This window comes from Nocardia grenadensis (assembly GCF_050942415.1).
GTDB classification, from domain to species: domain Bacteria; phylum Actinomycetota; class Actinomycetes; order Mycobacteriales; family Mycobacteriaceae; genus Nocardia; species Nocardia grenadensis.
Genome location: NZ_CP192054.1, coordinates 3,893,088 through 4,008,430 on the forward strand (window position 1 = coordinate 3,893,088; position 115,343 = coordinate 4,008,430).

Consider the following 115,343-nt stretch of genomic DNA (forward strand, 5'->3'; position numbering starts at 1 on the left):
CCCGGGTGCGCGACGCCGGTGCGGACGCGGTCGAGATCCACGTCGCGCACGGCTATGTGCTCGGCGGCTTCCTGAGCCGGGCGGACAACAGGCGCACCGACGAATACGGCGGATCCCTGGAGAACCGGGCGCGAGCGGCGGTGGAGGTGATCCGCGCGGTCGCGGCGGAGGTCGGCGATTCCCTCGCGATCCTGGTGCGCGTCGCCGGGCGTGAATTCGGCGAGGACGGCGCGCTGACCACCGAGGAGGCCGTGGCGGCCGCGGTGCTGTTCGAGGCGGCCGGTGCCGACGCCCTCCACATCACCGGATGGGGGCGCAACCCGTTCTCCAATTTCACCGACGGCCCCCTGCCCGATGAGGTCGGCGCCTATACCGAACTGGCGGCCGAGGTGAAGAAGGCCGTGCGTATTCCGGTGATCGCCGTCGGCCGGATACTCCCGGAGGTCGGTGAGAAGGCGATCGCGGAAGGCGCGGCCGACTTCGTCGCGATGGGGCGCCAGCTACTCGCCGACCCGGAACTGGTGAACAAGCTGCGCGCGGGAAGTCCACAACAGATTCGCCCCTGCATCAATTGCTATGTGTGCGTGCAGGAGAACTTCTGGGACGACACTCCCCTGTGCGCGGTGAATCCCGCGCTGGGCAGTGAATCGCTGCTCCCGCTGGTGCGCGCCGATGCCCGCAAGCATGTCGTTGTCGTCGGCGCGGGCCCGGGCGGACTCGAGGCCGCCCGGGTGGCCGCCGAACGCGGGCACCGGGTCACGGTGCTGGACAAGTCGGATCGGCTCGGCGGCACCCTCTGGTTCTCCGGCCTCACCACACCCGACAACCAGCGACTGCTGAAGTGGCTCACCGTTCAGGTCGACCGTCCGGATATCGATATCCGCCTGAACTCCGAAGCCACCGTATCGTCGATCCGGGCGCTGAACCCGGACGCGGTGGTCGTCGCCACCGGAGCGGTGCGCGGGCGTCCGGCGGTGCCCGGTAGCGAGCTACCGCACGTGCACACCGGCGACACCCTGCGCGCCCTGCTGACCGGTTCCGGGGACGTCGCGCGGGTATCGGCACCGCTGCGGGTCATCGCCACACTGGGCAAACTCTCCGGTATCACCAAGAGCCCGGCCGCGATCCGCGCCGTCACCCGCAGGTATCTGCCGATCGGCAAGAACGTCGTCGTGATCGGTGGGTCCCTGGTAGGACTGGAACTCGCGGAATTCCTGGCCGAACGTGGGCGTAACGTGACGTTGCTCGAGGAAGGCCGGCAACTCGGCGTGCCGATGGCGATGCCGCGGCGGTGGACTGCCGTTCGCCACGCGAGTGCGGCGGGCGTGCGACTGCACCGCGGTGCCACGATGCTGCGGATCACCGAATCGGACGTCGAGTTTCGTATCGGGGACCGGGTGCAGACCACACCGGCGGATATGGTGGTCGTCGCCTCCGAGGTTTCGGCGCGAGCACCGCTGGCCGAGGCGCTGGCGGGGACGGTTCCCGAAATCCATGTGGTGGGGGACGCCGCGAAGGTCGATTACATCCAGGGCGCGATTCATTCCGCGTGGGATGTCGCGACCGAGTTGTGAGTTCTGACGACTCGTTTCACCAGAAACAGCGCGCGCCGAAAGGGTGATTACACGCTGTTCTCACAACCGTTCGGCCAATTCTGTGATCGGCCCGAAAATTGGCCGTTTCGCGCTCCGACGCGGGCTGCCGCAGGACGATGAAGTCATGCGCTGCGACGGGCCGGCGGAGCGCATGACTTCATCGGCGATCATCGGCCCAGCCACGTCGACGAGCCTCGAAAACCTCTCGTCACCGGCTTATTCGGCGATGGCGATGTCATCGGCCGGAAGCATCGCCGTCACCGCTGATCAACCGGCCGTCCGACGACTCCCGCACAACGAGACCACAGCCCTGTTGTGCTGTGCGTCACTCTAGCCTGTGCCGACGTGGCGGATTTTCCCTCCGTTTCACGAACGCTCTCTGGAGGAATTCCATGACGACATTCCCTGACCCGGTAGCCCCGGCCGGTCCGGCTCCCACATCCGGACGCTTCGCCAGGAAACGTTCCACGGGGACGATCATCACCATTCTGGTACTCGTCGAGATAATCAGCGCATTCGAATCGTCGATGGTCTTCGCCGCGATCCCGACACTCATCCGGGATTTCGGCAGTGATGCCGGTACGGTCGGCTGGACGGTCACCGCGTTCCTTCTGGTGGCGGCGGCCGCGGCGGCCGTATGCGGTCGTCTCGGTGATATGTACGGTCGCGAGCGGGTTCTCGTCGTGATCCTCGCGGCCACGGTGGTCGGTTCCCTGATCAGCGCGCTCGGCGACAGTATCGGCGCCATCATCCTCGGCCGCGCCGTCCAGGGCTTGGCCGGCGCTATCCTCCCCCTGTGTGTCGGGCTGGCCCGTGAACATCTGCCGAAGACGAAGATTCCGGTTGCCGTGGCCGTCATCTCCGGAACGGCTATCGCCGCGGGCGCCGCCGCGGCCTATATAGCCGGCCTGATGATCGACTACGCCAGCTGGCATATGATCTTCGTCGTCGCGGCGGTGTACGCCGCCTGCATGCTCGCCCTGGTGCTGTTCGTGCTGCCCTGGCGGCCCCCCACCGGGGCGACGCAGAAGATCGATTATCTGGGCGCCCTGGTCTTCGCACCGGCCATCGCGGCAATCCTGCTGGGTATCAACAAGGTCAGCGCTTGGGGCTGGACCGACGGCAAAACCCTCGGCCTGATCCTCGGCGGACTTGTCGCCCTGCTGCTGTGGGTACGCTGGGAACTCCGGGTGGCGGATCCGATCGTCGATGTCCGGATACTCACCGATCGCCCCCTCGCCTTGACGATGCTCGCCACCGTGACGCTGGCCGCGGGCCCCTTCGGTATCGGCAATATGGTCAACGCGCTGATCCTGCAATCCCCGCAGGACGCACCGTTCGGCATCGGTATGTCACCCTCCGACGCCGGTCTACTGACCTTCGCCGGCGCGATGTTCGGTTTCGCCTTCACCCCGCTCAGCGGCCGACTCACCCGCACCGTGGGATCCCGGATATCGCTGCTGATCGGCGGCCTGATCTATGCGGCGGGTTGCGTACTCACCTACTTCTCCCACCATTCGATGCTGGGGATGTTCGTTGTGCTGGTGTGTGTCTCGGTCGGGGCCTCGTTCGCGTACACCGCCCTGCAGAACCTCATCGTCGAGACCGTGGCCGTGGAGAACACCAGTGAAGTCGCGGGGCTCAATGCCGTCGTTCGCACCGCCGGACAGGGCATCGGCACCTCCGTCGCCGGTGCGGTGCTGGCGGCGACCGCCGTCGCCGGGGTCAACACCGCGTTCGGTCTCGACGCGGTCGTCACGATCATGCTCGTCGGCACGGTACTCACCGTCGCTCTCTCGCTACTGATCCGACGCGGCACCGTCTACACCACCTCCACCGGGACATAACCGATCCGGCGTCGCGCCCGGGGCCGTGTCACAGCGGCTCGGCCCCGGGCCGCCGGCTCGTCGAGGTGTGGACCGGCAGTGGCCCTTTCCACCCGGTCGGCGGAAAGGGCCACTGCGGATTCGGCCGAGGCTGAACGGGGCTCCGTACAGGGGGTTTTCGAATAGTGGTCGCCGATGATCTCGACCACCGTGTAGGACCGGCCGCCGAAGTGGTTGCGATCACCCGCGCACGCCTCTCGTCCGGGCTCCACCGATGGACCGCGATCCCGGCCATCGAGACCACGATGCCGGAATGCCCGAGGCGACGGCGAATATGAGCGGATCGGTTCCTGACACCGTCTACTAGAGGAGCGCTGTGAAACTGCAGAACAAGGTCGCGATCGTCACCGGCGGAGCCGGCGGGATCGGCCGCGCGATCACCACCGTGTTCATCCGACAGGGAGCGAATGTCCTCTTCGCCGATATCGACCGGGACCGCGGTGCCGCGCTCGAGGCCGAACTCGGCGCGCGGTCACGGTTCCTGCCCATCGATATTTCGCAGCCCACCGCCGCGGCCGCGATCCGCGATGCCGCGATCTCCGCTTTCGGTGCTGTCGACATCCTGATCAACAATGCGCACGCGTCCCGGCAGGCCCTGCTGGTGGACACCACAGCCGAAATGTTCGACCTGTCGTTTCGTACCGGCTTCTTCCCTACCGTGCAGCTCATGCAGGCCTGCTACGAGGAGTTGAAGAAGTCGAGAGGTGTGGTCGTCAACTTCGCTTCCGGATCGGGGCTCGACGGGATGCCGAAGCAGACCTCGTATGTGGCGGCCAAGGAGGCGATCCGCGGCGTGAGCCGGGTCGCGGCCAACGAATGGGCGCCCGACGGTATCCGGGTGAACGTGGTCTGCCCCTTCGCCGCGACCGAAGGAGTGACTGCCTGGGCCGCGCAACATCCGGATCAGGCGGCCGCGGCCGTATCGAAAGTACCGCTGGCACGAATCGGGGACCCCGAAAACGATATCGCCCCGATCGTCGTCTTCCTGGCCTCGGAAGAGTCCCGGTACATGACCGGACAGACCGTGATGGCCGACGGTGGCATGATCCAGCTGCGCTGACCGGGCGGCCGGCCCCGCACGGACCGGGGTCAGACGAGATTGTCTTCCACCGGTAGCCCCAGTGCGCCCCGGCCGTACAGGGCGAGAGCGCGTTCGGGCTCGTTGGCGACGTGCGCACTACCGGCGTGCGCGTCCCGCCAGGCCCGCTCGATCGGGTTCCCGCGGTGCAGTGAATTGCCCCCGGCCGTCTTGAACAGGAGATCGATTGCCTCCAGGCTGCGTTCGCCGGCCCGCACCTGATCGCGGCGTGACCGCAGGCGCATCCACGTCGGCAGCTCCGCACCGGCGCGGGCCAGGTCCCACAGATCGCCGAGGTTGCGCTCCAGCTGGAGGGTGGCCGCATCGACCTCCGACGCGGCTCGGGCCACAGCCACCTGGGCGAACGGGTCTTCGGCGAAATGGCCACCGCCGAGGCTGAGCCGTACTCGTTCCCGCATCTCGCCCAGATACGATTCGTAGCAGCCGGCGACAATACCCACGATCGGGACCGTGACGGCGTAGGTGAAGATCGTGGCGAACGGCAACCGATAGAGCGGACCCGTGTTGACCTTCTGACCCGGTCCGCTCAGCTGGGCGGTCTCGTAGTTGCGCACGACCCGATGCTCCGGAACGAACGCTCTGTCCACCGTGATCGCATTGCTCGCCGTACCGCGCATTCCCACCACGTCCCAGACATCCCGAATGCTGTAGTCCCGCTCCGGAACCAGTGCGGTCATGAAGTCGACCGGCCGGCCTTCGGCTCCGAAGAGCAACCCCCCGAGCAACGCCCACGACGGGTGGTCGCAACCCGACGAGAACTTCCAGTGGCCGGTGAGCTCGTACCCGCCGTCCACCGCCACCAGCTGCCCCGTCGGCGCGTACGCCGAGGACACCGGCACCGAGCTGTCGGCACCCCAGACCTCGTCCTGGGCACGCTGGTCGAACAGCGCCAGATGCCACAGATGCGCACCCAGCACCGCCGTCAACCATCCGGTGGAACCACACGCCCCGGAGACTTCGCGCACGATCCGGTAGAACTCCACCGGATCGCCCTCGGCCCCGCCGTAGCGTCCGGGCTGCAACATCGCCAGGACACCCGTGCTCCGCAATTCATCGATGGTCCGGCGGGGGACGTGTCCCGATTCGTCGACCTGCCGCGCCCGCGCGGCGAACACCGGTAACAGCTCGCGCACCGCGTGCCGGACATGATCGGTCATCGGGAACTCCTGAGGATTCGGCCGGTCGCGGCGATGGTATGTGGAGGTGCCCGCCGGGATGCCCGGCCAGGTCTCGTCCAGCGGGACCCGGCAGGTCGGTACCGCGGTCCGGTCATCATCTCCGCGAAGAGTCCGGACGAACCGGGGGGCGATCGGCGGTCCGGAGTCCGCGGTAGGCGCCGCGCGCCCTAGAGCCACTGTCCGGATTGAACCGCCAACAAGCGGTCGAGCGCCTCGGCGGACCAGCTGGTTTCCGGCTGTGGCACAGGTTTACGGCCGCGGCGTGGCGCACCGGATTCGGGATACAGGGTCCGCGACACCTCCCGGGCCGCGTGGGCGACCAGTGGGGCGACCCGCTCGAGCTGTGCGGTGCCGGCGTCACCGCACAGCGAGATGCCGGCCGCGGGGCCGTCGAGCCCGCGGACCGCCACACCGACACATGAGATGCCGCGCACCGATTCACCGCGTTCGAACGCCACACCGTTGCGCTGACGGATTCGATCGAGTTCCTGATGCAGGGTCACCAGATCGGCGATGGTGCGTTCGGTGCACCGGTTCAACCGACGCCGATAGAGGGCGTCGACATTTTCCGGGTCCATCCAGGCCAGCATCGATTTACCACCCGCAGTGGAGTAGGCCGGGCCACGGCCACCCACCCGCGACGGGAGAGAAGCCGCGAACCGGCCGCCGACCTTGTCCAGGTAGACGGTCTCGCCACCGTCGAGCACCGAGAGATGCACCACCATCGCGGTACGCATATGCAGCTCGTGTAGCAGCGGCGCGGCGGCGGCACGGACCTGGGCATGGCCGCCGTTGCCGCCACCGAGTCCGAGTGCCCGCCGTCCCAGCCGGTATCCGAACGAGGTGTGTTCGACCCAGTGCGAGCGGACGAGTTGATCGAGGATCCGGTGCACGGTCGAGCGCGGCAGCAGGGTCCGGGATACGACTTCTTCGAGTGGCAAGCGCGCCGTAGGGCTGTCGAACGCGTCGAGGATCAGCGTCATACGTTCCACCATCGACGGCGGCAGATCATGCCGCGGATTCTGTATCGGAGACACCGAACCCGTATCAACGATCGTCATCGAGCCTCCAACCAACCCGGCCTCTGCGTTGAGCAGGCAGAAAAACTGAAATGAATTCTAATTATAGCGGCGACTCAGGCCACCGGAAAGATCCACATGGGCGCGGGCCCTGGACGCTACACCCGGCGACTCACCTAGGGTTGGTCGATGGCTGATCGTTCGGTGGATGCGGCGAAGCGCGACCAAAGCGCCTCGCCGCCGACCACGCGCGTGATCGACATCATGGATTTCCTGGTGCGGCACCGGGGTGTGCAGCCGGGCCTGTCCGAAGTGGCGCGGCGCTGCGGGATCAGCAAGCCGACCTGCCTGGGGATTCTCACCGAACTCACCGCTCGCGGCTACCTCCGCTGCGACCCCGACACGAAGACCTATCGGCTGGGTCCGGCGATGGTCACCGCGGGCCGGGCGGCGCAACGCGATTTCGCGCCGGAGCCGGCGGTGTCCGAGCGGCTGGCGTCGCTCAGCCGCCGGTTCGACGCCCTGTGCGTCGCCTCGAGTCGAGTGGGCGACGAATTCATGGTGCTCGAGGTCGCGGCACCGCCGGGGCCGCGTCCACCCGTCGACGTGGGACAGATCTTCCCGGTCGCCCTGCCGACCGCCCTGATGTACTTGCTGTGGCAATCCGACGAAGCACTCGAACAGCTGGTACGGGCGGAGCATACGTGGATGGCCGGGGTCGACCTCGGCGATCTCCGGCGCATGGCGGTCGAATGCCACACCGTCGGGTACCTCGTCGAGCGCCTGTCACCCACACTCGAACGGGTCTACCGGATACTGGGAAGCACCACTGCCCGTGACCTCTCCCCCGATCTGCGCGGCCTGATCACCGAACTATTGGCGGGCATGGGACGCCGCCGTGTACTGCTGCACGACGAATTGCAGGCCGGCGGCGCGGATTCGACTCATCGGGTCGGGGTCATCGCGGCACCCACCTTCGACAGGTCGGGCGATCAAGAGTTACTGCTGGTCATCAATCTGCAGACCGATCTCACGGTAGCCGAGATCACCGAACGCGGGTCCGCTCTGAAAGCCGCGGCAGACACGCTCACCATCGAACTCGGCGGCCGCAACCCCCACGGGTAGACCTCATCGCCGCAGCCGAATCATCAATCGCGGAACATGCGGTGGTTCGCCGGACCGCCGCCGCGGACGGCCGACGGGCTCTCGTCGCGCAGCCCTCTCGCCCGACCGGCACCGGGCGACAACCGACCTCCCGCAGTGGAACGCACCGTCCGCAGGGCGATCGACGATCGGAGGTTGACCGGCGCACTCGACCGCTGTACCGTGACCGCCAACACAATCTACCGACGCGGTCGAATATTCGACCGGGATCCGATGCCGGAAAGCGTGGTCGGATGTTGGACGGTTTCACCGATCGCACCGGTTCGACCGCCGACGGCGCGAATCGCCGCGCGGCAGCTGCCCGGACCAGCGGCTGCCCAACGATCTCGGTACCGCACCCCGCCGGCCGGTACGGACAGGTCCGAATCCACCCGGTGATCCCGTCCCGAGGACACGATCACCCGCCGAGGACGGCCCAGGTCCCGGCGCTTATCCCGTCAGGATTCCGATTCCGGAGGTCAATCTTGTTCATTCACTGCTCGATCCCGCGGCTGTCCACAGCGACCGTCGTAGTCGTCAGCGCGGTGCTGATCATCGTCGCCGGCGGCGGAGTCGGCGTCGCCCCGGCCGGCCCTCCGGTTCCCGGCGGGACGCTGCTCGGCGCCCGACCACTGACCACCGTGGCGGCGCTACCGAGTGCCGCGAGAACGGATCTGATCACCTACACCTCCCACGACGCGCACGGCCGGCCGATCGTCGTGACGGGTACCGTCGCCGTACCCCGGTCGGCCCCGCCCGCCGACGGATGGCCGGTGATCAGTTGGGCGCACGGAACAACGGGGTATGCCGATCCCTGCGCGCCCTCACGGGATACCGACACCGGTCCGGCCCACGACTACATCGGTCCGGTGACCCAGGTTCTCGACACCTGGATCCAGCGTGGATACGTCGTTGTCCAAACCGACTACCAGGGCCTGGGAACCCCCGGCGGACATCCGTACATCAACGGGGTCAGCGAAGCGAACACTGTGACCGATATCGTGCAGGCGGCTCGCTCGCTCAACGGTTCGATCGGCACGGACTGGGTCGCCGCCGGGCACAGCCAGGGCGGCCAGGCCGCGCTGTTCACCGCCCAGTACGCCGCGGCCCGGCAACCGGAGCTCTCGCTGAAAGGTGCCGTCGCCATCGCGCCGGGTGGTATCGGCCTCAGCCGGATGGTCGAATTCGTCGACAGCGGCCGGCCCGGCGCCACGGCCGCCGCGGCATTCCTGCCGCTCATCGTGCTGGGCGCGCACGTCGCCCAACCGGCTATCGACCCGGACAAGCTGTTCACACCGGCCGCCCGGCCGATGCTGCACGCGGCGCGCACCGGTTGTGTGGCGCAGATCCGCGAAGTTCCGCCGATACCGGCCACCGAGATCTTCGCACCCGATGCCGACTTCGGCCCCCTGACCCGGTATCTGGAAGAACAAGACCCGTCGGTCACCGTTCCCGAGGTGCCGGTGCTGATCGCCCAGGGCAGCGCGGACACGCTGGTGACCGAGCCGAGTACGGACGCACTCGTCGACGCGCTGTGCGGCAAGGGGACGACGGTCGACTACCGGGTCTACGACGGCCAGGACCACCGCGCGACTGTCCCCGGCTCACTGGCCGACGCGCAGCGGTTCGCGGCCGCGGCGCTTTCGGGAGAGCCCGCCACCGACATCTGTGCGGCCGGATGATCGCAGAGTCCACTTCGACCACCGGTCCCGGCGGATATCCGGGAAACGGTCTCCATGCCGGACCGGCGTTCGCACCGGCCGTCCGTGCTCACGGGCAGGCGGAACTCCGTCGGCAGCTACCCCGGGTGCCGCGTACACGGAAAGGCGCCGACGGCGAGCGCCCGGAACATCGCATCGGTTCGTCGACTAAATTGTGAGCGGCGCGGATTCGGGAAACTCCACCGGCAGTGCGGTCAGCGCACGCTGGAAAGGCCCGGGGCGCCAGGTGAGTTCCTCGGCCGGCACGGCGAGGCGCAGTTCGGGCAGAGCGTCGAGCAGCTGATCGATGGCCTCCTGCGCCACCAGGTAGGCCACCTCTTTCGCCGGGCACATATGCGCTCCGATACTCCAGGCGAGATGGGCACGGTTGTCGGTATACACCCCGGTATCGATGGCCGGATCATTGTTGCACGCGGCGAGGCTGATCATCACCGGCTGATGGGCAGGCAGCCAGACGCCGTCGATCAGCACCGGCTGCCGGGGGAAGGAGACCGCGTAATTCGCCACCGGCGGGTCGGTGAACAGCACCTCGTCCACGGCGTCCCGGGTCGACAGGCTCCCGCCGAGGATGCCGCCCGCGAAACGCTCATCGGTGAGAATCAGCCGCAGCGAATTGACGATCAGGTTCTGCAGCGGTTCGATTCCCGCTCCGAAGAAGCTGTAAACGTTGTGCAGCATCTCCTCGTCGTCGAGGTTCGCCGAGTCGTGCACCATCCGGGTGACGATGTCCTGACCGGGTTCGGACTTCTTGAGGCCCACCAGATCGGCCATGGCCTGTTCCAGCATGGCGTTGCCTTCGGCGGCGGCCGCTGTCGATCCCTCGATCATTGTCGCCATTCCGGCCGCCGCGCGTTGACTGATTTCGGCCGGACAGCCCAGTATGTCGTTGAGGAGCGCGAAGGTCAGCGGGAACGCGTACTGCTCGATGAGTTCCGCCGAACCGGTGGTGCAGAAGGCGTTGATGAGCGGCACGGCGATCTTTTCCACTCGGCTGTGCAGCGAGTAGAGATCGACCCCGTTCACCCCGGCGACGGTTGCCTGCCGGTAACGGGCGTGCACGGAGCCGGAGTTACGGACTGCCGACGGGCGCCATTCCAGTAGGGGGAGCACGGGGCAATCGCGCGGGATATCTCGCTGCCAGATACGGGAATCCGCCGGGAAGTGCTCAGGATCGTTGAGGATGCGCACAGCAGTGTGATAGCCGACCACGAGTGTCGCCGGGACGCCGGGAGCCAACTCGACCGGCACCAACGCACCGTATCGGCGGCGCATTTCGCGATAGGCGCGGTGCGGCTCCTGGGCGATCTCCTCGGCGTAGAACGGAACCCGAGGCCCGTCAGTGCTCTGTGGTGATCCGTGGACGAGTGGAAGTGTGGCGGACTGAGCATCGGGCGTCGGTGAAAACAACTGTGTCACTCCATATGGGCGGGCGGATGTGGCGCCCGGAAGCACCTCTGCCGACGCCACCGGAACGCCCGAGGCGAGACTACTCGAGGAAGACGCCCGATCCGAACCGACCGCCCGGCATTGATCACCGCCGTATTCGATCTGCAACGCACGGTTTCGTCTTCGCCCGCAGGTGATTCCACAGGTATGCCGCACGTACTCCGGCGACTTACCGGCCACCGCCGTGGAGATCCATGCATTCCTCTCCGGATCGGTCGATTCGACCGTGAATACTGGGAGTTGCGTGGTGTCGATCGGCGGCCCATGAGCGATGGTCGGCGCCGCCGGATCATGCACCATACCGTGGCACAGGAGGCCTGTTTTATCACCGCCACCCGGGCATCGGATCACGGTGAGTCGCCGACCGGGTGGCTCTCGTACCTTTGCGCACGGTATTCGAGCCATCCAGCCGGTAGCGAGATCATCCCTATCCACCGGATCATCCGTATTCAGCGGGGTTCCAGGAACGGGTCGGCCTGTTGGTGAAGATGAACCGCAATGCCTTGATCATGATGTCACCTCCTTCCCGGGGCTCGGTCGGGCGCGGACGGGGTGTGCGGGGATACGCCGCAGGGTGAACGGCCTGGGGATCGCGGCGTTGGTCACGATCGGGCGGGTGTCACCGCCGCCGATAACGCGCAGACAGGCGTTCTCGGTGAGTATGGTGGCCGCATCGGTGACCAGATCGTGGGCGACCGCGGCGCCGGCGCAGGTGAAGGGGCCGGAACTGAAGGGTACGAAGGGGCCGTGGCCGTCCGGTCGAATCCAGCGGTCCGGTTGGAAGGTCTCCGGTCCGGCCCAGTGCTCTCTGTCGTGGTGGAGCAGGTAGGGGCTGACGGACAGCAGGTCGCCGGCCCGGAAGGCCATCCCCCCGAACTCGGCGGGATACGGGACAGAACGGCTGACCATCCAGGAGACCGGCCGGTGCCGCAGCGCCTCACGGACCACCCGGTCGACGGGCCAGGGCCATGGTGAACCGGGAGACTCGAGACTGCCCAGCAGCACCGACCACGCGAGCGAGTAGCCCAGCGGTCCCACAATGGACCGGTACATCAGCACATACAGCTCCGCCATCGTTGATTCGACGACCCCGCCGGGGCAGGCACCGATCACGGCATCCAGCAGATCCCGTGGTTCGGCCGCCACCGTACGACCGGTGGCGCTGCGCCGGTCCCGGATCTGCTCCTGCAACGGTGTGGACAACTGGGCGCGCAGCAGCTGCGCCCGCGCCCGCCGCGCCATTCGAGCCGGGCGAAGCGCACCGACGCGTGCGTTTCGCTCCAATAACCGCCGCAGTTCGGGTGAACCGTCGGGGTGCAGCAATACGTCCGCAGTGCAGCGATACACCAGCTCGACCCCCGCCGCGGGCCACCGGGTGACGGAGGGCATATCGACCACCGCCGCCGCCAGGGACTCGCGGAACTCGGGCGTATACGTCCGCAGCATGGCGCGCGCCGCGCGGCCGAAATCGATCTGAGCAGATCGCGAAGGCAGCATGGAACCGAAGAACCCGGACATCCCCCCATTGAATGCGCGGTCACGCAGCTCCGTCAGTGCCAGCCCCGTATCGCCGACACACCACCCACCCCACGGCAGCCCGAACACCTCCATCGGGCTGGTCCGGCGCAGATTTTCGAGGAAAACCAACGGGTCACGCCGGAACCGGCGCATCTCTGCAAAACCCATCGAACGGTCCTCTCATAGAGAGGGTGAGCGATTCCTCGGATGTTCTCGCGCCGGATTTCTGCACCGGCTGTGCGTACGAACGCAGATCAAGCACGGTCGCGAATATTTTACAAGCGGGGGCCTGCGGAGGTCGACCGCGTGGCGGGTACTCCGGCCCCGGGGATCGGCCACGGTGCCGACAATCATCTTCGACCGCCGGCGGCCGGTCCCGATGCGCCGGGACACACGCATGAGCCCCGAGTGATCGTTGAGCGTTAACCGGTGCCGGGCCGATCCGCCTCGGCGGAGCTTTCCGTTGCCAGACGCGCGTACATGAACATATCGCGGCGTCGTTCGCCGACCTTCTGCCACGACCTGAGGAGCCCTTCACATACGAAACCGGCTCGCTCCGCAGTGCGGATCGATGCGCGGTTCCAGGGTTCGACATAGAGCTGGAGCCGTGGGATGTGCAGTTCCTCCAGCGCCCAGGTAGCCACTGCCGTCAGCGCATGCGCGGCGACGCCGTGCCCACGGGCAGAGCGCACCACCCAGTAGCCGAGCGAGGCACGGCCTTCGTCGATGTCCTTCAACCACAGGCCGATACTTCCCAGTGGTGCGTCGTCTCGCCGCCGCACGATCACCATCGGATAGCCGGTTCGATCGGCCGCTCGCCGCCACTGACGTTCGACAAACCGCGTTGCGGCCTCGCGTGAGAAGGTCGCCGACGTGTTCAGCGGAATCAGATCGTCGGCAGACGCTTCCCGAACGAGCTCGAGGTCTGCCGCGGACAACGACCACGGACGCAGTTCCACATCCGCGGTGGCTCTCGGACGCGGTACCTGCGGGAGATCTTCTATGGCCGGCCTCCCCAGCATATGCCCAGGATATCGGCCCGATCTCACCCTTACCAGTGGTACTCGAGCCAACAGGTTCGGCTGCCCTGGACCGCTACGAGCGCGGCGGCGCGTTCACCCGGAGTCGACCGCCATCCCGACAGCGAATCCCGACTCGCAATGGAAGGCGCCCCGAGACGGTCGGCGAGCATGCACCAAGGGAATGCCCGGCCGGCTCACCGGCGCCGCGGCGAGGACTGCCCCCCGAGTTCGGTCGACTCGGAACGATCAGTAGCCCTTCGCCGCGCGGTTGGTCGCTGCCCGGCGTTCGGCTTCCTTGGCCTGGACCCGTTCCTCCTCGGCGCGCACGACGGCATAGCTTTCGCGTTCGCGGATCAGCCACTCCGGCGGATCCGCGAGGAACGCGGCGATCTCGTCGGCGGTGAGCGCGTCGGACACTCCGGCCCGGGTCAGGCCACTGTTGGAGACACCGAGCTTACGGGCCACGATATCGCGCGGGAACGGTCCGGTACGGCGCAGCTCGGCGAGCCACTGCGGCGGGTTCGCCCGGAGCTCGTCCAGCTCATTTCGGGAAATCGGGTGGTTCCGGAACTCTTCGGGAGCCGCCGGCAGATAGATGCCGAGCTTGTTCGCCGCGGTCAGCGGCTTCATCATCTGCGATTTCTGGTCCGGGCTCACCGCAACAGCGTATCGGGCCGCCGAGGCGGTCCGGACTTCGCGGTGCCATACGCTTGCCGGTATGAGCCGGTTCCCCTCGATCGATGTGCAGCGGCTGCGCTGGTTCGCCGCAGTCGCGGAGGAACTGCACTTCGCACGCGCCGCGAAGGCATTGCACATCTCGCGCCAGAAACTCAGCCACACGGTCATCGACCTGGAGACCGAGCTCGGTACGAAGCTGTTCGTGCCCGGCGCCCAGCCGACCCGGCTGACCGACGCGGGACGGGAGTTACTGCGGGAGGCGCGCGACATCATCGCTCGTACCGAGAACGAGACCGGCACCACGGCGGTCGCGGCTCCCGCCACGCTGCGGATCGGGTTCGTGCCCGGTGTCACCGTCACCAAGTGGGAGCGGATATGGGGCCGGCGGTTCCCGGATACCCCGCTCGAGCTGGTCGCCCTCGCCCAGGCCGACCAGGAGTCGGCGCTGCGCGAGGGCCGCGTCGATATGTGCTTCGCCCGCTTGCCGATCGAGCGTGACGGCATGCACGCGATCCCGCTCTACCGTGAGTTGCCCGTCGTCGTGGTATCCAAGGACAACGAGATCTCACTATTCGAGGAGGTCGGCATGGCCGATCTCGCGGGCGAGCGCCTACAGGACGCCGGCGATATCGACGCCGTCAAAGCCACCATCGAACTCGTCGCCGCCGGAGTCGGGGTCGCCATCGTGCCCCATTCGATCGCCCGCCTGCACCACCGGCGCGACATCGTCTACCGCACCGTGACCGATACCGACGACACCGAAATCGCCCTGGTCTGGCCGTCGACCCGGACCACCGACCTGGTCGAGGAGTTCATCGGCGTGGTGCGCGGCCGTTCCGAACACAGCTCCCGATCCCCCGCCGGGAAGGGCACCGAACCAGAACCGCGCAAGCCGCAATCCGCGGGGAAACGACCGCGTCCCGCGCGGAAACCGATCCCCTCGAGGAAGAAGCCGGCGCGGGGGCGTAAACGCTAGTCACTCGACTCCGCAGACCGGATAACCCCTCGAGCCATCCGGACAATCGGCACCGCGGCGGGGACGGTTGGGCATTGCGCAGGCAGTCCGTTGAATCCCGCGCCTCCGCGAAAGCCCGAGCCGGCCGCCGCTCGCGGCCCGGCGGTATCCACGCCTCCCCGGCGAGGAGCATCCGGGGGCCTGGCACAGCTCGCGTTCGACGGGAGGCCGGGTTCTCGGAGGCGGGCGTGGCGTGGCGTTCGATCAACGACGCGATGGTGGTCGCGATCAGGTAGTGGCCGGCGGCGCGGCCGTGACATCCGGACCGCGGCCGATGTCCGACGCCGGGCTCCCGGTCCTGATCGGCCGCGGGTCAGCCCGTACCGATTCGGATGTTCTTCACCCGCATGAACTCGTGGAGGCCGTCGAGACCACCGGTGCGGCCGGAGCCGCTGTGTTTGTAGACTCGGCGCCCCACGCCATAGTCGGCTTGCATGGCTCTGACCGGCGGGTATACGCGCCACTAAGGTTAGGTTTACTTGTGCTAGCGTGCATCTGCTCCCTCGACACAGGTTGTGCATGTCGGCCCACCGTGATCGCTCGAGGCGACACCTGTACCCGACAGACAGAAAGCTGTGGCGAACGTGAAGATTTCTGTGGGCCGGATCGGCCTCGTGGCCGGTATCGCCGTACTGGCGAGCGCGCTCGTCGCCTGCGGGCAATCCGAGCAGGTCGGCGATGCCGGAGCCGTCACCAGCGGAGAGGGCGGTACCACCTACCCCCTGGTTCTCGACAACTGCGGCACAACGGTCACCGTGGACGCGGCGCCGCAGCGGGTCGTCTCGCTGGATCAGGGCTCGACCGAGATCCTGCTGTCGCTCGGTCTCGGAGACCGCGTGGTGGGAACCGCATCGTGGACGGATCCCGTCCGCGAGAATCTGGCGGCGGCGAACGAAACGGTTCCCCGGCTCGCCGACAACGCCCCGACCTACGAGGTCGTCCTGGGTGCCGACCCCGACTTCGTCACCGCGTCGTTCGGCCGGCACTTCAAACGGGGTGGCGTCGCGGAGCGCGCCCGGTTCGCCGAGACCGGGATCGAATCGTATCTGTCCCCGACCGATTGTGAGAAAGGCGTGAGCATCAACGGTGGCGGGAAACGCACCACACCGCTGACGATGGACGCGCTGTACCAGGAAATCGGTGAGCTCGCCGCCATCTTCGATGTGAACGAGCGGGGCGCGCGACTCATCGACGAACTGCGGGGCCGCGAGACGGCGGCCCTCGCCGGGATCGAGAAGTCGGATGTGTCGATGGCCTTCTGGTTCGCCGATACCAAGAGCCCGTACGTAGCCGGCGGCCTGGGTTCGGCGAACCTGCTCGCCAGCACGGTCGGTGCCACCAATGTGTTCACGGACCTGACCGACGACTGGCCCGCCGTGGGCTGGGAGACCATCGTGGAGCGCAATCCGGATGTCCTCGTTCTCGGCGACCTCCTGCGCAACCGGTTCCCCGGCGATCTGCTGGCCGACAAGATCGCCTTCCTCGAATCCGATCCGGTCACGCGGAATCTGGACGCCGTCCGCAACAAGCGGTACATCGCACTGCACGGCGCGGAGATGAACCCGTCCATCCGCTCCGTCGACGGGCTCGAAAAGGTGGCCGCCGGCCTGGACGACCTGCGGGTGCCCAACTGACCGCCACCCGCGACCGCGCCGACACCACCGCCCCCGGACCGATCCGGGGGCGGCAGTGGGTCGCCGGGTCGCTGATCGTGACCGGCGGGCTCGTCGCGCTCGCCCTGTCGGTTCTCGTCGCCGCCACACTGGGTCCGGCGGACATCTCGTCGGTGAACGTCCGTGACGTCCTGCTCAATCATCTCGGCCTCGCCGACATTCCGGTACGGCCGGCGAAGAACGCGATCGTATGGGAGGAACGGCTCCCGCGGACGCTGGTGGCGGCCGCGTGCGGCGCCGGGCTCGGAATCTGCGGCGCGATTATGCAGTCGCTGTTGCGCAACCCCCTCGCGGACCCCTTCGTCCTGGGCATTTCGTCGGGCGCGTCGACCGGTGCGGTGATCGTCGGGGTTCTCGGTGTCGGCGGCGCCGCCCTCGGTCTGTCCGGCGGTGCGTTCATCGGGGCACTGGTCGCGTTCGGGCTGGTGCTCCTGCTCGCCCGCCTCGCCGGCGGTAGCAACGACCGCGTCATCCTCGCGGGTGTCGCCAGTACCCAGTTGTTCTCGGCGTTGACCTCGTTCGTCATCTTCGCGTTCGCGGACTCCGACGAGACCCGCGGCGTGATGTTCTGGTTGCTGGGATCGCTCGAGGGCGTCCGCTGGGACGACGTCCGCCTGTGCGCGGTGGTGGTGCTCCTCGGGACGGCGGTGTGCCTGTACTCCACGCATACCCTGGATGCCTTCGCCTTCGGTGACGATGTCGCGGCCTCGCTCGGTATCTCCGTCGGGAAGATCCGGCTCATGCTCCTGGTGGTCACCGCGATCATCACCGCGACCCTGGTCAGCGTCGCCGGGGCGATCGGGTTCGTCGGGCTCGTACTCCCACACGCGGCGCGCTTCCTGCTGGGACCGCGGCACAGCCGGTTGATTCCCGCGACGGCCCTGCTGGGAGCGGTGTTCATGGTGTGGGTGGACGCCGTCTCCCGTGTCGCCTTCGCGCCCACTCCGCTGCCGGTGGGCGTCGGGACCGCGCTGGTGGGTGTTCCCGCGTTCATCGTCATCCTGTCGCGCAGGAGGAGGAAACAGTGACACTGCACGCGGACGCCGTCACCTGGAACCGTGGTGGTGCGCTCGTCGTCGACGGAGTCACGGTGACGATGGCGCCGGGTGCGACCCTGGGTCTGCTCGGTCCGAACGGGTCCGGGAAGTCGTCACTACTGCATCTGCTCAACGGTGTCGTGCGCCCGACCACGGGTGTCGTGACCCTCGACGGCAACGACCTGTCCACCATGCGACGCAAGGAGGTCGCGCGCGCGGTGGCCGTGGTGAGCCAGCACGCCGACACCGACCTCGACATCACCGTCGGCGACGTCGTGCGCCTGGGGCGCATCCCACACCGCACCACGTTCGGCGGGAACCCGTCCGCCGACGAGGCCGCGGTGGCGGCCGCGCTCGAGCATACCGGCCTCACCGCGAAAGCCGACCGGCTCTGGCACCGACTCTCCGGCGGCGAGAAACAACGTGTCCAGATCGCCCGGGCCCTGGCCCAGGAGCCGCGTGAGCTGCTGCTGGACGAGCCGACCAATCACCTGGACATCCATCACCAGTTGGAGTTGCTGGCACTCGTCACCCGGCTGCCGGTCACCAGTGTGATCGCCCTGCACGACCTCAATCTCGCCGCCATGTTCTGCGACGCGGTGATCGTCTTGAAGGAAGGCCGGGTCGTCGCCGGCGGAAAACCCGCCGAGGTCCTGACCTCCGATCTGATCGCCCAGGTGTACAACGTCCGTGCCGAAGTCCTCGTCGACGAGTCGAAGGGGCGGCTGTCGATCCTGTTCGAACCCGGTCCCGTTGCCGTCCCCGCGCGCTGACGACCGGCAGGCCTCGGCGGTGCCGGATACGACAGCACGTCCCCGGCGGCCGCGCCACCACCGTTGGTCGCTGCTGACCGGCCTGGCGGACGCGACTCCGACGGTCCGGCTGCTCGTCCTCACCCAGCTCGCGTTCAATATCGGCTTCTTCATGGTGTTGCCGTACCTGTCGGTGCACTTGACGGAGGATCTCGGCCTGCGGGCGGCGTTCGTCGGCGTGGTGCTCGGGCTCCGCACGTTCTCCCAGCAGGGCTTGTTCTTCATCGGCGGCTCGCTCGCGGACCGGTGGGGTGTGAAGCCGGTGGTCCTCGCCGGGTGTGTGTGCCGGATCCTCGGCTTCGCCGGGTTGGCCTTCGCCGCGTCGGTGCCCGCAATCGTAGTGGCGACCATCCTGACCGGGTTCGCCGGCGCGCTGTTCTCGCCGGCGGTCGAGTCCGCCCTCGCCACTGCCGCCGGAAGCGACGAGAACGGCGGCAGGTCCCGCACGGATGCTTTCGCGCTGTTCACCGTATGCGGTCAGATCGGCACCTTCGCCGGTCCGCTGCTCGGATCGTTGCTGCTGGTGGTCGACTTCTCCGCCGCGTGCCTGGTCGCGGCCGGTCTCTTCGTCGCGATCCTCCTCTTCCATCTCCGCCGGCTCCCGGCCCATCCCGGCGCCCACGCCGCCGACGGGTGGCTCGACGGCTGGCGGGAAGTGGTCGCGAACAAGCGCTTTCTCCTCTTCGCGGTAGCGATGAGCTCCCAGCTGGTGGCATACAACCAGCTGTATCTGCTGCTCCCCCTGGAGATCGATCGCGCATGGGGTTCACAGGCCCCGCTGGGCTGGTACTTCGCTCTGACGTCGGTATTCGTCGTCCTCGCCCAGCTGCCCATCACGCGACGGCTGCGCACCGCCACGGCCCTGCCGGCGGGCCTGACCGTGATGGCGGGCGCATTCGTCGTGATGGCTCTCCTCGCGCCGGCCCGGCTCCACGGCCTGCCCGCACTGATTCCCGCCGCCGTGTTCACCCTCCTCCTGGCCCTCGGGCAGATGATCGCCATGCCCGTCGCCCGAGATCTGGTGCCGCGACTCGCCGCCGAACGCCGCCTCGGGTCGTACTACGGACTCCTCGCTTCGATCGGCGGACTCGGCGTATTGGTCGGCTCGGTACTCATCGGAGCCCTGATCGACGTGATGCCGACCGGCACCGGCTGGGGGCTCGCCGCGCCGTGGTGCGCGGTCGCCGTGACCCTCGCCGGCAGTGCTCTCGTCCTGGTGCTGCAGCTGCGCTCACGTGGTTCGGCATCGGCAGGTCTGTCCCGCGGTGCCGAATAGCATCGCGGTCGAAAAGAGTGGGTCGTGGACCGGAAACCAGACGGCTGGTCCCCTCGGCATCGTGGGAACTCGCCGAGGAGGCGACGAAGAGCAGCGCGGCGGCGGTGAAGCCGAGCCACTGTTGCCACGGCGGTAGGAAACCGGTCGACGACCGCGCACTGCCGCACGGGCTGCGCTTGCCGCGTCCACGCCACCCGGAAAGAACACCGATTGAACCCGTGAACGCCGGGTATGTCGCAGATATCCACCAAAACCGAACAGTCGGAGGTAGATATCGTGGCCGAGAAGCAGACTGGCCCCCGGGAAGGACTGGAAGGCGTCGTCGAAGGCGTGAAGGGCAAGGCCAAAGAAGTAGGCGGTACCCTCCTCGACAACAAGGACCTGCGTGACGAGGGCATCGCCCAGCAGGATAAGGCCGATGCGCAGCGTGAGGTCGCGGAGAAGGAAGCCGAAGCCGAGAAGGCGCGCTCCGAGGCCGACGTACAGGAAGCACGGCAGCGGTCGCATCAGGGACGATAGCGATTTCGGCGGCGGTGTCCCGAACGCCTTCCGCGGGGCGCGCGGATACCGCTCACTCGACGGCGGCCGCCCGGACAAGTCCGGGTGGCCGCCGTTGTCCTGTCGTCACAGCGATTCCGGACCGCCGACTCGCTTCCGCTCGAGCCAGCGGTCAGGGATGTGGGTGGGCCGAGAACAGCTGCCACATCCGGTTCAGCACCTCGGTGCGTCGCGTACCCGTCGGCCAGGCATGACTACCGCCGTTGTAGACACGCCACAGGACCTGGGTACCGGACGCGCAGTCCCAGCGCTTCGAATCCTTGACATCGGTTCCGCCGTCGGGTTGCTCGTTCTGGCAGGGGCGGTTTTCCCAGCTCCAGTACACGACATGGCTGTAGGCGATGGGTTCGACCACCGTGGTGTCGTTCGCCGAGGCGAACACTCCCCAGGAGACCGCCCGAGCCGGGTCACAGCCCGTGGGTGGGGGCGCGGGCGCATAGACCGCGCCCGAAGCGAAAAGACCAGGATCAGTACAGGCGACGCGGGAGGCCATCTGTCCACCGTTGGAATGGCCCGACAGATGGATACGTTTCGGGTTCACGCAGTATTTCGCGCGCACATCGGCCACCACCTTCTGGATATGGGTGATGTCGTAGGCGCCCGCACCTGCGTCCCAGCCCCAGCCCGGGCTCTCCGGTTTGCTACCGCGCGGATAGACCACGATGGCCTTCTGCTGGTCGGCGATCGCATTCCAGCCCGATGCGGTGGCGATGTTCTCCGGGGTGCTGTATCCACCGTGGACGACGACCACGAGCGGCGCGCCACCGGCGGAGATGCCGGAGGGCACGTGTACCAGGTAGTACCGGCCGTCCAAGCCGTCGACCTTCAGGTTGCCACCGGTCGGGGTGGTGGAACACGCGACGGCGGTACCGCCCGGGTCTTCGGGAAACTCTTCGGCGGCGGCGGAACCCGTTGCGTGTACCACGAGTGACAGGGCCGCGCAGGACGCGGCGAAGAGCGCGCCCAGACGTTTCGAAAGGGAGAACGCCACGGAAACTCCTTGTGTGCGAACGTACTTCCTGCTCGCAGACTACTCAGGAGGCCATGGATTTGTGCAGAATCGGCCGGTTCGAGCCCAGCGGCCGCACACCGGGGATCCGGACGGGCAAGGACGCGACGAGCCCGCTCCGGTCACGCGAGCGGCAGCCGGCCCACCGGCCCCAGCGACTCCGTCGAGAAGGTCCGGCCCGGTCGGGGCCGGACCTCCGTAGCCGCTCAGCGGCGGACGCGGCGCCAGCTCCAGGACCTGCCTCCGGCCCCGGCACGCGCACCCGTACCGAATCCCGCGAGATGTAGGGCGATCAGCAACAGGCCGATGGTGACCAGAGTGCCGCCGGTGACGGAGTCACCGAGGCTGGCATTCGTCAGATCGAAAAGGAGCGCGAGACCGAACGCGACGGCGGCGGCGATGGCGAGCATGAGAACCTCCTGATGTTCTACCGGAACCGGCGACACCCGAACGGGTTGGTCGAGTTCCTATGTCGCACATACCCGCAAAACGCCTCGGCACACGGTGGCCGCCGGAATCGCCGGCGCCTCCTACTACGCGGTGGAATCGTCCACCCCGAAACGGGCGGCCAGGTCGTCCCGCTGCCGCCGGACGAATTCCGCGTCCACCACCGTTCCGTGCCCGGGCACGTACATCGCGTCCGCACCACCCAGCTCGAGCAACCGGTCGAGTGCGTCGGGCCACCGCGACCCCACGGCGTCGGGGCCGGCCTGCGGCTCCCCCGACTCCTCGACGAGATCACCGCAGAACACCACGGTGGGGTCGCCGGGCACCACGATGGCGAGATCGTGCCCGGTATGCCCGGGGCCGATACGGACCAGCAGAATTTCGCGACCGGCACCGCGCCGCAGCGCGGTCACCTCCCGCACGTATTCGCCGGGACGGACGAGTGCGTCGGCGGCCGCCCGGGCGGCTGCCGTGTCGAGCCCGTTGTCCACGGCATCGGCATACAACTCCGCTCGTCCGTCCCGGTACAGCGCCTGCGCACCGTCCGCCGCGAAGATCGGCACGGGCCCGAACGCCGCCGCGCCGAAGACATGGTCGAAGTGACAATGGGTGAGCGCGATACCGGTGACCTCCCGCCCGGCCAGCCGCTGTGCCCGGTCCCGCACCCGGGCGCCTTCCTCGGGACTCGACCCGGTATCGATCACGAATGCGACCTCCTCCCCAACGATCAACCCGGCCGTGCAGTCCCATACCGGCAGCCGGCAGCGGCCTACTCCCTCGGCGAGCCGCTCCCACCCCAACTCTTCCCACGTCACCGTCATACCGAAACGCTAGCGGTCGGCCCCGCCGCGGAGATCGCGACGAGAGACACGAGCCGCCCGGGGTCGTGATGCTGGGCAAAAGTCCATTCAGTCTCTATAACAATCCAGATGGACTGTTAAAATAGGAGGAATGAGCGAAGCAGTGGAAATCGGAGCCGGCCGGGCGGGCCGCCGGGAGTGGGCGGCCCTGGCCGCGCTGGTCAGCGTGGTGCTACTGCTCGCCATCGATGGGACCGTGCTCTATCTCGCGGTACCGGCGCTGACAGCCGATATCCGGCCCAGCGCCACACAGCTGCTGTGGATCGGCGATATCTACGGGTTCGTCCTGGCCGGGCTGCTCATCACCATGGGCAATCTCGCCGACCGGATCGGGCGCAAACGTCTTCTGCTGATCGGCGCGGGCGCGTTCGGCGCCGCCTCCGTTCTCGCCGCCCTGGCGCCGAACGCCGAAACCCTCATCGCCGCGCGAGCGCTGCTCGGGGTGGCCGGGGCGACGCTGATGCCGTCGACCCTGTCCATCGTGCGTGCCGTATTCACCGATCCGCGGCAGCGGACGACTGCGATCGCCGTATGGTCGGCCGGCGCCACCGCCGGCGCGGCGGCGGGACCGTTGGTCGGCGGTCTGCTGCTCGAACATTTCTGGTGGGGTTCGGTATTCCTCATCAATGTGCCGGTCATGGCCGTCGTCCTGGTGGCGGGCGCGCTCCTGTTGCCGGAATCCCGCGGTACCGCGGCACACGCGGTGGACTGGTTGTCCTCGGTGCTGTCGATCGTCACCATCGTGCCGCTGGTCTACGCGGTGAAGCACTGGGCCGGAACCGGGCTCGACGCGACGGTTGCGGTGGCGGCGCTGATCGGCGCGGCCGGCGGCCTGCTCTTCCTGCGCAGACAGTCGCGATTGGCGCTGCCGCTGGTGGATATCTCGCTGTTCCGGATGCCCGCGTTCAGCGGTGCCGTGCTGTCCACCGCGCTGTCGATCTTCGCATTCCTCGGGCTGCTGTTCTTCTTCTCCCAGTACCTGCAACTCGTCCGCGGGTACGGCCCACTGCGGGCCGGGCTGGCCGAGCTGCCGACGACACTGGCCGCCCTGGCCGTGATCGCCGTAGTCGGCCTCCTGGTGGCCCGGTTCGGGGCCGGGCGGACGATCGGCGGCGCGCTGCTGGTGGCCGCCGCCGGTCTCGCCGGGGTCGGCTGGGCCGCTACCTCGTCCGGTTTCTGGACTCTCGGGATCGCGCTGGCGGTGCTGGGACTCGGTGTCGGCGTGGCCATGACGCTGTCGACGGACGCGGTGGTCACCGCGGTGCCGAAGGAGCGGGCGGGCGCCGCCGCCTCTATTGCCGAGACCGCTTACGAAATGGGCGGCGCACTGGGTATCGCGGTGCTGGGTTCGATCCAGCTGGCACAGTACCGCGCGAATCTGGAACTCGGGCCCGGCGCAGACCCGGACGTGGCCGCCGCGGCCCGGGATTCGCTCGCGGGCGCGGCGGGGGTCGCGGGCGATTCCGATATCTTCACCCGTGCGGCACACGCCTTCACCACCGCGCTGCAGTCCACGTCGTATCTCGCGGCGGCCCTGCTCGTGGTCGCGGGAATACTGGCCTGGCGCGTCATCCCGTCGCACCGACCGGCCGCGGACAAGGAGCAGGGGCAGCATGAGCCGGTCTGACCAAGGCCTCACCCGAGACAAGGAACGCACCCGGCTGGCCGTGCTCGAGGCCGCGGAACGGATGTTCGCCGAACGCGGCGGCCGGGTGAGCCTGAGTGGTATCGCCGCGGCCGCGGGCGTCACGAAGGGCGGTCTCATGCACCACTTCCCGAACCGGGACGCACTGCTGGCCGGGGTCACCGAACATCTGATCGCGAAAGTGTGGGCCGAGATACACGAGTGCATCGACCTGTCCGAGAACCGGCCCGGGAAGTTCACTCGCGGATACGTCCGCGCCCTGACCAGCGGTAGCGAATCGGTCGCGCGGGCGTTCAGCCCGACCGGCCTGGTCGTGACCCTGGGTACCGTCTCCGGCCTCGAGCAACTCTTCGCCGAGGACGCGCGGCGGCTGGACGAGGCGTTCGACGCCGACGGTCTCGCACCCGGGACGACGTCGGTGATCCGCTTCGCGGCCGAGGGGCTGGCCACCGCCGTCCACAGTCCCTATCTCGCCGCCGACCGGCTCGAATCGGCACGCGCCCAACTGCTCACCATGACCGAGACCGCGGCGCCGGGCAACGGGTAACTCCAGCAGGAACGCGCGGTTCATAACGTACCCGGGTGCGACTGATCGGCGGGCCGTGGAGCGCAGCGGCGGGCCGGCACTGCGCGGACGGACGGTCGGGCAGCCACTCGTCCGCTGGTCGTGCTTCCGGTCGTCGGCCACTCCTGCGCCGCCGCGTTCACCATCGCGGCGGTGGTCATCGCGATCTCGGCGGTTCCGGCGTACGCCGCCGCCCGGGCCCGAGCGGGATGTGACATTCCCCGATAGGTCCGCCGGGCCGGTCGACAGCACTGCCGGCGTGCGTGTCGTCCCGCGCTCAGACCGCGCGGCCGGTGCGCTGCTGGAGTTCGTCGATCAGCTGTGAGGCCTGCGCCTTGGTCAGCCCCTCCGGCACCTGCTGCCCGGCTTCCTGGGCCAGGGTGTGCAGATAGGACTCCTGCGGGCCGGTCATCGGCTCGTCACCGGTGGTCCACTGGTCCCGGTCCTTCTCCGGCTGCTGCTGCACCATTACCGCTCCTCTCCACGAGTGTTCTGAGGCCGCGTACCCGGATCACGCCGCTTCAACCAGTGCCGCCACGGCGGCACGTCCGCGATGCGGCGGCATCCCGCGGGCGACGAGGTCGCGGCGATGCGCACGTCCTATCCGATCCGAACACACCTGCCGGTGGTGGTCCGGCCGTCGCCCGGTGCGGGCCGCCGACCGCCCCGACCCCGTACGTTCACCGTCGGAGCACCGGCACTGGGAACATCACCGGTCGCTGCCGACGGCTGTTGCGGTAGTGTCCGCGTCCTGCCGTCGCCCGAACCACCGAGTGTGAGGTTGCTCTTCCAGATGACGAATATCGACGACGACCGGGTACGGCGCGAATTCGCATTGCAGGTGTTCGGGCATATGCGCGCGGCCGGTGTCACCGATGTCAGCTACGACACCGACGAATTCGCCGTCCGGTACGACGGCGGCGCCGCCGTCCTGCATCTCGGGAACCTCTTCACGGAGACGCGTGAACGATCGCCGGAGGAGACGCGGGAATGGCTGGCACGGATCGTGCCCGCGCTGGTGACGCCCGCGGCGCCACCCGAGAGCTGGGAAGAGGTACGCCCGCTGCTGCGGCCGGTGCTGCGGCCGTCGACCTATGCGCTCGCGGACGAGGGTTCGCGGATACGGCGGCCGATCTTCCCGTTCGTGGACGAGCTGCTGGCCATCGACTATCCGGATGTCATCGGTTTTCCGGACGAGACGAAGCTCGCCGGATGGGGCGTGACGGCGGAAGAAGCGTTGACGGTGGCCCGGGAGAACCTGGCCGCGGTGGTGCCGGTGGCGGAACTACCGAGCGACGGCATCGTGAAGATTACGGTCGACGAGGCGGAATACCTGTCGTCGTGGATTCTGGTGCCGGATTGGCTGCTCGTCTCGACGACGAACTTCGAGCATCCGCCGGTCGCGTTCATTCCGGATCAGCGGAGCCTACTGATCGTTCCCGGCGACCCGGAGCTCTTGTCCGAGGCCTTCGAAACGGCCGAACAGGAGTACCGGGAGGCGGCACGGCCGCTGTCGCCCCAGGGTTACACCCTCGACGAATCCGGCCTGGTGATCCCCCTCGACCGGGTGACCACCGCGAACGACGCCGAGGTCGCTCGGGCGCGCGCGGTGCTGGCCGGTGCCGAATACAACGCCCAGCAGCAGTGGCTCGAGGAGCACTACCGGGACGACCTGGAGGCGATCTACGTGAGCAGCCTGATGGTGGCCGAACGCGGAGACCGTATCCATACCGTCACGGTCTGGGGCGAGGGTGTCGACGCCGCCCTGCCGGTGGCCGATTTCCTCGCGTTCGCCACCGACGACGAACAGACCCTCATGGTGCCGTTCGATACCGCCGTCGATCTCACCGGTATCGCCCCGATGCCCGGCATCCACCCGCCGCGCTACCGCGCCGGCGAATGGCCCGATCCCGCGGTGTTCGAACGTCTCGCCGAGGCCGCGGTCGCGTTCTGACAGCGGGGCCCCCGGGCGGCAGCCGCGGGATCGGCCCGCCGACACCGGCTCACTCGACCCGGAGTTCGGAACGGATCACGTTCTTCAGTACCTTGCCGACTTTCGAGCGCGGTAGATCCGGCCAGATCTCCACCTGCTTGGGGGCTTTGACGCTGCCGATGCGCTGCTTGACGAACGAGATCAGTTCGTCGGCGGTCACCGTATGCCCCGGACGTAGGCGCACCACCGCGGTGATCCGTTCACCCCATTTCTCGTCGGGCAGGCCTACCACCGCACTCTCCGCCACCGCGGCGTGCGCGAGGACGGCTTGCTCGACTTCGGCGGAGTAGACATTGAATCCACCGGTGATGATCATGTCCTTGGCGCGGTCGACGACGTAGAGGAAATTGTCCTCGTCCAGATAACCGATATCACCGGTGTGGTGCCAGCCGTATGCGCTGACTTCCGCTGTCGCGACGGGGTTCTCGTGGTATCCGTCCATCACCAGCGGGCCTCGCACCACGATCTCGCCACGCGCGCCGGGCGGCAGTATCGTGCCCCGCCCGTCCATGATGGCGACCGTTGTCAGTGGAGTGGGCCGACCGGCCGAGGCGAGACGCTCGATGGCGACCGAGCCGTCGGGCCGAAAATGATCGGCCGGGGCGAGAGTCGCGATCATATTCGGTGCCTCTGTCTGGCCGAACAACTGTCCCAGAACCGGGCCGATCCGCTCCAGTGCCTCCGCGAGCCGGGTCGGCGACATCGGCGCGGCGCCGTACCACAGACAGCGCAGCGACGACAGGTCGGTGCGATCGAGGTCGGGGTGATCAAGCAGACCGTAGATCACGGTCGGCGGCAGAAACGCGTGCGTGATCCGGTGTCGCGCGGCGAGGGCCAGGAATTGCCCGATATCGGGCGCCGGCATGATGACGACCTCACCGCCCAGGCCGAGAATCGGGAAGGTGAGCACGCCCGCCGAATGGGTGAGCGGCGCGAGGGCGAGGTAGCGCGGGCGGTCGCCGAACGGATAGCTCATCAGCGCCAGCGCGGTCGAGGTCATCATATTGAGTTCGGTCAGCCGCACGCCCTTCGGCCGGCCGGTGGTCCCGCCGGTTCCGGCGAGCATGCACAGCCCGTCCCCCGGGCGCCGGCGGGTGTCGGGTTCGGCGCGGTGCGCGGCCAGCCACGTCTCGAACGCGACCGCGCCCTCGGCGTCGCCGTCCAGACAGACCAGCCACTCCAGCCGCGGCAGGTGGTCGCGAATACGGGCCACCAGGCCGGCGAAGCTCTTCTGGAAGAAGAGCAGCCGGCAGCCGAACAGTTCGAAGAGCTGACGGTTCTCCTCGGCCTCGTTGCGCGGGTTGACCGGGCACCACACCGCGCCGGCGCGCGATATACCGAAAACACAGGTCAGAGCGAGCGGATCGTTGGCCGACAGGACCGCGACCCGGTCCCCGGCCGCGATCCCGGTGTGCTGCAGGGCGCCGGCGACGGCGACCGAATCGTCGTACACCTCGCCGTAGGTGCGTGTTGTTGCGCCGGAGGTGAGGCAGGGGGCCTCGCGGCCGAGCGAGACCCCCTTGTCGAGATAGTCCGCGAGTCGCATCGACGGCCTCAGCGGTGCACCGTGACGATGGGATCGAGGACCAGCCCGAACGCGCGGAGCGTGCCGAGCAGTTCCCGATGCCCGAATGCCCGGCAGCTCGAGGCGAATCCGGTCACTCGCGGGGGCTCCTGCAACAGGGCGGCCGCGGCGTGGGCGTTGAGCAGCGCGGTCTGCTTGTAGTTGCAGTTGCCGTGGATCAGGCAGTGCGCCCGGCCCAACGGCCCGGAGGCGTACACCGAGTCGAGTGAGGTGTTGATCCGCGGATTCTCCCGCGGCGGCATCTCGCTGCGGATGGCGGCGGACTGTTCGTCGATGATGCGGTACTTCTCCGCCGCCGACTTACCGTCCATCTGCGCCAGGGCCGCCGCCACCAGCTGCGGCACACCGAGCATCAGCGGACGGTTCATGACGCCGCCGAGCGCACGCACATTCGCGACCCGTGGATCGTTCTTGAACCACACCGGATGCGAGGTACCGCCCCACGGCAGAGCCAGGCCCAGTTCGTGCTGTCCCGGCACCACTACCTGGTAGAGCCCTTCGTCGACCGGCCATTCCACGTACTCGTTCTGTTCGAGGTAGTAGGCCTCGGCGAAAGCGGCATTGGTGAGAATCGTATTGGTGGAGGCGACGGTCGGGTGCCCCTTCCAGAACACCTCGATATCGAGGGTGTCCAGGCCGGGATTCTCCAGGCAGATATTGGCCGCGATCTCACCGATGGTGTACATCTGCGCCAGGCCGGGGGTGAGCAGTAGGCCGCGGGAGGCGAAATCGGCGCTGTAGCGTTCCTGGGCGTCGATCATCCAGTTCTGCTCACCGTTGGTATCGGTGTAGTGCGTGCCGATCTCCAGGCACGCCTCGACCACCGGATGCCCGTACCGGGCGAACGGACCGACCGTATTGAGCACGACCCGCGCGCCCCGGAACGCGTCGGCCAGGGCGGCGCTCGTGTGCTCGACCTCGACGATCTCGTGGTCCACGGTGTCGATACCGGGTACCGCGTCGACCGCGGCCTTCAGCCGCGCGTGGTCACGGCCGGCGGCCAGGAAGGGAATGCCGTACTCGCGTAGGTATTCACAGATCAGCCGGCCGGTGTAGCCGGACGCGCCGTAGACGACGACCTGTTTGTCGGTAGCCATGGTGGGGTTCTCTCCTCGTCTTCGGGTGGGAAGTGGGCGGTAGTTGGGACCGGGCTGTCGCTACATGCCCATTCCCCCGTCGACAGGCAGCCCGGCACCGGTGATGAACTTCGCCGCGTCGGAGGCGAGGAATACGACCGCGTCGGCCATATCGTCGACCTGGCCCAGCCGGCCCAAGGGGGTGAGTTCGGCGACCGCTTGCGCCGCGGCCTCCGGGGAGGGGAACAATCCCAGCTCCGCGCAGTCGACCGCGAGTTTGTTCCCCATCGCGGTGGGGGTCAGGGCGGGATAGATCGAGTTGACGCGCACGCCGTAGCCGAGCTTCCCCGATTCCGCGGCGGCCACCCTGGTCAGCCGGTCGATACCCGATTTGGTGGCCGAGTAGACGCTGATCCCGGGAAACGCGATCGTCGCGGCGACCGACGCGATGTTCACCACGGCCCCGCCACGCCCGGCGGCCCCGCCCGGCCGCATGGCCCGGAAAGCGTGTTTGATACCGAGCGCGGTCCCGAGCAGATTGACATCGAGCATGGTGCGGGCCTGGTCGGGATCGAGATCGGCCAGCAGGCTGGTGACCTCCACGCCCGCGTTGTTGACAACGATGTCCAGCCCGCCCAGCGCGCCGACGGCCGTGGTGACCGCGCGTTCCCACGCGGCGTCGTCGGTGACGTCCAGCGAGACGAATTCGGCCCGGCTCCCCTGCGCCCGCAGTTTCTCGACCATCGTGCGGCCGCCGTCGGCGTCGATATCGGCGATCGCCACCGCCGCGCCGGCCTCGGCCAACGCTTGGGCCATCCCCGCACCCAGCCCGCGCGCGCCCCCGGTGACCAGCGCAGCCCGTCCGCCCAGGTCGTAACTTGTCATATCCGTTCCTCTCTCGAAAGCAGCCGAGATTGTGATCTGAACCACAACAACGACGTGGTGTGTCGGGAGACACAGTAGGGCGAAATCTTGACAGTCGTCAAGAAAAATCTTGACAGTCGTCCAAAGATCGGAAGTCGTCGTACGCTTACACTCAGGAAGCCGGGCAGGCGAGATCCGAACCGAGAAGAATGCAAACGAGTGACACAGGCCGCTGATCCCAGATCCCGTATAGACGAGCGCGCTCGCGACAAGTTCGCGGCGAAGCGCACCGAGCTGGCGCTCGCCACCCTGCACACGCTCGCCGAGCGTGGCTACGCCCATACGAGCCTGCGGGAGATCGCGCAGAACTCCGAATACTCCCACGGTGTCCTGCACTACTACTTCCGCGACAAGATCGATCTGCTCGTCCATGCAGTCCGGCAGTACGAGGCGGTCTGCGTAACCCGCTACGACGATGTCATCGCCTCCGCGCACGACGCCCACGAACTGCGCACCGAGTTCATCGCCACGTTCTCGGCCACACTGGTGGCCGACGCCACCATCCACCGGCTCTGGTACGACCTCCGCAACCAGAGCCTGTTCGACGATTCGTTCCGCGAGGATGTACTCGAGATCGAGGCCCGCCGCGAAGACATGATCTGGCGGGTCGTCTCCCGCTATTGCGAACACCGGGGCAGCGCCCCCACTCTCACGCCCGCCGTCGCGTACACGACCATCGACGGGATCTTCCAGCGCGCGCTGCTGCACCGGCTGGCCGGGCGTACCGGCGGCGCCGAAACCGTACGCGATCAGCTGGATTCGGTATTCGACCTGCTGGGCGCAGCGTAGCAACGAAGCTGTGCGGCGCCGAGCGCGCTGCTACATCAACGTGAGCCACCCCGCCGGCGTGATACACACCGCGCAGGTCCAGCAGTCGTTCCTCGCCCACCCTCCGGGGGAGAGCCGCGGGTTCCCCCCGCTCGGGCACTTACACTCCCGATCATGAGTAGCTGGGTACTTCCCGCCTTCCTGGGGTTGGGCCTCGCGGCCGCCTGTGGGTTCCGGACTTTCCTGCCGTTGCTGGTACTCGGCGCCGCCGCGCATTTCGGTGTCCTCGGCCTGGATCTCAACGAGTCCTTCGCCTGGATCGGCTCGACCGGGGCGCTGCTCACGTTGTCGGTGGCGGCCGCTGCCGAGATACTGGGCGATCTCATTCCGTTCATCGACAACATGTTGTCGCTCATCGGCAATGTCAGCGGACCGATCGCGGGAGCGATAGCCGCCGGGTCGGTATTCGAGGCGGCGGATCCGGCCACCGCGGCGATCGCGGGAATCATTGTCGGCGCCCCGACCGCGCTCACCTTCAGCGCGACCCAGACCGGTGTCCGCGCGGCCAGCACTGCCACGACGGGCGGCATAGCGAATCCGGTGGTGTCGGTCGTCGAGGACGTGCTGGCATTCGTTCTGGTCGCCTTGGCGATAGTGCTGCCGTTGCTGGTGCCGATCGTGCTGGGCGCGTTGCTGTTCGTCGCCTGGCGCGCGGTGCGCAGATTCCGCAGCCGGAAATCGGCGTCCGCGCGGCCGGTCGTGGCGCCACCCGCGCGATCGAGGTAGACCCGCGGTCCGCAGCCGGTCGCCGCGGGGCCGGGAACGTTTCACTCCGAAGGCTTTCGAGCCGGAGCCGAGGCAGGCCGATGCCGGCTGCTCCGCGTACCCAGGGAAAAGAAGTTGGTACAGAAACGTCCGGTTGATAGCCTCCCCGGGTCCGTGACATCGCGCGAGGAGGTGAGACCCATCAACGCTGTATCCATTGGGTGCTCCCACTCCTCCTCACGGCCGGGCGATTGACGTAGGTGCCGCCGGGAGCGCCGCCGACCAGGCATCCCGAAAGGCAAAACCTATGCGTTCTACGCACTTCAGCGCCGAGACCTCGTCGAACGGCATCCGCGAGCGGGACTTCACCGTGGGCGATGTCCCCGGCGTACTCTTCTCGCCGGAGTCCGGCTCCGTTCCCGCGCCACTGATACTGATGGCGCACGGCGGCGGTCGGCACAAGCACGCCCCGGGCATCACTGGACGCGCGCACCGCTTCGTGACAGGGGGCGGTTTCCACGTCGCCGCCCTCGACGCACCCGGCCACGGCGACCGGCCCCGGACCCCGGTTTTCGAGCAGCACATCGCGGCCCTCCGCCGGGCCCAGGCCGATCGCGAGCCCATCGGATCGATCGTTGCCGCGCTACACACCCATCTGGCCGAATACGCCGTACCGGAGTGGCGGGCGACCTTGGACGCCCTGCAGCAGCTACCCGAGGTCGGTGCCGCGGCCGACTTCTGGGGCATCATGCAGGGCACCGGGATCGGGGTGCCGTTGACAGCGGCCGAACCCCGGATCACCGCGGCGGTATTCGGGTCCCTCGGACAGGAATCCCGCACCGAGGCGGCGGCGGATCACCGTCCCGGTCGAATTCCTCCTCCGGTGGGACGACGAGCTGGTCGAGCGCCGAGCCGCTCTCGCATTGTTCGAGGCTTTCGGCTCGAAGGAAAAGTCTCTGCACGCCAACGCGGGTGCGCATGCCGCGGTGCCCCGATTCGAGGTCGAGAGCGCGCTCGCGTTCTTCCTCCGCCACCTCGGACGGGCCGGAACACCACGGCCCTGACGCCGCCGGGATCGGCGACCGCCGAGGTCAGGAGTCGGAATCCGGCAGGTCCTCGGTGGGAATGTACCGGTTCAATTGTTCGGGATCGAGGTCGGGCTCGAGATCGGGCTCGAGATCGGGCTCGGCCTCGGTGACCACACCGTCGGCGAGCATGTGCAGGACCCACTGCGCCTTGCCGTTGTTCTTGGCGCGGTACAGACCCGTGTCGGCGGCGTCGATCAGGGTTTCGGCCTGGCCGCTCTGCACGGTGGTCAGCACGGCGCCGATACTGGCAGAAACCTGGACCCGGTGACTGTTGGTGGTCACCGGGTCGGTCAGGGCGCCCAGCAGACTGTCCGCCACCCGGCCCATCTTCCAGGCATCCACCGGCGGGGGCACCAATGCGACGAATTCGTCGCCGCCGATCCGGGCCACCAGGCAGTCCATATCCTGCACACTCGTGTGCAGGCGGTCGGCGACAGCGGTGAGCACCCGGTCGCCGGTGCCGTGACCGTACCGGTCGTTGATGTGTTTGAAGCGGTCCAGGTCCACGAAACACAAACCGATCTGTTCGTGACCCCCCGCCTCGTTCATCACGGTGTCGAGCCGCTCCAGCAACTGACGCCGGTTGGGTAGACCGGTGAGCGGATCGTGCCGGGCCTGGCGGTGTAGTTCCTGGCGCATGCGGTGCTGTTCGGTGACATCCTCGCCCACCGCCAGCAGGTAGTTCGGGTGGCCCGCCACACCCTCGACGAAGGTGATGGAGAAGGAGGCCCACCCATAACTGCCATCGACGCGGCCGATCTGCTGTTCCAGTTTCACCGTGCCCCCGCGCTTGGGCACCAGCTTTTCGTAGACGAGTCTACGAATCCGCTCCCGATCCTCGGGATGGGCGAATTCGTATACCGAGATACCGCGGAGCTCGTCGACCGGGACGCCGATCATATCGGCGAGCTTCTGGTTGGCGTCGAGTAGAACGCCGTTGGTGTCGCCGACGGCGATGGCCACGGCCGCGTTCTCGAACACCACCCGGTAACGCGCGTTGGACTGCCGGGTCGGCTCGGCCTGTTCGGCGTGGTGGGCGGCAAACCGCTGCTGCCGGTGCATTCCGTACCCCTCGCCCAGTTTGGCGAGGAGTACGGACATACGCGTCACGGTCGCCGGGTCGGCGTCCGGTCCGACGAGGCGCCAAAGGATGGGCGCCGAGACGGCCGGCACATCGTCGACGCCCACCTCCACAGTGGCCAGGGCCGCGCCGACCCTGGCGCCCGCGGTGGGGTCGAACTGTGTCGAGACGAGGGCCTTCGCCAGATCGTCGACCAGCCAGTGCAAAAACTGGTCGGCATCCGGGTCGGACGGGGCGGAGTCGCCGGACGCCCGCAGTACCCGAGACCACGAGCGAACCAGTTCAGCGTGCCCCGACTCGTCCATCACACCCCTTTGTCATCCACTGCCCGACATCACCGCAGCCACCACGTCACCCCTGCCGGGCATCACCGCCCCGGCTGAGGCCATCCTTCCCTATCAGGCCGCATCGTTGCCACTCGGCAGGGCGTTGTTCTCGGCAAAGATGCCCACACCCTTGTACCGGGTCGTCATGACCTGCCACACCCAGGTGGCCTGGACACAGCCCTCCAGGTCGGCGAGATGGGTCCGGACCGGCCCCGCCAGGCCGCTGTCGGCCATACCGGGTTCGGCGCAGCGCGCCGTGAGCGCGGCGTGCAATCCGCGGAACTCGGTGAGCCGGTCGCGGACCACGCCGGCGGCGGCGTAGACGGCATCGGCCAGTGTTGCCCGCGGATCGTTCAGGAAGCACACCGGTATCAGATTGAAATCGGAGCGGTCGACTATGCACTCCTTCTCGAAGGAGAACATATCGTTCATCAAGGCGCCGATCTCGGCCGTCACCACCCGTAATCGGCGCAGATCATCCGCGCGCCCCGCAGCGGCCAAACGCTCCTGATCGAGGTAGCTGTCGCGCCCGAATTCGCACAGGGCGATGGCCGGGTACATACCCGACACCTGGGCCCGGAGATCAATGTATTCGTCCGTGGTCAGCAGGTCACGGCGGGACCGGGCGTTCTGGTCCCGGATCGCGGTGCGCAGATGCTCGACGGTCGACTCCAGGAACAGCTCGAGCCACTGCTCGTCCGCGTCCTGGGTATGGAGCCGGGAGAGGAACTCGACCGTCGCCGTTTCGATCGGCGAGGCGTCGTCCGGCACGGTCCGCGATTCGAGCAGGCGGCACAGCCGATCGAGTTCGGTTCGCGCTCGGTGCTGTTCGTTTCCGGACAGGTGCCCGAACTTCTCGCGGCCCACAGTGTCGTTGAGCCAGAACAGGATCGCGTTGAACAAGCCGATGGTGGTCAGCCGGTCCGCGCTGATCGGGAACGGATGTAGATACGGCGTCATGCTGTTGTAATGCGCGCCGCCCGGCTCCAGCCAGATACCCTGGGCGCGGCAGTATTTCTCCACGTCCGCGCAGGAACGAGCACCGAATTGACTCGGCCTGAACTCCCTGCTGTATTCTGCGATATCGCAGTCGGGCGTGCTGAACAGTTCCTGTAACGACCAGGGCCTGTCCGCGTGCACCCGAATGTCCCGTTGTGCGCGCATATCCGCGATTCTCCGCTCGAGTGCCGATGTGTATCGAGAAGCCATGACGCTCTCCTCCCGCATGATCCAAACCCTTCCAGCTTGGTACACAGCGGCGTTCGTGTCACCCCATCGGTGTTCTTACACACAGGATCTCGCCCCGAGCGGTCTCACTGTGACGCGGTCCCCTGCCCCCCGGTCAGCCTCGATAGACCTCGACATAGGCGTTGGTCGCAACCGCGACGACACCGGGACCCGTTCCCGTACAACCCGTGGTGACGCGCTGACCCACCGGCGTGAAGGGGTAGCTGATCGCCGCGTACGGGCCGACGGTGTACAGCGGGAACGGCCCACTGGCGTAGAGGCCGACGCAATCGATATGTAGAACGTAGTTGCTGCCTCCGTCGGGTCCGCAGGTCGCCGACGCGCCGAACAGGTCTCGCTCGACGACGCAGTCCTGCGGCGCGGCCGCGGCGGTGCCGGAACCGACGACCGCCGCGAAGGCCAGACCCGAAACCCCCGCGGCCGCAAGACGCGCGGCAGTGAGAATCTTCTGTTTCATGTGGACTCCTCTCGGAAGAACTTCGGCCGGGAGCGAGTCCACGTTACTGCGCCGGAGATCCGGCCCACTGTGCCGCGAGATCGTGCGGCCTGTCGGGCCGGACGGGCTCAGCTCGGAGCGGCGGGTGTGGCACACCGGTGACCGCTCTGGAAGCCAGCTTTCCCGGCGCTGTCACCGAATGCCGCCACCTGTACCGGATGTCCGTCGTCGTCGGTGCGGGACGAGGCCGGTTCCCGTTCTTGTTCGGCGACCGCGACGCATTCGGCCCGGGAGAAGCGGCGCAGCGGCGTGCCGCTCCGGGCGTCGGCACGGTGGGTCCAGGTCGCGACGCCCCGGCCGTCGACCAGCATGGCTCGTTCACCGGCGACCGAGAGGCCGCGGTGAGCCCGGTCGATGATCCGGCCGCGGTCGTGGTAGCCGAGGATCGCATTGTCGAACGCGGGCAGGAACCGCACCGGGGCGGGCGTGTCCGGGTCGGGGCGTGGTGCGTCCGGGAGGTCGAGGAGTTCGCGGCCCTGCTCGTCGTTATCCCGGGACCTATCGGTCAGAAGTCGAAGCCACCACCATCGAACCCGCCGCCGTCGGAACCACCCCAGTCGCCTCCGTCGCCGCCCCACTCGTCGTGGCCGCCGTCCGGCCCGCCGTAGTCCTGCCCTCCGGCGGTGAGTCCGTCCGCATAGCCCTCCCCGAAGCCCTGTTCGAAACCTTCGGCGCCGTAACCCACGCCGGACATCCCGGAGAACAGCGACGTGAACAGCAGGGCCGAGCCCACTCCCCAGGCACCGGCCACCATAGCCGGTTTCCACCAGGGCTCGGAATACCAGCCGGCCGGGACGGGCCGGCCCGCGACGCGCCCGCCCGGGTAGTAGTTCGGCGTCCCGGCCGAAGGACGCGGAGACGCGGCGATCCGGCGGTTGTCGAAGTCGATCACCCGGTCTTCGCTGACCTCGCCCGCGGTCGACTGCCCCGCCAACTCGGGTACGGCGGGGCCGGGATCCATCTCCATGGCGGTCCGGGCAGCCCGGATGTAATAGAGCCCTTCCACCGCGGTCTGTTTCGCCAGCCGCGCCTGAACCGGGGTTCTGGCCTGGTCGACCTGCGAGCCCGCCGCGGTGTGACGTTCCGCGGCGTCGGCGAGCGCTTGCCGCGCGGCCGGGTTGCTCCCGGACAAGTGGTAGATCTGGCCGCCGAGGCGCTCGTTGACCTGACGGGCCTCGGCGAGCGCATCGGCCAGTTCGGTCGCCGCGCGCATGCTGCTCTGCCGGGATCGCCACACCAGGATCGATGCCACCAGCACGACCGCCACCGCGATCAGTAGCCACTCCATGGTCACGCACTCCTCTGGTCGGCGGAGCAGTGTGCCGACCAGCGTACCCGCCGGGCCGCGGCCCACAGCTCCACCCAATGGACCGCACACCGCGACAGTCGATCATTCGGAGCCCCGCGGCCGCGGTGTGGCCGGCAGGCCGACCCCGGGAGCGCGGCGGTGGTGGGGTCGAGCCGTTCCAGGAACGGCTCGACCGACCGGACCGCGGATCCGGGTAACTCGACACGCGACCGGGCGGCGGACCAACGCCTCAGGTCGGCGTCGAGCTCCCGCGCGCGATGTAGCCGGTCAGGTCTGCACTGGTTACCGGCACCGCCGGATCGTATGCGGCGCGGGTACGGCCGCACCGCCGTACCCGCGCCGCGATGGCGGGTGCCCGCAGGCCCGCGGCGACGGACGGGCAGAATATGCCCGGTGAGCGCAACCTTGCAGGCCGGCGGGCTGTCGGCCGGACACGCCGAACGGACTCTGTTCGCCGATCTCGATTTCACTCTCGCACCCGGCGATGTGGTCGGCCTGGTCGGCGTCAACGGTGCCGGCAAATCGACGCTGTTGCGTATGCTCGCCGACGGCACGCCGGACGAGGGCACGATCACCCTGAGCCCGCCGGATGCCACCGTCGGCTATCTGGCCCAGGAACCCGAACGGATCGACGGCGAGACCGTGCTCGGCTTCCTCGCGCGCCGCACCGGTGTCGCGGATGCCCAGCGGGTCATGGACGCGGCGGCCGAACACCTCGGCGAAGGTGGCGCCGACGAATACTCTCCCGCCCTCGAACGCTGGCTCGCACTCGGTGGGGCCGACCTCGAGCAGCGCGCCGCGGAGATCGCCGCCGAACTCGGGCTCACCGGCAACCTCGCGGGCGGACTGGAGACGCCGATGACCGGCCTATCCGGTGGGCAGGCGGCCCGCGTCGGTCTGGCCTCGGTCCTGCTGTCGCGCTTCGATATCCTGCTGCTCGACGAACCCACCAACGACCTCGATCTCGACGGTCTCGAACGTCTCGAACGCTTCGTCACCGGGGTCCGCACCCCACTGATGATCATCAGCCACGACCGGGAGTTCCTGACCCGCACCGTGAACAGTGTGCTCGAACTCGATCTCGCCCAGCAGCAGATCGGCTTCTACGCCGGCGGCTACGATGCCTACCTGGCCGAGCGCGAGATCGCGCGCCGGCACGCCCGTGCGGCCCACGACGAATTCGCGGCTACCAGGGCCGGACTGGAAGCCCGGGCGCAGAGGCAACGCAACTGGCTGGAACACGGTGTGCGCAACGCGCGCCGTAAGAGCAAGAACGACTCCGACAAGGCCGGCCGCAAGACACGGGCCGAAGCCACCGAGAAACAAGCCGCCAAAGCGCGCCAGACGCAACGCCGTATCGAACGGCTCGACGTGGTGGAGGAACCCCGCAAGGAGTGGGAGCTGCGGATGACGATCGCGACCGCGCCGCGCAGCGGTACCGTCGTCGCGACCGCCGGTGCTGCCACCGTCACGCGCGGTGCGTTCACGCTCGGGCCGGTGACCACCCGGATCGATTGGACCGACCGCATCGTCGTGTCCGGTGCGAACGGCTCCGGAAAATCCACTCTGCTCGCCCTGTTACTCGGTAAGCTCGCCCCCGAAACGGGCACGGCGGCATTGGGTTCCGGCGTACGGATCGGCGAGGTCGACCAGGCCCGCGGCCTGTTCCGGGGGGACGCCACGCTCGCGGCCACCTTCGGCGCGGCGATGCCCGATCGGCCGGATGCCGAGGTGCGCACGCTGCTCGCCAAGTTCGGTCTGCGGGGCCCACACGTCAACCGCGCCTGCGACACCCTGTCCCCTGGTGAGCGCACCCGGGCCGCCCTCGCACTGCTCCAGGCCCGCGGCGTGAACCTACTCGTCCTGGACGAGCCGACCAACCATCTCGATCTGCCCGCCATCGAACAACTGGAACAGGCCGTCGAATCGTTCACCGGCACACTCCTGCTGGTGACGCACGATCGGCGGATGCTGGACTCGGTGCGCGCGACCCGGCGCTGGCACCTCGCGGGCGGGCGACTCTTCGAAGAGTAGCGGCCGCCCTCAGCGTTACGGGTTCGTCGATCAGTTCGGACGGGGCCTCCCCCGATGTGAACGCGGCCACCGGGGCCGGCTCGTCACCGACCGATTCGTGCGTCTTCCCGCGCCCGCGGGCTCCTTCGGACGACCGCCGGTGAAGAACGGGAAGACCGCACCGACGATCCAAAGATCGTCGGTGCCGAGAACGATTCCCGTTCGGCGAGCGTGGACAGTCGGATCGGGGCTGGTTGATGATCGTCCACAGCGCCGAGGCCACACCCGCGCTGAGATCCCGGCTCTCTGGCCGCGGGTCCGCAGCGTTCGATTGATCCGGGTGAGCAGGTGGTACAGGTCGCGACTTCGACCGGCGTGCCGAGCGCGCCCGGTTGCCGGCACCGCGCGAGTCGCGGACGGTGCCGGCCGGCCGTGGCCGAACATTGCCGGCTCTATCGGCGGCGCTACCGGGAACAGCTGTTTTCGTGCGAATCGGTGGTGGATATCGCGGCTCCGGGCCGATGCCGCAGACTGATCGGTAATGGAACTGCCCACACTCCCCGACCTACCGATTCGTGACGTTCTCGATCATGTCGTCGAGACGCTCACCGAACGCGGGACCGCCGTGCTGGTCGCGCCGCCCGGCACCGGGAAGACGACCCTGGTCCCCCTGGCGCTGGCGCGGCGTGCCACCGGGCGGGTGGTCGTGGCCGAGCCGCGGCGGCTGGCGGCCCGGGCCGCGGCCGGACGGATGGCCGCGCTGCTGGGCGAGCAGGTGGGGGACACCGTCGGCTACTCGGTCCGAGGTGATCGGCGAGTGGGGCGGCAGACCCGGATCGAGGTCGTCACCTCCGGGTTGCTGGTCCGCCGGCTACAGGACGATCCCGAGTTGACGGGGGTCGAGGTGGTCGTGCTGGACGAATGCCACGAACGGCACCTCGACGCGGATCTGCTGCTGGCGTTGCTGCTGGACGCCCGGGCCGGATTGCGACCGGAGCTGCGGGTACTCGCGACCTCGGCGACCGTTGCCGCCGAACGTCTTTCGTCACTCCTCGACGGGAACCACACGGCGCCGGTCGTGCGGGTCCGGGGCCGCACCCATCCGGTGGACACGACCTATCTTCCGGCGTCGCCACGGGAGCGGAGCGAAGCACACGTCGCGCGGGCCACCCGCGCCGCGCTCGCCGCGACTGCGGGCGATGTCCTGGTCTTCCTGCCCGGCGCGGCAGAAATCCGCAGGGTGACAGCACTTCTGGGTGGCCTGGAAGGTGTCGATATCGTCCCGCTGCACGGCAGACTCCCGGCGGCGGCCCAGGACGCGGCATTACGGCCCGGGGCCCGGCGGCGGGTGGTGCTGGCCACCGCGGTGGCGGAATCGAGCCTGACGGTACCGGGGGTGCGGGCGGTGGTGGATTCGGGGCTCGCCCGCGTCCCGCGCATCGATCGGACCCGGGGCCTGTCCGGCCTGGCCACCGTACGGGTCTCGGCGGCGGTGGCCGAGCAGCGAGCCGGGCGGGCCGGACGGGAGGGGCCGGGGCACGTATGGCGATGCTGGCCCGAATACGAGCACGGCACGCTGCCCGCCTACTCGGAGCCGGAGATCCGGACGGCGGATCTGACCCGTCTGGCGCTGGAGCTGGCGTGCTGGGGCACCAGCGACGGGCAGGGCCTCACCTGGTGGGATGCGCCGCCGTCCGGTGGGTTGGCGGCCGGCCGGGAGGTATTGCGCGCCTTGGGGGCCGTCGGCACCGAGGGTACGGTGACCGACCGGGGGCGGCGCATGGCCCGGCTCGGACTGCATCCCCGGCTGGCGCGGGCATTGCTCGACGGCGCGGCCGTGGTCGGTCCGCGAGCGGCCGCGGAGGTCGTCGCCGTCCTCGACGACGACACCCACCTGTCCGGTGTCGATCTCGCGGCCGGGCTGCGGGCGCTGCGCCGTGAGCGGCCGGTGCGCTGGCGGCGAGAGGTGGAGCGGCTGTCCCGATCGGTCGAAGGGCCGGAGGGGGGCGACGATCCGGCGCTCATCGTCGCGCTGGCCTATCCGGAGCGGCTGGCCCGGCGACGCGGTGCGGGTTCGAGCAGTTATCTCATGGCCGGCGGTACCGCGGTGAGGCTGCCGCCCGGCTCCGGAACAGGCGATGCCGAATGGCTGGCGATCGGCGTCGCGACGCGCGATCCCGGGCGTGCCGAGGGGGTCGTACGGCTCGCCGCGGTCGCCGACGAACAGCTCGCCCGCCGAGCCGCCGCGAACCTGCTGACCAGCGTCGACGAGATAGATTGGGTCGACGGCGATATCGTCGCGCGGCGTATCGAGCGACTGGGCGCGATCACCCTGTCGGCCACCGCCGTTTCCGACCCTGATCGCCGATTGCTGGGCGCGGCGATACGGCGCGGGCTGAACTCGACCGGTCTCGGCCTCCTGTCCTGGAATCCCGACGCGATCGCCCTACGCCGGCGCCTCGATTTCCTGCACCGCACACTCGGTGCCCCGTGGCCGCCGGTCGACGACGAGTCACTGCTCGCTGCCGCGGATACCTGGCTCGGCCCCGAACTCGCCACCGCCCGCCGCCGCGCCGACCTCGAACGTATCGACACCGGCCAGGCACTGCGTCGCCTGCTGCCCTGGCCGGAAGCCGCCCGTCTGGACGAGCTGGCTCCCGAGCGGGCAGCGGTGCCCTCCGGCAGCCGCCCCCGCCTCGACTACTCGGCCGATCCGCCGGTACTCGCGATCAAGGTGCAGGAGGTCTTCGGCTGGACGGACACACCGCGCCTGGCCGACGGCCGGGTCCCGATCGTGCTCCATCTGCTCTCCCCCGCGCAGCGCCCGATCGCGGTGACCGCGGATCTCACCTCGTTCTGGCAGACCGGCTGGCCCGGGGTCCGCGCCGACCTGCGCGGCCGCTACCCCAAACATGCCTGGCCGGAAGACCCGGCCACCGTACCCGCCCACCGCGGCACCGCCCGCAATGCCGGCCGTGACCGGCCGGCGCCACCGCGCTGATCCACGCTCCGGCTGCCGGCCCCGACCCGCCGGCCGTGCTCTCCGGCCGGGCCGCGACCGGCCGAAGGCAGCGGGGTGATTGCGCTGTGATTGCCGTTACGCGCAGACTTGGGGCGGGCAACGGTCCCGGCTCGGCGCGCACCGGGAGGTCAGGGGTGACGATATTCCGCACACTCACGCTCGTCGCAGCCGTATTGCTCGCCACGGCAGGCTGCGGTGACGATACCGGTACCCGGGCCGGCGGCGCGGGGTCTCCGGTGGCGCCCACCCCACCCCCGGAGTTCTGGTCGGGATCCGCCGACACCCCACAGCGGCACGCGGCCGTCGCCGAGGCGACCCGGCAGATCGACGTCTGCGCGCTGATTCCCCGCGCCACCCTCGGTGAGCTGGGACTCGGCGATATCCGGAGTGTCACCTTCGGCCTGTACTCGTGCCGGGCCACCCTCGGTCCCGCGGGCGCCCGCGAAGCCACCACACTCACCTGGCAGTCGACCCTGCTGCCCACCCTCACCCCGAACCGCGGCCGCAGCGGACAACTCGGTGATGTGAGCACCTTGGTCGTCCCCGGCCGGGACGACGATCCACGCGCCTGTGGCGCCACCGGCCGTTTCCCGGCCGGCGCCGCGTTCTACCTCAGTGTCTCGGCTCCGGACCGTGACTCCTGCGCGGTAGCCGATGGCTTGCTGTCCGGTATGATCGAGCGCTGGCGGCAGGCACCGCCCCAGGGCACTTCACCCGATACCGTCCCTACGGTGCTGCTGGGTGCGGATCCGTGCGCGGTGCGCGCGGAACTGACCGGCACCGCCGATACCGACGAGCGCCGCCTGACCCAATGCCTGTTCCGGTACCGGGACGAAACCGTCACGGTGGTGTACGACTACCGCGTTTCCGACCAGGTGCGGACCCGCAGCACCGAGGAGAAGATCGACGACCGCGCGGTGTTCCGCTCCACCTCGCTGTACGACAGCAGTATCCCGATCTACTCGACCGTCGTCGGTCACGAATTGCCCTCCGGAAGTACTGCTTTCGTCTCACGCCTGCCGGTTGTCGAGGTCACCTCGGCCACCGATGACGTGGCCCGCGAAGTGATGTCGCGGGTTCTGACCCTCTTCCCGCGGTGAGAGTCCCGGCGGCCCACCCCTCGTCCGCGCGGACCGCTCCGGATCTACTGCGCCCGCGGCAGGAACTGATCGTCCAGCAGCCCCGCGTAGTCGGGGAGCCGGGTTCCGGCGGCGATCGACCCCTGTGTTCCGGCCCAGGTACCGAGTTCGGTGAGCTTCCCGGCGAGCTCCGGGGTCAGTTGCGGGGTGAAGTCGAATTGCGATAGGACGTCCCGCAGCAGGGCGGGGTCGAGCTGGGTCGCGGTGGCCACGGCGACGACGGTGGTATCGGAGAGCTGCTCGAGTTCGGCGCCCGCATCGTCGAGCGCGGCGAAGAAGGAGGTGATGGCGGAGCTCTTCGCCGCGATCGCCGCCTGGGTCGCGAGGAAGAGGCTGTGCTGGCTGTAGCTGCCGCCGGTGAGTTCGACGGCGTCGGCACCCAGGGCCTGGACGACCTGTGCCTGATAGGGCTGGAAGATCGATACGGCGTCGACATTGCGCTGGGTGGCGGCAGTGACCGTCGCCGACGGGGAGACCTGGACCAGATTCGCCGCCACCGAGTGCTGTGCCAGTGCATCGGCCGCGAAGTAGGCGGCGCTCGTACCCAGTGGCGTACCGATCGACTTGCCCGCCAGGTCTTCGACGCGCTGGATACCCGCGCTCCGGCGGGCGACTATCCGTGCCCCCCAGCGCGCGCCGTCACCGACCACGCGCAACGACGGAGAGCGTGTGAGTACAGCCGCCGCGGCGCTCGGCGGCGACGGTTTCCCGGTCACCGTGGCGGGGGTCGGTGAATCCTGTGGGTGCCGAGCCACGCCGGAACGCCTCGCCGGCCGCTGAGAGCCGTCGCTTACCCGACCACTGATCGGCACCTCCGGAAACAGCCCCGTCGACCATGGCAGTCCCACCACCTCGCTCGTCGTGAACCGGTGGCAACCCGATCCGGGCAATCCACTGCTCAGGCCAGAGCAGTAAGCCACTCGACCCCCCTGAGTCCGCAGCCGCGGACCGTTCGGCGGGCCGCGGCGACAACGCCCGAACCCGCGACGGCCGGATCCGGGATCAGCCGGCGGGGGCGCTGTCCGGAACCTCCGGGGCGGCAGCGCGGCGGCCGGCCGAATCGGCCAGCAGGACGGCGAATCCGTCCAGATGCCGCGCGAGTCCGTATTCGAACAGTCCGTCGAGATCCGCGGTTGTCTCGTCCGGAGTCGCCGCGAGCCGGGGGAACCGGCCGGTGCCGAGCAGCTCGTGGGCGCGGGTACGCGCCGCCGCCCGCCAGCCGTCGAGTGTGACACCGGTGTTCTGCTCGGCCTCGGCCTCCTCCGCCATCGACAGCGCCGCGGCGAGGACGAGCGAGTGCAGTGCGAGGGCTTCGCGCATCCGGACCTCGGCGGACAAGCCCGACCCGTCGAGGGCCTGGAGGATCCATTCGGTCTGCGCCATCGTGTTGAGTGCGAGCAGCGGGCGGGTGAACGAGACGACCCGGGGCAGCCAGAGATGCCGTCGGCACAACTGCCATTGCAGACGGGCGATCCGCTCGAGGTCGGCGCGCCAGCCGAGCACACCGGGCTCCGGAAGGTCGATTTCCCCGAATACGGCATCGGCCATCTGGGTGAGCAGTTCGTCCTTGTTCGCTACGTGCCGGTACATCGACATGGGGCCGACACCGAGCTCGGCCGCCAGTCGTCGCATCGAAACCGCCTCGAGCCCTTCGGTATCGGCGATCGCGACGGCCGTGCGCAGTAGACGCTCACGATGCGGTTCCCCGGCGGCGGGCACCGGTCGCCGCGGCGCCCGGGTGATCGCCGGACCCGCCGCGGACGCGCTGACCACGGTGCCCGAACCGACCCTCGCCTCGACCAGGCCCGCCGCCCGCAGTACCGCCGTCACCTTGGTGGCGGTAGCCACCGCGACTCCCCACCGCTGAGCGATCTGCCGCACGGAGGGCACCCGGTCCCCGGGCCGGAGTTCACCGCTTTCGATCCGGGTACGAAGCTGCGCGGCGATCGCCTGATACGGCGGTTCCGCGGGATGCGCCTGTGCCGACATGATCCACCCTCTTTCGTGAGCACTATCCGTCCTCGGGCCGAGTGTACTAGTTCACCCCACGAGCGCACTAGTGCACTTTTTCCAGCGACAACTGGCTTATTGCAATGGCTTACACCTATTCTTTCGACACGCCGGATACATCGTATTGGTACACCGTTATCGCAATCGTATGCACGGCCGCCGCCTCTCCTCACCTGTTCCCGGCCCGGGGCGGGAACAGCGGCCGCGACAGGAGAACAGGAGAAGTGATGAAGAACCGGAGCATTCTCATATCCGGCGCCGGGATCGCCGGGCCGGCCCTGGCATTCTGGCTACACCGATACGGCTTTCACCCGACCGTGATCGAGCGCGCTCCCGCGCCCCGCACCGGTGGCCACCCGGTGGATATTCGCGGTACCGCCCGGGAGGTGGCCGAGCGGATGGGCATCGTCGATCGGGTCCGGGCGGCGAACACCGGAGCGCGGGGCATGGCCTTCGTCGACGCGACCGGCAAGCGGGTGGCGACGATGGACACTGAGGTTTTCGGCGATTCGGGCGGACCCGTGGCCGAAATGTCGATCCTGCGAACCGATCTCGCCCGGATTCTCCACGACCTCACCGGCGCCGACGTCGAATACGTCTTCGGCGAGACGGTCGGCGCCGTCACCCAGGACCGTACGGGTGTCCACGTCGGCTTCGAAAACGGCGCGTCCCGGCGTTTCGACCTGTTGGTCGGCGCGGACGGGGTGCACTCGAACATCCGGCAGTTGGTGTTCGGTCCGACGGAACGCTACCTGCGTGATCTCGGGTCGTATATATCGCTGTGCAACGCCACCACCGAACGGGACCACGACGGCTGGAGGCTGATGTACACGGTGCCCGCGGGCAACGGTCGACCCGGCCGGACCGCCGCCCTCTACCCGAAGCCCGAGCCCGGCACCGCCCTGGCCGGGTTCTTCCTCCGCTCGGACCCGGTGCCCTACGACCGGGACGATATCGGCGAGCAGAAGAGGATCGTGGCCCGCGCCTTCCAAGGGGACACGTGGGAGGTCCCCCGCATGCTCGCCGCCCTCCGGGATGCCACCGACTTCTACTTCGACCGAGTGGTCCAGATCGAGATGGATACCTGGTCCCGGCAGCGAACGGTGCTGCTCGGCGACGCCGGCTACTGCGCGTCGCCGATGTCCGGCATCGGTACCAGCCTCGCCCTCGTCGGCGCCTACATCCTGGCGGGCGAACTCGCCGCGGCCGACGGCGACCACATGGTCGCCTACCCCGCCTACGAGGCGAAAATGCGCCGGTTCGTGAACCGCGCCCAGGAATTCGCCCGCAACGCCGGCGACGGCGGCCTCATGCCGGAATCGCGACTCCAGCTCTGGCTGCGCAACCAGGCGATCCGCACACTCCGGTATCTGCCGCGACACCTCGTCGGCCGCGGCATGGAGAAGGTCGCCCACACGGTCGAACTCGACGACCGCGCCATCCCCGCCCAGCACTGAGACCTGGCACGAAGGAGAAAGAACATGCAAGCGAGCACATTCCTGTGGTTCGACGGATACGCGGAGGAAGCCGCCGAGCTCTACACCCGCGTGGTCGCGGAGTCGGCGATCCTGGACCGGCAACGGGACGCGAACGGCCGCGTCGCCACCGTCACTTTCGAGCTCGGTGGACAGCGCTGTATCGCCCACAACGGCGGACCGCAGTTCACCTTCGGCGGTGGGCTCTCGCTGTACCTCGAATGCGCCGGCCAGAAGGAAGTCGATACCGCGTGGGCGGCACTCACCGAAGGCGGGAAGGAGGGTCCGGGTGGTTCGCTGACCGATCGCTTCGGGGTCACCTGGCAGGTCGTTCCGACCGCGCTCGCGGACCTGCTGGCGGCCGCCGACCCGGCCGCGGCCGACCGCATCCTCACCGCACTACACGCCATGACCCGGATCGATATCCAAGGGCTGATCGAGGCACGCGACCGATGAGTGCCCGATCCGAGTCCGCGGCAGTGTGGCCGGCACGCTGGTCCCCGTGCTCGGGGCCGACCGCAGGGGGCCCGGCCGGGCCGGCGGAGCGGGGACGATTACGGGCCGCGTGGACACTGGCGCTGCTGACGACCGTGTGCGCGGAGTTGACCTTCACCGCTGTCGCGGTCCCGTTCACCTGGCTGCTCTTACCGCTGCTGATGGTGATGTACGGCGCCGGCGTCCTCCTGGTCCGCGAGGCCGCGGCCCGGGCCGGTGGCGGGTGGCCGAGCCTGGTCGTGCTCGGCCTGGCCTATCAGCTCGCGGAGGACGGGCTCGGGTTACAGGCTCTGACGAGCCCGCACATGTACGGTGCCGCCGACTGGGGATGGCGGGCTCTCGGGGTGAACTGGACCTACTGGGAATCGCAGATCGGGGTACACGTGGTGTTCAGCGTGCTGATCCCGATCATGTTGACCGACCTGCTCTTTCCGACCCATCGCGGGCGCCCGTACCTGCGCACCCACGGACTCGCGGGCACCGGGCTCCTGGCGGTGGCCGGAGTGGCCGGGCTGCGGTTCGCGATCTCGGCCACCGAGGACCCCGGCTATCGGACACCGTGGGCGTGGACGGCCGGATTCCTCGTCGCCATCGCGGCGCTGGCCTGGACGGCGCTGCGCGGCCTGCCGGGCCGGCGGATACCCGGTCCGGCGCCGGCGCCGACCGCACCGCGGGCCGCGCTCGCCGGTGGTGCGGCCGCGGCGGTGACCGTCGCGTTCCTGGCCCTGCTGCTGCCGCCCGGACTGGGGCCCGATCCGGTTTTCGGTGCGGGATTCCCCCGATTCCTCCCGCTGCCCTTGGCGGGTGCACTGGCACTCGGCTCCGGGTGGACGATACTGCGGTGGCACGGCGCGCCCGGTTGGAGCGACCGGCACCGCCTATGGGTGGCCGGGGGCATCCTCACCGGTCACACCGCGTTCATGATGCCCGCGTCACCGGTCGCCGCGGTGGCCGGCGCGGTAATCCTGGCGTTGGAGGTGATTCTGCTCGGGATACTGGCCCGACGACTGCCGAGCCGCTGCGGGTCGCGGCGCGTGCAGGCGTGACCACGGCCCGCGTGCGATACCGGCCGCGGCGGCCGACGCGGTTCACTACTCGGGTTCGCGGGCCCCGGCCGCGGGGGGCCCGGCGCGCAGTGCGGCCAGCGCGAGCCGGGCATAGCGACGCCAGATATCGGGATCCCGGATATCGAGATCGATCAGGGCGCGCGCCGCACCGGAGACCAGGACCTGGACATCCATTCCGGTGGCGTCCGCGCGCAGGCTGCCCTGCGCGCGCCCCAACGCCAGCATCTCGTCCAAATGTTGTTCCAGCCGTTCGTCGCCGAACCCTTCGACCCCGCTGAGGACCTCGATCATCAGCCGATCCTCGGCCAGCCGAGTGGTGACCTGTTCCAGCAGCACCTCGAGCGCACGGTAGGCGTCGGTGCGCGCCGCCTCGCGGGCGGCGGTGGCGAGCTGGTGGAACCAGTCGAGGTGCATCCGTGCCAGGGCACGGACCAGGTCGGATTTGGTGGGGTAACTGCGGTAGACGGTCGCCTTGCCCACACCGGCGCGCGCGGCCACCTGCGGGATGGTGGCCCCGATGCCGTACTCGGTGAACACTTCGATCGCCGCGGTCAGCACCCGCTCGTGGTTCTGCCGGGCATCGGCCCGGCGCCCGGCCCAACTGGTGGCGTCGTCGGTGTTCGTCGCGTCCCGCTCGGAAGTCGGCATGCCGGTCATCGTGCCGCCTGCGCGCCCGTCGGATACGACAGGTCGCACTGAGATCCACGCCTCACCACGGGGGTCGAGGTGAGTTGCTCCACATCCGCCTCCCTGAAGTGGACCCTCGGGTCCGGTTGCTCCTACCCTCGAGCATAACCGGACCACATGGTCCACATAATCACATGGAGGAGCACGCATGGCGTGGCAGTTGTTCCGGCTCGGCCGGTGGTCGTTCGTCCACCGCAGGGTGGTGGCGGCCGTCTGGGTGGCGCTGCTGGCCGTCCTGGCGGTCGGGGCGGCGACATTGTCGGGGAAGACGAGCGAGAAGTTCGAACTGCCCGGTATCGAGTCCACGCAGGCGTTCGAACTGATCGAGGAACGCAGTCCGCAGGCGAAACCCGATGGCGCGACCGCACGCGTGGTGTTCGAAGCGCCCGCGGGCCGGTCGCTGACCGAACCCGGCTACAGTTCGGCGATCACCGCGGCGTTGCGTGGGCTGACCACCGAGAATGTGCAATCGGTGGTCGATCCGGTCACCGGGGGCACCCTCTCCGAGGACGGCCGGGTCGGCTACGCCGCGGTCGGCTACAGCAAGACGGCCAACGAACTCCTCGATTCCGACCGGACCGCGCTGGAGAATGCCGCGCACGCCGCGCGGGACGCGGGGCTGCACGTCGCCGTCGGCGGTGACGCGCTCACCGAATTCGAGATGCCGCTGGCCGAGGTGATCGGCGTCGCGGTCGCGCTGGTGGTACTGGCGATCACCTTCGGATCGCTGGTGGCCGCGGGTATGCCGCTGCTGACCGCGCTGGTCGGGGTCGGGATCGGCATGCTCGCCATCACCACGCTGACCGGATTCGTCGAGCTCAGCTCGGTGACACCGGCATTGGGCACCATGCTCGGACTGGCGGTCGGCATCGACTACGCGCTGTTCATCATGTCCCGGTATCAGAGCGAGGTCCGCGCGGGCCGCTCGCTGGAGGAGGCCGCCGGGCGCGCGGTCGGTACCGCGGGCTCCGCGGTGGTCTTCGCCGGACTGACCGTCGTCATCGCCCTGGTCGGTCTGGCCGTGTGCAATATCGGGTTCCTCACCCAGATGGGCCTGGGTGGCGCGTTCACCGTCGCGATCGCCGTACTCATCTCGCTCACCCTGCTCCCGGCCATTCTCGGTTTCGCCGGCGACAAGGTCATGCGCGGAGGCCCGCGCTACCTGGCGAAGGAAACCGGCGGCACGGAGTTTCGCACCCACGGCCGCCGTTGGGTGGAGGGGATCTCCCGGCACAAGTGGCCCGCGCTGGCCGGCGGTATCGTCGTCGCCGCCGTGGCCGCTCTGCCGATGGCGTCCATGCAGTTGGCGCTGCCCGACGACTCCAGCAAACCCGCCGGGAGCGACGCCCGGGTGGCCTACGACCTGATCGCCGATAATTTCGGCGCCGGCGCCAACGGTCCGCTCGTCGTGGTCGTCGATACCGCGAACGCCCCCGACCCGGCCGCGGCAGTCCAGACGGCCACCGATCATCTGCAGGCACTGGCCGCGCGGGCGGGCTCGGATATCGCCGCCGTCGTCCCGGCGGTCACCAGCGCCGCCCCGCAGGCCCAGCAGGCCTTTACCCAGCAACTCGCGACGGTCCGGTTCGCCACCCTCACGGTGATCCCGGGCTCCGGGCCCTCGGACCAGGCCACCAAGGATCTCGTCGCCGAGATCCGCGCGGCCGTCGCCGATCTGCCCGCCGAGACCGGCGCCCGCGCGCTGGTCACCGGCCAGACCGCGGTCGGGGTCGATATCGCCAACAAGCTGACCCAGGTGTTCCCGATCTACCTCGCCGTGGTGGTGGGCCTGGCGATCTTCCTGCTGATCGCGGTGTTCCGCTCGCTTTGGGTGCCGCTCAAGGCGGCGCTGGGCTTCCTGCTCTCGGTCGGCGTGTCGCTCGGCGCCACCGTCGCGGTGTTCCAATGGGGCTGGCTGAACCAGCTCATCGGTCTCGACAGCACCGGCCCGGTGCTGTTCATCCTGCCGATCCTGTTGACCGGCATCTTGTTCGGACTGGCCATGGACTACGAGGTGTTCCTGGTCAGCCGGATGCGCGAGGCCTATGTCCATGGCGCACCGGCCCGCCGCGCCGTGCTCGAGGGGTTCACCCACAGCGCCCGCGTGGTGGTCGCCGCCGCGATCATCATGGTCGGTGTCTTCGCCGGGTTCGCACTCACCGACGATGTCATCCTGAAGACCATCGGTTTCGCGCTCGCGGTCGGCGTGCTCGCCGATGCCTTCCTGGTCCGCATGCTCATCGTGCCCGCGTTCATGTTGATCGTGGGCGAGCGGATCTGGTGGATGCCGAAGTGGCTGGCCCCGCTGGTGCCCACCTTCGATATCGAGGGCGAGAAACTCACCGAGCGTCTCGACGGCGCCTCCGGTGATCCTGCCGCGGAACGGGTGCTGGCCACCCACTGATCCGGCAGCACGCTGATCATCGCCCGGCCGGCCGGATCGGTCTGCTCGCCGCCGTGCCCGGACCGCGGCCGCCTCGACAAAGGCGGCCGCGGTCCGGGCACGGCTTGGAACCCCTGGCGCACCCCGAGCTATACGCTCGTCGAGCGCCTCCGCTCGGCCGGCGGGACCGGCACTTCGGAGCCGCGGTAGTACCCTGCACGGATACCGGAGTACGCCGGGCACCGGCGGCAACAGCCGAGCGTAGCGCGCGGACTACGACTCGCCTACCTCGGTGAATGCCTCGATGTGCGCGGCCGACCGGTGGCGCACGCGTCCTGGTCTCGTCCTCGATTCGCGGCGCCGAGCACCGCGATTCCGCTTGACCTGGAGTGCACTCCAACTTCTAGCCTGTGCTCATGCGATTCGCGTTCAAGACCTCACCGCAGGACACCACCTGGGCCGATATGCTGGCCGTCTGGCGGGCCGCCGATGATATCGATATCTACGAATCCGGATGGACCTTCGATCACTTCTATCCGATCTTCTCCGATTCCACCGGGCCGTGCCTGGAGGGCTGGACCACGCTGACCGCACTGGCCCAGGCCACCCAACGCCTGCGGCTCGGCACCATGGTGACCGGTGTGCACTACCGGCATCCCGCGGTGCTGGCCAATATGGCCGCCTCGCTCGACATCATCTCCGGTGGTCGTCTCGAACTCGGGATCGGCGCCGGCTGGAACGAGGAGGAGTCCGGCGCCTACGGCATCCCACTCGGCACCATCACCGAGCGCATGGACCGGTTCGAGGAGGCCTGCCAGGTACTCATCGGGTTGCTGAGCCGGGAGACCACCGATTTCGACGGCAAGTTCTATCAGCTGACCGGCGCCCGCAACGAACCCAAGGGTCCACAGCGCCCGCATCCGCCGATCTGTATCGGCGGCAACGGTGAGAAGCGCACACTCCGGATCACCGCCCGCTACGCCCAGCACTGGAATTTCGTCAACGGCACTACCGCGGAATTCGCGCGCAAACGCGAGGTCCTGGCGGCGCACTGCGCCGATATCGGCCGCGACCCGACGGAGATCCTGCTCTCGGCACAGCGACGACTCGACCCCGAACTCGGCTACGGAGACCTGATCGACTGGGCGGCCGCACTGGGAGACGAAGGACTGGATCTCGCGATCATCTACCTGCCGCCGCCGCACGATCCGGCGGTGCTGGAACCGCTGGCCGAGGCCATCCGGGATTCCGGGCTCACGTCGTGAACCGGCGCCGGACGGCTCGTCCCCGCATCTGCTGAACAGCTGTGCGCCGAAGGGGGCGAGTCCGCGGCGGAGCGAAGGCCGCGAGGCCCGTAGGTCCGGTCGAAGAGCGCGCACGGGAGTCCGGCGATGGCCGACGCCGTCGAGCGGTCGAGCACCGAGCGGCCGATCGACGATCCGGCGCCGGCACGGCATCGGCCCCGTCGCGGCCGGCGGTCGGACCCCCGCGCGGCCCGGGGCGGACCCGCTCAAGCCGTACGGGCGATAACGCGCTCGGCGAACCGGGACAGATTCGCGATCTTGGTGTCCAGGCTCTCGCTGTCCTGCTCGCGCGTGTAGGGGTTGCGGAAGCCGACGATCACATCGGTGACACCCTTGTCCTCGAGCCGCTTCACGCCGTCCACGGTGAAACCGTCCAGCGAGATGACGTGCACCTCGAAATCTTCGCGGGTTCCGTATTCCGCGCGCAATGTGTCGAGTTCGGCGAGCAGCCGGTCCAGTTCCGCCGGATCGCCGCCGGCGTGCATCCAGCCGTCCCCGAGCCGGGCGGCCCGGCGCAGCGCGGGACGGCTGTGCCCGCCGATGAGCAACGGAATCGGTGCGGTGGGCACCGGCGCCATCTTGATCGGCGGCAGGTCGTAGAACTCGCCGTGGAATTCGAAATATCCACCGGCGGTGAGACCGCGGACGATCTCGAGACATTCGTCCATCCGCTTACCGCGCTTGTCGAATGGCACATCGAAGATCTCGAAGTCGTCGGGCCACGGGCTGATCCCGACCCCCAGCCCGAGCCGGTTGCCGCTCAGCGCCGCCACCGACGTCGCCTGCTTGGCCACCAGCACCGGCGGGCGGATCGGCAGCTTCAGGACGAACGGGGTGAACCGCAGGGTGGTGGTGGCCGCCGCCAGGGCGGCGGCGAGCACGAAGGTCTCGACGAAGGGCTTGTCCTCCAGGAATTCCCGGCTGCCGTCCGGGGTGTAGGGATAGGTGGCGTCGGAATCGCGCGGATAGGCGATGCTGTCGGCCAGCACCATCGAGGTGTACCCGGCCGTCTCGGCGGCCTGCGCCAAGGGGATGTAGTAGGACGGGTCGGTCATGGTCTCGGCGTAGGTGAACCGCATATTCGGCCTTTCTGCTGATCGATTGAGTGAAGTAGAACACGTGCTAATTTTTCGCGATGGCAAAGCTGATCATCGCGTTGCACGGCACCGGCCTCGCTGCCCGGCTCGCCGCGCCGGAACTCCGGAACGTCCTGGCCGCCACGGGGGCGACCGCCGTCGCACTGAACATCGACGACGCCGATGTGGCACCCGCGATGATGCGCTTCGGCCCCGCCGCGCGGATCACCGCGCTGGTGTCGGTGTGGACCGACGGCGACCCCGCCGCCGCTCTCGACGCGGTGGCCGCGGCGGCAGAGGAACCCGCACCGCACGCCTACCGGGTACGCGAGCACGTCCGCCTGGACCCGCTGCCGGTACCCGACGGCATCCGCAGCGACGCCCTGGCCAATATCGCGCTGCTTCGCCGGCCCGAGTCGATGCCCCGGGCGGAATACCTGCGGTACTGGCTGGTCCACCACACCCCGATCGCGATCCGCACCCAGAACACCGTGGCCTATATCCAGAACGCCGTCGAGGAAGCGCTCACCCCGTCGGCACCGGATATCGCGGCCGTTGTCGAGGAACATTTCCCCATGGCCGCGATGACCGACCCGCATACGTTCTACGGCAGCGGTGGAGACAAAGCCGAACTCGACCGCCGAGTCACCGAACTGATGGCCAGCGTCGCCCGCTTCGGCGCGGACACCGGCCTGGACCTGGTGCCCACCAGCCGCTATCACTGGAACCTCTGAGCACACGACTCCGCTGCGGCCGCCGACGCTGTCCGGGTTCGCTCACCGGACCCGCGACCGTGCCCGGTAATCGTCGATACTCGAACCCTCCCGCGCTTCGACGGACCGGCCGGACCAGGATCACCTACGCAGCCCGGAGGGAACCGGTGACCTCGCGCCGCCGGTACGTGTCCGGGCACGGTACCCGGGGCGTCCCGGCGGTTCAGCGGATCGTGCCCGCCCCCGCGATGAGCGGTAGATCGAGGGGCGTGGCCCAGCCGGGCGGCAGTTCGTTGACGGCCGGGACGGCATTGAGGGCTCGCATACCGGTGGCCAGGCAGCCCGCGATCGCCGGGGTGCGGCCCGAACCGTCGGTGAAACGGAACGAGGTCTCCTGCGAAATCGACGGGCTCCCGACGATATCCACGCGATAGACGTCGTCGCGGGTGCCCGCCGGCCAGTCCGGCGCGGCATCGTGACCGATCCGGTTGACGTGTTCGAGGGTGATCACCTCGCGGCCGCGGAAGATACCGTTGACGGTGAACCGGATCGCCGCGACCGTGCCCGCCCGGACGGTGCCCTTCGCCGACCGACGCTCCACCGGGGTGACCCACTTGTCCCAGGTCGTGGTGATGTTGTCCAGCTGTATCCCCGCGGCCTCGGCGATCATCGGCACGGTCGGGCCCCACGCCATGATCAGCAGGTCCGGATGTTCGAGCAGGGCGGTGAATTCCGGTGGTTTGCCGATACCCATCTCGAATTCGTAGTCGCCCTCGTAATCGGTGTAGTCCAGCAACTCCGAGGCCCGCACCGACCGCACCTCACCGCACAGACCCCTGAGGGTCATCGGGAAGAGGTCGTTGGCGAACCCCGGATCGATACCTGTGGTGAAACAGGAGGCCCCGCCCGCCAGGCAGGCCTCGGTGATCGGATCCCGCCAGGCGCGCGGGGTCTTGTCCATCGCCGGCCACACCCACGGCGTCATCGCGGTGGAACACACGTCGATACCGGCACGCAGAAAGGCTTCGATCACACGGATGTTCTCATCGGCGAACTGGGCGGTAGGCCCGTAGTGGACCACCGCGTCGGGTCGCAGCGCGATCAACTCGTCGATCGAATCCGTCGCCACCGTCCCGGTTTCCGGAGCGCCGCACAGGTCGCCGGCGTCGAGGCCGACCTTCGCCGGGTTGCTCACGCCGACCCCGGCCAGTTCGAATCGCGGATGGCGCAGGATCTCGGCCAGCACCATCGATCCGACGGTGCCGGTCCCCCACAGCACGATCCGCTTCTTTTCTTCGGTCACGGTGGCTCCTCACCCGGTCAACGATGGAATTCGCCGCAGTCCACGGTCAGCATCTGCCCAGTGACCGCGCTGGCCAGATCGCTGGCGAGGAAGAGTGTCGCGCGAGCGACCTCTTCCGGCGCGGCGAGGCGCAACAGGTCCGTGGGCGCGGCCTTTTCGCGGTAGATGTCGTCATGGGTCACGCCGGCCCGGGTGGCCAGCCAGTCGAAGTACGCCTTGTTGATGTCCTCGTACACATACGACGGTGCGACGCTGTTGACCCTGATGCCGCGCGGGCCCAGTTCCGTCGCGAGCGACGAGGCGAGATGTGCCAGTGCGCCTTTCGAGAGTTTGTACCCGGAGTACTCGGGTTGCGAACTGTAGGACACGCACGAGTTGAGCATGATGATCGAGCCGCGGGTGGCCGCGAGCGCGTCCGCGAACAGCGCCGACAGACGCAAAGGCGCGAAGACGTTCGTCTCGTTGGCAGTGCGCAGCGCGTCGAGATCGATCCCGGTGATCGGGTCCATGGGCGGTATGGCGAAGGCATTGTTGATCAGGCAGTCGACCCGCCCGAATTCGGCCTGTACCCGCTCGGCCAGAGCGGCCCGCTGCGTCTCCTCGGTGATATCGGCCGGAACCGGCAGCACCGTCGTTCCGTCGGCCCGGATCTTTCCGGCCAGCCGCTCGAGCTTGCGTTCGGTTCGGCTCACCAGCACGAGGTGGGCACCCATGGCGGCGGCCTCCACGGCGAGCGCGGTGCCCAGACCGGGACCGACGCCGGAGATCACGACGACTCGGCCCTGCAGCAGGGGTACCGGCCGATAGGCCCGATCGGCGATGGCGGGGTCAGCGGACACGCCTACTCCTCCCAGACACAGTGGTTACACCGTGTAACGACTTTGTTGTGACAGACTGTAACGACTCCCGCTCCCGTGAACAAGGATCGATTCTGTGACCGCACGCCATCGTCTGGGCCCGCACCGCGACCCCGCCGTGGACCGGGCGGTACTCGAGGCCGCCCGCGATCTGCTGGTCGAGCGCGGTTACACCGCGACATCCATCGACGCGATCGCCACCCGCGCGGGCGTCAGCCGACCGGCGATCTACCGGCGCTGGCCGTCCAAGGCCCACCTGATCGCCAAGGCGGTGTTCCCGGATGTCGGCACGGCGGAGGTCGCCCCCGACCTGGCGACCGAGGTGCGCAAGGTGATCCGCGGGACGATCCGGCTGTTCGGTTCGGCCGAAGCCCGGGCGGCCATGCCCGGCCTCATGTCCGATATGCGCGCGGACCCGAACCTGTACGAGAAACTCTCGGCTCGGCTGGATACGCCCACCAGGCAGGAACTGTCGGAGTATTTGGCGGCGGGCCGCAGCGCCACCGGCCCCGTACCGGATGCGAACACCCTGCTGGACACCATCGCGGGCGCGGCCCTGTTCGCCATGTGTATCCGCGATATCGATGATCTCGACGGTTTCGCGGCGTCGTTGGAAGACCTACTACTACATGGCATCGCCGGACGACGCGACGAAGCCGACCGATCCGGCGAGCACGGTGACACAGCGGGCCGAGGGGGTCCGTGACGGCCGGCCGTCACCCCGCCCGACAGCGCCGCGCGGGCCGACACACCCGCTGCCCCGGGACACCGTCCGGCACGGAACTCGCCGGTGTGACACGGAATTCGCCGGTGTGACACGGAGTTCGCCGGTGTGACAGGATCGTTCGGTTCGTGACGCCGTACCGAGAAGGGCCCTGGAGTGGATCTGCGTTTCGGAGCCGACACAGCGTACCGGGTCCGGCGCGCCGTACTGGCGGTCGCGGTCGGCGCCGGAGTCCTCGGTACGCCGGCACCGGCCGTGGCCGACGATGGTATCGACCCCTATCTCGACCGCCTCGCCGAATCGGCGGACACCCCGTCGCTGCAATGGTCCGACTGCCAGGACGGGTTCCAGTGCGCGACAGCCCGGGTACCGCTGGATTACAACCGGCCGCGGGACGCACCGATCGAGTTGGCGGTCGTCAAACTGCCCGCCACCGACCCGGACCACCGCGTCGGCACCCTGTTCGTGCACTTCGGCGGGCCCGGGGCGTCGGGAGTCGACCGGCTGCGCGAACGAGCCCGGTGGCCCTGGCTGTTCTCCGAGGAACTACGGGCCCGATTCGACGTGGTCTCATGGGACAGCCGCGCGGTGTCGCGAAGCGCCCCGGTGCACTGTTTTCCCAGCGAGGACGAGCAAACGGCCTTCCTCGCCGCCATGCCGGCGATGCCGGCCGTCCCGGCCGAGGAGCCGCCGTTCTACGACTGGTCCGCCCGGTTCGCCGAGCGCTGCGCGCAGCAGGCGGGCCCGATCCTGAACCACGCGTCGACCGCCGACACCGCACGCGATCTCGACCTGTTGCGTCGCGCGGTCGGCGACCCGCTGCTCACCTATCACGGCATCTCCTACGGCACCCAGGTCGGCGCCGTGTATGCGAATATGTTCCCCGGCCGGGTCCGGGCCATGGTGTTCGACGGCTCGCTCGACTTCGAGGGCAATGTCAACGGTCACGACGGACAGGGCACCAAGGTGCCGCTGGACACTCGGCAGAACGTGGCCGACGCCATCTCCGCCACCTTCGATGCTTTCCTGCGCCAGTGTTCGGAGGCCGGCCCCCGCTGCGCGTTCTCCGCGGGCGACCCGAAACTGAAGTGGATCGCACTCATCGAGCGGGCCCGGCTCGCCCCCATCGAGCTGGACGGCCGCACGTGGACGTATTCGACGATCGTCAACGCGGCCGCCGGCCTGTCGCAGCCGTCCACCTTCCCCGACCTCGCCGCACTGCTCCAGCGGTTGTTCGACGCGGGCACCGCCCTTCCGGGCCTGCTGCCGGCCGGTGCGTCGTCCATGGGCAACCGCACCGAGGCCTACCACGCGATCCAGTGCACCGACAGCACCGTGCCGACCGATACCGCGATCTACAGTCGCGCCGCGATATCGGAGGACCAGCGGGTGCCGTACTTCGGGCGGGTCGCGGTATTCAGCAGTATCACCTGCGCGTTCTGGCAGGGTCACGCCGCCGACCGGTACACCGGACCGTGGAACCGGCACACCGCCGCCCCGATCCTGGTACTCAACAACAGGTTCGACCCGGCCACACCGCTGGCCGGCGCCTACGACGGCGCCGCGCAACTGGCCCGCGCCGGGGTCGTGGTCACCGAGGGGGTGGGCCACAGCAGTATGTACGTACCCAGCACCTGCACCGAACAGGTCAAACGGGAGTATCTGTTCACCGGCGACCTCCCGCCCGAGGACGCCCGCTGCGCAGCCGACGGGTCGCCGTTCGACTAGGGCTGTCGTGGCACCACCACCGCCGATGCCGCACCCGGCGCCGACGGTCCCGCCGTACTACAGCAGTCCCCGGGCGGCCAGGCTGCGGAACAGGTCGGCGGTGCCGAACTGCCACGGTTCGCAGTCGTCGCTGGTACGGACCCGGTTGATCAGGCTGCCCAGGGCCGGAGTGCTGATGGCGACCAGATCGTCGAGATGATGGGTGAATCCGAGTCCCGGTTCGGCACGGTCCTGGACGGGGGCGAACATGGTGCCGAGGAAGAGGACCACGCCGTCCGGGTACTGGTGGTGGCGGCCCATGAGCTGATGGATGAGATCCTGCGGGTCGCGGCTGATCTCGGCCATGGACGATTCGGCGCGCAGGCTGAATCCGTCGGTACCCCGCACCCGCAGCGTCACCGTCAGCTTACGCACCGCGTCGAGATCGAAGGTCTCGTCGAACAACCGGACGAACGGCCCGACGGCGGCGGAGGCGTTGTTGTCCTTCGCCGCGGTGAGCAACAGCGCCGACCGGCCCTCGAAATCGCGCAGGTTGACGTCGTTGCCGAGGCAGGCGCCGACGGCCCGGCCGGCGGACGAGATGAGCAGCACCACTTCGGGTTCCGGGTTGTTCCAGGTGGACCGCGGATGGACACCGATATCGGTGGCGGCGCCGACACCGGCCATCGGCGCGGATTTGGTGAAGATCTCGGCGTCGGGGCCCAGTCCGACCTCGAGGTACTGACTCCACCAGCCCTCGGCGACCAGTAGCTCCTTGAGCCGGGCGGTTTCGGCGGAGCCAGGGGTCAGCGCGGACAGGTCGGTACCGACGTGTTCGGTGATCTGCTCGCGCACCCGGTCGGCCAGGGTGGCGTCACCGCGGCAGCGTTCCTCGATGACGCGTTCCATCAGGGAGACCACGAAGGTGACGCCGGCGGCTTTGATCGGTTGCAGGTCGATCGGGCAGAGCAGCCTCGGGGTCTGCGGACGCCGTGATTCCGGCGGAGTGTGGGCGACGATCTCGGCGAGCGATCCCAGGTCCGGGCCGTCACAGTCGCGGACGAACGCGGCGGGGTCGTCGTATTCGGCCAGATCGCGCACGGTGGCGACCCGTGCCGTGATGTCGATCAGACGGCCGTCGCGCACCGTTACCACGCTGGGGCCGTCAGTACCCAGCACCCGGCCGACGAGAACGGCGCGGTCATGGTCGGCGGGAAGCAGGGTGTCGGCGGCCGGTGGCCAGGCGATGCTCACGATGCGGTCCTCGAGGTCGGGGCCGGCCCGAGGCTGCGCTCGAAACTCTCGTTCACCTCGCGGGTGAGCCGGCCGATGTCGCGGTGGTCGAACAGGCAGGCCCGCACCGCCGCGGCGCCCGCGTTCTGGAAGGCGATGGCGCCCGCGTGCCGGGGCCGCACCCAGGCGTCCTCGATCGTTGCCCTGGTCGCCCGGTAGAAGTCGCGGCTGTCGGCATTGACGGTGTCGTCGTCCCAGGCGGCGGCCAGCCCCGGCTGTCCTTCTTCGGCGGGAACGAACCGCCGCTGGGCGTCGGTGGACATGAGCCAGCGCACATGGTCGAGCAGGGCGTCGTCCGGGGCACAGCGGCTGCTGAACGCGATCCCGGTGCCGCCCAGGACCGATCCGCGCCGCCCGGCCCGGCCGCGCGGGGCGTTCCCGAACAGCAGTGGGCGCGGGCGACGGGTGTAGTTCACGTAGCCGTAGACGTGCGGGCAGAAGTCCGGCCCGTCGCCGGCCGCCATCCGCTCCAGCAGGGCGATGGGGTTGTCGTTGCCCGGGCCGGGCCGGGCCGGGACGAAATGCCGCAGCGTATCGATCGCCTCGCCGAATCGGTTCTCGTCGAGGAAGATGTCGCCGGTTCCGGGAGACGCGCCGTGGGCCACCGCGATGCCGCACAGGGTGAGGAACAGATGCGGCCCGGAAGTGGGGACCGCGACCGCCACCTGCCCGGCCAATTCCACGGCGTCCTGCCAGGTGTCGGGCACCGGAATACCGCCGTCCCGGCGCACGCAGACCTGGGTGGCGGCGTCCAGCGGCACCGCCCACAGCCGGCCCGCCATCTCGTAGGACCGCAGCGACGGCCCGACGCTCGCGACTCGCCAGGCGGCCAGTTCGGCGGGGGTGAAAAGCCCGTCGAGCGGTTGCAGCGCGCCGGTCTCGATCGCCTCGCCGACATGCGGATGATCCAGGACCACCAAGTCGTAGCATTGCGCGGTCTCCGCGATGGGCGCCGATTCGAACCCCTCGAGCGGCTGGATGTCCCAGCGGATCGCGCACGCCGGAGCGTCCGGGTGCCCGGCGGCGGCCCGCAGCGCGCGATAGCCGCGCGGATGATCCCAGGTGAGGCCCGCCCAGGTCATCGGCGCAAGTCCTCGGGCAGGGTGGCGGCGGGCAGGTTCTGGTAGGCCACCGGCCGGGCGAACCGCAGCGCGGCCGCGGTGCCGACCGAGGTCGAGACGGGCGCGGTGGTGGCGGGCCAGGGGCCGCCGTGCTGCTGGGCGTCGCTCACCGTCACCCCGGTGGGCCACTGGTTCCAGATGATGCGGCCCGCGCGTTCGGCGAGCAGATCGATGGCGTCGGCGGCCTGCTCGTCGGATTCCTCGGCACCCTGGACGGTCGCGGTGAGAGTACCCGCGACGAGTTCCAATACCGCCAAGGCTTGGGCCGCGTCCGCGTATTCGACGAGCACTGCGGCCGGGCCGAAGATCTCGGTGGTGACGAGCGCCGGATCGGCCAGTACGGCGGGTGCGGTGGTGGTGAGGATCTCGGCACTCGGCGCGTCGGGCGTGGCCGGTCCGGTGCGGGCGGTCTCGACCGCCGGATGCCGCGCCACCGCCGCGAGCGCCGCGCCGAATCCGTCGGCGATCCGCGGGTTCAGCATGGGGCCCACGGCGGGCAGGGTCAGCCGTTCGAGGAAACCGTCCAGGTCCGGGACCAGCACGACGCCGGGTTTGGTGCAGAACTGTCCGGAGCCGAGGGTGGCGGACCCGGCGAATCCGGTGACGATCTCGTCGGCGCGGGCGGCCCACCCGGCGCGGGTGATCAGGACCGGGTTGGTACTACCGAGTTCGCCGTAGAACGGGATGGGGTCCGGGCGCGAGACCGCCAGGTCGAACAGGGCACGCCCGCCGGCTTCGGAACCGGTGAATCCCACCGCGCGGATCCGCGGGTCCAGCACGGCCGTCGCGCCCGCCTCTTTGCCTTCGATCAGGCCGAAGAGTCCCTCGGGCGCCCCGGCGTCGCGCAGCCGGTCGGTGACCAGCCGGGCCGTCATCCGGGACAGTTCCGGATGCCCCTCGTGCGCCTTGACCACGACCGGGCAGCCCGCCGCGAGCGCGCTCACGGTATCGCCGCCGGCGACGGAGAAGGCGAACGGGAAGTTGCTGGCCGCGAAGACCAGCACCGGGCCGATCGGCACGTATCCGCGCCGGATATCGGGGCGGGCGCCCATGGGCCAGTCCGGATCGGCCGGATCCACCCGCGTCTCGAACAGCCTGCCCTGTTCGAGACGGTCGGCGAAGAGACGGGCCTGGAACGCGGTGCGTACCAGCTCGTTGCGCAGTCGCGGCAGCGGCAGCGCGGTCTCCCGATGGGCGCGGTCGGCGAGGGGCTCGGCCTCGGCGTCGAGGCCCGCGGCAATCGCGTGCAACCAGGCCGCGCGCTCGGTGACCGAGGCGCGCCGGGCCGGGCGGCGGGCCAGATGCGCGGCGGCGAGGACGTTCTCGAGCTTTACGGTGTCGGTCATGCGGTCGGCTCCTCGGTGTGCGGCATACGGTCGACGGCGAGTACGTGTTTGCAGACGAGCACCGTCTCACCGCGCTGGTTGACACCGGTGTACTGCTTGGTGACCAGGCCGATCCGCGGGTTGCGGTGTTCGGCGAGGTCGACGACCTCGGCGGTCGCCCGCACGGTGTCGCCGGGGAGGACAGGGCGGGGGAAACGGATCCGGTCGTAGCCGTAGGCGACGGCGCGGCCGTTGTATTCGACGGTGAGCCCGACGACCACGCCGAAGGTGAGCACGCCGTGGGCGATCACGCTGCCGAACTTCGGCTCGGCGTAGCCGGGATCGGTATGGGCCGGGTGATGGTCACCGGTGAGATCGGCGAACCGGGCGATATCGGCCGTTTCGATGATTCGGGTCCCCCCGATCGCTGTTTCGCCGAGTGTGTACTCCTCGAAGTACCGGTCCCGGAATTCGGGGGCGGTCATACCTTCGCTCCTTCGAACACCGCGTCGCTCGGGCGGTCGGTCACATGGTTGAAGTGGTCATCGCTGCTCTGGTCGGCATCGCTGCGGTAGCGCTTCGACAGGTAGACGGAGATGAACGCGACGGTCGCCATGAACACCATCCACACCGCCACCGGCCACCAGTGCCCGAAACCGGCGAACATGGCGGTGGCGATCAGCGGGGTGGTGCCACCCAGCAGGGCACCGCTCACCTCACGGGCGAAAGCCACACCCGAATAGCGCATGGCCGGCGGGAACATCTCGGCCAGGAACGCGGCCTGGGCCGCATAGCAGGTGGCCACCGCGCCGACGAAGCACACGACCAGCGCGAGGATTATCAGCGCGGGGGCGCGGGTGTCGATGAGGGCGAACATCGGGAACGCCCAGACAATGCCGAAGGCGGCACCGAACAGGAACAGTCGGCGCCGGCCGAACCGGTCCCCTATCCGGCCGAAGACCGGCATGAACACCGCGCCCGCCACCAGCACCACCGCATTGATACCGAGGCCGGCCATGGCCGCCAGACCGATATCGTTGGTGAGGTAGCTCAGCGCCCAGACCTGCGGGATATAAGAGAACCCGGAGAGCATGAAGTTCGAGCCGAGACTCAGCGCCAGGCGCCCCTTGGCCGTGCGGAACAGTTCCAGCAGCGGGATCTTGGTCTCGTCGGTCTTGGCCTGTTCGAAGCTCTCGGTCTCGGTGACGCGGCGCCGGATGTACAGGCTGATCACCAGCATGACCAGGCTCATCAGGAACGGGATCCGCCAGCCCCACTGATCGAAGCTGTCCCCGGTCAGCCACAGCACGACCTGGAAAGTGCCCAGGCCCAGCGCCGAACCGAGCCAGACGCCCCCGCCCGACCACGAGGCATAGAACCCGCGGTGACCGCGCGGCGCCGCCTCCGACGACAGCACGACCGCGCCGGCGTATTCCGCGCCGGCTCCGAGCCCCTGCACGATTCGCAGCAGGACCAGCAGGATCGGGGCGGCGATGCCGATCGAGTGATAACTCGGCAGCAGGCCGATGAGGGCGGTCGAGACGCCCATGATGCCGAGCGTGACGATCATGACCGGTTTACGGCCGATCTTGTCGCCGAGATGCCCGAACACCACGCCGCCGAACGGACGGGCGAAATAGCCCACCGCGAAGGTGGCGAACGAGGCCAGTAGACCGGTGGTGGGGCTGGCGTCGACGAAGAAATAGGAGTTGAAGACCAGGGCCGCGGCCGCGCCGTAGAGCGCGAAGTCGTACCACTCGACGAGGCTGCCGACCGCGGAGGCCGCGGCCGCGCGGCGCGCCTGCTGAACCGGTGGGGCGGTTGTAGTCATGGAGAGATCTTTCGGGGATGCGGGGTCAGGAGATCCGGGAGACGGCCGGAGACCGGTAGCAATGGACGGTGCCGGCGGATTCGAGCTCGTCGATCCGCTCGGCGCTCACGCCGAGTTCCAGCAGAATTTCCTGGGTGTGCTGGCCGTTGAGCGGCGCCGGCCGGTAGACCTTCTGGGTCTGGTTGCTCAGCCGGAACGCGAAACCGGGGGTCACCACGGTGCCCTCGGTGGGGTGGTCGTATTCGACGAAGGATCGGTTGTGGCGGACCTGCGGGTCCGCCTGTAGCTGGGTGTAGTCGTACACCGGACCCACCCACACGCCGGCGCGGCCGAGCGCGTCCAGCCAGTGCGCGGTGGTGTTCGCCGCGAGGTTCTCGGTGACGAGCGCGGAGATCTCGTCGCGATGGGTGAATCCGTCCCGTTCGGCGTCGTAGCGCCGGAACCGGTCGTCACCGAACACCTCGGCCAGGGCGTCCATCTCCGCGAAGGAGAGCGCGATATGACCGTCCGAGGTGGGGAAGACGCCGTACGGCGCCCGGATGTAGGAATGCGCGTGGATCTGGTCGCTGGGCTCCTGCGCGACCCCACCGACGGTGGCCACGCTGATCTCCTGCATCTGGGCCGCGATGAGCGAATCGAGCATATTGATCTCGACGAGCTGGCCCTCGCCGGTGCGTTCCCGATGGAACAGTGCCGCCAGCGCGCCTTCGAAGGCCGAGTAGGCGGTGATGGCGTCCGCCAGGAAGAACGGTGCCGGGCGCGGTGCCTCGCCGGTGCGCCGCGCACTCGCCAGCCCGCCGCTCATCGCCTGGAGCAGGACATCCTGCCCGGGCCGGTCGGCATAGGGGCCGGTCGCGCCGTAACCCGACATGGAGACATAGACCAGGTCCGGTTTGATCGCCCGCAGGGTCTCGTAGTCCACACCGAGCCGGCCCGCCACGCCCGGGCGGTAGTTCTGCAAGAAGACATCCGCGCCGCGCACCAGCTCGTAGAGCAGTTCGCGTCCTTTGGGGTCCTTCAGGTTCATCGATAGCGAACGTTTATTGCGGTTGAGCGAGAGGAACGAGGCATTCACTTCGTTGCCCCGGGCGCCGCCGGCCGATACGTGCCGCTGCCATTCGCCACCCACCGGCTCGACCTTGATCACATCGGCTCCGAGATCGGCCAGTTTCTGCGCAGCGAACGGTCCGGCCATGGCGATCGACAGATCCAGTACCCGGATACCGTCCAGCACATTCATCCTGCTTCTCCCTGCCTCGGGACCACTGTACGGGTGGTCACATGGTGTTCTGCGCCACGAATGTTAGCGGTAACGTTAGCGGTAACGCAAGGCTTCGAATAGCCGACGAGCCGCACGGCTACGGTTCGGTGAATGCGCTGTACCCGAGCGGACACACCCGGCCGGGTATGCTCCGCACACGGCGAGAGACAGGGTTTCGGGAGGTGGCGTGGCCGGAGTGGAACGGCGCCGGCGCGTACGCGCCAAATCGTCCACCAAATCGGTCACCATGCAGGATGTCGGCCGCGCCGCCGGTGTCTCCGCGCAGACCGTCTCGCGGGCATTGAGTTTCCCGGACCAGGTCTCCGAGGAGACGCGGCACCGGGTCGAGCGCGCCATCGCCGACACCGGCTACCTGCCGAACCTGGCCGCGAGCAGCCTGGCCTCCAACCGCAGCCGCACCATTGCCGCGATCCTGCCGGTCATCTCCACATCGATCTTCTCCGACACCCTGCGCGCCGCCGCCACCCGGCTCACCCCCGCCGGCTACCAGTTGATCGTCGGCTACACCGACTATCACCCCGAACGCGAAGAAGACCTGGTGCGCGGATTCATCCAGCGCCGACCGGACGGTTTCTTCATCGTCGGCACACTGCACACCCCGGAAACGTTGCGACTCCTACGGAGTTACGGCGCACCCGTCGTGGAGACCTGGGACTGGATCGACGATCCCATGGACACCCTCGTCGGCTTCTCCAACGAATCCGCCACCGGCGACCTGGTGCGTCACCTCGTCGCCCGTGGCCACCACAAGCTGGTCTTCGCGGGCACGATCGGCTCCGGTGACGCCCGGGCGCTGCGCCGTCGCGACGGGTTCGCCCACGCCGTCGGCGAACTCCTCCCCGGCGAGCCGGTCCGGATCGTCGAACTCCCCGACCGCGATATCTCCATGGACACCGGCGTCGCCCTGCTCGACACCACACTCGAACGCTTCCCGGAAGCGACCGCCGTCATGTTCGCCACCGACGTCTTCGCCGTCGCCGCCGTACTCGCCGCGCAGCGCCGCGGTATCGCGGTCCCGGATCGACTGGCCATCACCGGATTCGGCGATTTCGAGATGTCCCGCCATCTCAATCCGGCACTCACCACGGTCAGCGTGGATATCGACGCCATCGGCACCCGGGCCGCGGATCTATTGCTGGCCCGGCTCACCGGCACCACCGTCGAGTCCGCCACGGTGGATGTCGGGTACCGGATCGTCGCCCGCGAGAGCGCCTGAGCGATCGCGCGGTGCCGGGCCCGCGTCGGCCACCACACCACAGCCGGAAACCGAACGCCCGATGGGACTCACCTGCCGGTGCGCTGCGCACCGGCTGCCGGGAGATTGCCGGAATCGGCCCACCTCCCCATGCCGCCTCCCCACCCGTGGAAAGAGACCGATGCGTCGGACGAATAACGCAGGCTATGGTCGTCGGGTACTGTCTCGCTTCGAGGGAATGCTTCATGCTCGCAACGGCCGTCGAGGCTGTCCGATCGGTTGCCGCGACCGAGTGGGACGGTCTGGTGGCGCCGGGTGATCTCTTCTGTGGTCACGCCTGGCTGCGCCATCTGGACGAGGCCGTGGCCCCGCATTCGGCGGTGCTCGTCCGCCGAGCGGGTGTACTCGCCGCGGCGCTGCCGCTGTGGGACGCGAGCCACGGGGAGGGCACCCTGTTCCGGCTGCCGGAGCTCTTCCCGCATGTTCCCGAACTCGGCCGCGCCGACCTGCTGTGGGCGGGCGCACGCCGTGCGGTCCGTAACGGTGTGCTGTCCGAAACCGGTCCGACGCGCAGTGCCACACTGCGACATCTGCTGGCCGCGTCGGTGGACCATGCCCGCGAGTGTCGCCGGGACGGCGTGATAGTCCCCTATCTCCCGGTGCGGACAGCGCGGGAACTGGCCGCGGCCCACCCGCACGCCTCGCTACTGCTGCACTCGGCCGAGGCCACCGTCCATATCCCGCAGGATCCGGCCAGCGATCCGCGGCCGCCGACGACCGGCCACAACCGTAAACGGCGGCGCCGGGAACTGCGCGATTTCGCCGCAACCGGGCACACGCTCGAATGGACCGGCCTCACCACCGAGGTCGCCGACCGGGTGGCGCCGCTGATCGCGAACACCCGGGCCAAACACGGCAGCACCGGCGGAGTCGCCTGGATGCGCCGGATATTCGACGCCCAGCGCCGAGCCGGTCTCGACGCGGCCGCCGCGACACTGCTGTGCCGGCGCGAAGATGCGCTGGTGGCCGCCGCCGTCTGCTATCGCCACGGCAACAGCCTGCACGGCCGCTACTTCGGCGCCGACGAATCGGCGGGCCGCGCGGGGGCGGCCTATTTCGTGACCACCTGCCACGCCCCCGTCGTCTACGCCCGGGCGCACGGCCTGCACCGGGTACACCTGTCGACGTCGGCGCTGGAGGCGAAGGTACGCCGGGGCGCCACTGTCGAACCGCTCGCGGCCGTCGTCCTCCTGGACCGGGACCGCTTGCACCCGCACACCGTCGAGGCGCACAACCGCAAATTCGCGGCCGGCCACCGCGACAGGTTCAGTGACTATGCCGCGCTCCTCGACCCCCGATGGCTCGACTTCATCGACTGACCGGACAGGACAACGATGCTGCACCTCGTCTACCGATTCGCCCCCACGCCCAAGGCCCGGGCCGACCTCACCGCCTTCTGGCGCTGGATCGCCGACCGCCAGCTCTGGTTCTACGACGGGCTGGACATGGTCCTGGATACGACCTGGCACACCGTCACCATCGGCGATCACGTGCACTGCCTCGAACACAAGGTCACCTTCGCCGACGAAGCGGCCTGGGGCCGCTACCGCCGGGAAGTGCACCGGCGGGCCACAGATCCGGAGTGGGAGCGGCGCCGGACCGGCCAGGACGAGTGGTACGACATCATCGATTCCAGGATCCTGTCGGATCCGCCGATCCCCGTCCCGCTCCCGGGCCGCGACACAGCCCGATCCACCGCTGCCGATGAAGTTTTCCGCTCCGCGTCCGAGCGCAGCCGGTACCTGCTCGACCGGGCACGGTTCTGCACACTCGCCACCGAGGGGCCGGACGGGCCGTGGGCCGCCACGGTGAATTTCGTGGCGCGGCACCGGCCGCTACAGCTGGTCTGGTATTCGCTGCGTGAGGCCGAGCATTCCGTGAACCTCACCGCGCGGCCGCGGGTTTCGGGAACGATGTTCGTCACCGGACTGTCGGGTGCCGAGGCACCCGCCGGGATCCCGATCGACGGCGCCCAGTTCGTCGGCAGCTGCCGGGAGGTCGGCGCCGCGGAGCTACCGGAGTTCTACGAGTACTACTACGTGACGAACTTTCCCGATGCCGGCGAGCGCGCCCGGTGGGCGCTGCCCATCGATACGTTCCGGGGTGACGGCCCGCGCCGCTTCTACCGGCTCGAGATCGAACGCTGGTGGCTCTACGATGCCCAGCGCTGGACGGTCGACAAACACGACCGGCGTTTCGAAGTCGGTCTGTCCGAGATCACCGCGCCCTAGGCGCAGCACGCGGGGCGCGAATCTCCGCGCTCCGCTCGCTGCCACGGCTACGCGGTCGCCGGTGCCTCCACCTGCGCAGAGAAAGCGCAGCCGGAAAACCGAGGGACGGAATCGTGGCGATTTCTACATTCTTCCGCGGAGTCGGATCGACTGCCGGGGCCGAGCTCACCGATATGGCCGACATATCGATCGTAGCCGGGGTGCCGTACCGAGATCGCGGCCGTTCCGGAGGCGATGACAATGGCGGCCGGTCCGGTGACGCCGAGGGCGCGTATCCGGCCGACCGCACCCGGTAAGCGCTCCTAAACAGATATCGACGGTGCAGGTCACGTATCGGATCTATATAACGAATTCGACCGGACTGTCGCCTCGGGCGCGGATCCGTAGCATCGTGACATGAGTACTTATGTGACGAGGAACCCGACCACAGGTACTACCGAAAAAGAATTCCCGGGTCTGCCCGACGACCAGATTTCCGTCGTCGCCGAACGAGCGGCCGAGGGATTCGAGGAATGGCGCCGCACCCCGGTGGCCGAACGAGCCCGGGCGCTGGCGCGCACCGCGGATCTCTACGAGGAACGCGCGACCGAGCTGGCCGCGGCCATTACGAAGGAAATGGGTAAACCGGCGCGGGAGGCGGCCGAGGAGGTACAACTCGCCGCCGATATCTACCGCTGGTACGCCGAGCACGGTCCCGACCTGCTGACCACCGAGCAGCTCGACCCCCAGGGCGCCGAGGAATCGGTCATCCAGACCTTGCCGATCGGGCCGCTCGTCGGCGTGATGCCGTGGAACTACCCCTACTATCAGGTGGCGCGCTTCGCCGCGCCTAACCTGCTGCTGGGTAATTCGATCATCCTGAAGCACGCCTCGATCTGCGCGGCCTCGTCGAAACTCATGGCCGATGTGCTGCACGACGCGTCGGTCCCGGAGAACGCGTATATCAATGTGTACGCGAGTTCGGGGCAGATCGCCGAACTGCTGGCGCATCCGGCGATCCGCGGGGTGTCGTTGACCGGTAGTGAGCGAGCAGGCGCCGCGGTCGCGACCGAGGCGGCGAAGAATCTGAAGAAATCGGTACTCGAACTCGGCGGTTCCGATCCATTCATTCTGCTCGACACCGAAGATATGGCCGAAACGGTCCGCGTCGCCGCCCGGGCACGCCTGTCCAATGCCGGTCAGGCGTGCAATTCGCCGAAGCGCTTCATCATCCTGGACGATCTCTACGACGACTTCGTCGACGGGCTGGTGGCCGAGTTCGAACGCGCGGTCGTCGGCGATCCAACAGACCCGGAGACCCAGGTGGGGCCATTGTCGTCGGTCACCGCCCGCGATACCGTCGCGGACCAGATCGGCACCGCCGTGCAGCAGGGCGCGACCCTGCACACCGGCGGCAAGCCGGTGGACGGCGACGGCGCGTTCCTCACACCCGCCGTCCTCACCGGTATCACCCCGGAGATGAACGCGTACTCGGAAGAGGTCTTCGGCCCCGCCGCGATGGTCTACCGGGTGTCCTCGGTCGACGAAGCGGTACGCCTGGCCAACGATGTGGAATTCGGCCTGAGCGGGTCGGTGTGGAGCACCGATACCGCACGAGCCGCCGAGGTCGCCGATCGGCTCGAGGTCGGGATGGCCTACATCAACGAACACGGGACGACACTGCCCGGGCTGCCGTTCGGCGGCGTGCACCGGTCCGGTTACGGTCGTGAGCTGGGGCGCTGGGGAATGGGCGAGTTCGTCAACGCGAAGCTCCGGCGCACCTCGGCCCACCCCCACTAGATGTGATGTCCAGGGAGGTTGGTCAGTCTCGAGTGCTCATCGATCTGCTCGCCCACCTGGGCCCTGAACTGGATCGGGTGTGGGCGGTGGCAGCGGATCTCGCCGGACCGGCGCGGCTGAACGTGTCGTGGGCCGGGTCCGCTACCAGTCCGGCCTGGCTCGATATCGCCCGGGAGTACACCGAGTTCTGGGTCCATCAGCAGCAGATCCGCGATGCGGTGTCCCGGCAGGGGGCCGACGAGGTCGCGCTGATGCGCCCCGTGCTCGTGACTTTTCTGCACGCGGTGCCCTGGGCGCTCCGCGATCGAGTCCGGGCCCGCGGGACATCGGTGCGATTCGAGATCACCGGTCCGGCGGGCGGTAACTGGTCGGTGACGTCCGACGGAACGAGGTGGGATCTGATCGCGACGCGGCCCGAGGAGCCCGCCGCGGTCGTTCGTATGGACCAGGACGTGGTCTGGCGGCTGGCGACTCGCGGGATCACCGTCGAGGAGGCGCGGCGGCGCTCCGAACTTCGGGGCGACCCGGAACTGACCGAATCGGCGACGACGCTGCTCGCCGTGGTCGCCTGAGTCGGCGCCCGGCGGACAGCGCAGGCCGGGCCGGATTGGGCAGCCCGTGGTGGTCGGCCCGGGGTCAGAAGCGGCGTTCCGCGCTCGGTGTGGAGAGATACGTGTTGTTCGTGACGGACTACAGCACCCCGGTGGGTTACTTCATGGCCACCCGTCACCCCGCGGCTGGTTCTTCATCGGCTCCTCTCGCGGCCGTCGGCGGCGCTGGTGCAGCATGAAGACCTGCGGCAACCAGGCCAAAGCGGCCCGCTACCGCTCCTCGCATCCGTGATGCCATCGACCGCGACCGCAATCCGTTGAAACCGGCATGAACTCCGGGCTGCGGCCGTCGGGGCGGCTGCTCACCGAGGTCCGGCCTCGCGCAGTCGGTCGGCGAGCCGGGCCAGCACCGGCCGCTGGCCGGTGCTCAGCTTGTCGTGAGCGGTGGTCAGATCGAACCATTCGGCCCGATCGACCTCGGGAAACGTCCGGTATTCGCCCGACCGCGGCGGCCACTCCATTTCGAAAGTCCCCGGCACCACCCGAGCCGGATCGAGGTCGCCCTCGACCGCCCACACCGTCACCTGCTTCTTACCCCGCCCGCTGCCGTACCGCACCTCGCCCAGCGCGATCCACTCCCCGTCGGGCACCGGCACACCCAGCTCCTCGTCGAATTCGCGACCGGCGGCGGCGCGGGCGTCCTCGGTCTCCGGCTCGTACTCACCCTTGGGGATCGACCAGGCCCCCGAATCCTTACGCGCCCAGAGCGGCCCGCCCATATGCCCCAGCAGCACGTGCACCTCCGGCTCACGACGAAACAGCAGGACTCCCGCGCTGTACTTCATGGCGTGCAGTCTGCCGGACTCCACGCCGGCGGCGAGAATTACCGAGAACGAGACCGGCCCGGGCCTGTCGGCTCCCCGGTCACTGCGGGGTGACGGGCCATTTCAGCGCCGTGAGCAGTTTCGCGCGGTCCTCGGGCGAACCGGTCCACTTCTCGTCGTCCTCGACGATATCGGTCAGGGCGCGGAACACCACGTCCAGCAGCCCCGGGAACCGGGCCTGCAGATCCGCGTAGCGCAGGCGCATCACCCGGGTGCGTCCGGTGACCGTCGTCCGGGTGATGCCCGCTTCGCGTAGGACCCGGTAGTGGTGCGAGAGCGTGGACTTGTGCAGGTCGATGTGCCGGCCGAGTTCGCCGCAGTTCTCGCCCTCGTCGGCGGCCAGGCAGGCCACCAGTTGGAGCCGGATCGGGTCGGACAGCGCGTGCATGACCGCCGCCAGCTCGAGGTCGGCGGTATCCGGGTGCGACAACTCGGCGGGCACGAACGCGCCTCCCTCCAATGCTTGACAGTTTGAGAATCATACAACAATCATTATTGGACGTTATTCAAACAATCAGGAGGCAGCATGTCCGGCGAAGCACGCACACCCGTCGCGGTTCTGGGGCTGGGATCCATGGGTTCGGCGATCGCGCAAACTCTTCTGACAGCCGGGCATCCGACGGTCGTGTGGAACCGCACCGGGGCGAAGGCCGGCGCACTGGTCGAGTTCGGCGCCATCCGCGCGTCGTCGGCGGTCGCGGCCGTCGCGGCCGCTCCTCTTGTCGTCGTCTCACTGCTCGACGACGACGCGGTGGGCGCGGCATTGCGCGACGCGGGTCCGCGGCTGCGCGGGCGGGTGCTGGTGAACCTCACCTCCACGACTCCCGAGCAGTCGAGGAGGCGTGCCGAATGGGCCGGTCACCACGGTGCCGAGTACGTGGACGGTGCCGTCATGGCGGTGCCGCAGGGCATCGGTACACAAGATGCGCTGCTGCTGTACTCGGGCTCCGAAAGTGGTTATCGCACAGCGGAACCGGTACTGCGCACGCTCGCCGGACAGGGCACCTACCTGGGCGCGGACCCCGGACGCGCGGCCGCGTTCGACGCCGCGCTGGTGTCGGTGTTCTGGCTCTCGTTCTTCGGTGTGTCCCTGGGCCTCGCACTCGCCGCGGCCGAAGGGATCGAGGGCAGTGAACTCGTCCCGTTCACACCCGCCGTGGTCTCGCTGCTGCCCGATATGGCGACGCAGACCGCCGCGCAGGTCGAGGCCGGGCACTATCCCGGTGACGACACATCCATTTCATCGGCCTATACCGCCTTCACCACACTCCGCGACGTGATCGCGCGCCACGGGATCGACACCGGCGTGCTCGACGCGACGGGCGAGGTCTTCCGGCGCGCGCTGGCGGCGGGTCACGGGGCCGAGGGACTCGCCCGTCTGGTCCCGGTACTCGCCGGCAACCGCTGACGGTTCACGCGGGCCCCGGCGTCGAACGACATTCGAGCACCGGCCACCGCCCGAGCCCTTCCGGGTAGTGCGGCCACTGCGGGCTCGGAACCACCGCCGCGCACCGGACCGAAACCGGGCGCGATCACCGGCCTCGGACCGGAGCGGGGACGCGGGCCCGAGGATCGATACCCTGACCGGTGGCCCGGGCGCGCTTCGAATTTCGGGAACTTCGCCGGAGGGCTGCGGGTTCTCCCGGTCCGCTGCCGCGGCATCGGCGGAGCCGGTTTCGTGGCGCTGACGACCAGCGCGGCCCGCCCCCGGACCGAAACCCGTCCGGCCACCCGGCCGGGTGCGCCGGATCAGGTCGCCGGGGGCTGGGCCGGCATCGGCAACTGCTGCTCGCAGACGTGTCCCACGAATTCGCCCGTCGTGGCCGCGGGCAGGTGTCGCGCGATATCGGCCTCGGTGACGATCCCGATCAGGCGGCCGCCCTCGGTCACCGGGAGCCGACGCAACTGGTACCGCTCCATCATCGACAGCGCGTCGGCCACGTCGATATCGGCGGCCGTGGTATGCAATTCGTCGGCCTGAGCGAACTCTCCGGCGGTGGAGGTCGCCGGATTGCGGCCGAGAGCCACACAGTTCACCACGATGTCCCGGTCGGTGACGATCCCGACCGGCCGCCCTTCGCCGTCACAGATCGGCAGGGCGCCCACATCGCGCTGCCGCATCTGCTCGGCAGCGGTGGCCATGGTGTCCCGCACGCCGATGCACACCACTGCCGGATGCATGATGTTACGCACTGTGGTCATACTTCCTCCTGGTTCCGAGGTCGTTACCTGTTGTTCGTTCATCACGCTCCGGCGGCGCCGGCGTGGCACTACCCGATCGACTCCTGGAAGGTCACGCCCTCCTGGAACGCCTGCGCGACGTCGGCGAAATCGGCGACCGGGTAGACCTGGTATTCGGCGATCACGCCGAGTTTCTGGGGACCGTCGAGCAGGTCCATCGGGTTGTCGGTCTCGATCGCCACGAATCCGCCGGTGCCGTCGAGCAGGCCGACCATCTGCTGGTGGGTCACGCCATCGGCCGGTTTCCAGCTTCCGAAAACTTGCAATGCCCGCTGAATACTCGCCTCGTTCGCCGCTGCGGAGCCGTTCCAACAATACGTCCAGGAAACCACGTATTCATCGTTCCTCCCAGAGATGTTCCGAAGATGTTGTTCTCGTGCCGCGCGGCCCGCCCGGAAATGCCGGACCACCGGCGCGACCGCCGGATCAGCTCTTCTCGACGGCCTGCCCCGGCCCTTTCACACCGTCGCCGTGATACCGCTGCGGACGGCCTGCGCGACGGCCGGATGGGCGAGTATTCGGCAGCCCACTCGGGCCGGACCGGGTGGCGGTGGAGCGACTCCGGTCCAGCCACGCCATACAGATCCGGCCGCGAAGAGTCGGTCGCGCATATCCGCCGTCACCGCAGTCCGGCCGGGTGGGTGTCACGCCGCCGTCACCGCGACCGGCTCGGTGGCGCGGAGCCTCCGCGCCCCTGTTCTCCCCCTCGGCCGGGCCGGCGCCGAAGCTGCCGGACACGGGGAAGAAGACATCGCGCTGGACGGGCGCGCAGTCGGCACCGGCCCGTACCGGCGGGCGCGCGAGCAGGCCGGCCAGCTGGGGTGAGGGTGGCACGCCGAGCTCCCGCGGGATCAACCGGTGGACCGAAATGGTCCGTGCCCGTCCGCTCGGCTTGCGCACGGGCTCGGGCGCGCGACTCTGCTGCCGTACGACCGGTACCGCGCGGTACCGGTCCATGCCACCGCCTATGCAGCGATCGACATCCCCGGGCGGGCCGCCGCCTTACGCGGCCGATAGGGACGCCAGGAAACAGGGCAGGGTCGGTGGGTACTGCATGGTGCAGATGAGGCCGGCCTCCGTGGCAGCGTTCTCCCGTTGCGTCACCACGGGCTGCTCGAGCGGCAGGGCCCGAGACGGAACCGCGATGGCGAGAGGAGCCGCCGAGAGGAGAACGGCGAGAATTCCGCCGCGAACAGCATTGCGCACGATGTTTCCTTTCCGAGTGACATCCCGACCCACACATGTTCCAGTGTGCCGGAGTCGGCCCGCCCGTCCGGCAGACCTGTGCCGGCACCGCACGGATTGCGGCACCGGCTTCGGGGAACTCCTGGACAACCGACTACATCCGACCGAACAGCTTCCGGTGGTCAGCCGCCCGATTGTGCGGCACGACCGGGGCGCACCCGAACAGCAGGAGGTGTTGCGTTGTCCGTGGACCGACGCGACGGGAATTCCGGGACAGACGTCGAACAGCCCGGCGACCAGGCCCGGCCCCGTGCGGCCGCCGAACGATTCGCCGTCCGGAGCGCCGCGGGGTTGCTCGCAACGATGGGCGCCGGGATCGGGTTCGGACTGCTCACCGCGCTGGTCCGGGTGCGGTGGCAACCGTTGCAGGCCGCGGATCAAGCGGTCGCCGACCGGGTGACCGCTGTCGTCGCCGAGCATGCGATCCTGCGCGATATCCTCTTCGCCGTCACCGATCTCGGCGCGACGCTCACGTTGACCGGGGTGCTCGCCGTGGGTGCGCTCTGGCTGCTCCTGCGTCGTCTGTGGCGGCCGGCCGTGCTCGTAATACTCACCGGCGCGGGCGGATTGACCCTCAACCCCGTGGTCAAAGAGCTCGTCGCGCGGCTACGGCCGGTGGTGGAAACCCCGGTCTACCGCTCCGACGGGTGGAGCTTCCCCAGCGGGCACGCCATGAGTTCCCTGGTGTGTTACGGCATTCTCCTCCTGGTTTTCGCACCCGTCCTGCACACGAGAGCCCGGCGCGTGGTCACCGGGTGCGCGCTCCTGCTCGTGGCGGCCGTCGGGCTCAGCCGGATAGCGCTGGGCGTGCACTACCTCACCGATGTCCTCGCGGGCTGGCTGCTCGGCTCGCTGTGGCTCACCGCGATCACCGCCGCGTTCCATCGCTGGCGTGGTGACGCCGGGCTCGGCCATACGGGCCCGCTGCCCGGCGACGTCGGGCCGGACGAGCGAGACGACCTCCGGCCGGTCCCGGACCGGCACGCCCCCACGATGCCGCATCCATGGCGCGGGCTCGGCGAGCTCGCAGTCGCGTGGGTTCTGCTCGTGGGACTGCTCATCGGGATCGGCAAGCTGGTAGACCTCGGCGGAAACGGCAGTATGCTCGCCCGCTGGGATCACGGAGTCGTGACCGCACTGGCCGCGCACCGCGATCCCGCTCTCACCCCCGTGCTCGATGTGTTCGGCGAAGTCGGCAACACCATCGCGGTCGTTATCGTCGCCCTGGTCATCGCCGTTCTCGCGGTGGCGGTCCTGCGCAGCCGGCGACCGATGTTGTTCCTCGGCGTCGCACTGCTGGGCGAGGTCACGCTGTTTCTCACCGCCTCCGCCATCGTCGACCGCGCGCGACCCGACGTCACCCCGCTCGATCCCGCACTGCCGCCGACCTCGAGCTTTCCGTCCGGACACCTCGCCGCGTCCCTGACCCTCTACGCGGGCAGCGCCGCACTGCTGTGGTACTCCACCCACCGGCGGCCGTATCGGCTGCTCGCCGCGGCGCTGCTCCTGATCCCCGCCCTGGTGGCGGCGCAGCGACTGTATTCCGGTGCGCACCACCCCACCGACCTCCTCGGTTCGGTGCTGCTGGCATCGATATGGATCACGGTCTCCTGGTGGGTCGTCCGGCCGGTGCCGGCGCGCGCGGCTACCCGCGAAGTTTCAGCAGCAGGTAGGCCGCCATGGACGGGCCGTCGGTGAGCACCCCGGTGCGCAGCATCGCCTCCACCTCCGACTCGGGGAACCACCGCTGGCGCATATCCTGTTCGGTGTGCTCACGATTCGGCTCGCCGGGCGTCAGCTCGGTCGCGAGGAACACGTGACAGCCCTCCCCGGTCATCGCGTTCGCGCAGTGCAACCGGCCGAGTCGTTCCAGCCGGCCCGCCGTGAATCCGGTCTCCTCGGCGAGTTCGGCCGCGGCCAGTTCCTCCGGGCTACCGGTCACGCCCTCGGGGAAGGCGCCGGACGGGAACTCCCACGACCGGGCCCGCACGGGATAGCGGTACTGTTCCACGAGGTGGAAACCGCCGTCATCCCACGGGATGACGAGCGCGAAATCGGGTTTGTCGATCACCGAGTAGAGCCCGGGTGACCCGTCCGCGTGCTCGATCCGGTCCTCGCGCAGCGACAACCACGGATTCCGGTAGACGACCCTGGACGACAGCGTTTTGATGGACACTCCTCCAGTGTCGCGCCTTGTCTGTGCCACCGTCCGGTCACCGGCCGTGACGATTTTCGTGCTTCCGGCTCGCAGCGGCTCCGTGCCGGCGCAGTTCTGTTCGCTCCAGCCAGGTGTAGACCGCGTCGTACCCGGCGATACCGAGCGCGATCGATCCGAGAAGTCCGGTGATCACCGTGGCCGGGATCAGGCCCAGCATTCTGCAGAGCACGGCGGCGACCACGAACCCGATACCGACGACGAGGTTCCACTTCCCGATGCTGCCCATAACTCCACCGTTTCTCCGGGCGGCGTAGGCACCCGGTTCGAGCCGCTCTCCGGAAACCTGTACCGCATCGCGCTTCGTTCGTCGAAGCCGTTGAGCACAATCGACAACGCGGACCGGCACTCTTGTCCCCGTCGCACGAATCTGCGCCCCGACGACGAAAGTCGTCACCGTTCTGCGGAACCGGAGCGCAATCCTCTTCGTTGCCTTGGTGTCCGCGGATGGCAAGACCCCCGGTATGGGGTCGGACACAGGCATCAGACACGGTGTAATCCTCGGCCTCCGTGGGCAACACAACCATAAATAGTGTTGCCGTGTTACATTCGAAAGAGCCCCCAGAGGGCGACCGTTCGGTATGTGATGGAGGCGCGATAATGACCGATACCGCCCTCTCGCTCGGTGTTCGGCCCCGCGGTGTTCAGCCGGTCGGCGCGGACACCGACCGGCCCAGCATCCCCCGCGCCTACGACTACAGCCTGGGCGGGAAGGACAACTACGAGGTGGACCGTTCGGCCTTCGAACGGATCCGGCGAACCGCGCCCCGGCAGGGCGATGTGCACGTCACGAACCGACGCTGGCTGACCCGTGCCGTGCGATCGCTGGCCGAAGGAGCCGGGGTCCGGCAGTTCCTGGATCTCGGTGCCGGACTGCCCACCCGCGATCCCCTTCATGTCGTCGCGCAGGAATGCGGACGCGGCGATGTGGAATTCGTGTACATCGACAACGACCCGCTCTGCGTCGCCCACGGCCGGGCGATATTGGAGCGCAACGAGAACACCCATTACCTTCCCGGCGATCTCACCGATCCCGCCGCCACAGTGGACAGGGCCGGCCGCTACCTGAACCTGCGGCAGCCGATCGCGGTCCTGTTGGGTGCGGTGCTGCACCACCTCGCCGACGACGACGATCCAGCGGGCGTCGTGGCGCGGTACATCGATCTGCTCCCGGCCGGTTCGTATGTGGCGATCACGCACTACTGCGATCCCGGCCCCAGTCGTCCCGAACTCCACGAGCTGGCCCGGGAACTCGAACGGTACATGCAGGAGGAATTCGGTTCGGGACGGTACCGCAGCCCGGAGCACATCCGGGGATTCTTCGGCTCGCTGGACCTGGTGGAGCCGGGGCTGACCCCGCCGGACGAATGGTGGCCGCAAGGGCCACCGGTCCGGGTCGCGGCACCCGAAGAACACCTCATCCTGGGTGGTCTCGGACGGAAACCGGGGCGCTACCTCGAACCGCTCCGGCTGGTCCGCCGATAAGCCTCCCGGCGCTTCCTCAGCCGGGGCCGCTCCGAACCAACACCGCTGCCCCGCGTGGTACCGCATCGCAACAGGCGCCCGTCACTCATCACACCCGGCGGCGACCAGGGCGCGTAGGGTGGGGTGACGGGTGCACATTTGCCTTGAGACTCCAGGGTCGGCCCGGCCACGATGCAGTAATGCATCTCGACTGATCCAGGTCTTTTATGAAGCCAACCAGTTTTTCCGCCGTACCTCGCGGCCCCGCCGCACCGTCGTCGAGAACGCCCGACGACCAGCTGACCTTCCGGAATCTCCGGCGTGGCGAAATCGTCGTTCTGGCCGTCCGCGGCGAAGCGGACGCGTTCACCCTGCGCCTATGGCGGCAGCGGGTGCGCGAAGCCGCCGACAGCGCTACCACCGGATGTGGCGCGCTGATCATCGATGCCACCAGGCTCGATTTCCTGTCGTTGTGCACACTGGGGGCCTTGGCGGCAGACGCGGCGGACTACCGCCGCGTCGGTGTGGAGATATGCCTGGTGACCGGTAACCCGAGCCTCGCGCGTCTCGCCCGCATCGACCCCCATACCGCCGGCCTGCCCATCCGGTCCACCGTCGTCGCGGCGGTGACCGCGCTGCGGCCGGAGACCGCGACGGTCGGGCCGGGCCGGTCTCGAGCCCCGCTCATCACCCGGGGCGAGCCGGGAATCGACCGGCCCGCTTATCTGGCTGGCCAGATCGTTCCCGGACACACGGCCGGAATCCCGGACGCTGTGATCGGTGCGGCCACACCGCGCCGCCGCTAGTTCGCATTCCGTTCGACCTGTACCCCGGCCGGGGACCACGGTCTCCGGCCGGGGTTTTTCACGCCTCCGGCCGGGCGAGCACCATCACACCGGTGCTCCGACGTAGGGTGGGAGGCGGGCGTGGCCACCGGCAGACGCACGCGGCGACGCCGCCGGCCGAGGATGGGTCGGCACCTGCTGCGGAAGGTATCCCCGACCATGGCGACCAGCACACAACCCGGTGACGGCACGTCGGACACCGCCGAGCGGTCCCGGATACCGGCGGACCTGGCCGAGCGATTGGGCGGTCCGGCCCGGTACCTGGAGTCCCGGACGGATGTGAAGGACACTCTGCAGGGCATTGTCGATACCGCGGCGGGTACCGTGCCGGGCGCGGCGTACGCGGGCATCTCGGTGATCACGCGGCGGCGGACGATGGAGACACTGATCGTCTCGGCGGCGCTGGTCGAGGAGATCGACCGCGCCCAGATCGAGTTCGAGCAGGGGCCATGTCTAAACGCGCTGTACGAACGCCACACCGTGGCACTCCCCGATACGGCCAGTGAGAAACGGTGGCCACGATTCGCCGCGCGCGCCGCCGACCTCGGCATCGGCAGTATGCTGTCGTTCTAGCTCTATGTGCTCGGCGATGATCTCGGCGCCCTCAATCTGTACGCGCAGGTGCCCCGCGCCTTCGGCGCCGACTCCGAGCGGGTGGGACGGCTCTTCGCCGCCCACGCCGGCGTGGCGATGGCCACCGCACAGCAGGTTTCGCAGTTGAAGCACGCCATCGACACCCGCGACCTGATCGGTCAGGCCAAGGGCATTCTCATGGAGCGGCACAAACTGACCGCCGAACAGGCCTTCGCCCTGCTGGTGCGGGCCAGCCAGCACAGCAATACCAAGCTCACCGAAGTCGCCTCCTACCTCTGCCGCAGCGGCGAGTTGCCCACCGGCCGGTAGTGCGGGCCGGAGGTACGCCGCGTCGTCGCCCTGTGCACCGGACCACAATCCTTCAACCACACTGAAGGCACCGTTAAGCTTCAGGCCACCTGAAGGCCTAGAGGGAGCTGTTCGTGCACAACCTGCTGCTGTCGGTCCATGTCCTGTCCGCGATCGTTTTCATCGGAGGCTCGGCTGTGGCCAGCGAGACCTCGAACACCCCGCCCGGCCGGCACCGAATATCAGCAATCGAGCGGCCACCACATTCTTACCCTGTACGGGCCGAACCCATTCCCATCGACTCCAGCACTTGCGCAGGTGAGCCGGAATATTGTGCGATTTCCGTGGGTCGAACTGCCAACGTTCCGCAAATTTCCGACATGCGCATTCTCTGTCAACGGTGGTTAAGTTCTCGTTGTTCGTCTCCTCTCACAGCCCGGAAAGTGATCGAATGTTCTGTACCGGAGGAGAAAAGGAAATATCGTCCGGGCCCATGCCCAGGAGGTTGTCACCGTGACCGAGACCAGCGGCGCCACGCTGCGTCCGTCCAGACTGGACCGGTTGGTCCAGCTCGACGAGAACGAGGAACTGTCCGTCGAAGACGTGCGGTCCGCAGCGCGCGAGCTAGGTCTGGCGGAGGGACAACTTCAGCAGTGGCTGACGGTTCACAGAGCGCGGCGTACTCCGCCCGCGCCGGCGGTGGTCCCGGAAGCCGCCACTCGCATCATGGGTTACCGCGACGGCGAACACCGGGACCGGATCTCCGAAGTCGTACTGACCACCGGTGACGATGTACTGCCCCGGATACCGGACAGCGATGTCACCACATTTCGCGCCGACGCCCACCGCGAGCTGACCGCCTCGGAATTCGCCCGCCTCGACGCGGTGTACACCGAAGGTATCGAGGCGGCCTGTCGCCGACTCACCGCGCACACCGGCCGTCCGTGCACGCACCACCACCCGGACGGCGCCGCCGCGGCCGCACCGTTCGGTGGCCCCGGCGCCGCCGGATACCTCTCGGGCGCCCGTCCCGGGTTTCCCGAGACGAACCACCCCGGCGATCGGCGCGAAATCCTCGGGCTGTACCGGTTTCTCGGCGAACTCGCCTGCGGCAGTCCGGGCCGTGGACACACCGTGGCCCGGCTGCGCGGGGCGCAGGCCGGCTTCCTACTGCACGGTATGCGATTGGAACTGCCGCCCGACCTCAACTATTCGGTGGGCCCGGGGTTGACCACAGCGCGCATCGAGGACAGCACCATCGACAGGATCCGCCAGCGCACCACGAACCCGGTCGACGCGGCGGCGCTCGCCACGGTGTTGTGTACCGGCGCCACCACAGTGGAACTCGGCTCGGTGCCGTGTACGGGGCTCAGCCGCGACGGGCTCGTCTTCACCGGGCCGATCGGGTACATGCAGGCCGCGGACCTGTACGTATGGGTTCTGCCGAGTCCGGTGCGGACGCTGCTGCACGAGGCCCGCGCGTACCAGGAAGCCCGCCCCGAGCCCGCGCCGAGACTGTTCGCCGGCGGCATCGGCGGTGCCGGTCGCCGCCTGCGCCAGACCGCCGCGCGGTGCGCGGTGACAATGCCGGACCTCCATCACTGGCACCACAGCTGGATTCGCGGGGCCGGGTTGCTGCGGGGGGTCGACTCACCGGAGCCCGCGCGCAACACCGATATGTTGTTCGCGCTGCGGCTCTGCCCGAATCCCGCGCCGCCGCGGAGTCGTTCGGTCTGATACCGCGGCGATACGATTCGCCGCCCGGCCGTGGGCGGCCGACAGGCGCAGCGGGCCGGACGCGCCGTGTCGGCGTTCGAGAAAGTCCCGGACGCCGCCGACGCCCACGGGAGTGGTCACCCGGGCCATGCGCCTTCCGGGGCCGCAGCGCGGCCGGTGGTGTGCGCGGGTACGGACGGCGCGGTGGGCACGCCGTGTCCGGGGAGGACTGTCGCCAGGCCCCCGAGCACGTCGGCCGTCTGGTCCGCGGGACCGCCCCGGGTGTGCGCGGCCACTGTGAAACCGGGGCCGAACGATACCGAGGCGACCTCCTGCGGCGGGGCATCCGACCACCCCCATTTCGTGCCCTGGACACCGGGCAGCGCGCCCGTCCCCCAGTTCTGCTCGGTGCCGTCGGTGGCGCGGGGTGCGGCGGTGGCCATCCAGGACAGGATCGGTGAGGCGGGATCGGTGCGCAGTGTGGCGTCGAGGAAGTCGGCGACGTCGGCGGTACTGGTGGTGGCGCTGCCCCAGTTCGGTCCCGGCCGGGTTTCCGCCAGCCCGTATTCCGTGGCGACGGCCGCGATGGCCCGGGGGTATTTCGCCGCCACCGCGTCGGCGGCCGCATCGTCGGAATACCGGATCATCCGCTCACCGTGGGCGAGGTCGTCCGCCGAACCGTCGCCGTGGCGCAGTGCGTAATCGGTGAGGTAGAGCTTGGCCAGCGACAGCGCGCTGCGCACCTGGTGTTCGTCGGCCGTACCCCAGTGCAGGCCGGTCAGTGAACGCACCGAGATGGTCGTGCGTGGCGCGGGCTCGCCGGCTGCGGGCGGAACCGGAACAGGTACCGGCGCCGCCCGCGCGACAGGAGGGCCGAGAGCGCAAGAGGTGACGAGTGCGGCGAAGGCAAGAGCGCGGTAGTCCATGGCCTCTCCCGGCGTCGGTGCGGGCACGGCCGGCCCGCGTCATCGACCACGTTCCCCCGGGCACGGCGCACAAACTCCGGTCACGACTCATCGCGGTAACAGTCGGCGAACGGTGCAGCCAACCCGGCGGACCGACCGGCCGGATCCGCCGGCGCACCGGGCAAGCCCGCCCGGCCGCTGGTTCCGCCGCCGCCGGCGCGATGCTGTTGCTCGATCCGGTGGTCGGTTTCGACGCGACCATCCCGTCGCTGGTGTTCGGCGAGGCCACCGACGACGACGGGAACCCGCTGTACCGGGTCGTGACATGCTCCCTCGACACCGGGCCCGTACCCGCCACCGCGGGATATTCAATGGTCGCCGCGACCGGACCGGAAGTGCTCGCCACCGCGGATACGGTGATCGTGCCGGGCACCAAGTACCGCGCCGCCCGCTCCGGCGGCGAACTCGGCACCGCCCTCGCCGCGGCACTGGACACCGTGCCCGCCGATGCCCGGATGGTGTCGATCTGCACGGGCGCGTTCGTACTCGCCGCCGCGGGAGCCTTCGACGGTCGCCGCGCCACCACCCACTGGCGCTACGCCGACGATTTCCGCCGGCTGTTCCCGGCGGTCGAACTCGACGAGACCGTACTGTTCGTGGACGAGGGCGAAGTACTCAGTTCGGCGGGCCTGGCCGCCGGAATCGATCTGTGTCTGCACATCATCCGCCGCGACCACGGCGCCACCGTGGCAAACCGGTCCGCCCGATACTGCGTCGTACCGCCCTGGCGCGAGGGCGGGCAGGCCCAGTTCATCGAACATCGGATACCCGGACCCGACGATCTCAGCACCGCCGCGACCCGGGCGTGGGCACTGACCCGGCTGGCCGAGCCGCTCAGCGTAGCGGTCCTCGCCACGCACGCGCAGATGAGCCCGCGTACCTTCAGTCGCCGATTCCGGGCCGAGACCGGGCTGTCCCCGGGGGCCTGGCTCCGCGACCGCCGGATCGATCTGGCGCGGGAACTGCTGGAGTCGGCGGATATTCCGGTGGACGAGGTCGCGGAGCAATCCGGGCTGGGTTCACCGGACAACCTCCGCCACCATATGCGGCGTGGCCTGGGGATGTCGCCTTCGGCGTACCGGAAGACATTCACCGGCTTGTGACCGGCGGCGCCCACCCGCCAGTGGGAATGTGCCCGGGCCCGTCCGGGTAGATTTCCACCGTGGCCGAAAAGCTCAGCATTGAACAGCAGGGCCGCCACCGATGCCCATAGATGTACCGACCGCGACCGGACTGGTGATCCCGGGTCAGGAGTTCCGATGGGACGAGGCCGATGCGCGGCGCTATCGGCACGCTATCGGCCAGCATGATCGGCAATCAGGGGTACTGCCCACTTTTGCCATGACCGCGCCCGGCGCCTTCGGTATCGCCTCCCCGGACTTCTATCACCAGCAGCCACCGGAGATCCGTTTCCCCGGTATCCGATTGCGTCTGGCCACCCTGTTGCAGCAGGAACAGGAGCTCCGGGTACACGCCCGGATACCGGAGTCCGGCGTCGCGTGGTGCCACAGCCGGGTGCTCGAGATAGCGGATCGCGGCTCCGCCGCTGTCCTGGTGCAGCGCACCGAACTGATCGGCGCCGACGGGGTACCGCTGGTGTCCGGTGTCTCACGCATTCACGCGCGCGGCGAGGGCACCGGCACGGGCAGGGGCACCGGCGGAAGTTCACCGGCCCCACCCGCTCCGGATCGGGCAGCAGACGTGGAGATCGTCGTCCGTACCGACGACCAGCAGGCGGTGTGGTATCAGCGCAGCGGGAAGAACAACTCGATGCGCGGCAATGTGCACACCGACGCGGAATTCGCCCGCGCGGCCGGTCTGGACGGTCCGATCTTGCAGGGGGTGTGTACCTATGCGATGGTGTGCGCGGCGCTGGTCGACACCGTTCTCGATGCGGAGATCGCCCGCCTGCACACCTATACCGGACGATTCACCGGCATCGTGTTCCCCGGCGAATCACTCCGCACGCGGGTCTGGACCGGCAACCGTGTACACCACTATCACACCACCGTGCCCGAACGCGGGGACAAATCCGTCCTGGTGGGGGACCTGCGCACCGACTGAGGAACTGGTTCTCACCCGGAGGCCATGAACGCGGCGATCTCCCCGGCCACAGCGTGGGCGTTCTCGATGTGCAGATGGTGTCCTCCCGGGAGCGTGACCTGACGCAGTTTCGGGACGATACCGATCCGGGCCGGATAGTAGGGCTCCACCAGCGCTGTGCGCTCGGCCGCCACCAGTAGCGTCGGTGCGGTGATCTCGCCCAGGAAGGCGAGGACCTGTTCCTCGGCGAGAGTCGGGGTGATACCGCGATTGAGCCGCACATCGTGGCGCCAGGAGAATCCCTCCGGTACCTCGATCAGATCCCGCGCCACCAGCAATTCCGCCGTATCGAGAAGGATATCGGCGAGTTGAACCCGCGTTTTCACGGCGTGCATGCGGCTGCGGTACACCGGATGCCGATCCCCGCGGAGATAGGTGTCGAGGTATCGGGCGATGCCGGACACCGCCTGTTCCGGGGCAGCGGACAGTGGCCCGATGGCGTCGATCAGCACGAGTCGATCGACCTTGTCGGGATGAATTCCGGCGATGAGGGAGGACACCGCGCCGCCGAGGGAATGCCCGATCAATCGGAATCGGTCCCAGCCCGCGGTGTGGGCCAGTTCGAGTACACAGGCCGCGTAATCGAGATAGCCACAGGTGATCGACGGTATCGGGTCGGACAGACCATGACCGGGAAGGTCGACCGCGATCAGGTCGGCACCGGCGAGTTGTTCGGCCAGTGGATCGAATCCGGCGCAGTTGTCCAGGATGCCGTGCAGGCATAACACGGGCAGTCCGCTACCGCCCCGACTGCGCCGGCCGCGCACCGTGATTCCGGCCTTCGGCAGCGAGAAGGATACCTCGTCCATCGCGGTCACCGGCGGTCCAGCCGTTCCAGCACCAGATCCGACAGCTGCAGCACACTCGGTCCCTTCATCAATTCCATGATCGTGACCTTGGTTGCCAGCTCCCGTTCCAGCCAGGCGCTGATCTCCACCGCCAGCAGCGAATCCAGATAGTCCATGAGCGGCATGTTCTCGTCCAGCGTGTCGAGTGGGATGCCGAGCACGGCGGCCAGGCGAACCTTCAGCGCGCCACCGAGCAATTCGGCGCGATCACCCGCACCGCACGCGTCCAGCTGCTGCCGCAGCGAACCACCCACGGCAGCGGCGGTGGCACTCGCGGCCCGGACCGCCAGCCGCTCGTAACGAGGATGGCTCTGCGCAGTGATGCCGTGATGGCCGAAGAACTGCGCCCAATCCATCGGCAGGACGCCGACCTGCGGCGCGGTACCGGACCACAGTGTCGTCAGCGCTCGATAGGCAGCGGCGGCACTGAACCCGCGCATCCCGGTCGCTTCGACGAACCGGCCGATATCGTCGTGCCGGGCCACATATCCGGCATCCGAGATCGCACCCCAGTTCACCGACAGCGCCACCTGCCCGCGTGCCCGTCGCGTATGGGCCAGCTGATCGAGGAATGCATTGGCCACCGCGTAGTTGCCCTGCCCGCGGTTGCCCACCATCGACGTCGCCGAGGAGAACAGTACGAAAGCTTCCAGTGGCAGACCGGCGGTCAGTTCGTCGAGGTACTGCGCCCCGAACGCTTTTGCCGCCAGCACCCTGCGCACTCGCTCGGCGTCCAGATCGGCCAAGAGCGCGTCGTCCAGCACCATCGCGCAGTGCAGCACTCCGCGCAGCGGCGGCAGCCGGTCCTCGATCCGGTTCAGTACCGCGGCCAGCTCGGCGCGGACGGAAACGTCCGCGGCTTCGACCGTCACCTGTATGCCCCGGTCGCGCAGGGACTCGACTCGCGCCGCCTGTTCCGCACCACCGATCCCGGAGCGGCCGAGGAGGACGAGGCTCCGCACCCCGGAGGCCACCAGCGCCTCCGCCATGGCCAGCCCGAAACCACCGAGACCGCCGGTGATCAGCCAGGTCCCGTCGAACGAGGGTGTCCGCGGCGGCGGCACCACCGCGACATCCCGTTCGCTCATCGCCAGCACCACCTTGCCCACGTGGCGCGCGGCAGCGAGATGACGGAACGCCGCCTCGGTCTGCGCCGGGTGGAAGACCCGGTACGGCAGCGGCCGCAGCTCACCGGAGTCGAAACGCCGCATCAGCGTCCGGAACACCGTATTCGTCGCCGCCGGCCGGTCCACCAGCAACTGCCGCAGATCGAAAGCGAAATAGGTGAGATTGCGCAGAAAAGGACGCAACCCCATCCTGCGGTCCTGCAACAGATCCCGTTTGCCCAGTTCGACGAAGCGTCCGTAGGGAGCCAGGCAGGCCAGACTGCGCGTGGCTCCTTCCCCGGCCAGCGAGTTCAGCACCACGTCGACACCGGTGCCACCGGTCGCTGCTCGGATCCCATCAGCAAAATCCAGTGCGCGCGAATCGAACACCTCGCGGACGCCGAGCGTACGCAGCAGGTCGCGTTTGGCCGGGCTGCCGGCGGTAGCGAACACCTCGGCGCCGGCCGCGCGGGCGATCTGCACCGCGGCCAGACCGGTGCCGCCGGTGCCGGCATGGATCAGGACCCGCTCCCCCGCGCCGATCCGGGCGAGTTCGTGCAGGGCGTACCACGCGGTGAGAAAGACGATGGGCACCGATCCGGCGGCGTCGAAGCCGAGCGTCTCCGGCTTCGGAACCACATGCGCCGCGGAGACGGTGAGATGACTACCGAGACTGCCCTGGGCCGGGCTGACCGCCACCACCGCCTCACCCACGCGCAATCCGTCCACTCCACTGCCGACCCGGGTGATCACCCCCGCGCATTCGGCGCCGAAACGTGGCTCGGTGGCCGATTCGAGCGGCGGGATCTGGCCGAGCGCGATCATCACATCCAGGAAGTTCAGGCCGGCCGAGACGACCTGGATCTCGACCTCTCCGGCCGCAGGCGCGATACGGTCGCGCTGGTGATAGGCCAGCGAGTCCAGTGCACCGGGCGCTCCCGAGGTCAGCAGGAAACCGCGCTCCGCCGGCACGGCAGCTCCCGAGATGAGCTCCGCGCGGGGCGTGAAGGTTTCGAGCCGTCGGACGAACCGTTCACCGCCGCGGACCAGGACTTCGCGCTCGAGCCCGTCGGCCAGCAGCTCTGCCCGGAGCGCGTCGAGATCTCCGGATGCGGGTTCGGCATCCAGATCCAGCGCGGTGAATCGCAACCGCGGCAGTTCCACCGCGACCACCGCTGCCAGACCCCATACCGCCGCACCGGCGCGATCGGTATGCGTACACCGGAAAGCGTGCGCTCCCCGGGTCACCTCGACCACTCGCGGCCATGGCGCGCGGTCGTCGTCGTGGCAGACCCGGCGCAGAAGTTCGAGCACGGCCAGCGTCGTCGCGGTGAGGTTTCCCTCGAAGGAACCGCCGCCGCCACCGCGGAGATCGATGATCGCGGCGGGCGCCATATCGTCGAGATCGATATCGTCCGGTCCGCGCACCACGACCGCGCGGCCGCCGTGCCGCTCCAGATCACCGGCCAGCTTTTCGGCCAGTGGATCGCCGTCGGCGAGGACGAGCCACGGGCCCACGGGCTGCGGGAGGGCCGCGGGGGCCGGCTTCAATTGTTCGGCGACCGTGCGGGCCACGATCACCGACTGTGATCCGGCGCCGGTATGCGCCGGATCTCCCAGTACCACCACCTCGTCGAAATCCAGCGACCGCAGTAGTTCTTCCCAGTCCGCCGCGGCCAGTAGCGGTGTCTGCGGACGCAACTGCTGGTCCCGGAAGGACCACCAGCCCTCGGTGAGGCCGAAGGTGAGATCCAGCCACGGGTTGCCCGGAGTTGCCTCCAATAACATGAGCATTCCGCCCGGGGCGAGCATGTCTTGCAGGTAGAGCAGCGTTTTCTTGGCGTCAGCGGTCGCGTGCACCACATCGGAGGCCACCACCAGGTCGAATGTCGCCGGATCGATGCCCTGGGCGGCCGGATCGTGTTCGATATCCAGCACCCGGTAGTCCACGAAGTCGTGACCGGCGAAACGTTCCCGGGCCGAGGCGAGAAACGCCGGGGAGATATCGGTGAAGACGTATTCGGAGCGGTCGGCGGGCAGCACGGGCAGCAGGCTCGCGGTGAGCCCACCGGTGCCGCCGCCGACTTCCAATATGCGCAGGGTGCGCCGCGGGTCGGCGGAATCGGCCAGCCGGCGCAGCACTTCCCGGCCCAGCACGTTGTAGAACCGGGCGATCGGCGAATTCTGATAGATCGCCTCGAGATCCACCAGGGACCCGTCGGCGAACAGCAACTCGACCGGATCGGCAGCACCGGTCAGCACGTCGTACAGGCGTGGCCCGGTCCGGCGGAGCAGCAGCAACTCCCACGCGCAGGAGGGGTGTTCGGCGAACAGTGCGGCCCACTGCGCCTCCGCGTCGTCGGCGACCGCCGCGGTGAACTGGTACTGCTCGCCGCGCTCGCGCAGCGCTCCGTGGTCGACGAGCAATCGCAGCAAACCTTGCAGGGCGCGACGGTATTTCGGGAGAAGACCCGGGAGCTCGGCCACCGCGAACTCCTCCGCGGGCCCGAACTCGTCCAGGCAGCGGGCCACATAGGTCGCGCACAACCGGGCAATATCGCGCTGGTAACCGGTGGCATAGGCGGAACTGCCGAGCTGCCGCGACAGCAGGTCGGCCAGCGGGACGAGCTCGCCGGCGAGGGCCGTGGGGTCTGCGGTGAATGCGCTGTGGTCGGGCGGCGCCACCGGTCCGGTAGATCGCCATTCGAGAGAGTAGAAGTGCTCGTCGAGGCCGGCGGCCTCGCCGTCGGGACGGGTACGCACCGCCTTACCGGACAGCGAGGTGTACTCGGCGACCACCGCGCCCGAATCGTCGAGCAGGTAGATATCGACGAGCAAGGTGTCGTCGTTCTTGCGCGGCCGGGTGTAGCACCACACCGGCAGCTCGACCCGGTCGTACACCCGGACTCGCTCGATGCCGGTGGGCAGATAGCTGATCGGCAACAGTCGGCCCGGATACTGCGGCACCGGATGCAGGATGGCGCTTTGGAAGCAGGCGTCGAGTACCGCCGGATGCAATAGATAGCCGTCATCGCGCCGGCGCAGTACCCGCGGGACCTGAATACGGGCGAGTGCCTCGCCCGGTCCGATATCTATCCGATCGATACCGCAGAAGGCGGGCCCGTAGGCATACCCGCTCTGAGCGAAACGGCCGTACACATCGACGGCTTTCGCGGTGGCCGTGCACCGTTCGCGGATCGCGGCCAGGTCGAAGACCTGCGTGTTCCCGGTGCCGGAGTCCAGGACGTGGAAGCGCCCGCGCGCATTGCGCAACCAGGTGTCGCCGCGCACCGAGCGCTGATGGAATTCGAAGGTCCCGTCCTCCAGGTCCAGTTCGAGCCGACTGATCTGCGGTTCGTCGGACAGCACACACGCCCGCTCGAACTCCACGAACTCCAGCGCGCACGACTGCCCCGTCGCCTCGGCCGCGGCGGCCAGGGCCGCTTCGATGTAGGCGGCGCCGGGCACGATCACCGAACCGAACACATCGTGCTCTCGAACCCAGGACAGCCGATAGTCGTCCCAGCTGATCTCCCAGGTGGGCCGGGCGCCGTCCACCGGTTTGAGCATGGGATGGCGCTGCCCGCCGGCCCGGTAACGCTGCGAGACCTCGCTCTCGTTCCAGAACGACTGCCTGATCCACGGATTCTTCGGCACGTCCAGCACCGGAACGCCGGCCGGATGACGCCGCTGCCAGTCCACCGCATATCCGCCGGTGTAGAGCCGGGCGAAAGTATCCAGGAATACCGCCCAGTCGTCCTTCTTCCGCATGAGCGACGGCACGATGGTGGCCTCGGCGGAGATCTCGGTGACCGAGTTGGCCAGTACCGGATGCGGGCTCAACTCGACGAAGGTCTCGTAGCCGTCCGCCAGCATCGCGCGGATCGCCGATTCGAACAACACCGGCTGCCGGAAGTTGCGCCACCAGTATTCGGTGCCGAGTTCCGAGCCTGCGATGCGGGCGCCGGTGAGCGTCGAGTACAGCGGGATCTCGGTCTCGGAATGCGCGATCTCGCCCAGCGCGTCGAGTAGTTCCGCGCGCAGCGGATCCATATCCCGGCTGTGACAGGCGCAGTTGACCCGCAGCAGCCGTGCGAATACACCGCGGTCGGCCAACTCGGTGGCCAACGCCTCGAGCACCGGGCGCCGCCCGGACAGCGTGCTCGCCTTCGGGCTGTTCAGCGCGGAAACCCACACATCATCGGGGTAGCGTGCGGCCAGTTCCTCGGCCTGCGACTCGGGGACCGCGACGAACATCATGCCGCCGGTGGGGTCTGCGCCGTCCTGGATCCGCGCCCGGTGACAGATCACCTTCAGCGCCTCGGACAGGCTCAGGGCTCCCGAGACATGCGCGGCGGCGATCTCACCCATACTGTGCCCGATCACCGCGTCCGGTTCGACACCCCAGGAACGCCAGAGCTCGACCAGCGCCACCTGTACGGCGAACATCGTCGGCTGTAGATAGCGGGTCTCCCCGATACGCGACGATTCCTCGTCGGCGGTGAGCGCTTCGTGGATGGACCAGTCGATGTACCGGCGGGCCGTCCGATCGCATTCGAGAATCTTGTCCCGGTACACCGGCGCGGTCTCCAGCAGTGTGCGACCCATGGCGTACCACTGCGGTCCCTGTCCGTTGAAGACGAACGCGACCTTCCCATTGCCGCCGCGGCGCGCCTGTCCGGTGACCACCTCGCCCGCCCGCAGTTTGGCGGCGGCCGCCGCCGCATCCCCGGCGACCACGGCCCCGCGGAATTCGAGATGGCCGCGGCGCAGCGCCGTAGCGGCACTGTAGGAGACCAGGTCATCGGCGTTGTCGAGTGCCTGTGCGTGCCGCACGCCCAACTCGTCGAGCGCCGCCGCGCTGCGCGCGCTGAAAGTGAGCACGGCCGGTACCCGGCCGGCCTCGGGTCCGTAGGGCTCGGGAGCCGGTCCGGAGGCCTCGGTCGCCTCGCCCAATACGACGTTGGCGTTGGTACCGCCGAAGCCGAAAGAGTTGACGCTGGCGTAGGCCACCGGATGTCCCGCGGGCCACTGCTGTCCGGTCGCGGCCACCGCGATCGGCAAGGTCTCGAACTCGATATCCGGATTGCCCGCACGGTAGTGGAGGCTGGGCGGCACCCGCCGGTACCGCACACACAAGGCGGCCTTGATCAAGCCGGCGATACCCGCGGCGGCCTCCAGGTGGCCGATATTCGTTTTGATCGACCCGAGCAGCGCGCTGCGGCCCGGCTCGCGGCCGGCACTCAGCACCCGGCCGAGCGCGTTCGCCTCGATCGGGTCACCCACCGGCGTACCGGTCCCGTGCGCCTCGACATAGCCGATCTCCGCGGGTGCGACCCGAGCAGCTGCCAGTGCGGCACGGAAGTTGGCCTCCTGTGATTCGCCGCTGGGCACTGTGATGCCCTGGGTGCGGCCGTCCTGGTTGACGGCGCTGCCGTGGATCAGCGCGTAGACACGATCACCGGCCGCGCGGGCGGCGCTCAGCGGTTTCAGCAGGACCAGACCCACCCCCTCACCGCGCACATAGCCGTTCGCCGACGCGTCGAAGGCCCGGGACCGGCCGTCCGGCGACAGCATGGCGGCCTGGCTGAGCGCAATACCGAACTGCGGTGTCAGCATCAGGTTCACACCGCCGGCCAGCGCCAGTTCGCTTTCCCCGCGGCGCAGGCTCTCCACCGCCAGATGCACCGCGACCAGCGAGGACGAGCACGCCGTATCGATGGTCATACTGGGCCCGCGCAGATCGAACGTGTAGGACAGGCGATTGGAGACGATGCTCATGAAGGTGCCGGTGGCCGAATGCGGGCCGAGCCCCTCCACTTCACCGGGCGCGGATTGGAGCGCGCCGTAGTCCTGGCTGCACGCGCCGATGAACACACCGGTCCGCGTACCCGCACAGGAGCCGGGCACGATACCCGCGTCCTCGAAGGTCTCCCAGGCCACCTCCAGTAGCTGCCGCTGCTGCGGGTCCATCTGCTCGGCGATCCGTCCCGAGATCCCGAAGAAGGCGGCGTCGAAGGTGTCGACCTCATCGAGGTAACCGCCCTGCCGTGCACTGATCCGCCCGGGCTGCTGCGGTTTCGGTGAATAGAAGCGGTCGACGTCCCAACGGTTGCCGGGGGTGGGCGTGATCGCGTCGACGCCTTGCTCGAGCAGCTCCCACAGGTCCCCTGGTCCGGAGACGCCGCCGGGGAGCCGGCAACCGATGCCCACGATGGCCACCGGCTCGCTGTCGCTGTAGTTCATTGCTGCTCCAGATATTTGAAGGCGGCGAGCACCTGTGCTGTGGTGTAAACGTCCTGGGTCGCCCGGAACGAGCTGTAGCTCTCGGTTTCCGGGTACGGGTAGCGGCCGCCGAACCAGGATCCGTCGTCACGCCGCCGGTCCAGCAGCCAGTCCACCGCGCGCCGCACCGGGAGCTCATCGATCCCGAACCCGGTCTGGGCCAGAGTCATCAACGCGAGCGCGGTCTGCAATTCCGGTGCCGACGGCTCCCCGCGGAATCCGGGAACCTCGGAGAACCAGCTGCCGTCGGGTCGCTGCTGTTCGAGTACGAAATCACGTGCCCGAGCAGCGGCCGCGTAGTCGCCGAATTGTACGAGCGCGGCAACCGCGGGGCGCATGAGATAGTAGTGCGTACAGTAGTAGTACCAGTTGATTCCGAAATGGCCCTTGTTTTCCTGCTTATCGGCGAGAAAGTAGAGGGCTTCGTCGAGATGGTCCGGGTCCACCCCGGCCTCGTCCAGCGCGCACAGGGCAAACCCGGTTACCGAGGACTCCAACTGAAATGCTCTGGGGATATGGCTGTGCACTTCCGCCCACGGCCCGTCCGGCCGCTGCCTGCTTCGCAGGAATTCGGCCTTCTGCCGGGCTTTTTCACCGTATCCCAGAAGCGCCAGCGATGAGATGTACTCGCAGCTGGTCTCCGTACAGTACTCGGCGGGCCCGATCTCGGTCGCGCCCCAGCTGAGCATGCCGGTCGGCTTCTCACGCGTGGCCAGAAAGGCGAGTATCCGATCGATCACTGCTTGTAGGACGGCAGGTAACACCTCCTGCCACAGTGCCATAGCCTTCAGCGCGTTGACGGAGTCCCACTCCTGGAACACCACTATCGACGGGTCCTCGGCAATCGAACCGTCCGGCTGCTGAACCATTTGGAAGTACTCGCACGCCTCGGTCACCACTCGATCGACCGATAGTGAACGTTTCTCGAAATGATCGGAAAGCATGCCGACTAAAACGGGCTTTCTTCCGAGTAATTACAGCAGCCAGAAGTATTTCGATCGCTCATATTTCACTCCGCGTACCGCAGGAAAGTTCCGACGGCGAATGGCGCGCCGACACCGGCGAAGCTAACACAACGCAACTATTCCGTGGAACTCCCAAATCTGGGAATAGTCGACTTGCGTGGACCGCACAGTTTCGGAGGCGGGGCGGGCCTGATCTCGATACGCGGACTTCCCGGGCCGCCGTCGCGGCACCCCTTCTCGGCATTTCGAGCTACCGTTTGCGGCGCCGCATTGAGTGCGGTACGTTCCCGCCTGCCGGAGTCGCTGATCCGGTGGATTTGGAGTCACGAATGAATCGTCGAGCTTTCGAACCGCTTCGCTGGGTCGAGGTCACAACACTCGGCGATCTGCTGGATCGGCGAGCGCATGAGCATCCCGAACGCATCGCCCTGTCCTTCCCGGATGTCGAGGTGACCTACGCTCAGCTCACAGCACGTGCCGATCTGCTCGCCCGCGGGCTGCTCGCCGCCGGTGTCGATACCGGCGACACGGTCGGAATCCTGGTGCCGAACTGCCCCGATTCCATTGCCGCACTCATCGCGGTGACGCGGATCGGCGCCCTGCCGGTGCCGATCAACGGCCGGTTCAAGGAACGCGAACTCGCCCAAGTGGTGGACCACGCGCGGATGCGGCTGCTGTTCGTCCATTCCGGCACACCGATTCCAGCTCCGGTGCGACAGCAGTGCGAGCGGCTGCGCGAGCTGGTCCAGCTGGGTCCGGGCGAGCCGCCGGCGGGTATCCGCAGCGAGCGCGAATTCCTCGACGCGGCGGCGGAAGTGGATCCCGGCGCGGTTCGCGAGCGCAGCCGCTATGTCCGCGTCCGCGATACCGCGGTGGTCATGTACACCTCCGGCACCTCCGCGAGCCCGAAAGGCGCCATGATCAGCCACGAGGCGCTGATCCGCTTCGCGGACGGCGCGGCACACACCCGGCTCGAACTCGTCGGCGCCGACCGTGTGTGGACACCATTGCCCCTGTTCCACATCGGTGCTGTCGCCTTCGCGGTCGCCAGTATCTACGCCGGGTGCACCTACTGCCACGTCGGCCTCTTCAATCCGGCTGCCGCGCTGGAGCAATTGGAGAAGCAACGCGCTACGGTCGCGCTGCCCGGTTTCGAGACGGTCTGGCTGCCCGTGCTGAACCATCCCGACTTCGCGGACCGTGATCTGTCGGCACTTCGCCTGGTTATGACAGTCGGCGTCCCCGAACGTGTTCGCGAGATGGCGAATCGTCTTCCGCACGCCGTGCAGGTCTCCTGTTTCGGGATGACCGAGGCTTCCTCCTTTCTTTCGCTCAGCGAGCAGACCGATACCCAGGAGCAGCGAACCACCACCGGCGGCCGACCACTGCCCGGAATGCAGTGCCGGGTGGTCGATCCCGAGACAGGGCTCGACCTGCCACCCGGTTCGGAGGGCGAACTGTTGTTCCGGGGGACCAATTGCTTCGACGGCTACCTGCACGATCCGGAACTGACCGCGAGATGTTTCGACGACAAGGGCTGGTTCCACACCGGTGATGTAGCGGTGATGGACGCCGAGGGCCGGGTCACCTTCGTGAGCCGCCTCAAGGACATGCTCAAAGTGGGGGGCGAGAACGTCTCCGCGGTGGAGGTGGAGGATTTTCTGCTCCGCCACCCCGCAGTCCACATCGTGCAGGTGGTCGCCGCGCCGGATTCCTACTACGTCGAAGTACCGGCCGCCTTCATCGAACTCGTGCCGGGCGCGACCGCGACCGAACAAGAGATCATCGACTACTGCCTCGGCAGCATCGCGACATATCGAGCGCCTCGCTACGTGCGGTTCGTCGACGAATGGCCCATGTCGGGCACCAAGATCAAAAAATATGTGTTGCGCGAACGTATCCGGGCCGAACTGGCCGAACGTGGTATCGATCGCGCACCGAAGCTACATGCGCCGCAGGAGATCCGATGAGCGGCGGACTACACACCGTCACCCGGCTCTACCGGAACTCGCTGCGCCTGCACACCTCCACCTTGCTGGGCGATCCCGTTGCTTCGGTGCTGAATCTGCGGAGAGGCAGCGACGGCCACACCCACTACGAGCGGATCCGGGCCCGCGGTGATCTGATCCGCGGACGCAGTGGACTGTGTATGACGGCCTCGCACGCGGTGTGCAAAGAGGTGCTGCGCGACAACCGGTTCGCGGTGGCACCCACCTCCGCTGTCCGGCTGAAGCTACGTCCACTGCCCGGACAGCACACCGATTTCCTGGTGCATCCGCTCGACGACTCTCTGGCCTCCGCCAACCCTCCGGAACACACCAGGCTGCGTAAGCTCGTTGCCCCGCTCTTCGGTGCCGCGCAGCTGCGCGCGCGCCGTGAATTCGTCGAAGAACTGGTCGAGCGGCAACTGGACGCTCTCGACGGCGGCGAACCGGTCGATCTCATCGACGCCTTCGCGCTGCGCATTCCGAGCCTGGTCATCGCCGAGCTACTCGGTCTCCCGGCCGCCGACCACGATCATTTCGCACGCTGGGGAATCGAGTTCGGCGCGACGGTGGATGGGGCGCGCGGGGTGCGCGAGCGCCGGCGCACCCAGGTGCTGCTCGCCGAACTCACCGACTATTTCGCTGCGGCGGTCGCGAAGCGTCGTGCCGAACCAGGCCCCGATCTGATCACGGCGCTCGGCGCCGCGGTCGACGAAGGCGCCATGACCGAAGCCGGTCTGGTGGCCACCTGTCAGGCACTGCTCATCGGCGGTTTCGTCACCACCGCCAATATCATCGGCAACGCGGTGGTCGCGCTGTCACAGAACCCCGCCCAGCATGAGATGTTCGCCGCCGACCCGGGACTGGCCGGGGCCGTGGTGGAGGAAACGCTGCGGTGGGAAGCCCCCGCACAGTACAGCGTCCGAGTGGCGGGCGAACCACTCGAACTGGCCGGTCGGCAGCTGACCGCGGGCACTCCAGTGGTGGCCCTACTGGCCGCCGCCAACCGCGATCCGGCAGTGTTCGCCGAACCCGGCCGCTTCGATATCGCCCGGCGGAACGCACGGGAGCATCTGGCGTTCGCGGCCGGTGTGCACTACTGCTTGGGCGCAGGACTGGCCCGGATGGAGGGTGAGATCGCGCTGCGCGGCCTCTACCGCCGTTTCCCCCGGGTACGTGCGGTGGGCGCACCCGTCTACTGCCCGTCACGGGTCATCCGCGGCCCACGGCACCTGCTCGTGCGCACAGACAGCTGAGTTCGCCCCCGAGGGATATCACCACTCTCCCGTTTCGAGCCCGGCCGACTCTCGACGGCCGGCTATCACGCGAGGTGAATCATGTCCCATCCGTGTCTGTCTCGGTCCCTTCGTCGCTGGACTGCCGCACGCCGGGTGTCGCTCCTATCGGCGGCACTGCTCGCCGGATCGCCGACGCAACAGCACCCGCCGCCGCGAACTACGACACACTCGGGGGGCGCCACGAAGTATCGACCCCTGGTGCGGTCGTCGAGGACGGGCCGGCGGACAACACTGTCGCCACGGCCTTCTGCACTCCGCGGCATTGGGCGGGCGGCCCGCGCCGGGCCGACGTGCTCGTGGCGGGTGCGACCTACAACCGGGAGTACTGGGACTCCTCGTTCGATCCGGAGACCTACTCCTACGTCGACGACACCTCGGCCGCCGGGCGAGCGACGTTCAGTTTCGACTGCCTCGGCACAGGTGCCATGCGCAAGCGCAAGGCACTCTCCGTTGGTTTTCGGCGATTACCACGGGGACCGCAGTGTGCCCGGCGGAGACTTCCGGGCACACTGCTACCGGCGAGAACACCGCCCGATCAGGGGCTTCAGGACTTGTCACCGCGGGCCGATCCGAACCTCCGGAAGGCGACAGCCGACGCAGCAACAGTTACCCGGCCACCGCCCGAGTCGGCCCGGATCAGGCGGCCGTGGTGATGGAAGCGGCCTCGTCGGGTTCGGCCATCGCCTGTTCGCGCAGGGTCCGCAGCGTTTTGGCGAGGATGCGTGACACCTGCATCTGCGAGATCTCGAGCCGTTCGGCGATCTGCACCTGGGTCAGGTTCGCGAAGTACCGCCAGACCAGGATCTGCCGTTCCCGCTGCGGCAGTTCCGCGATCAGCGGGCGCAGTGTCATCGCGTCCTCGAGCAGCCGGTAGCAGGGGTCCTCCCCGCCGAGCCGGGCCAGTACCGCCGGCGGCGAGACCCCGTCGTCCTGGTCGTCGGAGGGAGCGTCGAGGGAACTGCTGGTGTGCGCGTTACCGGCGATGAGCGCCCTGGTGACGTCGGTGAGATCGGCATCGAGTTCCGCGGCGATCTCGCGCGCTGTGGGCATCCGGCCCAGCCGCTGGTACAGCGTCTCGGTGGCCGGGCCGATTCGCAGATGCAGTTCCTTGGTGCCGCGCGGCACCCGCACGGCCCAGGTGTGATCACGGAAGTGGCGGCGCACCTCGCCCATGACGGTCGGGATGGCGAAGGACAGGAACGAGCTGCCCCGCGACCCGTCGAAGCGGTCCACCGCCTGGACCAGGCCGAGCCGCGAGATCTGGAGCAGATCGTCGAACGCTTCGCCGCGGCCGGAGAACCGGCGCGCGATGTGTTCGGCCAGCGGCAGGCAGCGGTACACGATCTGCTCGCGTAGCGCCCGCCGGCGCGGGTCCTCGGGTGCGAGCGCGGCCAGCTCGGCGAAAAGCGGTTCGATGTTGTCGTAGCTGTCGCCGGGACCGGGCACATGGGTAGTGCGGGACGCACGGTCTCCGGCGTACCGGTCGGTCGTGGCTTCGGTCGTTTCGTTCACCGGATGCTCCTCGGGCTTTCCCAAACCTCGTTGGACGGGATATACCCCCGCCATGTGGTGATTGAAACGTGATCTGAAAATCCCGCGAGTGTGAAACGGCCGACGCCGGTGGCGATGTTTCGGACGGTCGAAAACGGTCATGCGCACGATGACGGGCGCCGTAGCCGGCAGACAGTCGTGCGGCGCGATCGCCCAGGCGAGAGAACGGAGGACCGATGACCATTCAGGACACCATCGCTCAGCTGAACCAGGACATCACCACGGCCGAGGATGCGGGTGACGAAGCCACCGCGGCCCGGCTGCGCCGGGAACTGGAAACCGCGCTGCGCAGCGCCGAGGACCCGGACACCGGGCAGCAGGGCGCCCAGTAGTCGCTCCGGAATACCGGCGGGGACGCCCGGTGCGGGCGTCCCCGCCGGCCGTTATCGCGCCGGTGGCGCGACAGTGGTCGTACAGAAGGTCTGGCACTGCCCCGGGGTCGGCGTCACCTGTGCCGGCTGTTCGCCGAAATCAGCGGTGCTCACCAGGATCATCACCAGCAGCGCGCCCCCGACCACCAGGCCGAAGATGAGCAGCGTGGGCCACAGCCAAGTGCGCATCGGCCGCTCGTCGGCAACCGGTACCACCGGCACCACTGTGCCCGCCGGATTGATCGCATCCTCGGGACCCGCCGGGTTCGCCGGGTTCACCGGGTTCACCGGACTCGCCGGGTCGAGCGGGTCCGCCGGATTGAACGGGCTCACCGAGCCGGGCGCGCCGCCCTCGTCTTCGGCCTTCACACAACACCTCCAGTAGGTCTCGTGTGCCGGGTACCCCGAAAACGGCTCCGCTCACGTGAGTTCGTCGGGTGCCGCCGGGTCAGGACGAGATGTAGATACTCCAGTCGGGAAAGCCCCACCGGCCGTTGTGCTCGCCGCGTTCGATCCCACCGCCGTAGGTGCCGCGGCAGCCGATGCCGTTCCAGAGTTTGACCTTCCGGTCGGTGAGGTTGCGCACCGACGCCCGGCCGACGACCCCGACCGCACTGAGATCGATACAGCCGCTGGGGTTGTCGATGATCTTCTCCACCCGACTCCCCTCGGCGATCCACCGCAGTGCGACCTGCCCGCTCGCGGCGTGCGCGCTACTGTCCACTGCCGATGTCACCGCTATCGCCATCGCGGCCGAACCCAGAGCCATCACGAAACGACGCATACGAGAACCTTCCTGAACGGGAGGACATCCCACACGGAAACCGATCGAGCGCCGACCATTACAGCCGAACCCTCCCCCGTGCCCGCGCCGACGCGCCGGTGTCGATGCCGGAAAATGCGGGCCCGCTGCATGTTCGAACCACGCACCCCGCGATGTCACCGCCCGACATACCCCTCTGACCAGCCGATACGAACCGGACAGCGGTCCAATCCCCGTCGCCGCCGCGCGAAGCCCGCCAACGCCCCTTTCTTCACAGGTTCCCCATCACGGCCATACTGTCGGTCGGCCCGCCCTTGCGGGGCAAGGTTCTCGGGGACAGTTGATCCTCGGTGAAAGGTCCGGTTATGCCCGATCTCGTCTTCCTGCTCGGCCGGATCCGGCCCGCCCGCGCTCGCCCCGGTCCACCTCGATACCGGCGGGCCGGCTCGGCTACGCCGGCCGCGACCCCGCGGTGACCTGATCTCGGACGCCCGGTTACCGCCGCAGCGGCACAGGCCGCTGTCCCACCGCGACGCACCCGATTCCGAACCCTCGACGACGGGTCAGTGTGTGCGCCGCCGGGCCCGTTCCAGTTCGACCGTCGCCGCCCGGACCGCGTCCCGGGCGGCGCGTTCGGCGTTGCGGGCGAATCGGTGCCGGTCTTCCGCCGCGGCGAGTTCGTCGCGGAGTCCGGTCAGCCGCGCGGTGGTGGCCGCGAGGTGCTCGGTCGCACGTTGTGCTTCCTTCTCGGCGGCGGTGAGAGCCTCGCGCGCAGCGGTTTCGGCGGCGCGGAGTTCTTCCCGCGCGCGCAGCCGGTCCGTTTCGGCGCGCGTGTATTCGGCATCGCCGGCCTTCTTCTTCGGCCGTGTCTCCGCGTCGGCGGCCTTCGGCTTGCCCCGGACCACGGACAGATCGGGCTCCACCGGGCCGAAACCCGCATAGCTCTGCGCGGTGACCAGGGTGCCGGCCCGGACCTGCTCGGCGATATCGGGATCGGCCAGAGCGGCCGTCAGCGTCTCGCCCACCTGCCGCAGTACCGCTCCGGAAACGGGTCGGCCCCGGCCGGCGGCCACCTCACCCGCCCGTTCGGCCAATGCGTCCACCACCTGCCGGCGCTGCCGGGTCAGTTCACGCAACCGGGCACCCGACAGTTGCCGCTGCGCCGTTCGCAGCTCGGCGCCGAGCCGCAGCAGGGCGTCCACCTCCCGAGGGGCCGCACGCACCAGTGTGTTCACCGCCCATGCCGCGACCGTGGGTTTGCGCAGGGCCGCGATCGCCGCCGCCAGTTCCCGATCCCCGAGTTCCTTTGCCGCACCGGCGCGGGCGTCGCGCGCGGCGACGAACTCCGCGGGCGCCAGCCCGTACAGGTCGGCGGCCACCTCGCCCAGGCTCATACCGCACGAGCCTAGCGGCGCGGGGCGCGCCCGGATCGGTACGCGCGAGCGGGTCAGCGCGCCTCGATCGTGCCGCGGAGGATGTGCAGCAGGCCCTCGGGATCGTCCCGTACCGAATTGTGCCCGCCGTCCAGTGCGTATGTGGTCCACCCGGGGTCCCGGCCCAGGCGCGCACACACGCCGGTGAATGGTGAGGAGGTTGCCCATCCGGCGGCGTAGACGTAGGTCATATGGGTATCGAGATTCACGCCGGCCCGGCGCAGGTGGCCGCGTCCACCGACGCCGGTCGGCGTCGACGGCAGCACTCGGTGCCCTTCGTCCGGCGGCTGTCCGGAAGCTGGTGCAGGCGTGCTGTGCGATCCACAACCCGCGCTGGTCGCCGACCACAGTGTCACCGCCGGGGCACCGCGGCGCATCGCCCACGACGTCGGTGGGTGATGTCCTCGAAACACCATCCGCCGTGGCACATACGCCCACGACTCCGGCGGTCGAGGCCGACCGCCTCGCGACGACCGAGTACGCCGAGGGGATCTCGCGCCGAAGGCCACCGGAGGCGACCGGTTGCCCGCATCGCACCCGGCGGCGGCCTACCGGGGGCACGTTCCCGCTGCACTGGGCGGTCCGGTGCGGCGTCGGTCTCGATCACGCGTCGTTTCCGCAGGTCGCGACGGCATCTCCGGGGCGTCTGAGGAAAACTGTGGGAATGGGTGCGCCCGCCACGGAGGTACCGGCCGCGCAACGGCATCGCAGACTGCTGCGTAGTGGGGTGTGGTCGGCCTATCTGCTGGCGCTGCTGGTGGTCACCGTGCTCTTCGGCCCGCCGACCCAGCGGATCTACCAGGCGCTGTGGATCGTCGTGGGGATCGCGGCATTCGCACCGCACCGGCCGTGGCGGGACCAACTACGCATTCTCGTGGACTGGGTGCCGCTGATCGCCGCGCTGGTCGTCTACGACCACACCCGCGGTATCGCCAATACACTCGGGATGCCGCTGCGCGTCCGCGAACCGGTCGGGGTCGAACGCGCCCTGTTCGGCGGGACCGTGCCCACGGTGTGGTTACAGGAGCAACTGAACGGTGACGGCGGACGGCCCTGGTGGACCGTATTCACCGGCCTCGTCTACACGAGCCACTTCCTGGTGCCCTGGCTGATCGCCGCGATCCTCTACGTCTTGTCGCGGGAGCGCTGGTCGAAATATATGCGCCGGATCCTGCTGCTGTCCTATCTCGGTCTGGTGACCTATGTCCTGCTGCCCGCCGCGCCGCCCTGGTACGCCGCCCGCGTCGGGGTGATCCCGGCCGAGGTCCACCGAAGCACCGGTTTCGGGTTCCGGCTGTACTCGGTCGATATCGGCGCCGACTGGCTGGCCGCGCAGAGTAATCCCGTCGCCGCGATCCCGTCGCTGCACGCGGGCTTCGCGCTGCTGGTCGCGGTCGCGCTGTGGCCGTCGGCCCGGCAGTGGTGGTGGCGGATCCCGTTGGCCGCCTTCCCCGTGACGATGGGTTTCACCCTCGTCTACGGGGGTGAGCACTATGTGATCGATGTGCTGCTGGGCTGGGTGTACGTCGGGCTGGCGATCGGGCTGGCCACCGCCTGGGAGCGGCGCCGGACACCGGCGGGACCGGTCCCGGCGCCCACATCCGCGGCGCCGGGCGGCGATCGCGGCGGCTAGCCGGCCGGGCCGCGCGATACCCAGGGCGCCAGCAGCAGCGTGGCGGCCCGGCGGATATCGGCCACCGCCTGTTCCGCACTCAATTGGCCCGCCGTGGCCCAGGTCAGGATGCCGTAGGCGCACTGTTCGGCGAGCCGGGCCAGCTGTTGGTCCGCCTCGTCCGGTTCGCCGATTCCGGCGGCGGCGAGGATCCGGTCGCGCAGGGTGGGGTCGACCGCCACCGGCCCGGCCGAGCGCACGGCATTCGCCGAGACCAGCATGGCGCGACCGAGCAGGGGGCGTCGGAGCAGCCCGGTCACCGCCGATTCGAGCAGGTCGGCCACGGGGCCCACCGGATCGGCCGGGTCCGCCACCGGCACGGGCAGGTCCGCGACGGCCGATTCGAGTACGCCCGAGTAGAGATGATGTTTGGACGGGTAGTAGCGGTACAGCGTTCCCAGCGCCACCCCGGCGGCCGCCGCGATATCGGACATCTGGACGTGTTCGAGCCCCTGTTCGGCACCGAGCCGGGCGGCGGCGCGCAGGATGGCGCGCCGGCGCTCGTGCTGGAGCATGGTGGTCGGCCGGCCCGGCTCCCTGGGTTCGGCGATCCGCGGCACTGGGTACCTCCGTTCGGAAAAACTAGAATTCACTCTAGTATTTCCGGGCTCCCGGTTGTAGAACTGGGTGTGGCCCGATCCCGAACCCCGAACGGAGACCCAGTTATGCCCCCTGTCGATCCCGGTCGCTACGGCCCGTGGGCGGTGATCACCGGCGGTTCCGAAGGCGTGGGCCGATCGTTCGCCCGGCAACTCGCGGAATCCGGTATCCACTTGCTGCTGGTGGCCCGGCGGGCCGGTCCGCTCGAAGACACCGCCGCGGAATGCCGGGCCCTGGGCGTCACGGTCCGCACCCTGGCCGTCGACCTCACCCACCCGGAAGCCACGACGGCGGTACTCGACGCGGTCGCCGATGTGGAGGTCGGGTTGCTGGTCCACAATGCCGGCGCCAACACCCACAGCGCCGAGTTCCTCGACGGCGATCCCGCGGCCTTCCAGCAGGTCGTCGAACTCAACATCACCACCCCGCTGGCGCTGATCGCCGGATTCGGGACCGCGATGCGCGATCGGCGCCGCGGCGGGATCCTGCTGGTGGGTTCGCTGGCCGGCTACCTGGGATCGCGGCGGCACACGGTCTACGGCGGAGTGAAGGCATTCGGCCGGATCTTCGCCGAAGGTCTCTGGCTGGAATTGCGCGAGCACGGCGTGGACGTGCTCGAACTCGTCCTCGGCGTCACCCGCACCCCGGCGATGCAGCGCGTGGGTCTGGACTTCGACATCCCCGGAATGCCGGTCTCCGAACCCGACGAGGTCGCGACCGAAGGTCTCGCGGCGCTGGGCCGAGGCCCGGTCCACGTCATCGGCGCCCATGAGCGTCTCGCGGCCCGGCGCAGCGATCCCGATCGCGCGGCGGCCGTACTGGGCGCGGACCGGATGATGCGGCGACTCATCGGCGCCGCCGAAGACCCGCCGCGGTGAGAGTCGGGCTGTCCACTCCGATCGTGGTCCGGGTACCCGGTACGGCCTCTCCCTGGGAATCCGGCGGGGGCACCGCCGAACTCGTCCGGATCGCCGAACTCGCCGACGAACTCGGCTTCGATCATCTGACCTGCTCCGAGCACATCGCGGTCCCCGCGGCCGATACCGAGACCCGCGGTTCGACCTACTGGGATCCGCTGGCGACACTGTCCTATCTGGCGGCACGGACCAGCCGGATCCGCCTGGCGACCTCGGTCATCGTACTGGGATACCACCATCCACTCGCGCTGGCCAAGCGTTACGGCACCCTCGATCGGCTCAGTGGCGGCCGGGTGGTGCTCGGGGTCGGTGTCGGCTCACTGGAAGCCGAATTCGCCCTGCTCGGTGCGGAATTCCCGGAGCGCGGCGCCGCCGCGGACCGCGCTCTCGAGCAAGTACGGGACGCGTGGGGGCGGCGGGAGGTCGGCGAGTTCGTCGTCGACCCGCCCGCCACCTCGACCACCGCACCGCTGTGGGTCGGCGGCCGCACCCGTCGCTCACTGCGCCGGGCCGTGGCCCTGGGCGTGGGCTGGGTACCGTTCGGCCTGTCCACGGATACGCTGGCGGCGCATCTGGCCGCGGTACCCCCGCCGCCCGGTTTCGAGGTGGTACTGAGCCCGGGCCGGGCCCTGGACCCGCTCGCGGATCCCGCCGGCACCCGGTGGCGGCTGACCCGATTACGCGATATCGGCGCCACCGTGGCCTGCTGCGACCTGCGGGCCACCGATATCGACCACTACTGCGAACAGCTCGCGGCGCTGCGCGCGGCGGCCGGCCCGCTCTGAGCACCGCAATGGAAAGGAAAGCTATGGACGAGGACCGTTTCACGCGTCTGGAAGCGCGTGTGCGCCGGCTCGAGGACGAGGTGGCGATCACCCGGCTGCTCGCCTCCTACGGCCCGTTCGTCGATGCCGGGGCCGCCCCGGATGTGGCCAACCTGTGGACCGAGGACGGTGAATACGATGTCGAGGGCTGGTCGATGCGCAGTCGCGCGGATATCCACGCGATGGTCGAATCGGCGGCGCACCACTCCCTGATCGACGCGGGCTGTGCGCATTTTCTCGGACCGTCCCGGGTCGTCGTCGACGGCGATACGGCCACGGCGGTCTGTGAATCACTGCTGGTGCGCCGGTACGACGACGGCTACCGGGTGTGGCGGGCGGGGGCGAACAGTTTCCGGCTCACCCGCACTCCGCACGGCTGGCGGATCACCCGCCGCGTCACACGGGCTCTCGACGGTGCCCGGCAGGCCCGGGACCTGTTGCTCACCAACATCTCTCCAACGGCGGACTGAGCCGCACCGGGACCCGGCGGACCGACCCGGCCGGCGACGGTGGCCGAGCCCGCCACCCGGGTCAGCGAGGCCGGTCCCAGGCCCGGATGGTCGCGCAGGTGGTACCGGTGTACTCCGCGACGCTGGAGTTCGGGCTCGTTACCGGTCAGTGAACTGCCGGCCGGCCATCGTCTCGTTCCGGGCGCTACCCGTCCCCGACGGATGACGGTCGATACCACCGCGCCGAGCGAACGCCCGGCGTGTGACCCAGGCCGCCACAGGCCAACGTTTGCCGCCGGGTACCAGGTGGTAGTCATCCAAGGAAATGCTCTCGCGTGGTCCGTCCCTCGCCAAGACGGTTCGGGAGGGGGCGGCACAACGGGCAACAGGTGGCTAGGAGAGTCGGGTGTCGGTAGTTCTCGTGCTTCAGGCACGCGGTCTCGGTGATCTACTCACCGCTGTTCCGGCATTACGTGCACTGCGCCGGGCCCGCCGCACCGATCATCTGATGCTGGCCGCCCCGCATCGCCTACGTCCCATCGTCGATGTGATCGCCTGCGTGGACGAGTTCGTGCCCATCGCCGATCCGCAGGGCCTGCGCTGGGACGGGCCGCCGCCGAAACTGGCGGTGAACCTGCACGGCGCCGGCGCCGCCCCGATCGTGCAGCTCGGCAAGACCGGAGCCGAACGGATCCTCACCTACGGGAATCCGGCGTTCCCGGAGATCCCGGCGCCCGATTGGAAGCCCGACCACCATCCGATCGACCGCTGGTGTCATCTGCTCGAATTCGATGGGATCGGTGCGGATCGGCGCAATCTGGGCCTGGTACCGCCGGTGGCCACCACCAGCCATCGCGACAGCGTGGTCGTTCATATCGGCGCGAGTGCGGCGGCCCGGCGCTGGCCCGCCGACCGATTCGCGGCGGTGATCCGGCATCTGCTGGTGCTCGGTCACGAGGTGGTGCTGACCGGCGACGAGAGCGACCGGGAGAACGCGCTGGGGATCGCGGCCCGGGCCGGGCTGTCGGGCCAGCGAGTGCTGGCCGGTAAGCAGAACCTGATCGAACTGTCGGCAACGGTGGCCGAGGCCTCCGTCGTCCTGTGCGGGGACACCGGCGTCGCCCATCTCGCCACCGCCTTCGGGACCCGCACCGTGCAACTGTTCGGCCCCACGGCCCCGGATCAGGGCGGGCCGCCGCGGCACCTGCTGACCCGGCACGAGGTGCTGTGGGCCGGGCGCATCGGCGACCGTCACGCCACCAGCACCGATCCCGGCCTGCTACAGATCGGCTCGACCGAGGTGGTCGCCGCCCTCGACCGGCAGCTGAGCAAGCGCCGGCACGAAGCGACCGTGCCCGGCAGTACGGCGTACCGCCGGGTCGGCTGAGGCCGGGGCGCTAGCGGTCGTCCCTGTTCGCGGCCTCGGTGAGCGCGGCGGCGTAGGCGGCCAGGGCGCTCTGCCAGAACTGTTCCAGGTAGTCGCGGGCATCGCTGAGACCACGCGGGTCCAGTGAGTAGAGATGACGGTTGCCCATCGGCCGCATCATCACCAGCCGCGCGTCCCGCAGTACCCGCAGATGCTGCGATACCGCCGAGCTGGTGATTCCGACCTCGGCGGCGAGTTCCCCGACCGAGCGCGGCCCGGCCGGCAACGCTTCGAATATCGCGCGCCTGGTGGGGTCCGCCAGGGCGATCAGCGGCGCGACTCTGTTAGCGACCACTGAAACAGTGTCGATCTTCTGGCACACTTCGGTCAAACTAGATCAATGTCTCACCTGTGCAGCTCGGCGGGCGATATTTCCGGTTCGTTATCGGACGGCAATCCGCGACCTGCACTTATATGATCTCGTGACTGTTGCCACACAATTGCTGACTCGGCGTGTCGGTCCCCTAGCTTGTAACCATGCCCGTGACCCTTCCGTTACCTTTCCGTAAGCTCACGGTGTCGTCGATCGGCCGTCGCCCCATCACGACACAGGTTGTCGCCACCTCGACAGCCCTCTGCGCCGGTTTCGCCCTCTTCGCCGCGGGAGCCGATTCCGGTAACGAACAGATCACCCCGGTGGCCGCCACTTCGGAGGCGCCGGCCGACCCCGCCGACCGCTCGCCCGCCGAGCGGCCCGCCATCTCGCACGACCCCGCCGCGTGGGCCCCCCATCAGGCCGCCGGCGACAACCAGCCCGCTCCGGTGTCCTTCCCGTTCTTCGAGCCACCACGGCCCACCACGGTACAACCGGCCGACGGCGTCGTATCCTCGGGCTTCGGGGCACGCTGGGGCACCAACCACAACGGCATCGACTTCGCCGCGAATATGGGTTCGCCGATCCGGTCGGTCACCGACGGTGTCGTGATCGAGGCCGGCCCGGCCACCGGCTTCGGCCTGTGGGTTCGCGTCCAGCAGGATGACGGCAGCGTCGGCGTTTACGGCCATATGCAGGACATTCTCGTCTCGGTCGGCCAGCAGGTGCAGGCCGGTGACGTGATCGCCACCGTCGGCAGCCGCGGCCAGTCCACCGGGCCGCACCTGCACTACGAGGTCCACCAGCCCGGTATCGGCCCGGTCGACCCCCTGCCCTATCTCGCCGGGCGCGGGCTCGTCCTGAACAACCCCGGCTGACCCTTACCCACAGCCGATCCGACGGCTCCCGGCATACCGGGGTACCGGCCGCACATCGTCCCGTAGTGGGACGCGGCGGCCGGATCCCCGTTCCTACCGTCGGTCCATGTCCACACCGCTCCTCGGCGTCCCGGCTACCGGACGCCCCACCACCTCCGATCCACGTCGGGTGATCGGACGCCTGCACCGGCCATTGCTGCTCAGCTCCACGGCAATGGCCGGTCTGGTGTTCACCGGCCTGATCGCGATGATGGTCGACGACCGCGTGCTGCTCGGCGAATCGGTCTGGCTCAAACCGGTCAAATTCGGGCTGGCGTTCGTGCTGTACTCGCTCACTCTGGCCTGGCTGCTGTCGCTACCCCACCGCGGTAGCCGGGTGACCTGGTGGCTGGGTGTCGTGTTCTCCGTCACCGCGATCGTGGACGTGGGATTCATCGTGGTCCAGGCCGCGCGGGGCACCTTCAGCCATTTCAACACCGAAACCGACCCGGTCAACGAAATCGGGCAACTCATCTTCGCCTCGGGTGTCCCGGGTCTCTTTTTCGCGAATCTGCTGATCGCCGTGATCGTTTCGATACGTCCGGGCGCGGATCGGCCCACGGTGTGGGCCATTCGCGGTGGGCTGGCGATGGCGGTGGTCTCGATGGCACTGGGATACCTCATGGGTTTCACCGGGACCCAGCTCACCCGAACCGCCGACGGCCGACTCGTCGAACTGGCCGCCGGGCACACCGTGGTCGACGCCGCGACCCGGGAGGCCGTCGGCGCACCGGACGCGGTGCCGGGTATGCCGATCACCCACTGGAGCACCCTGGGCGGCGATCTGCGCATTCCCCATTTCATCGGATTGCACGGAATCCAGGTGGTACTGGCCGCGGTGGTGATCCTCGCCTGGTGCGCGCGACGTCACCCCCGGCTGCGCCCGGCCCGGACCCGCAGCAGATTGATCGGGGTGATGATCCTGGGCGGGGGCGGTCTGCAGGCGATCACGTTCTGGCAGGCGATGCGCGGGCAGCCACTGGTGCACCCGGACACCGCCACCCTGCTCGCGCTGTGCGGCCTCGGCGTCGTGGTGACGATCCTCGCCGCGCTCAGCGTCGGGTCCACCCCGGCGGTCGGCGGCGAGACGATCTCGCCGCCGCGCGCACAGTGCGATTCGGCGCAGGTCAGCGCAACCGTTCGGCGTCCCGGGCGAGTTCGACCAGCACCGCGCTGAGCCGCGCGAGCTCGTCCCGGTCGGCGCCCTCGTCGACGGCCGTCGCCACATCCTCGGCCGCGCAGCGCGCGGCGAACCACCGGTCGGCCAGCGCGGTGGCCTCGGCGGCACTGAGCACCACCGAATCGGCGGGGATCCCAGTGCCCTTCACATTGTTGCGATGCTCATAGGCGCGCTGGCGGCAGGACTGTCGGCAGTAGCGGCGCCGCCGCCCCGCTTCCGAATCCACTATTTCCCGACCACACCACAGGCACGACTCCAACCGGCGCGACATGACCCGACACCCTAATAGGAACTCTCGCAGCGGCACACACCGCACACCGCGCGGGACCATTTCGCCCAACCCCGTACAATTACAAGGCTTGGGAACGGAAAGACCCTGACGAACGTTGACATGAACAGGGCGCACGGCCTGGACCGGCACGAATCCTCGATTCGTGGCACAGCCAACGGCCCGCGCACGTGACCCTAACGGTCGGCGGGCGACAACGGCCGGCGAACGCGACCCACCAGGTCGCGGTAGCAAGACAACAAGGGGTCGACCCATCGGCTCGCGCCCCCGGCGCGGGTTCCGGTGCCCCGCAGCGGATACACCGTCGGTGTTTCCGCTCCGGTGTTCCGGAGCCCCTCGGCAGGGCACCGCGGGCCCGCGCGCGGCAACGCGCCGACAACACAGAGAGGACCTGTACAGATGGCAGATCGCGTACTCCGGGGCAGCCGGCTCGGAGCGGTGAGCTACGAAACCGACCGCGACCATGATCTGGCTCCCCGCCGGATCGCCCGGTACCGGACCGACAATGGTGAAGAGTTCGATGTTCCGTTCGCCGACGACGCCGAGATCCCGCCGACCTGGTTGTGCCGCAACGGCCAGGAAGGTGTGCTGATCGAGGGCACCACGCAGGAGGCGAAGAAGGTGAAGCCGCCCCGCACGCACTGGGACATGCTGCTCGAGCGGCGCAGCAAGGACGAGCTCGAGGAACTGCTCAAGGAGCGGCTGGAACTGCTCAAGACCCGTCGCCGGGGCTGAGCCCGGCCGACCCGAACGGCACACCGAAGGCCGTGCCCGCCGGATATCCGGCGGGCACGGCCTTTGTCGTGCTCAGTGACTGGCCACCCGGCGGTACTGCAACAGCGCCAACGGCATCGCGATCAGCAGAATGGCCACCGAGCACAGGATCGCGTATTCGACGCAGTGCTCGGCCGGCCAGCCGGTCGCGGTAGGGAACATCGGGGGCGCGCTGTTGTCGAACAGTTTCCGGCCGGTCGCCGCGACCGCGGTGATGGGATTCCACTCGGCGATGGTGGCGAGCGGCTCGGGCAGGGTCTGGGCCGAGATGAACGCCGAGGAGATGAACGACAGCGGGAACAGCCAGATCAGCCCGGCACTCTGGGCGACCTCGACATTCGGGGCGACAAGACCGGTGAGCGCGCCGATCCACGACATGGCGAAGGCGAACAGCAGGATCACCGCGTAGGCGAGTGCGGCCTCGGCCAGGCTCCCATTGATGCTCCAGCCGACGATGTACCCGCACACGGTCATCACCACCAGGCTGACCATGCTCACCACCAGATCGGAGAGCGTGCGCCCCATCAGCACTGCCAGCCGGGACATGGGCAACGCGCGCATCCGGTCGATGATGCCCTTCTCCAGGTCACCGGCCAGTCCGACAGTGGTGAACGCAGCACTGAAGGCGACGGTCTGGGCCATGATTCCGGCGATCAGGAACTCCCGGTACTGGCCGCCGCCCAGTGAGGCACCGAATACGTAGGCGAACAAGAAGACGAACATCAGCGGCTGCACCGTAGCCGTGACCAGCAATGTCGGCACCCGCATGATGGTGATCAGATTGCGATGCGCCACGATCGCACTGTCGCGGAAGAACCGCATACGCGGTTCGGTGGACTTCGGAATCCGGTGCGAGCCGGGCGCGTGGGACAGTTCCGCCTCCGTCTCTTCGGTCTTTCCGGTAGTTTGACCGACCGCCACTTCTGCGGTGCTCACGACATGATCTCCTCGGGGACGTCACTGGTTTCCGGCTCGGATTCCGACGCTGCCGGGGAGCCGGTGATGGACAGGAAGACATCGTCGAGGCTGGGCCGGTGCACCCGGGCATCGACAACATTCACCTCTGCGTCATCGAGCCGGCGCAGGGCTTGGACCATGGTCCGGGAACCGTCACCGACCACCACCGACACCTCGTCGACACCCGCCTCGTGGGCGGGCTCGCCGATTCCGATTTCGGCGAGAACCCGCAGTGCGGGCGCCGGATCCTGGCCGGGACTCAGCGCGACGGTGAGCCGGTCCCCGCCGATCGAGGATTTGAGTTCGTCCGCCGAACCGCGGGCGATGACCCGGCCCTTGTCGATCACGGTGATCTGGTCGGCCAGCCGGTCGGCCTCCTCGAGATACTGGGTGGTCAGCAGGACCGTGGTGCCGTCACGGACGAGTTCGCCGATAACCCGCCACATATCGTTGCGGGCCCGCGGATCCAGGCCGGTGGTCGGTTCGTCCAGAACCACCACCGGTGGGCGGGCGACCAGGGCACCGGCCAGATCGAGTCGCCGGGTCATCCCGCCGGAATAGGTTCCGGCCCGGCGGTCCGCGGCATCCTCGAGCCCGAATTCCCCGAGCAGTTCCCGGGCCCGTGAGGCCGCGCGTTCGCGCGACATACCGTAGAGTCGCGCGACCATCCGCAGGTTCTCGTAGCCGGTGAGGTTGGCGTCCACCGCCGCGTACTGACCGGACAATCCGATGAGTTTGCGGGCCGCCGCCGGATCGTGCAGGACGTCGACATTCGCGACCCGGACGGATCCGGCGTTCGGCCGCAGCAGGGTGGTGACGATCCGGACAGCGGTGGTCTTACCCGCGCCGTTGGGACCGAGCAGCCCCAGCACCGTGCCTTCGGGGATTTCGATATCGACCTCGTCCAAAACGCGGACGCGGCCGTAGTACTTCACCAGACCGGTGATCTGTACCGCGGGCTTCACTGAGCGTTCTCCTTCGTTTCGATACCGGGCTGCGGTGCCGTGGCCGCCCCGCGCAGGTGTTCCCGGAGCACGGGTCCGAGCACCGCCAGGGATTCCGGGGTCGTCATCTCCGCGTGCGTGCACGCCAGTTCCCGGGCGTGCACGGCACCGGTGACGAAGCCCCGCCAGGCCTCCGGACGGCGATCGGGGGAGGCAAGGTTCACCGGGTCGGTGCCGGCGGCGAAGAACAGCAGATCGCCGTCGAACACACCGGGCCGGAAACCATTGGCCTGGACGGTGCCGTCGGCGTAGCCGGCGTACAGCCGTTCCAGATGGTCCACCGTGAGTGCCGCGAACGGGCCGGGACGCGACCGCAACAGTTCGGCGGCCTCGGCCAGGCTCGGTTCCGCTC

General features: G+C 68.7%; 105 protein-coding genes (2 of these 105 cut by a window edge). 53 read left to right on the top strand and 52 right to left on the bottom strand.

What is annotated here, in order from left to right; translation table 11 throughout:
- From ACQPYS_RS17725 to ACQPYS_RS17735, 3 genes are all read left to right on the top strand, one after another.
- Positions 1-1,574, top strand: the 3' portion of a protein-coding gene (locus ACQPYS_RS17725; protein WP_433490225.1) for an FAD-dependent oxidoreductase. Its footprint begins 541 nt before the window's first position; the window shows 1,574 of its 2,115 coding nt (coding positions 542-2,115); its start codon lies off the left edge, out of view; its stop codon occupies positions 1,572-1,574.
- 413 nt (positions 1,575-1,987) lie between these two features.
- The gene (locus tag ACQPYS_RS17730; protein WP_433490226.1) at positions 1,988-3,442 is read left to right on the top strand and encodes an MFS transporter; all 1,455 of its coding nucleotides are present in this window, start codon (positions 1,988-1,990) and stop codon (positions 3,440-3,442) included.
- A gap of 355 nt (positions 3,443-3,797) precedes the next feature.
- The gene (locus ACQPYS_RS17735; RefSeq protein ID WP_431937663.1) at positions 3,798-4,541 is read left to right on the top strand and encodes an SDR family NAD(P)-dependent oxidoreductase; all 744 of its coding nucleotides are present in this window, start codon (positions 3,798-3,800) and stop codon (positions 4,539-4,541) included.
- A 29-nt stretch (positions 4,542-4,570) separates the two neighbouring features.
- On the opposite strand, the gene hsaA is transcribed toward ACQPYS_RS17735, so the two are convergent.
- Together hsaA and ACQPYS_RS17745 are read right to left on the bottom strand one after the other, a co-directional pair.
- The gene (gene hsaA, locus ACQPYS_RS17740) at positions 4,571-5,737 is read right to left on the bottom strand and encodes a 3-hydroxy-9,10-secoandrosta-1,3,5(10)-triene-9,17-dione monooxygenase oxygenase subunit (protein ID WP_433490227.1); all 1,167 of its coding nucleotides are present in this window, start codon (positions 5,735-5,737) and stop codon (positions 4,571-4,573) included.
- A gap of 188 nt (positions 5,738-5,925) precedes the next feature.
- Entirely contained in the window at positions 5,926-6,819 is an 894-nt protein-coding gene (locus ACQPYS_RS17745) for an IclR family transcriptional regulator (RefSeq protein WP_433490228.1), read from the bottom strand.
- A 147-nt stretch (positions 6,820-6,966) separates the two neighbouring features.
- Here ACQPYS_RS17745 and ACQPYS_RS17750 point away from each other — a divergent pair, with 147 nt between their 5' ends.
- Both ACQPYS_RS17750 and ACQPYS_RS17755 read left to right on the top strand, forming a co-directional pair.
- The gene (locus tag ACQPYS_RS17750; RefSeq protein WP_063035088.1) at positions 6,967-7,902 is read left to right on the top strand and encodes a helix-turn-helix domain-containing protein; all 936 of its coding nucleotides are present in this window, start codon (positions 6,967-6,969) and stop codon (positions 7,900-7,902) included.
- Between the two features lie 521 nt (positions 7,903-8,423).
- Positions 8,424-9,602, top strand: coding sequence for an alpha/beta hydrolase family protein (locus ACQPYS_RS17755; RefSeq protein WP_433493069.1), 1,179 nt, complete (start codon positions 8,424-8,426; stop codon positions 9,600-9,602).
- A gap of 186 nt (positions 9,603-9,788) precedes the next feature.
- Here ACQPYS_RS17755 and ACQPYS_RS17760 read toward each other — a convergent pair whose 3' ends face one another.
- The 4 genes from ACQPYS_RS17760 to ACQPYS_RS17775 all read right to left on the bottom strand — a co-directional run bounded on the left by ACQPYS_RS17760 (position 9,789) and on the right by ACQPYS_RS17775 (position 14,284).
- Positions 9,789-10,889 carry a cytochrome P450 gene (locus ACQPYS_RS17760; protein WP_433490229.1) on the bottom strand — a complete coding sequence of 367 codons (1,101 nt, stop codon included), beginning with the start codon at positions 10,887-10,889 and terminating at the stop codon, positions 9,789-9,791.
- A gap of 705 nt (positions 10,890-11,594) precedes the next feature.
- Positions 11,595-12,773 (bottom strand): cytochrome P450, encoded by a 1,179-nt coding sequence (locus ACQPYS_RS17765; RefSeq protein ID WP_433490230.1) that lies wholly within the window; start codon positions 12,771-12,773, stop codon positions 11,595-11,597.
- Positions 12,774-13,027: 254 nt separating this feature from the next.
- Positions 13,028-13,564, bottom strand: a complete 537-nt coding sequence (locus ACQPYS_RS17770) for a GNAT family N-acetyltransferase (protein ID WP_433490231.1) — start codon at positions 13,562-13,564, stop codon at positions 13,028-13,030.
- Positions 13,565-13,873: 309 nt separating this feature from the next.
- Entirely contained in the window at positions 13,874-14,284 is a 411-nt protein-coding gene (locus tag ACQPYS_RS17775) for a DUF5997 family protein (RefSeq protein WP_063035091.1), read from the bottom strand.
- Between the two features lie 61 nt (positions 14,285-14,345).
- Here ACQPYS_RS17775 and ACQPYS_RS17780 point away from each other — a divergent pair, with 61 nt between their 5' ends.
- From ACQPYS_RS17780 to mbp1, 6 genes are all read left to right on the top strand, one after another.
- Entirely contained in the window at positions 14,346-15,281 is a 936-nt protein-coding gene (locus ACQPYS_RS17780) for a LysR family transcriptional regulator (protein ID WP_433490232.1), read from the top strand.
- A gap of 623 nt (positions 15,282-15,904) precedes the next feature.
- Complete coding sequence (locus ACQPYS_RS17785) at positions 15,905-16,954, top strand: ABC transporter substrate-binding protein (protein ID WP_433490233.1); 1,050 nt, start codon at positions 15,905-15,907, stop codon at positions 16,952-16,954.
- A 77-nt stretch (positions 16,955-17,031) separates the two neighbouring features.
- The gene (locus ACQPYS_RS17790) at positions 17,032-18,021 is read left to right on the top strand and encodes a FecCD family ABC transporter permease (RefSeq protein ID WP_433490234.1); all 990 of its coding nucleotides are present in this window, start codon (positions 17,032-17,034) and stop codon (positions 18,019-18,021) included.
- Positions 18,018-18,803, top strand: coding sequence for an ABC transporter ATP-binding protein (locus ACQPYS_RS17795; RefSeq protein ID WP_433490235.1), 786 nt, complete (start codon positions 18,018-18,020; stop codon positions 18,801-18,803). The genes ACQPYS_RS17790 and ACQPYS_RS17795 overlap by 4 nt, the downstream gene beginning before the upstream one ends.
- A gap of 19 nt (positions 18,804-18,822) precedes the next feature.
- Positions 18,823-20,118 (top strand): MDR family MFS transporter, encoded by a 1,296-nt coding sequence (locus tag ACQPYS_RS17800; RefSeq protein ID WP_433490236.1) that lies wholly within the window; start codon positions 18,823-18,825, stop codon positions 20,116-20,118.
- Positions 20,119-20,394: 276 nt separating this feature from the next.
- On the top strand, positions 20,395-20,637 hold the full coding sequence (gene mbp1 / locus ACQPYS_RS17805) for a microaggregate-binding protein 1 (RefSeq protein WP_433493070.1): 243 nt from the start codon (positions 20,395-20,397) through the stop codon (positions 20,635-20,637).
- Positions 20,638-20,788: 151 nt separating this feature from the next.
- Here the strand turns inward: mbp1 and ACQPYS_RS17810 are convergent, their stop codons facing one another.
- The 3 genes from ACQPYS_RS17810 to ACQPYS_RS17820 all read right to left on the bottom strand — a co-directional run bounded on the left by ACQPYS_RS17810 (position 20,789) and on the right by ACQPYS_RS17820 (position 22,953).
- Entirely contained in the window at positions 20,789-21,667 is an 879-nt protein-coding gene (locus ACQPYS_RS17810; RefSeq protein WP_431937655.1) for an alpha/beta hydrolase family esterase, read from the bottom strand.
- 224 nt (positions 21,668-21,891) lie between these two features.
- Positions 21,892-22,095, bottom strand: coding sequence for a hypothetical protein (locus tag ACQPYS_RS17815; RefSeq protein WP_431937654.1), 204 nt, complete (start codon positions 22,093-22,095; stop codon positions 21,892-21,894).
- Between the two features lie 123 nt (positions 22,096-22,218).
- Entirely contained in the window at positions 22,219-22,953 is a 735-nt protein-coding gene (locus tag ACQPYS_RS17820) for an MBL fold metallo-hydrolase (protein ID WP_433490237.1), read from the bottom strand.
- Between the two features lie 130 nt (positions 22,954-23,083).
- Between ACQPYS_RS17820 and ACQPYS_RS17825 the strand changes: the two genes are divergently transcribed.
- Complete coding sequence (locus tag ACQPYS_RS17825; RefSeq protein WP_433490238.1) at positions 23,084-24,619, top strand: MFS transporter; 1,536 nt, start codon at positions 23,084-23,086, stop codon at positions 24,617-24,619.
- A complete protein-coding gene (locus ACQPYS_RS17830) occupies positions 24,606-25,184 on the top strand; it encodes a TetR/AcrR family transcriptional regulator (RefSeq protein WP_433490239.1) in 579 nt (192 codons plus the stop codon). The genes ACQPYS_RS17825 and ACQPYS_RS17830 overlap by 14 nt, the downstream gene beginning before the upstream one ends.
- A gap of 295 nt (positions 25,185-25,479) precedes the next feature.
- Here ACQPYS_RS17830 and ACQPYS_RS17835 read toward each other — a convergent pair whose 3' ends face one another.
- Entirely contained in the window at positions 25,480-25,671 is a 192-nt protein-coding gene (locus ACQPYS_RS17835; RefSeq protein ID WP_433490240.1) for a DUF3072 domain-containing protein, read from the bottom strand.
- Between the two features lie 324 nt (positions 25,672-25,995).
- Here ACQPYS_RS17835 and ACQPYS_RS17840 point away from each other — a divergent pair, with 324 nt between their 5' ends.
- Positions 25,996-27,156, top strand: coding sequence for a hypothetical protein (locus tag ACQPYS_RS17840; protein WP_433490241.1), 1,161 nt, complete (start codon positions 25,996-25,998; stop codon positions 27,154-27,156).
- Positions 27,157-27,205: 49 nt separating this feature from the next.
- On the opposite strand, the gene ACQPYS_RS17845 is transcribed toward ACQPYS_RS17840, so the two are convergent.
- From ACQPYS_RS17845 to ACQPYS_RS17855, 3 genes are read right to left on the bottom strand one after another with little or no spacing between them, the layout of a single operon-like run.
- Entirely contained in the window at positions 27,206-28,741 is a 1,536-nt protein-coding gene (locus ACQPYS_RS17845; RefSeq protein WP_433490242.1) for an acyl-CoA synthetase, read from the bottom strand.
- 8 nt (positions 28,742-28,749) lie between these two features.
- Positions 28,750-29,877, bottom strand: coding sequence for a DUF5938 domain-containing protein (locus ACQPYS_RS17850; RefSeq protein ID WP_433490243.1), 1,128 nt, complete (start codon positions 29,875-29,877; stop codon positions 28,750-28,752).
- Positions 29,878-29,937: 60 nt separating this feature from the next.
- Positions 29,938-30,741, bottom strand: coding sequence for an SDR family NAD(P)-dependent oxidoreductase (locus ACQPYS_RS17855; protein ID WP_431937648.1), 804 nt, complete (start codon positions 30,739-30,741; stop codon positions 29,938-29,940).
- A gap of 198 nt (positions 30,742-30,939) precedes the next feature.
- Between ACQPYS_RS17855 and ACQPYS_RS17860 the strand changes: the two genes are divergently transcribed.
- Together ACQPYS_RS17860 and ACQPYS_RS17865 are read left to right on the top strand one after the other, a co-directional pair.
- Positions 30,940-31,569 carry a TetR/AcrR family transcriptional regulator gene (locus tag ACQPYS_RS17860; RefSeq protein ID WP_063035103.1) on the top strand — a complete coding sequence of 210 codons (630 nt, stop codon included), beginning with the start codon at positions 30,940-30,942 and terminating at the stop codon, positions 31,567-31,569.
- Between the two features lie 153 nt (positions 31,570-31,722).
- On the top strand, positions 31,723-32,334 hold the full coding sequence (locus ACQPYS_RS17865; protein WP_063035104.1) for a DUF4126 domain-containing protein: 612 nt from the start codon (positions 31,723-31,725) through the stop codon (positions 32,332-32,334).
- A 1,070-nt stretch (positions 32,335-33,404) separates the two neighbouring features.
- Here the strand turns inward: ACQPYS_RS17865 and ACQPYS_RS17870 are convergent.
- From ACQPYS_RS17870 to ACQPYS_RS17890, 5 genes are all read right to left on the bottom strand, one after another.
- Positions 33,405-34,787 (bottom strand): diguanylate cyclase domain-containing protein, encoded by a 1,383-nt coding sequence (locus tag ACQPYS_RS17870; protein WP_433490244.1) that lies wholly within the window; start codon positions 34,785-34,787, stop codon positions 33,405-33,407.
- Between the two features lie 93 nt (positions 34,788-34,880).
- Entirely contained in the window at positions 34,881-35,972 is a 1,092-nt protein-coding gene (locus ACQPYS_RS17875) for a terpene synthase family protein (RefSeq protein ID WP_433490245.1), read from the bottom strand.
- Positions 35,973-36,150: 178 nt separating this feature from the next.
- Positions 36,151-36,513: a hypothetical protein gene (locus tag ACQPYS_RS17880; protein WP_063035107.1), complete on the bottom strand. Its 363-nt coding sequence runs from the start codon at positions 36,511-36,513 to the stop codon at positions 36,151-36,153.
- Positions 36,514-36,620: 107 nt separating this feature from the next.
- Positions 36,621-37,130, bottom strand: a complete 510-nt coding sequence (locus ACQPYS_RS17885; protein ID WP_433490246.1) for a DNA glycosylase AlkZ-like family protein — start codon at positions 37,128-37,130, stop codon at positions 36,621-36,623.
- Positions 37,058-37,840, bottom strand: coding sequence for a DUF1542 domain-containing protein (locus ACQPYS_RS17890; RefSeq protein ID WP_433493071.1), 783 nt, complete (start codon positions 37,838-37,840; stop codon positions 37,058-37,060). The genes ACQPYS_RS17885 and ACQPYS_RS17890 overlap by 73 nt, the downstream gene beginning before the upstream one ends.
- Positions 37,841-38,254: 414 nt before the next feature.
- Here ACQPYS_RS17890 and ACQPYS_RS17895 point away from each other — a divergent pair, with 414 nt between their 5' ends.
- From ACQPYS_RS17895 to ACQPYS_RS17905, 3 genes are all read left to right on the top strand, one after another.
- Entirely contained in the window at positions 38,255-39,895 is a 1,641-nt protein-coding gene (locus tag ACQPYS_RS17895) for an ABC-F family ATP-binding cassette domain-containing protein (RefSeq protein ID WP_433490247.1), read from the top strand.
- Between the two features lie 520 nt (positions 39,896-40,415).
- Complete coding sequence (gene hrpB, locus ACQPYS_RS17900; RefSeq protein WP_433490248.1) at positions 40,416-42,875, top strand: ATP-dependent helicase HrpB; 2,460 nt, start codon at positions 40,416-40,418, stop codon at positions 42,873-42,875.
- Between the two features lie 155 nt (positions 42,876-43,030).
- Positions 43,031-43,996 (top strand): peptidase, encoded by a 966-nt coding sequence (locus tag ACQPYS_RS17905; RefSeq protein WP_433490249.1) that lies wholly within the window; start codon positions 43,031-43,033, stop codon positions 43,994-43,996.
- 44 nt (positions 43,997-44,040) lie between these two features.
- Here ACQPYS_RS17905 and ACQPYS_RS17910 read toward each other — a convergent pair whose 3' ends face one another.
- Positions 44,041-44,685 (bottom strand): ABC transporter substrate-binding protein, encoded by a 645-nt coding sequence (locus tag ACQPYS_RS17910; RefSeq protein WP_433493072.1) that lies wholly within the window; start codon positions 44,683-44,685, stop codon positions 44,041-44,043.
- Between the two features lie 352 nt (positions 44,686-45,037).
- Positions 45,038-46,024, bottom strand: a complete 987-nt coding sequence (locus ACQPYS_RS17915; RefSeq protein ID WP_433490250.1) for a GntR family transcriptional regulator — start codon at positions 46,022-46,024, stop codon at positions 45,038-45,040.
- 248 nt (positions 46,025-46,272) lie between these two features.
- Here ACQPYS_RS17915 and ACQPYS_RS17920 point away from each other — a divergent pair, with 248 nt between their 5' ends.
- Genes ACQPYS_RS17920 through ACQPYS_RS17930 form a run of 3 tightly spaced genes read left to right on the top strand, consistent with a single transcriptional unit; the run spans position 46,273 to position 49,061 of the window.
- Positions 46,273-47,502, top strand: coding sequence for an FAD-dependent monooxygenase (locus ACQPYS_RS17920; RefSeq protein WP_433490251.1), 1,230 nt, complete (start codon positions 46,273-46,275; stop codon positions 47,500-47,502).
- Between the two features lie 24 nt (positions 47,503-47,526).
- Positions 47,527-47,976, top strand: a complete 450-nt coding sequence (locus ACQPYS_RS17925) for a VOC family protein (RefSeq protein ID WP_433490252.1) — start codon at positions 47,527-47,529, stop codon at positions 47,974-47,976.
- Entirely contained in the window at positions 47,973-49,061 is a 1,089-nt protein-coding gene (locus ACQPYS_RS17930) for a hypothetical protein (RefSeq protein WP_433490253.1), read from the top strand. Before ACQPYS_RS17925 ends, ACQPYS_RS17930 begins: the two co-directional genes overlap by 4 nt.
- A gap of 45 nt (positions 49,062-49,106) precedes the next feature.
- Here ACQPYS_RS17930 and ACQPYS_RS17935 read toward each other — a convergent pair whose 3' ends face one another.
- Positions 49,107-49,730 (bottom strand): TetR/AcrR family transcriptional regulator, encoded by a 624-nt coding sequence (locus tag ACQPYS_RS17935; RefSeq protein WP_431937635.1) that lies wholly within the window; start codon positions 49,728-49,730, stop codon positions 49,107-49,109.
- Positions 49,731-49,917: 187 nt separating this feature from the next.
- Here ACQPYS_RS17935 and ACQPYS_RS17940 point away from each other — a divergent pair, with 187 nt between their 5' ends.
- Together ACQPYS_RS17940 and ACQPYS_RS17945 are read left to right on the top strand one after the other, a co-directional pair.
- Positions 49,918-52,173: an MMPL family transporter gene (locus ACQPYS_RS17940; protein WP_433490254.1), complete on the top strand. Its 2,256-nt coding sequence runs from the start codon at positions 49,918-49,920 to the stop codon at positions 52,171-52,173.
- Positions 52,174-52,568: 395 nt separating this feature from the next.
- A complete protein-coding gene (locus ACQPYS_RS17945) occupies positions 52,569-53,417 on the top strand; it encodes an LLM class F420-dependent oxidoreductase (protein WP_433490255.1) in 849 nt (282 codons plus the stop codon).
- Positions 53,418-53,662: 245 nt separating this feature from the next.
- Here ACQPYS_RS17945 and ACQPYS_RS17950 read toward each other — a convergent pair whose 3' ends face one another.
- Positions 53,663-54,535, bottom strand: a complete 873-nt coding sequence (locus ACQPYS_RS17950) for a TIGR03619 family F420-dependent LLM class oxidoreductase (protein ID WP_433490256.1) — start codon at positions 54,533-54,535, stop codon at positions 53,663-53,665.
- Positions 54,536-54,591: 56 nt separating this feature from the next.
- On the opposite strand from ACQPYS_RS17950, the gene ACQPYS_RS17955 reads away from it, so the two are divergent.
- Complete coding sequence (locus ACQPYS_RS17955; protein WP_433490257.1) at positions 54,592-55,266, top strand: hypothetical protein; 675 nt, start codon at positions 54,592-54,594, stop codon at positions 55,264-55,266.
- Between the two features lie 202 nt (positions 55,267-55,468).
- Here ACQPYS_RS17955 and ACQPYS_RS17960 read toward each other — a convergent pair whose 3' ends face one another.
- Together ACQPYS_RS17960 and ACQPYS_RS17965 are read right to left on the bottom strand one after the other, a co-directional pair.
- Positions 55,469-56,494: an NAD(P)H-dependent amine dehydrogenase family protein gene (locus tag ACQPYS_RS17960; RefSeq protein WP_433493073.1), complete on the bottom strand. Its 1,026-nt coding sequence runs from the start codon at positions 56,492-56,494 to the stop codon at positions 55,469-55,471.
- 71 nt (positions 56,495-56,565) lie between these two features.
- The gene (locus ACQPYS_RS17965; protein WP_433490258.1) at positions 56,566-57,387 is read right to left on the bottom strand and encodes an SDR family oxidoreductase; all 822 of its coding nucleotides are present in this window, start codon (positions 57,385-57,387) and stop codon (positions 56,566-56,568) included.
- 94 nt (positions 57,388-57,481) lie between these two features.
- On the opposite strand from ACQPYS_RS17965, the gene ACQPYS_RS17970 reads away from it, so the two are divergent.
- A complete protein-coding gene (locus tag ACQPYS_RS17970; protein WP_433490259.1) occupies positions 57,482-58,111 on the top strand; it encodes a helix-turn-helix domain-containing protein in 630 nt (209 codons plus the stop codon).
- A gap of 174 nt (positions 58,112-58,285) precedes the next feature.
- Positions 58,286-59,857: an alpha/beta fold hydrolase gene (locus tag ACQPYS_RS17975; protein ID WP_433490260.1), complete on the top strand. Its 1,572-nt coding sequence runs from the start codon at positions 58,286-58,288 to the stop codon at positions 59,855-59,857.
- 57 nt (positions 59,858-59,914) lie between these two features.
- Here ACQPYS_RS17975 and ACQPYS_RS17980 read toward each other — a convergent pair whose 3' ends face one another.
- The 6 genes from ACQPYS_RS17980 to ACQPYS_RS18005 are packed head-to-tail and all read right to left on the bottom strand — an operon-like array spanning position 59,915 to position 66,646.
- Positions 59,915-61,090: a fumarylacetoacetate hydrolase family protein gene (locus ACQPYS_RS17980; RefSeq protein WP_433490261.1), complete on the bottom strand. Its 1,176-nt coding sequence runs from the start codon at positions 61,088-61,090 to the stop codon at positions 59,915-59,917.
- Positions 61,087-62,211 carry a hypothetical protein gene (locus ACQPYS_RS17985; protein WP_433490262.1) on the bottom strand — a complete coding sequence of 375 codons (1,125 nt, stop codon included), beginning with the start codon at positions 62,209-62,211 and terminating at the stop codon, positions 61,087-61,089. Before ACQPYS_RS17985 ends, ACQPYS_RS17980 begins: the two co-directional genes overlap by 4 nt.
- Positions 62,208-63,596, bottom strand: a complete 1,389-nt coding sequence (locus ACQPYS_RS17990) for an aldehyde dehydrogenase (NADP(+)) (RefSeq protein ID WP_433490263.1) — start codon at positions 63,594-63,596, stop codon at positions 62,208-62,210. The genes ACQPYS_RS17985 and ACQPYS_RS17990 overlap by 4 nt, the downstream gene beginning before the upstream one ends.
- Positions 63,593-64,060, bottom strand: coding sequence for a MaoC family dehydratase (locus ACQPYS_RS17995; protein ID WP_063035125.1), 468 nt, complete (start codon positions 64,058-64,060; stop codon positions 63,593-63,595). The genes ACQPYS_RS17990 and ACQPYS_RS17995 overlap by 4 nt, the downstream gene beginning before the upstream one ends.
- Positions 64,057-65,406 carry an MFS transporter gene (locus ACQPYS_RS18000; RefSeq protein WP_063035126.1) on the bottom strand — a complete coding sequence of 450 codons (1,350 nt, stop codon included), beginning with the start codon at positions 65,404-65,406 and terminating at the stop codon, positions 64,057-64,059. Before ACQPYS_RS18000 ends, ACQPYS_RS17995 begins: the two co-directional genes overlap by 4 nt.
- Positions 65,407-65,431: 25 nt before the next feature.
- Entirely contained in the window at positions 65,432-66,646 is a 1,215-nt protein-coding gene (locus tag ACQPYS_RS18005) for a CaiB/BaiF CoA transferase family protein (protein WP_433490264.1), read from the bottom strand.
- A 208-nt stretch (positions 66,647-66,854) separates the two neighbouring features.
- Between ACQPYS_RS18005 and ACQPYS_RS18010 the strand changes: the two genes are divergently transcribed.
- From ACQPYS_RS18010 to ACQPYS_RS18035, 6 genes are all read left to right on the top strand, one after another.
- Complete coding sequence (locus ACQPYS_RS18010; protein WP_433490265.1) at positions 66,855-67,904, top strand: LacI family DNA-binding transcriptional regulator; 1,050 nt, start codon at positions 66,855-66,857, stop codon at positions 67,902-67,904.
- Positions 67,905-68,128: 224 nt separating this feature from the next.
- Entirely contained in the window at positions 68,129-69,262 is a 1,134-nt protein-coding gene (locus tag ACQPYS_RS18015) for a peptidogalycan biosysnthesis protein (protein WP_433490266.1), read from the top strand.
- 15 nt (positions 69,263-69,277) lie between these two features.
- On the top strand, positions 69,278-70,174 hold the full coding sequence (locus ACQPYS_RS18020) for a pyridoxamine 5'-phosphate oxidase family protein (protein WP_218020738.1): 897 nt from the start codon (positions 69,278-69,280) through the stop codon (positions 70,172-70,174).
- Positions 70,175-70,570: 396 nt separating this feature from the next.
- Complete coding sequence (locus ACQPYS_RS18025) at positions 70,571-71,953, top strand: NAD-dependent succinate-semialdehyde dehydrogenase (protein WP_433490267.1); 1,383 nt, start codon at positions 70,571-70,573, stop codon at positions 71,951-71,953.
- A 5-nt stretch (positions 71,954-71,958) separates the two neighbouring features.
- On the top strand, positions 71,959-72,525 hold the full coding sequence (locus ACQPYS_RS18030) for a hypothetical protein (RefSeq protein WP_433490268.1): 567 nt from the start codon (positions 71,959-71,961) through the stop codon (positions 72,523-72,525).
- Between the two features lie 49 nt (positions 72,526-72,574).
- Complete coding sequence (locus ACQPYS_RS18035) at positions 72,575-72,796, top strand: CGNR zinc finger domain-containing protein (protein ID WP_433493074.1); 222 nt, start codon at positions 72,575-72,577, stop codon at positions 72,794-72,796.
- A 70-nt stretch (positions 72,797-72,866) separates the two neighbouring features.
- On the opposite strand, the gene ACQPYS_RS18040 is transcribed toward ACQPYS_RS18035, so the two are convergent.
- Entirely contained in the window at positions 72,867-73,349 is a 483-nt protein-coding gene (locus tag ACQPYS_RS18040; RefSeq protein ID WP_063035190.1) for an NUDIX domain-containing protein, read from the bottom strand.
- Between the two features lie 79 nt (positions 73,350-73,428).
- Positions 73,429-73,830 (bottom strand): ArsR/SmtB family transcription factor, encoded by a 402-nt coding sequence (locus ACQPYS_RS18045; RefSeq protein ID WP_245664451.1) that lies wholly within the window; start codon positions 73,828-73,830, stop codon positions 73,429-73,431.
- 84 nt (positions 73,831-73,914) lie between these two features.
- Between ACQPYS_RS18045 and ACQPYS_RS18050 the strand changes: the two genes are divergently transcribed.
- Entirely contained in the window at positions 73,915-74,796 is an 882-nt protein-coding gene (locus tag ACQPYS_RS18050) for an NAD(P)-dependent oxidoreductase (protein ID WP_433490269.1), read from the top strand.
- Positions 74,797-75,137: 341 nt separating this feature from the next.
- Here ACQPYS_RS18050 and ACQPYS_RS18055 read toward each other — a convergent pair whose 3' ends face one another.
- The 3 genes from ACQPYS_RS18055 to ACQPYS_RS18065 all read right to left on the bottom strand — a co-directional run bounded on the left by ACQPYS_RS18055 (position 75,138) and on the right by ACQPYS_RS18065 (position 76,835).
- Entirely contained in the window at positions 75,138-75,590 is a 453-nt protein-coding gene (locus ACQPYS_RS18055) for a CBS domain-containing protein (protein ID WP_433490270.1), read from the bottom strand.
- Positions 75,591-75,658: 68 nt separating this feature from the next.
- Positions 75,659-76,039 (bottom strand): DUF3303 domain-containing protein, encoded by a 381-nt coding sequence (locus ACQPYS_RS18060; protein WP_433490271.1) that lies wholly within the window; start codon positions 76,037-76,039, stop codon positions 75,659-75,661.
- A 592-nt stretch (positions 76,040-76,631) separates the two neighbouring features.
- A complete protein-coding gene (locus ACQPYS_RS18065; protein ID WP_433490272.1) occupies positions 76,632-76,835 on the bottom strand; it encodes a hypothetical protein in 204 nt (67 codons plus the stop codon).
- A gap of 225 nt (positions 76,836-77,060) precedes the next feature.
- Here ACQPYS_RS18065 and ACQPYS_RS18070 point away from each other — a divergent pair, with 225 nt between their 5' ends.
- The gene (locus ACQPYS_RS18070; RefSeq protein WP_433493075.1) at positions 77,061-78,572 is read left to right on the top strand and encodes a phosphatase PAP2 family protein; all 1,512 of its coding nucleotides are present in this window, start codon (positions 77,061-77,063) and stop codon (positions 78,570-78,572) included.
- On the opposite strand, the gene ACQPYS_RS18075 is transcribed toward ACQPYS_RS18070, so the two are convergent.
- Together ACQPYS_RS18075 and ACQPYS_RS18080 are read right to left on the bottom strand one after the other, a co-directional pair.
- Positions 78,520-79,050, bottom strand: coding sequence for an NUDIX domain-containing protein (locus ACQPYS_RS18075; RefSeq protein ID WP_245664453.1), 531 nt, complete (start codon positions 79,048-79,050; stop codon positions 78,520-78,522). The two genes, ACQPYS_RS18070 and ACQPYS_RS18075, sit on opposite strands and share 53 nt — an antisense overlap.
- 37 nt (positions 79,051-79,087) lie before the next feature.
- A complete protein-coding gene (locus ACQPYS_RS18080; protein WP_433490273.1) occupies positions 79,088-79,318 on the bottom strand; it encodes a hypothetical protein in 231 nt (76 codons plus the stop codon).
- A gap of 371 nt (positions 79,319-79,689) precedes the next feature.
- On the opposite strand from ACQPYS_RS18080, the gene ACQPYS_RS18085 reads away from it, so the two are divergent.
- The 5 genes from ACQPYS_RS18085 to ACQPYS_RS18105 all read left to right on the top strand — a co-directional run bounded on the left by ACQPYS_RS18085 (position 79,690) and on the right by ACQPYS_RS18105 (position 84,017).
- Positions 79,690-80,574 (top strand): SAM-dependent methyltransferase, encoded by an 885-nt coding sequence (locus ACQPYS_RS18085; RefSeq protein WP_084480411.1) that lies wholly within the window; start codon positions 79,690-79,692, stop codon positions 80,572-80,574.
- A gap of 206 nt (positions 80,575-80,780) precedes the next feature.
- A complete protein-coding gene (locus tag ACQPYS_RS18090) occupies positions 80,781-81,359 on the top strand; it encodes an STAS domain-containing protein (RefSeq protein ID WP_433490274.1) in 579 nt (192 codons plus the stop codon).
- Positions 81,360-81,557: 198 nt separating this feature from the next.
- A complete protein-coding gene (locus ACQPYS_RS18095) occupies positions 81,558-81,971 on the top strand; it encodes a hypothetical protein (protein WP_433490275.1) in 414 nt (137 codons plus the stop codon).
- A 6-nt stretch (positions 81,972-81,977) separates the two neighbouring features.
- Complete coding sequence (locus ACQPYS_RS18100) at positions 81,978-82,301, top strand: ANTAR domain-containing protein (protein WP_433490276.1); 324 nt, start codon at positions 81,978-81,980, stop codon at positions 82,299-82,301.
- A 492-nt stretch (positions 82,302-82,793) separates the two neighbouring features.
- A complete protein-coding gene (locus tag ACQPYS_RS18105) occupies positions 82,794-84,017 on the top strand; it encodes a hypothetical protein (protein ID WP_433490277.1) in 1,224 nt (407 codons plus the stop codon).
- Between the two features lie 116 nt (positions 84,018-84,133).
- Here the strand turns inward: ACQPYS_RS18105 and ACQPYS_RS18110 are convergent, their stop codons facing one another.
- Entirely contained in the window at positions 84,134-84,787 is a 654-nt protein-coding gene (locus ACQPYS_RS18110) for a hypothetical protein (RefSeq protein ID WP_174551663.1), read from the bottom strand.
- A 335-nt stretch (positions 84,788-85,122) separates the two neighbouring features.
- Here ACQPYS_RS18110 and ACQPYS_RS18115 point away from each other — a divergent pair, with 335 nt between their 5' ends.
- Both ACQPYS_RS18115 and ACQPYS_RS18120 read left to right on the top strand, forming a co-directional pair.
- Entirely contained in the window at positions 85,123-86,064 is a 942-nt protein-coding gene (locus ACQPYS_RS18115) for a GlxA family transcriptional regulator (protein ID WP_433490278.1), read from the top strand.
- 100 nt (positions 86,065-86,164) lie between these two features.
- Positions 86,165-87,025, top strand: a complete 861-nt coding sequence (locus ACQPYS_RS18120; protein ID WP_063035143.1) for a MaoC/PaaZ C-terminal domain-containing protein — start codon at positions 86,165-86,167, stop codon at positions 87,023-87,025.
- Between the two features lie 11 nt (positions 87,026-87,036).
- Here the strand turns inward: ACQPYS_RS18120 and ACQPYS_RS18125 are convergent, their stop codons facing one another.
- Genes ACQPYS_RS18125 through ACQPYS_RS18135 form a run of 3 tightly spaced genes read right to left on the bottom strand, consistent with a single transcriptional unit; the run spans position 87,037 to position 96,172 of the window.
- Positions 87,037-87,873, bottom strand: a complete 837-nt coding sequence (locus ACQPYS_RS18125; protein WP_431937606.1) for an alpha/beta fold hydrolase — start codon at positions 87,871-87,873, stop codon at positions 87,037-87,039.
- Between the two features lie 5 nt (positions 87,874-87,878).
- Positions 87,879-95,264 (bottom strand): SDR family NAD(P)-dependent oxidoreductase, encoded by a 7,386-nt coding sequence (locus tag ACQPYS_RS18130; protein WP_433490279.1) that lies wholly within the window; start codon positions 95,262-95,264, stop codon positions 87,879-87,881.
- Positions 95,261-96,172, bottom strand: coding sequence for a prenyltransferase/squalene oxidase repeat-containing protein (locus ACQPYS_RS18135; protein ID WP_169811873.1), 912 nt, complete (start codon positions 96,170-96,172; stop codon positions 95,261-95,263). The genes ACQPYS_RS18130 and ACQPYS_RS18135 overlap by 4 nt, the downstream gene beginning before the upstream one ends.
- 425 nt (positions 96,173-96,597) lie before the next feature.
- Here ACQPYS_RS18135 and ACQPYS_RS18140 point away from each other — a divergent pair, with 425 nt between their 5' ends.
- Together ACQPYS_RS18140 and ACQPYS_RS18145 are read left to right on the top strand one after the other, a co-directional pair.
- On the top strand, positions 96,598-98,238 hold the full coding sequence (locus ACQPYS_RS18140; RefSeq protein WP_063035147.1) for a class I adenylate-forming enzyme family protein: 1,641 nt from the start codon (positions 96,598-96,600) through the stop codon (positions 98,236-98,238).
- Entirely contained in the window at positions 98,235-99,509 is a 1,275-nt protein-coding gene (locus ACQPYS_RS18145) for a cytochrome P450 (protein WP_433490280.1), read from the top strand. Before ACQPYS_RS18140 ends, ACQPYS_RS18145 begins: the two co-directional genes overlap by 4 nt.
- Before the next feature lie 678 nt (positions 99,510-100,187).
- Here the strand turns inward: ACQPYS_RS18145 and ACQPYS_RS18150 are convergent.
- The gene (locus ACQPYS_RS18150) at positions 100,188-101,063 is read right to left on the bottom strand and encodes an RNA polymerase sigma factor SigF (protein ID WP_431937601.1); all 876 of its coding nucleotides are present in this window, start codon (positions 101,061-101,063) and stop codon (positions 100,188-100,190) included.
- A gap of 215 nt (positions 101,064-101,278) precedes the next feature.
- On the opposite strand from ACQPYS_RS18150, the gene ACQPYS_RS18155 reads away from it, so the two are divergent.
- Positions 101,279-101,434 carry a hypothetical protein gene (locus ACQPYS_RS18155; protein WP_157107141.1) on the top strand — a complete coding sequence of 52 codons (156 nt, stop codon included), beginning with the start codon at positions 101,279-101,281 and terminating at the stop codon, positions 101,432-101,434.
- Between the two features lie 51 nt (positions 101,435-101,485).
- Here the strand turns inward: ACQPYS_RS18155 and ACQPYS_RS18160 are convergent, their stop codons facing one another.
- The 4 genes from ACQPYS_RS18160 to ACQPYS_RS18175 all read right to left on the bottom strand — a co-directional run bounded on the left by ACQPYS_RS18160 (position 101,486) and on the right by ACQPYS_RS18175 (position 103,935).
- Complete coding sequence (locus ACQPYS_RS18160; RefSeq protein WP_433490281.1) at positions 101,486-101,842, bottom strand: hypothetical protein; 357 nt, start codon at positions 101,840-101,842, stop codon at positions 101,486-101,488.
- Between the two features lie 79 nt (positions 101,843-101,921).
- A complete protein-coding gene (locus tag ACQPYS_RS18165) occupies positions 101,922-102,257 on the bottom strand; it encodes a hypothetical protein (RefSeq protein ID WP_063035150.1) in 336 nt (111 codons plus the stop codon).
- 542 nt (positions 102,258-102,799) lie between these two features.
- Positions 102,800-103,630, bottom strand: coding sequence for a hypothetical protein (locus tag ACQPYS_RS18170; RefSeq protein ID WP_063035151.1), 831 nt, complete (start codon positions 103,628-103,630; stop codon positions 102,800-102,802).
- A gap of 53 nt (positions 103,631-103,683) precedes the next feature.
- The gene (locus tag ACQPYS_RS18175; RefSeq protein WP_433490282.1) at positions 103,684-103,935 is read right to left on the bottom strand and encodes a hypothetical protein; all 252 of its coding nucleotides are present in this window, start codon (positions 103,933-103,935) and stop codon (positions 103,684-103,686) included.
- Between the two features lie 398 nt (positions 103,936-104,333).
- Here ACQPYS_RS18175 and ACQPYS_RS18180 point away from each other — a divergent pair, with 398 nt between their 5' ends.
- On the top strand, positions 104,334-105,302 hold the full coding sequence (locus ACQPYS_RS18180) for a phosphatase PAP2 family protein (RefSeq protein ID WP_433490283.1): 969 nt from the start codon (positions 104,334-104,336) through the stop codon (positions 105,300-105,302).
- Here ACQPYS_RS18180 and ACQPYS_RS18185 read toward each other — a convergent pair.
- Positions 105,299-105,901, bottom strand: coding sequence for a TetR family transcriptional regulator (locus tag ACQPYS_RS18185; RefSeq protein ID WP_063035152.1), 603 nt, complete (start codon positions 105,899-105,901; stop codon positions 105,299-105,301). The genes ACQPYS_RS18180 and ACQPYS_RS18185 overlap by 4 nt on opposite strands.
- A 105-nt stretch (positions 105,902-106,006) precedes the next feature.
- On the opposite strand from ACQPYS_RS18185, the gene ACQPYS_RS18190 reads away from it, so the two are divergent.
- The 4 genes from ACQPYS_RS18190 (at position 106,007) to ACQPYS_RS18205 (ending at position 109,518) form a co-directional block, all read left to right on the top strand.
- Positions 106,007-106,819, top strand: a complete 813-nt coding sequence (locus tag ACQPYS_RS18190) for an SDR family NAD(P)-dependent oxidoreductase (protein ID WP_433490284.1) — start codon at positions 106,007-106,009, stop codon at positions 106,817-106,819.
- Positions 106,816-107,643 (top strand): TIGR03619 family F420-dependent LLM class oxidoreductase, encoded by an 828-nt coding sequence (locus tag ACQPYS_RS18195; RefSeq protein ID WP_433490285.1) that lies wholly within the window; start codon positions 106,816-106,818, stop codon positions 107,641-107,643. Before ACQPYS_RS18190 ends, ACQPYS_RS18195 begins: the two co-directional genes overlap by 4 nt.
- Positions 107,644-107,666: 23 nt before the next feature.
- Positions 107,667-108,152, top strand: a complete 486-nt coding sequence (locus ACQPYS_RS18200; RefSeq protein ID WP_433490286.1) for a nuclear transport factor 2 family protein — start codon at positions 107,667-107,669, stop codon at positions 108,150-108,152.
- A gap of 385 nt (positions 108,153-108,537) precedes the next feature.
- Positions 108,538-109,518 carry a glycosyltransferase family 9 protein gene (locus tag ACQPYS_RS18205; protein ID WP_063035156.1) on the top strand — a complete coding sequence of 327 codons (981 nt, stop codon included), beginning with the start codon at positions 108,538-108,540 and terminating at the stop codon, positions 109,516-109,518.
- Positions 109,519-109,528: 10 nt separating this feature from the next.
- Here the strand turns inward: ACQPYS_RS18205 and ACQPYS_RS18210 are convergent, their stop codons facing one another.
- On the bottom strand, positions 109,529-109,852 hold the full coding sequence (locus ACQPYS_RS18210) for an ArsR/SmtB family transcription factor (RefSeq protein WP_063035157.1): 324 nt from the start codon (positions 109,850-109,852) through the stop codon (positions 109,529-109,531).
- 182 nt (positions 109,853-110,034) lie between these two features.
- Here ACQPYS_RS18210 and ACQPYS_RS18215 point away from each other — a divergent pair, with 182 nt between their 5' ends.
- Positions 110,035-110,748 carry a M23 family metallopeptidase gene (locus tag ACQPYS_RS18215; protein WP_063035158.1) on the top strand — a complete coding sequence of 238 codons (714 nt, stop codon included), beginning with the start codon at positions 110,035-110,037 and terminating at the stop codon, positions 110,746-110,748.
- Between the two features lie 106 nt (positions 110,749-110,854).
- On the top strand, positions 110,855-111,964 hold the full coding sequence (locus tag ACQPYS_RS18220; protein ID WP_433490287.1) for a hypothetical protein: 1,110 nt from the start codon (positions 110,855-110,857) through the stop codon (positions 111,962-111,964).
- Here ACQPYS_RS18220 and ACQPYS_RS18225 read toward each other — a convergent pair.
- On the bottom strand, positions 111,915-112,238 hold the full coding sequence (locus ACQPYS_RS18225) for a hypothetical protein (RefSeq protein WP_030519041.1): 324 nt from the start codon (positions 112,236-112,238) through the stop codon (positions 111,915-111,917). The two genes, ACQPYS_RS18220 and ACQPYS_RS18225, sit on opposite strands and share 50 nt — an antisense overlap.
- 417 nt (positions 112,239-112,655) lie before the next feature.
- Here ACQPYS_RS18225 and ACQPYS_RS18230 point away from each other — a divergent pair, with 417 nt between their 5' ends.
- On the top strand, positions 112,656-112,991 hold the full coding sequence (locus ACQPYS_RS18230) for an RNA polymerase-binding protein RbpA (RefSeq protein WP_030519040.1): 336 nt from the start codon (positions 112,656-112,658) through the stop codon (positions 112,989-112,991).
- A 72-nt stretch (positions 112,992-113,063) separates the two neighbouring features.
- Here ACQPYS_RS18230 and ACQPYS_RS18235 read toward each other — a convergent pair whose 3' ends face one another.
- The 3 genes from ACQPYS_RS18235 to ACQPYS_RS18245 all read right to left on the bottom strand — a co-directional run.
- Positions 113,064-113,852, bottom strand: coding sequence for an ABC transporter permease (locus tag ACQPYS_RS18235; protein WP_063035197.1), 789 nt, complete (start codon positions 113,850-113,852; stop codon positions 113,064-113,066).
- Between the two features lie 110 nt (positions 113,853-113,962).
- A complete protein-coding gene (locus ACQPYS_RS18240) occupies positions 113,963-114,952 on the bottom strand; it encodes an ATP-binding cassette domain-containing protein (RefSeq protein ID WP_431937590.1) in 990 nt (329 codons plus the stop codon).
- Positions 114,949-115,343 carry the 3' portion of an amino acid adenylation domain-containing protein gene (locus ACQPYS_RS18245; RefSeq protein WP_433490288.1) on the bottom strand. 13,147 nt of this gene lie beyond the right edge of the window, so the window shows 395 of its 13,542 coding nt (coding positions 13,148-13,542); the start codon falls outside the window, past its right edge; it ends in the stop codon at positions 114,949-114,951. Before ACQPYS_RS18245 ends, ACQPYS_RS18240 begins: the two co-directional genes overlap by 4 nt.

Coding starts and splice junctions, on each gene's coding strand:
- ACQPYS_RS17730 (WP_433490226.1), top strand. CDS start 1,988: ATGACGACATTCCCTGACCCGGTAGCCCCGGCCGGTCCGGCTCCCACA.
- hsaA (WP_433490227.1), bottom strand. CDS start 5,737: ATGACCGATCATGTCCGGCACGCGGTGCGCGAGCTGTTACCGGTGTTC.
- ACQPYS_RS17745 (WP_433490228.1), bottom strand. CDS start 6,819: ATGACGATCGTTGATACGGGTTCGGTGTCTCCGATACAGAATCCGCGG.
- ACQPYS_RS17750 (WP_063035088.1), top strand. CDS start 6,967: ATGGCTGATCGTTCGGTGGATGCGGCGAAGCGCGACCAAAGCGCCTCG.
- ACQPYS_RS17765 (WP_433490230.1), bottom strand. CDS start 12,773: ATGGGTTTTGCAGAGATGCGCCGGTTCCGGCGTGACCCGTTGGTTTTC.
- ACQPYS_RS17780 (WP_433490232.1), top strand. CDS start 14,346: ATGAGCCGGTTCCCCTCGATCGATGTGCAGCGGCTGCGCTGGTTCGCC.
- ACQPYS_RS17815 (WP_431937654.1), bottom strand. CDS start 22,095: ATGCTCGCCATCGCCGCCGCCGTCGCGTTCGGTCTCGCGCTCCTTTTC.
- ACQPYS_RS17820 (WP_433490237.1), bottom strand. CDS start 22,953: ATGACGGTGACGTGGGAAGAGTTGGGGTGGGAGCGGCTCGCCGAGGGA.
- ACQPYS_RS17825 (WP_433490238.1), top strand. CDS start 23,084: ATGAGCGAAGCAGTGGAAATCGGAGCCGGCCGGGCGGGCCGCCGGGAG.
- ACQPYS_RS17830 (WP_433490239.1), top strand. CDS start 24,606: ATGAGCCGGTCTGACCAAGGCCTCACCCGAGACAAGGAACGCACCCGG.
- ACQPYS_RS17835 (WP_433490240.1), bottom strand. CDS start 25,671: ATGGTGCAGCAGCAGCCGGAGAAGGACCGGGACCAGTGGACCACCGGT.
- ACQPYS_RS17840 (WP_433490241.1), top strand. CDS start 25,996: ATGACGAATATCGACGACGACCGGGTACGGCGCGAATTCGCATTGCAG.
- ACQPYS_RS17845 (WP_433490242.1), bottom strand. CDS start 28,741: ATGCGACTCGCGGACTATCTCGACAAGGGGGTCTCGCTCGGCCGCGAG.
- ACQPYS_RS17850 (WP_433490243.1), bottom strand. CDS start 29,877: ATGGCTACCGACAAACAGGTCGTCGTCTACGGCGCGTCCGGCTACACC.
- ACQPYS_RS17855 (WP_431937648.1), bottom strand. CDS start 30,741: ATGACAAGTTACGACCTGGGCGGACGGGCTGCGCTGGTCACCGGGGGC.
- ACQPYS_RS17865 (WP_063035104.1), top strand. CDS start 31,723: ATGAGTAGCTGGGTACTTCCCGCCTTCCTGGGGTTGGGCCTCGCGGCC.
- ACQPYS_RS17870 (WP_433490244.1), bottom strand. CDS start 34,787: ATGGACGAGTCGGGGCACGCTGAACTGGTTCGCTCGTGGTCTCGGGTA.
- ACQPYS_RS17875 (WP_433490245.1), bottom strand. CDS start 35,972: ATGCGCGCACAACGGGACATTCGGGTGCACGCGGACAGGCCCTGGTCG.
- ACQPYS_RS17880 (WP_063035107.1), bottom strand. CDS start 36,513: ATGAAACAGAAGATTCTCACTGCCGCGCGTCTTGCGGCCGCGGGGGTT.
- ACQPYS_RS17890 (WP_433493071.1), bottom strand. CDS start 37,840: ATGGAGTGGCTACTGATCGCGGTGGCGGTCGTGCTGGTGGCATCGATC.
- hrpB (WP_433490248.1), top strand. CDS start 40,416: ATGGAACTGCCCACACTCCCCGACCTACCGATTCGTGACGTTCTCGAT.
- ACQPYS_RS17915 (WP_433490250.1), bottom strand. CDS start 46,024: ATGTCGGCACAGGCGCATCCCGCGGAACCGCCGTATCAGGCGATCGCC.
- ACQPYS_RS17920 (WP_433490251.1), top strand. CDS start 46,273: ATGAAGAACCGGAGCATTCTCATATCCGGCGCCGGGATCGCCGGGCCG.
- ACQPYS_RS17925 (WP_433490252.1), top strand. CDS start 47,527: ATGCAAGCGAGCACATTCCTGTGGTTCGACGGATACGCGGAGGAAGCC.
- ACQPYS_RS17930 (WP_433490253.1), top strand. CDS start 47,973: ATGAGTGCCCGATCCGAGTCCGCGGCAGTGTGGCCGGCACGCTGGTCC.
- ACQPYS_RS17935 (WP_431937635.1), bottom strand. CDS start 49,730: ATGCCGACTTCCGAGCGGGACGCGACGAACACCGACGACGCCACCAGT.
- ACQPYS_RS17940 (WP_433490254.1), top strand. CDS start 49,918: ATGGCGTGGCAGTTGTTCCGGCTCGGCCGGTGGTCGTTCGTCCACCGC.
- ACQPYS_RS17945 (WP_433490255.1), top strand. CDS start 52,569: ATGCGATTCGCGTTCAAGACCTCACCGCAGGACACCACCTGGGCCGAT.
- ACQPYS_RS17950 (WP_433490256.1), bottom strand. CDS start 54,535: ATGCGGTTCACCTACGCCGAGACCATGACCGACCCGTCCTACTACATC.
- ACQPYS_RS17955 (WP_433490257.1), top strand. CDS start 54,592: ATGGCAAAGCTGATCATCGCGTTGCACGGCACCGGCCTCGCTGCCCGG.
- ACQPYS_RS17960 (WP_433493073.1), bottom strand. CDS start 56,494: ATGGTGCTGGCCGAGATCCTGCGCCATCCGCGATTCGAACTGGCCGGG.
- ACQPYS_RS17985 (WP_433490262.1), bottom strand. CDS start 62,211: ATGACCTGGGCGGGCCTCACCTGGGATCATCCGCGCGGCTATCGCGCG.
- ACQPYS_RS17990 (WP_433490263.1), bottom strand. CDS start 63,596: ATGACCGACACCGTAAAGCTCGAGAACGTCCTCGCCGCCGCGCATCTG.
- ACQPYS_RS17995 (WP_063035125.1), bottom strand. CDS start 64,060: ATGACCGCCCCCGAATTCCGGGACCGGTACTTCGAGGAGTACACACTC.
- ACQPYS_RS18000 (WP_063035126.1), bottom strand. CDS start 65,406: ATGACTACAACCGCCCCACCGGTTCAGCAGGCGCGCCGCGCGGCCGCG.
- ACQPYS_RS18005 (WP_433490264.1), bottom strand. CDS start 66,646: ATGAATGTGCTGGACGGTATCCGGGTACTGGATCTGTCGATCGCCATG.
- ACQPYS_RS18015 (WP_433490266.1), top strand. CDS start 68,129: ATGCTCGCAACGGCCGTCGAGGCTGTCCGATCGGTTGCCGCGACCGAG.
- ACQPYS_RS18020 (WP_218020738.1), top strand. CDS start 69,278: ATGCTGCACCTCGTCTACCGATTCGCCCCCACGCCCAAGGCCCGGGCC.
- ACQPYS_RS18025 (WP_433490267.1), top strand. CDS start 70,571: ATGAGTACTTATGTGACGAGGAACCCGACCACAGGTACTACCGAAAAA.
- ACQPYS_RS18030 (WP_433490268.1), top strand. CDS start 71,959: ATGTCCAGGGAGGTTGGTCAGTCTCGAGTGCTCATCGATCTGCTCGCC.
- ACQPYS_RS18040 (WP_063035190.1), bottom strand. CDS start 73,349: ATGAAGTACAGCGCGGGAGTCCTGCTGTTTCGTCGTGAGCCGGAGGTG.
- ACQPYS_RS18050 (WP_433490269.1), top strand. CDS start 73,915: ATGTCCGGCGAAGCACGCACACCCGTCGCGGTTCTGGGGCTGGGATCC.
- ACQPYS_RS18055 (WP_433490270.1), bottom strand. CDS start 75,590: ATGACCACAGTGCGTAACATCATGCATCCGGCAGTGGTGTGCATCGGC.
- ACQPYS_RS18080 (WP_433490273.1), bottom strand. CDS start 79,318: ATGGGCAGCATCGGGAAGTGGAACCTCGTCGTCGGTATCGGGTTCGTG.
- ACQPYS_RS18085 (WP_084480411.1), top strand. CDS start 79,690: ATGACCGATACCGCCCTCTCGCTCGGTGTTCGGCCCCGCGGTGTTCAG.
- ACQPYS_RS18090 (WP_433490274.1), top strand. CDS start 80,781: ATGAAGCCAACCAGTTTTTCCGCCGTACCTCGCGGCCCCGCCGCACCG.
- ACQPYS_RS18095 (WP_433490275.1), top strand. CDS start 81,558: ATGGCGACCAGCACACAACCCGGTGACGGCACGTCGGACACCGCCGAG.
- ACQPYS_RS18115 (WP_433490278.1), top strand. CDS start 85,123: ATGCTGTTGCTCGATCCGGTGGTCGGTTTCGACGCGACCATCCCGTCG.
- ACQPYS_RS18120 (WP_063035143.1), top strand. CDS start 86,165: ATGCCCATAGATGTACCGACCGCGACCGGACTGGTGATCCCGGGTCAG.
- ACQPYS_RS18125 (WP_431937606.1), bottom strand. CDS start 87,873: ATGGACGAGGTATCCTTCTCGCTGCCGAAGGCCGGAATCACGGTGCGC.
- ACQPYS_RS18130 (WP_433490279.1), bottom strand. CDS start 95,264: ATGAACTACAGCGACAGCGAGCCGGTGGCCATCGTGGGCATCGGTTGC.
- ACQPYS_RS18135 (WP_169811873.1), bottom strand. CDS start 96,172: ATGGTTCAGCAGCCGGACGGTTCGATTGCCGAGGACCCGTCGATAGTG.
- ACQPYS_RS18140 (WP_063035147.1), top strand. CDS start 96,598: ATGAATCGTCGAGCTTTCGAACCGCTTCGCTGGGTCGAGGTCACAACA.
- ACQPYS_RS18145 (WP_433490280.1), top strand. CDS start 98,235: ATGAGCGGCGGACTACACACCGTCACCCGGCTCTACCGGAACTCGCTG.
- ACQPYS_RS18155 (WP_157107141.1), top strand. CDS start 101,279: ATGACCATTCAGGACACCATCGCTCAGCTGAACCAGGACATCACCACG.
- ACQPYS_RS18165 (WP_063035150.1), bottom strand. CDS start 102,257: ATGCGTCGTTTCGTGATGGCTCTGGGTTCGGCCGCGATGGCGATAGCG.
- ACQPYS_RS18170 (WP_063035151.1), bottom strand. CDS start 103,630: ATGAGCCTGGGCGAGGTGGCCGCCGACCTGTACGGGCTGGCGCCCGCG.
- ACQPYS_RS18180 (WP_433490283.1), top strand. CDS start 104,334: ATGGGTGCGCCCGCCACGGAGGTACCGGCCGCGCAACGGCATCGCAGA.
- ACQPYS_RS18190 (WP_433490284.1), top strand. CDS start 106,007: ATGCCCCCTGTCGATCCCGGTCGCTACGGCCCGTGGGCGGTGATCACC.
- ACQPYS_RS18200 (WP_433490286.1), top strand. CDS start 107,667: ATGGACGAGGACCGTTTCACGCGTCTGGAAGCGCGTGTGCGCCGGCTC.
- ACQPYS_RS18215 (WP_063035158.1), top strand. CDS start 110,035: ATGCCCGTGACCCTTCCGTTACCTTTCCGTAAGCTCACGGTGTCGTCG.
- ACQPYS_RS18220 (WP_433490287.1), top strand. CDS start 110,855: ATGTCCACACCGCTCCTCGGCGTCCCGGCTACCGGACGCCCCACCACC.
- ACQPYS_RS18225 (WP_030519041.1), bottom strand. CDS start 112,238: ATGTCGCGCCGGTTGGAGTCGTGCCTGTGGTGTGGTCGGGAAATAGTG.
- ACQPYS_RS18230 (WP_030519040.1), top strand. CDS start 112,656: ATGGCAGATCGCGTACTCCGGGGCAGCCGGCTCGGAGCGGTGAGCTAC.
- ACQPYS_RS18235 (WP_063035197.1), bottom strand. CDS start 113,852: ATGCGGTTCTTCCGCGACAGTGCGATCGTGGCGCATCGCAATCTGATC.